Here is a 102,805-nt window from a genome sequence, read left to right as displayed (position 1 = left end):
CTTGCCCTCCATGACGGGCATTCCTGCTTCAGGGCCTATATCCCCGAGTCCGAGTACCGCGCTTCCGTCCGTAACGACAAGACACAGGTTGTGCCTGCGGGTGAGGTCGTAGCTCCTGCCGACATCCTTCTGAATCGCGAGGCACGGTTCAGCAACGCCGGGAGTGTACGCGAGCGACAGGTCGTCTTTCGTGGCGACGGGGACGGTGGCGATTACCTCAATCTTGCCCTTCCACTGCTCGTGAAGCCTGAGTGATTCCTTTGCGTAGTCCATAAATAGTTCTACCTCCTCAGAAAATTTTGGGTGGAAATATATTGTGAAAATTGGGATTGAGGTAATTATATCAGCTGAGAATTAATTTGCGGGGATGAACAAAAGTTGCACCCCCGCTGTGTTACATGCCGAAAAGTTCAGCGTGGCTTCCGATCATGTCAAGTATAACCAGATAATCGCCATCGTACGTGTACACAAGCAAAAGATCAGGCCTGATGTGGCACTCGCGGCTGCCCTCCAAGTCTCCATGCAGAGCGTGGTCTCTGTATTTGGGCACAAGAGATTCATCATTGGCAAGTTTTCTCACAACCTGCCAGAGTTCCCCGTCAGGTCTCACAAGAAGATTGCGGTATGTTCCCCTACTTAAGTGCTTCAAGGCCCGCTTGAAGTCGCTTCGTTCTCTAATCTCTCTCATGGCTCGTCTCCTCGTAGATCTGTGCCCATTCCGCAAAAAGTTCATCAAGCGTCATGGGTTCGCTGTACTGAACCAGCCCGTGCCGTTTTTCGTACATTAAGCGAATCAACGCTTCCATAGGATTCCCGAACCTGTCATAAGCAGGCTCAAGCTCCGTGCCGCCGTCGTCGTAATCCGGGTCGAGATACTTCGGGTCATAGTCGTAATTCTCTATGAGCTCCTCTATCTCCTCGTCCGTCAGCTTCCGGTCGAACACGTAGCTCTGCCTCTTCTTCGTCTGTACTGCTTCCATCATTCTCACCTCCTCTCACATCCCAAAAATCTCGGCATGGCTCCCGAGACGCTCCAGCCTCAAGCATACGTACAACCCTGTCGACCTCTCCGCCGCGAGACAGAAGCCCCCCGTATATTCCTCCCCGCACGCGCCTCAAATCACGCCGGAATTTGCTGCTTGGTTCTGCGTGCCTCATCTTCTGCTATCTCCGCATCTGCCTCCGCGCATACTTCCTCCAGCCAGTCGCTGAACTCGTCAGGCGTGAACGGCCCCTCGTACTCAAGAAGCCCGTGATCCCTCTCGTACGTCCAGCGAATCATCGACTCCGTAGGATTCCCAAACCTGTCCCACAGCACACCGTCGTCCTCAAAGTCCGGCGTGTACTCGTAGTTCTCTATCAGCTCGTGAACCTCCTCGTCGGTCAGCTTCCGGTCGAACACGTAGCTCCGCCTCTTCTTCGTCATCGTCGTCTCCATCATCTTCACCTCCTCTCGTCCTTCGTCCGCTCCTCGTACAGCCCCACAAGCCGCTCCACCATCTCCAGCTCCCCAATCCCCGCAGGCCACCCGTACGCCTCCCGAACCGCCTCGTCGTTCTCACGGTGCGCACGCCGGAGCTCTATCGGCATCAGCGTCTCGTCATACAGCTCCGCCAGCGACGAGTCCGGGTACAGTGCCCGCGCATCCAGTATCGCCTTCGCAGCCGCCTCAATCCGCGCCCTCTGCTCTGCGTTCACGTCAGCCCACACAAAGCAGTTGTACACCAGCGTGTTCGAGTAACTGTAATCACTCTTCAGCCGTCCCGTTACAACCCTCATCCACGCCATATGAGCCAGGCTCTCCAGAACCCCGAAATGATACAGCGTAGCATCAGGAATTACCCTCAGGCTGTCGGCAATCATCACAGAGTCATCAAGGAATCCCATCGGAATATACGTGCGCTTCTCTGAGGAGGTCTTAGGGATGACGATATAGCTCCCCTTCGGAAACGTCTCAACGTGAAACCTTGTCGGCGTGTCCGCGAGCTTCTGCGTGGGTTTGCTCTTGCTCGCGAGCCTGTACTGCCTCACTGCCTCAACCCTCTTGTAGCATTCCGGCATCATCTTTATCTGGTGAGGCGAACAGTTCCCGAGATACAGGCACATTCGCGGCTCGTTGTACAGGAACTCCTGCCCGCCGTACCACGCGTGAAAGAAAGGTTTTGCGCGCGGCTCTATCCTGATGAACTCCTCGTACTGCTCTTGCGTGAACAGGTAGAAGCCTCCGTCAATGGGCTTGTTGCCGATTCGCATAGGGGGCACGTCGCACAGAGGGAGATTGCGGCTGAAGATGTACCAGTCCGGCGCGTCGATAATGTACGCGTTGATGTGCCTCGCGGGAAACGCATAGCCCCCGTCGTAAATCACGCCGCCCCCCTGCTTGTCGGAGAACCCGATGACCATGCAGTGAACATGTGCCTTCTCCGCTGCGTCGCTGTTCCACACGAAGGTTCTGTGCGCAAAATCTATGTGCAGTCCGTCATCAGTCAGGGGCTTCCAGAACATGGCCACAGTGTCGCCCTGATTTATGCTGTTCGTCGAGACGAGAGCCGCCCGGATGTCCGTGCCCTTGATGAAGTCGAAAGCCTTTCTGTACCAGCAGCACACGTAATCCAGATCGCCGGGCCTGTACTGTCCGTGAAAGATTGAGGTGATGTCCTCTTTCTGAGTTCCGGCCATTATGCGCGCGCCTCTGTAGGGAGGGTTGCCCATGATGTAGGAGAGCTTCTTCTTGGGGATGAGGTCAGCCCAGTCTATGCGGAGTGCGTTTGCGTGTTTGATGCGGGCTTCGCTCTTGAGGGGCAGGAAGTCGCCGTAGTACTCAATGAAGGTCTGGCGTTCGTCCTCTTTCTGCGTTGCAATCCACATCTGGGCTTCGGCAATCCACAGGGCAGTACGTGCAACAGCCACCGCGAAATCGTTAATCTCTATACCGTAGAACTGGGAGATTGATACGCGTATCAGCTTCTCGTTCTTGGCGGGCTTGTAGGACAGGCTGGCAAGTGCGCGAATGATTCTGTTCTCGAGCTTGCGTAATGAAAGGTAAGTTTCTGTGAGGAAGTTGCCCGAACCGCAGGCGGGGTCTAAGAACGTTAAGGATGCCAGCTTCTTCTGGAAGGCTAAGAGTTTTGCACGCGCTGGCTTGGCCGCAATGAGGGAGTCTGCTTCTGCGGTTAGTGCATCGAGAAACAGCGGGTCAATGACCTTGTGGATGTTCTCAAGGGATGTGTAGTGCGAGCCTTCAACCCTGCGCGTCTCGTCGTTGAGGATGCTCTCAAAGATTGCGCCGAAAATCGGGGGGCTTATCTCTGACCAGTCGAAGCCCTCGCTCATGTCCTCGAGGATAATGCGCAGTGCCTCATCATCGAGCGGCGGAAGGGGAGCAGCTTTGTCGAACAATCCGCCGTTGACGTAAGGGAAGGCCGCAAGGTCAGTCTCAAGGTAGGGGTCTCTGTTCTGTTCCTTGATGTTGAGGACGCGGAAAAGTTCAGTTAGGGCGGTGCGTGCCATTTTTGCGCGGGGCTTGAGGTAATCATGGAACTGTGCCTTCTCGAAGAGCTTGGAGTCCTCAGCGTACAGCAGGAACACTAACCGGACGCAAAAGATGTTGAGGTTCTCGCGGGCGGCGGTGTCGTTCTTGTTGATGTACTTGTTGAGGAGGTAATCATAGAGTGTCTGCGCGAGTTCTCCTGCTTTGCGGGAAATTTTCTCTTCGTGCGTGAGTTCGCGTTCAGGGACGACGAGGAAGGCCAGCTTCTCGGGAGTAATCTCAGCGAGAGGGATAACCTCCGGCGGTTCTGTCGGCCTGTTCATGTCGTAAATGCGGAACTCCCTGAAGTCGCAGGTTATGATGTACTGCCCGCGCTCCTTGTAGGGTACGTTGTCGTAGTAATTCTTGGCCTGCTCGAACGCGTCATCAAGATTAACGCCCGGACTCTTCTGCTCGATGATTGTGCGGGTTGAAGGTATGTAGGCATCGATGAACTTGACGTGCTTGATTCTAACTTTCTTCTCAAAGTCGATATAGCGTGTAGGGTTCTCTATTCCAAGAACGTCATGAAGAAGTTCATCCCAGAAAGATTGCGTGTCGCTCTTCTCGTCGCCTCTGCCCTGCCAGCGTTCGATGAAATCTGCAGCAGCGTCCATGCTGAATCAGCCTCCGTAGTACTTGATGAGAACCTGCGTCCCGTTCTCGCCGAAGCCGTCATCCTCGAGGTAGTTGAAGTGGCTCATGACCAGCGTAAGAACGTCAAGGTTCAGGTACTCCTTCTTAGCCTCGTCGATTGCGAGGAGCATATCCTTCACGAAATGTTTCACCGAGAAGCCCGGCGTAAAATCCCTGTCGAGAATCTTCGGCCCTGCACTGTCGAGCTGGTGAGACCCTGCCCCTCCCGTCGAAACTGCCCGCAGAAACTTCGGCATGTCCAGCCCGATGCTCCGCGCGTAGGTCATTCCCTCGCAGACTCCCGCAAGTGCTCCGGCAATCATTATCTGGTTCGCCAGCTTCGTGTGCTGTCCCATTCCCGCTTCTCCCATGTAATTGATGTTCGTACCCATCGCGCGGAAAAGCGGAAGGCACATCCTGTAATCCTCTTCGTCTCCTCCGACCATGATTGACAGTGCGGCGGTCTTCGCGGCGGCTACTCCTCCAGTAACAGGAGCATCAAGGAAGTGAAGCCCCTTCTTCGTGCACTCCTCGTTAATCATCTTCGCGAGGGCAGGGCTGGTTGTGGTCATGTCGATAATGTACGTGCCTTCCTTTGCGCTGTCGAGAACTTTTCCCGTCGCAAAGTACACCTCCTCAACGTCTTTCGGGAAACCCAGCACCGTAATCACTACCTCGCAGTCCTTCACGCAGTCGTAGATTGTGCTGTGGTATTTCGCTCCGTTGCTGATAACGTCGTAGACCTTCATTATTGAGCGCGCGAACACGTGAACTTCAAACCCGAGCTTTATGAGATTCTTAAGCATAGGCTTGCCCATTCTGCCTGCACCGATAAAAGCTATCTTCTTCACAGTAAACTTTGTCTCCTTAAGTAATTAGTATCATGGGAATTGTTGACGGGTATTGTAGCAGATTGGCCGTGTTATAATTCGGGAATCCTAAATTGTCTGGAGATAGCAATCCGTGAAGAACCTTCCCGTCGTCAAAGCATTAACCCGAGCCCTGCGCAACAAAACCATCCTCGAGCGTTCCGGCCTGAGTGCCCGCGCATACATGGCACCTTCCGGCACGCAGACCCTCGCGATACTCCCCGACACGATGCAGGCAAGCACGTTCATTCAGGACTTCAGGACACTTCACCCCGACCGCCCGGCCTTCCTGCTCAACGAACTTCCGCTGACCTCAGAGACCGACGGACTTCCGGCACTGCTCCTCGAGCGCGGCGAAACCATCCTGCGCTGGCGTGAGTCGTGCGGTGTAATGGCGGCATCACCCGGCGCGCTGATGTCATCGTGCCTCATCGGCGGAAAGAAGCTGACGATCTCGAAGAACGAACCTTTCGACGCGGAGAAGGTTAAGGAGTGGCTTGAGCTTTACGGCTACAAACGCTCGAATCTCGTGTGGTCGCCCGGACAGTACGTACAGAGAGGCTACATCCTTGACGTGTTCGACCCCGCGCACGCAATGCCCCTGAGGTTCGAGTTCTTCGACGAGGAGCTGGAGAGGATAGGCAGCTTTGACCCCGCAACACAGACCAGCAGCAAGGCTCTGATGTCGCTCGAGGAGGTTGCTCTTCACGGGATAACTGAGGCGCGTCCCGCACAGCCTCACGACCTCCTGCCCGCCGAGACGGTGATAATGCTGTGCGACCCGGCCAAGACCGAGCAGCAGGCCGAAGCGTTCATGTGGCTGTGGCGCGAAGTGTTCTCTGAGGTCAAAGCTGGCTACTGGGTTGACGCGTGGACGAAGGTTTACGGCACTCTCGCGAATTATCCCATCGTGCGCGTAACGTCCGACCCCATGAAGTCCGACACTGTGCTGATGACCGACCCGCTCCCTGCCTTCAAGGGCGACGACAGCGTGATTCTGGGCCTGTGTGAACAGCTCACGAAGAACGGATTTGCCGTCGAGGTCTTCACGAACAACCCGGTGTTTCAGAAGCTGCCCTACACGATTCACGGTGGAGTGCTGTCATCCGGCTTCATCGACAGGAACAGGCAGACAGCCTTCATCTCCGACCGCGAGCTCTCCGGCGTGAATGCCGCTGTGATTTTGCCGCAGAGACGTACCCCCAACGACTGGCTTGAAGGCGGAAAACTCTCTGCAGGACAGCTCGTCGTTCACGAGGACTACGGCACAGGGATATTCAGGGGCATCGAGACCATAAAAGACGGCGGGCTGCCTCTTGATGTTCTTGCGATAGAGTTTGCGGACGACGAACGGCTGTTGATTCCTGTTCTGCAGTCTGACAAGGTAACTGCCCTCAACGAACACGAGAGCGAGGCCGTGAAGCTCGACACACTGCGGGGCAAGGCATGGCGCAGGAACGCGCAGAAAACTCAGGAGCGCGCGCAGGAAGAAGCCCGCGTTCTGATGGAGATTTACGCGAAGAGGGAGCTTGCACGCCGTGAACCTTTTGCCCCGAACGGCGAGATGTATGCTGACTTCGTGAAGGCGTTTCCGTTCAACGAGACGGCTGACCAGCTCAAGGCGATTGACGAGATAATGTCCGACATGTCGGGCAAATTCCCGATGGACAGGCTGCTTGTCGGTGATGTTGGTTTCGGCAAGACGGAAGTAGCTATGAGGGCTGCTTTCCGTGCTGTAACGTCAGGCTTTCAGGTGTGCGTGCTCGTTCCGACGACGATACTTGCCCAGCAGCACTACAGCACGTTCACTTCACGGCTCGCGGGTTTCCCGATAAAAGTGGGGTTGCTCTCTCGCTTCATCAATGCGAAAGAGACCAAGAAAACGATTGCTGACACAGCGGAAGGCAGGACAGACATTCTCATCGGTACGCACAAGCTCTTGCAGAAGGGAGCAGCCTTCAAGAATCTTGGCCTGCTGATAATTGATGAAGAACACCGTTTCGGCGTGATGCACAAGGAGAGCCTGAAGCGCACGTACAGCGGCGTTGACATCCTGAGCTTGTCGGCAACACCCATACCGCGAACGTTAGCGATGTCCCTTCGCGGCCTGCGTAGCATCTCTGTTCTGTCGACACCTCCTGAAGACAGGCTGCCGGTAACAACCTACACAGGCGCGTTCAGTCCCGGCACGATTCGCCGGGCGATAACCTACGAGCTCAACAGGGGAGGTCAGGTGTACTTCCTGAGCAACAAGATTTCACGTATGCCGGAATACGAGAAGATGCTTCGTGCGTTTTTCCCGGAGGCGAACATCAGCAAGGCTCACGGTCAGATGCCGGAGAAGGAGCTTGAAGCGGCAATGCTGGCGTTCTACGCTGGCAAGACGGACATTCTCCTTGCGACGACGATAATTGAGAGCGGGCTTGATGTCGGACGCGCGAACACAATCATTATCGACAACTCGGAGGAGCTGGGCTTGGCGCAGATGTACCAGCTGAGGGGCAGAGTAGGACGGCGCGGCGAGAAGGCGTTTGCGTACTTCTTCTACCCCGACAAGGAAGCCCTGAATCAGGACACGTTCGACCGCATCGAGGCAATCGCTACAATGACCGAGCTCGGGAGCGGCTACGAGATTGCGCGCAGAGACCTCGACATCAGGGGAGGCGGAGAGGCAGGAGGCACAAAGCAGCACGGCAATGCTCACGGGAACTTCAGCCTGTTCTACCGAATGCTTGAGCAGGAGCTCAACAAACTTCGCGGAGTGCAGAGCCGGAAACTCATCGAGGTTACGTCGGACAGAGGGAGCGGGTTTATCCCTGAGCACTACATTCCGCAGGACGACGTGAGAATCACAATGTATAGGAGGATGCTTAACACCGTCGGGCCGGACGAGCTCGAAGCGATGGTGAGCGAGATACGCGACAGGTTCGGGCCTCTGCCGCAGGACGTGAGTTACCTTATCGGGCTGATAGCTGTACGGAACTTCGGGGAACGTTTCGGCATCGAGAGCGTGAACGTGAAGAAGTCGTTAGTTACGGTGAGGCACGGAGGGAAGGAGATTCCGGCGTTCATGAAGATGCACATCAAATCACTCGGCCGGAACGTCAAATACATCACTGCATAGCCGCAATCACAGCCTCGAGTGCTTCGCCTCTGGTCATGTCCGCCCGCAAAACCGCGCTGGTCTTGGCCTGAAGCCTCGTGATGTCCTCCGGCGAAATCACTTCATCAACGCCGAATACTCCCCTGCGTCCGCCGTTCGGGTAGCTCACCGGCTCAAGCAGTCCGTACACGTCCGACAGCTGAACTGCGCCGTAATGCCTGTGCCCTCTCGGAACATCATAGTACCTCGCCAGCGAAATCGGTACCCCAGCATCAAGCAATACCCTCTGAACGTGAAGTGCTTTCACGTCGCGGGGCTGTAACCCTTCCTTCACCGAGAGTGCGGCCAAGACACCGGCGGCCTGCCCCGTCATCATCGTTATGGGCTGTAACCTCAATGCTCCGGCGGCAAGGCGTGAGACGGAGATGTTCTTCTCGGCGGCCAAGAAGCCGTCAACGCTAGCGGGTATCAGCACGTCCAGCGGCACCTGAAAATTCCCGACAGGCGTGCGCGAAATCATGTGCTCCTCGCGCTCCCCCATGTCCATATCTTCATCAGAGAACGAGTGATGCAAATCCAGCGTGTACCTTCCGACGGCTATTGCGTTGGAAAAATTGTTGCCCTTGTTTCCGCGCTGGTAGCTCAAGGAGTTGCGGTAGAGTTCAGCGGAAGTTATTGTGCGCTTGCCGATGATTCGGCGGCTCTCTCTCACGTAAGGTATCGGCGGCATGTGCCGGGCAATCTCCTGCCACTCGGGCGGAAGATTCTTCGCGGCTTCGGGAAGCTCGTTGTACTCGTCCGCGTCGACTGACCACGATTCATGAAGCTCATTCTGTACGTACCAGACGAAGTGCAGGGTCTTGATGAGTGCGTCGCGTTCGACTTTTGCGCGGAGGTCTCTGCTCTCTAGGTAGCTGACAGGAAGGCCGTACTTGTCTCCCCACATATATTGTCCCGGGTAATCGTTGCCCCAGTTCACGCTGGTTTTGGTGCACAAGTCCCAGCGTCCCGTCTCTGAAGAGAAGTTTCCGTCGTTGGAGGAGTCCGGCAGTCCGCGATAGGCGTTGTGCGTCGCGAAGTCTACGGGCTGTTCAACGGGGTACGTGCCCCTGAAGGTGTCTCCGCTCTCGGCGACGTACTCGGTGTAGTTCTTGCGTGCCTGCTCCCAGCCCGGAAGCGGGGAACTTGGCCGAAGGTGCAAAGGAACTCCGTCGGGGTACTTCCTCATTATCGCCGTCCACGTGATGTCCTGAATCATTGCGCGGGGGTTGATGTCCGGCGTTGAGCTGTTGCCCGCACGGTACGCTGCTCCCGCCAGAGGGATAACATCACCGTACTCCGTTGCGTCAATGAGTACCTTATACCCCGCCGTGATTGTGCCGTCTGGTGTGAGAATGGTTACTGCGTCAGGGCTTACCGCTACAACCTCCGAACGGTAGAGGATGTCCGCACTCTTGGCCATCTCCGCGAGAATCATTCGTCCGACGTGGGGCTCAAAGGCTTTGTTCTCCGCGTACCAGTAACACGTCCGCATACTCTTTCCGCGCGCTGAATAATATTCTTCTGCTCTCTCCATAAGCTCGCGGTAGAGGCCGCTCATCTGCCCGCTTAGGTCATCCATCGTTGAGACTCCTGCGGCTGTAGCCTGTCCTCCGAGCATCGTGGTTCTCTCGACGACGAGCACCCGTGCTCCCATTCGCGAAGCCTGAATCGCGGCGGCAGTCCCTCCTGTTCCTCCTCCGGCAATGACGATGTCCCAGCTCCCTCCGTACGCAGACGAAGCAGCCAGCAGCAGCATAACCGCGATAATCCTTCTCACTGAACATCCACCTCTCTTGCTATAATTGGTGAAAATTTTAGCATTCAGGGAGGATTATTCATGCCTATCAATCTCGTCAAGGGACAGAAAACCGACCTCACTAAGGGTAATGCCAGTCTCGCGAAGATTCTCGTCGGTCTCGGCTGGGACGTAAAGAAGTACGACGGAGGGTTTGACTTCGACCTCGATGCATCAGCCTTCCTTCTCGGCCCGAACGGCAAAGTCTCCAGTGATGCGGACTTCATCTTCTACCACAACCTCAAGCACTCATCAGGAGCAGTAGAGCACACCGGCGACAACCTCACTGGCGCAGGGGACGGCGACGACGAAGTTATACGCGTTGACCTGAAGAAACTTCCTCCGAGCGTGGACAAGGTAGCGTTCACCGTAACGATCTATGACGCTGACGACCGCAAGCAGAATTTCGGGCAGGTCGCCAACGCCTACATACGCATAGTCGATGAGGCAAGCGGCGAGGAGCTCATACGCTACGACTTGGGAGAAGATTTCTCTGTTGAGACAGCTATAGTTGTCGGAGAACTTTACCGCCACGCAGGCGAGTGGAAGTTCAACGCGATCGGCTCGGGCTTCAAGGGCGGACTTCGCGCGCTGTGCCTGAACTTCGGAGTGAACGTGTGATGCAGGCGGAGAAGGGATTCCGCACAAAGCTGAGCAGTTTTCTTGATGCCGGGCAGCCAGTGGACGTGAAGATGTCCGTTTCCGGGTCGGGAAAATACGAGTGCAAGTGCTGGTTCATCAGCGATTCCGGGAAGGCTGAAGAACACGGCATGACGTTCAGGCTCACGGATATTCCTCCCGCAGTGTCTCACGTGCTCTTCACCGTGAACGTACTCTCCTCCGGGACAATGCGTGATGTCTCGTCGCTGAACCTCTCGGTGAGCAACGCCCTGACGCTGCAGCTCACGGGGGCGGATTTTCACGATGAACGCGCAGTTGTTGCCGCAGAGCTCTACCAGAAGGGCGGGGAATGGCGTTTTGCCGCGACAGCTTCCGGCTTCAACGGCGGAATGAGCGACCTCATGAAGGAATACGGCGTATCGATGCCTTCTCCTGCTTCCCCTCCTCCGTCAACAAAGCCCGTCGAACTCCGCAAGGGTCAGAAGGTGAACCTCGAGAAGCCCTCCGGCGAAATCATCATCAACCTCAACTGGCACAAAGGCACGGCCAGCAAGGGGCTTTTGTCCTCGCTGTTCGGCGGGGGAAAAGGCGGCGCGATAGACCTCGATCTCGGCTGCCTGTTCGAGCTCAAGGACGGCACTAAAGGAGCAGTTCAGGCACTGGGCAACAGCTTCGGTAGTCTGGAGTACCCTCCTTTTGCGGCACTTGACGGCGACGACAGGACGGGCGATGTTGCGGGCGGAGAGAACTTGCGCGTCAATGGCAGGAAGATTCGCATGATACGCAGGATTCTCGTGTACACGTTCATCTACGAGGGAGTTGCGAACTGGCAGGAAGCTGACGGCGTGGTTACGGTGAAGTGTCCGGGCAACAGGGACATCATCGTGAGGATGGACGAATACGGCGCGAAGGGGAGGATGTGCGCGATCGCGATGCTGGAGAACGTCAACGACTCGGCCTTCAGCGTGGAGAAGCTGGTGCGGTTCTTCAGCGGCCATGAGCAGATGGACGAGGCATACAGCTGGGGCTTGCAGTGGGTTCCCGGCAAGAAGTGAGCGAAAAAAATACCCCCCGCACTCAACGCAGGGGGTAATTGTTAGCTGTTAGTCTCTGTGTTTCCCGAAAAGTTTCACCAGGTACAGGAAGAGGTTGATGAAGTCAAGGTACAGGTTCAGCGCACCGAGAACAGCAATCTTCCCGCTCATTGCTTCGTCCCGTCCCTCGTATGATGCTGCGAGAGCCTTAATCTTGGACGTGTCATACGCTGTCAGTCCCAAGAAGATAATTATCCCGAAGACGCTGATGTACATATCCGCTATTGATGACCCAAAGAACATATTAATCATTAGCGCGGTAATCAGCCCGAACAGTCCCATTGTGAGGAAGCTCCCGAAAACTGAGAGGTCTCTTTTCGTGTAGATTCCGTAGATGCTCATTGCACCGAACATTCCGGCGGCGGAGAAGAAGGCTTTGGCGACTGACTCCTGAGTGTAGACCAGAAGCACCGCCGAGATCATGAGGCCGTTGATGATGCTGTAGATGAAGAAGAGGGTACGTGCGCTTTCCGCCGAAAGTTTGTTGATGCCCGCGCTGATACCGAAAACCAATGCCAGCTCCACGAAAACAAGTATCAGCATCGGTGCTCTCGACGAGAACAGCAGGCGAATCATGAACTGGCTTGAGGCTGTGAGGTAGGCGGCAAGAGCAGTAAGGATGAGGCCGGCCGCCATGTACTGATAGACTTTCCTGAAGAGGGCATTGACTGCATCAACGGAGTCCAGCCCTGCGGAATACGGAGCATAATTCTCGAACTGTGCCATAAAACATTACGTCCTTTCATGTTAGGGTAAACTATATTCTATAATATCCACGCAAAAATTTTATGATGAAGGTGAAGTATTTTGCCAGCAAAGAAAACAGAGATGACCCGCAGCGGTTACGAGCGTCTAAGCGAAGAGCTCACTAACCTCCGCACAGTGAAGCGTCAGGAAATTGCGCGCCAGCTTGAAGAGGCACGCGCATTCGGAGACCTCAGCGAGAACGCGGAATACGCCGCCGCCAAAGACGAACAGAGCAAGCTCGAGAACAGGATAGCTGACCTCGAGAAGATTCTGGGGAACGTAACGGTAATAGACGACGACAAGCTCGACACAACCCGCGCAGGCGTGGGGCTGCGAATCACTCTTGAGGATCTCGACGCGGCGGGCAAGCAGTACACGTATGACCTTGTGGGCTCGGAGGAATTGTCGGGAGCAGCAATGTCCTCTGACGGCATTCAGCGAATCTCGCAGAGGAGTCCTGTGGGGCAGGCAATCTCTGGACACTCAATGGGGGATGAAGTTCTGGTGAAGACTCCCAGAGGCACGAGGAAGCTCCGCATACTCGCCATCAAGAAATGACACGTTACCCGGAAATTCTCTCAGGCCTCATTGATGCTCCTCACCGCTGGCTAGTTACCGGCGCGGCAGGGTTCATCGGCTCGCACCTGACGGAAGCTCTGCTGTCTCTTGGCCAGGAGGTTGCCGGTCTCGATGACTTCAGCAGGGGCAACATCGCCAACATCAACGCCGCCTTGAAGGCTTCGGGCGGGGAAGGTACGTTCATGTTCCTCGACGGGAGCATAACGGACATCGACACGTGCCGTGAAGCTGTGAGCGGGTGTGATTACGTCCTGCATCATGCTGCTCTTGCGTCAGTCCCCGAGTCTCTGGCTGAGCCCCTGCATTACCACGAAGTCAACGTGTCCGGCTTCGCGAACATCCTTCAGGCCTCCCGTGAAGCGAACGTCAAGCGCGTGGTTTATGCATCATCAAGCGCGGTCTACGGTGATGATGAGACCATGCCGAAAGTCGAAGCAGTAACGGGAAAATCACTCTCACCCTACGCGATGACGAAATACATCAACGAGATTTACGCGGAGTTCTTCGCGCGGGTGTACGGCCTTGAGTGCGTTGGCTTGCGGTACTTCAACGTTTTCGGCCCGAGACAAGACCCTAACGGTGCATACGCGGCGGTTATCCCGAGATGGATTGACGCTGTGAAGGCGGGCAATGTCCCGGTGATCTACGGCACTGGCGAACAGACACGGGACTTCTGCGCGGTTCAGAACGTCGTGAAAGCGAACATCCTTGCGGCACTGAGTTCTGGTGTGTCGGGACAAGTCTTCAACGTGGGCTGCGGAGTACGTACGAGCCTCAACGAGCTGTTAGGGAAAATCTACGCTGTATTTGCGCCCGGAACACCGGCCAAGTGCTCGCATGAACCGGCAAGGGACGGAGACATACTTCATTCTTCCGCGTCAATAGACCTCGCTGAAAGAATCCTGAAGTTCACGCCGTCAGTATATCTTGAGGAAGGACTGAGGATTATTCATGATTATACGGCCTAGAAGGCTGCGCTTAACACAGTCAATCCGCGACATGGTGAGTGAGACACGGTTAGCCGCGTCAATGTTCGTGTACCCTGTCTTTGTGCGCGAGGGACACAACATCATCGAGGACATTCCCGCGATGCCCGGCCAGAAACGTTACAGCCCCGACACCCTGCCGCGAGTGCTCGAACGTGCGGCGAGTTCACGCATCGGCGGCGTTCTGATGTTCGGGATACCCGAGCACAAGGACGAGTGCGGAAGTTCCGCGTGGGACGAGAACGGAGTGATCCAGCAGGCGATACGCACGGCCAAGCGCGAATTTCCTGAGCTTACGGTAATCGGCGATGTCTGCATGTGCGAATACACCTCGCACGGACACTGCGGGGTAATCCGGGACGGTTACGTGGACAACGACGAGACGCTGAAGCTGTTATCGCGCGTCGCAGTCTCGCAGGCGGCGGCAGGTGCGGACATCGTAGCTCCTTCCGACATGATGGACGGACACACCCGCGCAATCCGTGAAGCCCTCGACGCAAACAGTCTCCACAACACAATCATCTTCTCTTACGCGGTGAAGTATGCCTCTGCGTTCTACGGGCCGTTCCGTGAAGCGGCGGGTTCTGCTCCGGCTTTCGGGGACAGAAAGACCTACCAGATGGACTCGCGCAACGTAAGGGAAGCCGTCAAAGAAGCACAGCTTGACGTTGAGGAGGGGGCGGATATGGTCATGGTGAAGCCCGGCCTGCCGTACCTCGACGTTCTCAAGACCGTAAAGGCGGCGGTGAATGTTCCCGTCGGGAGTTACTGCGTGAGCGGGGAATACTCGATGATTAAGGCGGCGGCAGCTCAGGGATGGCTTGACGAGAGAAGGGCCGTGCTTGAAGCCGTAACGTGCATTGCGCGGGCGGGAGCGGACATCATCATCACGTACCATGCGCCCGAAATTGCTGCGTGGCTGAAGGACAGGGATTAGGGAGCAGCTTCACCCCCTAACCCCTTGCGTTGTTTTTACTGTGCTAGGACGTTCATTATTGACTGCGCGTTCTGGCTCGCCTGTGCAAGCATTGAGCTGCCCGTCTGGTTCAGTATCTGGAACTTTACGAACTCCATGTATTCCGTCGCCATGTCAGCATCAGTTATACGGCTCTCTGATTCCTGAAGGTGAAGCCCCGTCTGCTGGAGGCTGTTGGCGTTGTACTCGAGCTCGTTCTGGTACGAGCCGACGCGTGAACGCTGTATGCCTACCTTGTGGATTGCGGCATCAAGAAGAGTCAGGGAGCTTGCAGCACTTTCGCGGGTCAGAACGTCAACCCTGTCAAGCCCGAGTGAAGCTGACCTCATGTCTCCTATGCTGATATAGATGTCCTCGCCTTCTCCCTGCCCTATCTGGAATGACGTGCTCCTGTCAGAAACATGTATGGTCGTAACGTAAGCACTTTTCTCGCTGCTTAGGACGTAACTCTTGGTCTTCTCGTTCCACGATGCGCTGACGTTGGCCATCGGGTCAAACTCTATGCTTGCATTAGAACCGAGCGCGCCGACTAGGACGTTGCCTTCACATTCCATGTTGCTGGCTATAACACTGCCGGTGTGCGCGTTGAACACTGAGGCCGTAAACACGTTCTCTGCGGCTTCCTGAATCGTGTTGAGCCCGAGCGCGTTGATGAGGTCGTTGCTCTCGGCAGAGAACTTCAGCCTTCCCGCTTCTCCGGCGACAGCAGAACGGATCAGCAGAGTACCTCTCTCCGTGTAGCCCACAAGATCGCCTTCTCCGTCAAGCTCTATCGGTTTGCCGAACTTGTCGAGCTCGAGTTTGCCGTCAGCGTTCCTCTGGTACTTGGGCTGGTAGACTGCATCAGCTTCGCTCCTCACTGACTCTGAGGTGTTCTTTGTGCCGTCGGCAACTGTGCAGAAGTGCTCCCTGCTGTCTGTGTACTGCGCCTGTCCGAGACCGTCAGCAATCGCGTCATTAATCTTCTTGGCCGCCTCGCTGATTGTGTCAGAGCTGTACAGCGTGAAGGATGTCGTCCTGCTGTTGCCCTGAGTTATCGTGATGGTCTGAGGTTCGGTGAGCATGAAGCGTGATGAAGCGTCGTAGAACTGCGAAATCTCGGCAAGTGTCGTCTCGCGGATACGTACCTTCTTGATTAATGCTTCTGTGTCGTTGTCGTCAAAGAGGCCGTTGAGCCCGCGTCCTATAGGTTCAGTGTTTCCGTTCTCCGTGTCAATCCAGCCGTCAACGGTCAAGTTCGCTTTGGCTTTGTCGGTGATGAGAATCTTTCCGCTGTTGCTTCCCGTTCCTCCTCCGATTGCCGCGCCTCCGCCTGTACCCTGCGCGTTCACCGTTCCGCCGGAGATTACTATCTGGTCAACATTGCTGTATTCGGTCGTGCGTGAACCTGCTCCGCTCCCGATGCCCGCACCGCTTCCGTTGCTCTTGGCCGTAACGTCTCCGCCGTTGATGGTTACATTGACGTGTGAGCCGGGCCTGTTGAGGTAGCTGCTGGAGTATCCGCCTCCTCCTATACCTGCGCCCGGACCTTTGGCTGTAGCGTTGATTGTTCCGCCGGTTATCGTTATCCCGCCGACAGAACCGCACCATCCCGAAGGAGACATATCTCTTGAGGTGTAGCACGCTCCTCCTATGCCGGCCGCACATCCGCTCTCGCATGATGCATTCAGCGTTCCTTCTTCAGAGCCGTACCCCGAAGCACTGTTTATTGTCAGCGAGCCCTTGCTGCCTGTCGAAAGCACATCCTGAACCTGCAGGCCTGAAGCATCGTAACCGCTCTTGAGGGTGTTCGTTCCCGAAAGGTACATATCAACCGAAGCTCCGCGTATGTCGAAAGCTGATGTGTAGCTTGTCGCACTGACATCGATATTGACATCATTAAGGAACACAGTAGCTTTCACGCCCTCTTTGACTTCAACCCTGTTTGTGGTAACGGAATTTGTGCCTACAATGCTATATTTCCCGTCGCCCGTTATGCTCAAGACTCCGCCGCTGAAACTCCAGCCGTCCCCTGAAGTTGCGCCGGACGAGCTTACGCCGGTCTCTATGTTTATCTCTTCATTAGGTTTGGCTGGAACTTTCGGCTTGACTTCAGGAGTTGGAGAAGTTGAAGGTGTCAGAGGGACACGCACTGTCTCGGTCTCCATGTACTCTTCCGCAACTGTCAGGCTGAAGATGTTCGTCTTCTGGACTTCTGCCTGTCCGGCTTTGGCTTTGACCTCTATCCTGAAGTTGCCCTCAATCGGCTTCCTCTGGCCGAACGGGTCTATCTCCGTGAGCGCGCCCGTAACCTTCAGCTTAGTTGTCGCGTCGTTCGATGACCAGATAGCCGACGAACTCCCGTCAAGAAGTCTCTTGCTGTTGAATGTCGTGTTGCTCGCTACGTTGTCGATGTTCTTGCGCAGTTCCGCGATCTCGAGCTGAAGATAGCTTCTGTCCTGTGTGGTAAGGGTATCGTTGGCTGCCTGCATTGAGAGTTCACGCATTCTCTGAAGCATTGAGTTGATCTGATTGAGGCCGCCTTCTGCCGTCTGGAGAAGAGAAATCCCGTCCTGTGAATTGCGTATCGCCCTGTCCACGCCCGCCGCCTGCGCTGACTTGCTCGTGCCTATCGCAACACCAGAAGCATCATCAGCTGACACAGCCGCTTTCAGCCCCGTAGAGAGTGCCCGTGCTGTCCTCTCAAGGGCTTGGTTTGTGGAGGTCAGGGCGTTGTATGCCATAGTGATTGTGTGTCTGGTATCTATCATCATGATAGAAAAATCCGCCTCCTGCATTAACGAAATGGAATCCTTAATCACAGTTTCGGCGGATAACGGCAATATTTTTACGTTACGTTTTACAGCCCGAAGACTTTTTGTGCCCGGCTCATGTTCGCGCGGACTTTCACCTTGAACGGGCATCGCCTCTCGCACAATCCGCACCCTACGCACTCTCCGGCGTGGTGCTCAAGGACTGCGTAATGTTCCCTGACTGTCTCGGGCACAGACTGTCCTGCTTCTGCGAGGTTCAGGAATTTCGTTACGGCGGCAATGTCTATCTTCTTCGGGCACGGTGCGCAGTGTGAACAGTACATGCAATGACCTTCCCAGCTGATTTTCGGGAATGAAGCCAGCGCAAGTGCGTAATCCCTCTCACTTGCCGGTGCTTCCTCGTAGGCCGCAGACTCCTCGAGCTGTTCGACGCTGTGAGCTCCGGCCAAGACACACGCAACCGCCGGACGCGAGAGCGCGTAAGCTATGCACTGGTTGACGGTGAGTGCCGCGCCTGCGGGGGACAGTTCAGCGTTGAGGAGGTCTCCGCCGCCGAAACACTTCATGACGGTTATTCCCACGCCCAGAGAAGCGCAGGTCTCGTAGAGCTTCTGGCGTTCAGGGTTCATGTTCGTGAGGTGCTCTGCGTATTTCTCGTCAGCCCAGAGGTCTTCAACGTCCTCGCTTGCTGGCTGAAGGTCGTAGCACGGATTCACGCTGAACATCAGAACCTCGATGCTCCTGCTCTCAACAGCCTTCAATGCTACCTGCGGATTGTGGCTGCTCAGGCCGATGTGCTTTATCTTTCCGGCGGTTTTGAGTTCGCGCGCGTAATCAAGAATGCCGTTGCTGATGATGGTCTCCCAGTCATCGAGAGCGTCGCAGTAGTGAATCATTCCCACGTCAATGCACTCAACACCGAGAAGACGAAGCGAGTCCTCAAAAGCTGCCTTGACCTCTGGAAGGTTGCGCGAGCGTTTGTACTGCCCGTCCTGCCACACTGAGCACAAGTGAGACTGTATGATGAACTTCTCCCTTCGTCCCTTGAGTGCACGTCCAATGGCTGAACGCAATTCCGGCTTCGGCGAGTACAGGTCGAAATAGTTGATGCCCTTTGCCTCTGCAACGTCAAACAAACGTGCGCACATCGTGCAGTTGTCTTCGTTCATGCCCTCGCAGCCTAAAGCTATCTCGCTGACCTTCAGGCCTGTTGCTCCCAAGTCGCGGTAAATCATAGTTATTCCCCCTCACGGAAATTTTCCGGCCATTATAGCGGGTTGAAGGGCGGGTTAATCAATGTGCCCCTGAAGCTGAGCGCGTGCCTTCCTGAACTTTTCGGGAACGTCAGAGTCTTTGACTGCTGATTCATTGCCGGCCTCGCAGGCCTGTTCGTAGTACCAGCACTTGTATTCTATTATGCCCAAGACTTCCTGAAGCTCTGCCATCTCCTGCTGTAGGAGCTCCCTTCTTCGGCGGAATATCTCCAGCCTTTCGGTGAGGGCGGTTTCTCCCTGCCCTGACAGGTCAATGAAGTGCTTGATGTCCTTGATGGACAGTCCCGAGCGTTTGAGGCAGTCGATGAGCCTGAGCATACGGTAATCTTCCTCGCTGAAGATGCGTATATTGTTCTGGTCGCGCCTGAGGTTAGGCAAAAGCCCCTGCTTGTCGTAATATCTCAGCGTTGAGGCAGGAAGGCCGGTAAGTTCGGACATCTCCTTTATCGTGTAAGCCATTTGTTTACCTCCTGAATAATGCTTTGTCCCGATAATTTTACCGCCTCAGCAAAGCACAAGTTCTCCTCACACTCACACTGATATAATACACACCGAATTTATCCCATTACGACAAAGGAGAGTTAATTTCGTGATACTTACCAGCGAACAGGTAAACGAGATTGCCCTAGAGTCCCGCCTCCTTCTCACGGAACAGGAACTCGCAGGCGCAACCCGTTACATCAACAACTTCCTTAAGGTGCTGGACAGCTTCAGGGAGCTCGACCTCAAGGACGTAGAGCCTTTCAGTTTTGCCGAAGCCATCGAGTGCCCGTTACGCGACGACAAGGTGATACCGTTTGCGGACACAGAAGCAATCCTCCACGAGAGCGCGCATGTAGACGGCTCATACTTCAAAGTTCCCAGAATAATGGAGGGCGAATAGCATGGAACTGTACGAACTGAATTTACATGACGCAATACAGGGCTTGAAGGACAGGAAATTTTCTGCCGCAGAGTTATGGGCATCCTGCAAGGCAAGAATTGACACGTTAGAGCCGGAGATTCACGCCCTAATCACCCGCACCGACAGCAACCCTCCCGCAGAGAGTGCCGGACTCCTCGCCGGAATCCCCACAATCCTGAAGGACAACCTCTGCACTAAGGGTATCCGCACGACAGCCGCGAGCAAGATTCTCGGGGACTGGCGGCCTCCGTACGACGCAACTGCATGGAAGAATCTTCATGAGGCAGGAGCTGTCCTTATGGGCAAGGCGAACATGGACGAGTTCGCGATGGGCAACACGTGCGGAAATTCCGCCTTCGGCCCGACGCACAACCCTAACGACATTTCGCGCGTTCCCGGCGGCTCAAGTGGCGGAAGTGCAGCGGCAGTGAGTGCGGGCTACGTTCCGTTCTCGCTCGGGAGCGACACGGGGGGTTCAATTCGTCAGCCTGCGTCTTTCTGCGGAGTTTACGGCCTCAAGCCCACTTACGGAATGGTGAGCAGGTACGGGCTAATCTCCTACGGCTCGTCGCTCGACCAGATAGGGCCTTTCGCGCGCACGGTGAGAGACCTGCAGATAGTTATGTCGGTTATTTCCGGCCATGACCCGATGGACTCCAGCAGTTTCCGCGACAAGGATCATGATTTCACGTACCGCGAGGATGTCAGCATCAAGGGTAAACGTGTTGCACTGGTCAAGGAGTTCCAGAGCTTCACGCTTGATGCCCCGATAGCCGACGCACTCACGAAAACGAGGAAGGTTCTCGAGGAACAGGGAGCAGAAATCGTTGAAGTCTCACTGCCTGTGGTCTCGAAGTACGCGGTCGGGTGCTACTACGCTCTTGCGATGAGCGAGGCACACACGAACCTTGAACGTTACGACGGGGTGAGGCTGGGCTACACGGTGAAGGACGCGGCGGGCATCAAAGAGATGTTCGAGCGCGTGAGGTCTGAGGGTTTCGGTGCGGAAGTGAAGTCGAGAATCATAGCTGGTACGTGCCTCACTGAGCCTACACGCTGTGAAGAATACTACGTTGCGGCGACAAAGGTACGTACTCTGATTGCTCAGGAGTTCGCGCGCGCGTTCGGAGAGTGCGACTTCATCCTTCAGCCTGCAAGCCCCAACATGGCGTGGAAGATTGGCGAGACGGACGACGACGAGATGAAGGGTTACGAGGCTGACCTGTACACCCTGCCCGTGAACTTGGCCGGACTTCCCGGACTGTCATTCTTCACGGGTTACGCGGACAAACTTCCCGTAGGCCTCCAGCTCATAGGCCCGAGATGGAGCGACCCCGCACTTCTCGACGCAGGGATAATTCTTGAACGGCATTTAGGCTCGCCGAAGATTGCGAACGGAGGAAAGTAGACATGCCCGAACTGACATTTACGCCCGTAATAGGGATTGAGATACACATAAGGCTTAAGAGCGACTCAAAACTTTTCTGCTCATGCTCGACGGACACTGACGCAGCACCCAACACGAACATCTGCCCTGTGTGCATGGGACTGCCCGGAACTCTGCCGCACCTTAACCACAGAGTTGTAGAACAGGGAATGCTCGCCGGTTTCGCTCTGAACTGCGGGATACGCCCTAAGTCATTATTCTTCAGGAAGTCGTACTTCTACCCTGACCTGCCGAAAGGCCATCAGATAAGCCAGTGCGACCTTCCCATAACAACATCAGGGTACATTGAGGTTCACGATGCCGACGGAAACCTGAAGAAGATCCGCGTTCACCACCTTCACCTTGAAGAGGACGTAGGAAGCCTTCACCACAGCGCGTCAGACGGACGGCTTGAGGGAGCATCGACATCGTACGTGGACTACAACCGTTCTGGTACTCCTCTTGCGGAAATAGTCTCTGAGCCCGACGTGGCTTCTGCGGCTGAGGCTGTGGAGTACGTGATGACGTTGAGAAGAAGGGTAATCTACTCGGGAGCGTCTGACGTTGAGCTCGAAAAAGGAATGATGCGCTTTGATGCTAACGTCTCGATGAAGTGTTCTGACGGACGCTGGGGGCACAAAGTAGAAGTGAAGAACATGAACTCCTTTAAGGCTCTCGAGCGCGCGATAGAGTACGAGATTAAGCGTCAGAAGAAGATAATGCTTCAGGGCGGAGAGGTTAAGCAGGAGACCCGCCACTGGAACGACGCGAAGGGAATCACGACAGCCTCGCGCGTCAAGGAGTTCTACAGGAAGTTCATCGTTGAGCCGGATCTTCCTCCTCTGTTCATCGACCAAGAATGGATTGACCGTGTGGCCGCAAGAATGCCGGAGATGCCGGATGTCCGCGCCCGCAGGTACGTTGCTGAATGGGGAGTGCCGCAGGAAGTTGCGGATGTCCTCACCGACGACAAGAACTTAGCCGACTACTTTGAAGCCTGCGTTAATGCCAGTGCAAATCCTGTGAGGGCTGCGCACTGGGTGAGGACAGAAGTTCTGCGTGTGCTGAACGAACGCGGCGGCAAGATAGCGGATTTCACGGTGAGGCCGGAAGTTCTCGCGGAGGTAGTGAAACGCGTTGATGACGGGAAGCTCTCTACGACTCAGGGCAAGGAAGTTTTCGACCGCATGTGCGCGGACGGTTCAAGCCTTGACGACGCGATAAAGGCTCTGGGAATCACTGAAGGCGGAGTCGCCGGGAGTGCGCTCGCAGAGATAATCGCGAAAGTTATTGCGGAGAACCCCGACGTTCTGGAGGAGATTCGTTCAGGACGCGACAAGAAGGGTAAGAAGCTGAAGTTCCTGCAGGGTCTCGTGATGAAGGAGACTAAGGGACAGGCCAAGCCTCAGGAAGTTGCGGAAGCTGTTGCGGAAGCTGTGAAGTAAGAAGCGTTATCCCCCTGCTGTGATGACGGCGGGGGGAGTTATTCCTCAGAGAAATAAAATCTTGAGCAGAAACATGAACTTCTCGAACCCCATGTACACGTCAGAATAGCCGCTCCTGAAAAAAGCTGGTATCCTTGCGAGCCTGCGCGATCCGAACATCGCAATCCAGTTATCGATAACCTTCAGCCTGTCCGGCGGTATGTCATTAAGCAGCCTCTCACGGAGAAGAACATACTTTTCGCCCTGCAGACGGAACTTGCGGCTTGAGTGCTGCCACTTCTTGAACGGATGGCCGATTATGCTCCACACAACTTTGAGTTTCCTGAAACGTATTTCTTGCCCAGTGCCGACAACGTTATTGCTGTGCTGGCGGTACTTGACGAGAGCCTCAGGCACTTGGCGTATCACTCCGACGGATGCGGCACACAAACCTACCCACCAGTCATGGAAGTCTATCGCTTCGCTGTACCCGCCGAGTTTTCTGCACAGCTCACCGTTGAGCATCTCAGTGCACCCGCTTATACAGTTGACAATGAGGAGCTGCCTAAGGCTGTAACGCTCGCTCTGTATGTTGATGCCGCTGAGGCCGTCAATGCTCTGCAGGTTCTCGTCAACGATGTCTTTTCCGCAGAAGACCAGCACGGCTTTGTCCGGGTTCTCATGCTCTGTCTGCTTCATGCTCTCCAGCATAATCTCCAGCTTTCGCGGCAGCCACACATCATCCTGATCACAGAACATCACATAATCTGCCCGTGCGTGTTCCAGCAGCGCGAAGAAGTTACGGCAGAAGTTCCCGCCGCCTTTGTTGTCATGAACTACCTCGATCTTGCCCGGATACTTCCGAGCGTACTCCTCGATGATTGCAGGTGTGCTGTCAGTCGACCCGTCATCACGGATAAGCAGCCTGAAGTCCTGAAACGTCTGGTTGAGTATCGAGTCTATCTGCTCAGCGATATATTTCTCGCCGTTGTACGACGCAAGCAGTACGTCAATCTCCGGCATCCGTGCTCTCTCCTTCTTCACCGAAGTATTTTGCTGCCTTGTGCATAACACCATTCACGAAGCGCGGCGAGTCCTTGCTCCCGAAATCCCCCGCCAAGTTCACAGCCTCGCTTATCGCCGACCTCACGGGAAGGCTCTTCAGCATGAACCCTTCAAGCACCATGAGCCGCAGTATCGTCCTGTCAACGCTCATCATTCTTTCGGGCCGCCAGCCGGTAACTACACGCACAAGCACCCCGTCAATCTCGTCCTGCTTCTCACGGACTTTCGCGGCAAGCTCACGGCATCGCGCCTTGACCTCCGGCTTGTCGTCCTGCGCAACATCCTCGAGGCTCAAGAAACGTTCCAGAGCTTCAGCAAAATCCTGCTCCGGGTAAACATCCAGCGAGTACAGGAACTGAACCGCCAGCTCCCTCGACCTGTGCAGTGCCCCGAACTTCCTGCCTATGTACTTTCTAGCCATTACGCGCCCTCCTGAACAGCAACCCCAAACCGTAAACGCCGAACCACGCCGCAGCTCCCCAGAATGCCGCCCAGAAGAACCCCGCCGTTCCCGCCGTAACCAGCACAGCCGTGCACACAGCAGCACCAGCCCACACGTAAGGATTCCGCGCTATGACGGCAATGCTGCGCTCGGGTGCCGCCCACACAACGGATGCTTTTATGCCCATCGGCTTAAGGACAGCAGGAAAGTTCTTCTCCACGTTCTTCTTTGTCTCGGGGGTTACATCCTCTTCGGAAAGCACTATGCTCATCTCCGCGTCATCCTTCCGGCCGGACGGGTGAAGCGTTATGCCGTACAGCCTCAGCTTTGACCTGAGAACCTCGTCGGCAAACTCTCTCAGGCCGGAGCTGGATACCCTTATCCTTCCGTGAGATGTATTCTTCCAGAGAAAGTACATCGCTAGTCTTCCTCGTCGTCGGGTTCGCCGGTCTCAGTGTCTATATCGAGCCGGAAATTGTCCCCAGCCTCCGCAAAGATGCCCTGGACATTCACGTTCACAGCCCTAACGCCGTAGCCCGTGTAGCGTTCAAGGTTGTCCTTGATCTTCTCCTGAACGTCCCACGCGAGGTCAGGGATTCTCTGCCCGTACTTCACCAGAACGTACGCATCAATGTCCAGCACTCCCTGCGACTGCTCTACCGAGACGCGGATTCCTGCGTTTCTGCGGCCGAGCCCGAACTTCGAGCCGATACGCTCGACTGTCTTTATGCCGGATATTCCCTCGATGGTTTTGCGGGCAAGCTCTGCTATTACGTCTTCGGAGATGTGGATTGCTCCGCCGTTTGCCGGTTTGTCGTCAGGCAAGATCAGTTACCCTTTTTCGCGCGCTCAAGGTATGCGCCGGTTCTGGTGTCCACCACGATGTCTTCTCCCGGCTCAACGAACACGGGCACGGTTACGACGAGGCCGGTCTCGAGCGTTGCGGGTTTGCCTCCGCCGGTTACTGTGTCGCCCTTGAAGGCCGGAGGTGTGTCCACTACCTTCATCGTTACGCTCTTGGGAAGCTCGATGCCCATAACTTTGCCCTCAAAGTACTCGAGCTGAATCTCTATGTCGTCAACAAGATACTTGGCCGCATCTCCGAGCACCTGAGGGGAAAGCCTCATCTCCTCGTACGTCGCAAGGTCCATGAACACATAATCCTCGCCGTCCCTGTAGGAGTACTGCGCGGGCTTGTCCTCGTAGATTATGCGCTCGAACTTCTCGCCGGGCTTGAAGGAGTTCTCAACGATTGAGCCGGTCTCTACGTTGCGGAGCTTCGTGCGGACGACTGCGCCGCCTCTGCCCATCTTGTGGTGGTCATACTCTACTATCTCCCATATCCCGCCCTGCCAGCGGAACTTCAGGCCAACGTAGAAGCTGGTAGTATCTGCAACCTGTGCCATGAATAAATAAACCTCCTGAATCTTTCTTGGATGGCGATATTATACATGAAAAAAGGAGGCCTGCTGTTCCCTGCCTCCCCTGATGGCTATTTCATGTCGAGAATGTACGGCGTTACTAGCATCACTGCCTGCGTCTTGTCCCTGTTCTTCGAACGGTACGTGAAAAGCTCTCCCAAAAGCGGAATGTCCCCGAGAACAGGTATTTTGTTCTTGATGTTGTTGTTGATGTCCTGGAACAGCCCTCCAACGACGAACGGCATTCCGTCCCGCACGCGTATAGTCGTCTCTACGTTGCGGTCTGTCGTGATTATGTTGCCGTCGCTGTCGCTGCCGAGATAGTCGCCGGTGTTGATGGTTATCTTCAGGTTGATGTAGCCGTTGTCCTCGATCTTCGGGGTAAACTTCAGCTCAGGGCCGACCTCTGTTGTTGACCACGTGGGATTTCCGCTGTCGTCGCGTCCCGCAGAGTACATGATGTCCTGCTTCAGGGTTATCGTCGCTTCCTGCCCGTCGATGGCTATAACGCTGGGGTTGGCGATCGTCCTGCCCTTGTTGCGCGTCTCGAGGGCACTGAACGCCGCCGTGATGTACCTGTCCAGCGCGGAACGTCCCTGACTGTACGTATAGTCCTCGAACGTCAGAGTTCCCGTGCCTGTTGCCGGGTTGCTGAGCAGGCTCCACTTGTCGTAGACCATGTTCAGGCTCTTCTGCACGTCCTTTGTTGCCGCGTCGCTGAACTCGAAGATGCTCGCACGTATCATGACCTGCCGGGCGGGCGTGTCTATCCTGCCGATGAGGTCTTCCACTTCGTCCATCTTGGCCGGATTCGTGTTGACGTAGAGCGTACGCATCCTCTCGTCAATAACTATCTCGCTTGCCTGTATTCCCGTGAGTGTCTGAAGCATCGTGCTCACCGTCGCAGGTTCGGCGTAAGCTATCCTGAACGTCTTTATCTCCCGCGCGCCGGAGAGCTTGTACAGCCCCTCCCGTGTCCCGAATGCCGTGATGTTCGGGCCGTAGTTGTAGCACGCGAGGTCATAAGTCCGAAGCATGTAGTTCATGATCTCGTCGATCCTTACGTCAATGAGCGTCATAGTAACCAGCGTGTCTCTCGGGAACGAAGCATCAAGCACGATGTTCCTGCCGAGTGCCGCCATGAACAGACGGAACACATCCTGAAGCTCTGCCTCTCTGAACTCTATTGTCGTGCGGGTCTTTGCCGTGAAAGGAAGTGAGGTTGTCGGAGCGTTGGCCAGAAGTTTCGGCGGAGGGGAAAACACGTCGGGAAGTGCCTGCGATGAAGCATCGGCCTGAACCCGGAAGCTCCAGCCTCCTGCCGTGCGCGAAGCCTTGTGTATCTTCAGCGGATAGCTCGCGTCAAGCTGAATGGAAATCTGGTCGCCGGAAAGATTCTCGATCTCGAAATTGTAGAGCATCGGCACGCTCTCCAGACTGTCCGAAACCTGCGAGGCAATCTCTTCGGGGTTCGAAGCCCTCGCACCGTCGAAGAATATCACCAGACTGTTATTGTCGGTCTCCGCTTCGGGGCGGGGAAGTTTTTTGCCGTTGAGCCTGATGATAAACTCGTTCATCCCGAGCTGGTAGATGCTGCAATCAGTCAGCAGAGGCCCGGTGTACTTCTCCTCCTTCACGGCAGCAGACGAAAAGGCGCACAGACACAACACCAACAGAACAACGCAAGAACAGACTCGTTTACGCACGGCCACATTCACTTCACTTTTTAACGAATTTTTACTAGGTAGATTGTATTATATTATAATACTACTTGACCGTGTAAACTACTTCCTTTTTGCTGCCTGTCCGCCTGACTGTTATTCCTTCGCGGGTTATCCTCACCACACGGCCTGTTCCGCCCGGAAGCTGCTGCCCCTGACGGATGACGTAGCCTTCATTCTGCGCGTAGTCGATGACCGCGTACCTCGTGCGCCCGGAGAGCATCACTGCTTTGATGACGAGCTCCTCTATCTCCTCCTGCTGCTCCTGCTGCTGTTCCTGAGGAGTGCCTGGAGTTTCGCTGTAAGCGTTCGCGTTGTCATAGCCTCCTACGGGCGTGTTGAGGTCTTCGAGCCCCATTTCGTCATAGCCAGCGATGTTGAATGGATTGACGTTCATTCCGCTCATCGATGCGGCCAAGTTTTCGCCTCCGCGCCTCATCATGCCTACAGTCTCCGCGAGCTCAGAGAGCTTCTCCATAGTCTCGCCGTGCTGTGCGCCTGCTCCGGCCGAGAAGTAGTCGCTGAGTTCCTCGTCAAGGTTGGCGATACGTTCGGCCTGAAAGTAGTTGTAGCCTGCCCATAGCATCCCCAGAAACAGCACCGCAAAGCCCGAGAGCCGAATAAACCTCGATCGTTCATCGTCAAATACTCCCGTCAGAATTTCCCAGAAGTGCACAAAGCCTTCACGCAGTTCCTCCATGCTACTTGCCCTCCATCATGGCCTCAAGGACGACTTCTGCGTCAATGCGGTTTGTCGGCGACGTGGTATCGCGCTTTATCTTGAGGGAGTTGATTCGTGCCGCGAAGGGCATTGTCCGCCACTGGGCAAAGGCGCGTGCTACGGAATAATAGTTCCCCTGAAGGTGAAGTGAGAGGATGTTCTCGCTGTTGGCTTCGGAGTTCATGGACAACAGCTCGACGTTGTTGTTCTCGAGTGCCTCCCGCACGGCGGAATAGAACTCCACCGCGTCATGTGCAAGGCCTGCATTGTCGATGTTGAGGCCGGTAACCTGCGTCAGGTCTACGTTCTTGTGCTGCATGTTCTGCATCATGCGTTCCGAGCTCGCGCGTTCCTGCTCTAGGAGGTCATATTCTTCGCGGAAAGCTCTCAGCTCGTTGACCGACCACCACACAGCACCTACGACGGACAGGCATAACGCAAAGAACCCTGCGACAAAGACTAAGTATATATTTTTTCCCATGATGATAATTATTTGCGTGTGAGATTTTGTGAGGAGATTATAGACTAACTGTCATGCCCGGTCAAAATTAATCCCCCAAAGCCTAGAACTCTGGGGGTGATAAACTCTTGAACTGGAGCCGATTTTCGGATTTGAACCGAAGACCCCATCCTTACCATGGATGTGCTCTGCCGGCTGAGCTAAATCGGCAAATGGTGGTGGAACATGGATTTGAACCATGGTAGACTCCCGTCGACAGATTTACAGTCTGTTGCCATTGACCACTCGGCCATTCCACCATATTAGCTACTTACTGGAGCCGGCAAGGGGATTCGAACCTCCGACCTGCTGATTACAAGTCAGCTGCTCTACCGACTGAGCTACACCGGCTTCAACAATTCAGGAATTTTACAGGCCTTTACTGTTTCTGTCAAGCAGTTCTGAGATTCTGCGCTTTACTTCACTAAGATTTTTGCATGTCAGAATAGGAATGAGAGTCTTTATCTCCTCTATGGGTTTGTTCCACCACTGCAATTTCTCGAGCAGGTTTATCATCTCGTCATCGAAACGTTTGCGGATGACTCGTGCGGGGTTTCCTGCGGCGATTGTGTATGCGGGAACGTCGCGGGTTACCGTGCTGTTCAGGCCGATTATCGCTCCGTCGCCGATGTGCACGCCCGGCAGTACCGTAACGTTCTGTCCTATCCACACATCCGAGCCGACGACCGTATCTCCCTTCAAGGGCATGTTGTCCGGCGGGGGAGTCTCTGCATCCCAGCCCCCGAAGATGAAGAACGGGTAAGTTGTTGCGGCGTTCATCTGGTGGTTTGCTCCGTTCATGACAAATTCAACGCCCGCGCCTATCTGGCAGAACTTGCCGATTATGAGCTTGTCGCCGTTGAAGGGGTAATGATGCGTAACACGGGACTCGAAGTCCTGCCCAGCGTAGTACGAGAAATCTCCTGCGATGATGTTCGGGCGGGTAATTGTCGGCTTGATGAAGGTTACAGTGCTGACGTTCGGAATGGGGAAAACAGTATCAGGGTCAGGAAGATTCATGACGTGCCTCCTCAAAAACTAGATTACTCAGAAAATTTTAGTCTATTCCGTATATTCTCAAAACATGCCCTAATGAGATAATATGCAGTAAATTTCGGTTCATTATACAACGAAAGGAATGATTACACTGTTTAACGGTACTACTATAGTGTGTGTGCGCAAGGGTTCTCGCGTCGCAATGGCAGGAGACGGCCAGGTAACTCTCGGTTCTCAGGTCATCAAGAGCACAGCCCGCAAGGTACGCACACTACTTGACGGAAAGATACTCACCGGCTTTGCGGGAAGCACTGCCGACGCAATGACCCTGCTCGAGAAGTTCGAGACATGCCTCGAGCAGGAGAAGGGAGACCTTATGCGCGGGGCTGTCCGTCTCGTGAAAGAATGGCGGCTCGACAAAGCATTAAGACGGCTCGAAGCAATGATGCTCGCGGCAAACACGGAGATGACGTTGCTGCTCTCGGGTGCGGGAGACGTTCTCGAACCTGAAGGACAGGTCGCATCTATCGGCTCGGGCTCAGGCTACGCGCTTGCGGCAGGACGTGCGCTCTGCGAAGCCACAGACTGGCCGCCCGAACAGATAGCCAGACGTTCAATCGAGCTGGCATCAGAGATCTGCATCTACACCAACAATAATATAATAGTCGAGGTATTAGGCGAATAATGACGAACAAGAAACTAGACTCAGAACTTACCCCCTCAAAGATTATCGAGCACCTGAACCGCTACATAGTGGGTCAGGACAAAGCGAAACGCTCAGTAGCAATAGCCCTCCGCAACCGAATACGGCGGCGCGCGCTTCCTCCTGAGATAGCACATGAGATCATGCCGAAGAATATTCTCATGGTCGGTCCTACAGGTGTCGGCAAGACAGAGATTGCCCGCAGGCTCGCTACACTCTCTAATGCTCCGTTCGTGAAAGTCGAAGCCACGAAGTTCACGGAAGTCGGTTACGTCGGAAGGGACGTTGAGACCATAATACGCGACCTCACGGAGTTTGCGGCATCGATGGTGCGAAAACGAATGCTCGGGGCAGTCCAACAGCCCGCGCTTGAACGTGCAGAACAGAGGCTTCTTGATGCGATGCTCCCGCGCCCGGAAAAGAAATTCTCCATGCCGGACTTCATGAAGGCACTGACCGGCAAGGACGACGAAGAAGAAGAGCCCGAAGCTCCTGAGCCTTCGCCCGCAGAGGAGAACAGCAGGACACGCGCCCGTCTTCACGACATGCTGAAGGCCGGGAAGCTGGATAACCGTGATGTTGAGATTGAGGTCAACGACAGCGGAGCTTCCCTGCCGATTTTCGGAACGCCGGGAATGGACGTTATGGGCATCAACATTACTGAGGTGCTCGGAGGAATAATGCCCAAACGCACACGCAAACGGCACATGAAGGTGAAAGAAGCACTGAGAGTCCTTCAGCAGGAAGAAGCCGAGAAGATGATAGACGCTGAGGCAATGGGCAAAGAAGCCCTCGAACTTGCGCAGGAGGACGGAATAGTTTTCCTCGACGAGATAGATAAAGTCGTCGTGAAGAACGGAGGCTCTCACGGCCCGGATGTCAGCCGTGAAGGAGTACAGAGAGATCTTCTGCCCATCGTTGAAGGCTCGGTTGTGCAGACAAGGTACGGCCCGGTGAAGACGGATCACATTCTGTTCATCGCCGCCGGAGCATTCAGCGGGGTAAAACCTTCTGACCTGATACCTGAACTTCAGGGACGCTTCCCGATCCGCGTTGAGCTTGAGCCTCTGACGATTGAGAACCTCCAGCAGATTCTCACCGAGCCGGAGAACTCACTAATCCGCCAGTACGAGGCCTTAATCTCCACCGAAGGCACAACACTCACATTCACGCCCGAAGCCACGCAGGAGATTGCGCGTCTTGCCCACAAGATGAACTCCGAGATGGAGGACATAGGAGCACGGAGGCTTCATACGATGATGGAGCAGCTGCTGGAGGAAATCAGCTTCAACGTGTCGGACATGGACGAAGAGACCATAGAGATTACCGGCGACATGGTGCGCGAGAAGTTAAGCGGGCTCGTCGAGAACCGGGATATCCGACGATACCTGCTCTAGGAGGCGTGAAGAATGTGTGAATTTGCTGCGCATTCCGACGCTGACCGCCGAATGAACAGGCTGCTAGAGAAGACACGCAAAGTAGGCCGCGCGCTTCAGGCCAAGAAAGAGGGCGAGCCTCTGGACTACTTCAGCCTTGCACGTATGCTCTCCGAGTGTTCGACAGCCAACGTGTACATAGTCGACAGGTCAGGCCGTCTTCTGGGCTATAACTGGGTGCCGGAATACACCTCTAAAGCCTTGTCCGAAAGTTTCCGGGACGGGGTGATGCCTGATGAGTTCGTGAGGCGAATGAACAGGTACAGGGAGACGGAGATAGTTGATGAGGATGCTCCGCTGTTCGATGACGAGTACGAAGGCGAGAAGCCCGACAAGCACTTAATCTACGTGCCGATAATCGGTGCGAGCGCAGAGAGGCTGGGCACGATTATGCTCGTGAGGGAGTCCGTGCCGTTCAGCGTTGATGATGTGCTGTTAGCTGAGTATCTGGGAATGCTGGCTGGGATTGAGATTCTCAACGAGCGCGCGAAAGTCCTCGAGGAGACAGCCAGAAGCCGCCTGAGCGTACAGATGGCGATGCGGGCTCTCTCGTACTCCGAGCTTGAGAGCATGAGGCACATCATCGCGGAACTCAACGGGCCGGAAGGTGTTGCGGTTGCGTCGAAGGTTGCGGACAGAGTCGGGGTAACACGGAGCGTTATAGTGAACGCACTGCGGAAGCTGGAGAGTGCAGGGCTGATTGAGAGCCGCTCGCTCGGAATGAAGGGGACGTACATAAAGATTCTGAGTCCGTTGCTGCTGGAGTATCTGGACAAGAAGCCAGCGAGGAAGGTTATACACAGTTAGCGGTGAAAAGTGCCGGGTATGAGGCGACTCACGCCCGGCTTAATTTTGCGGTGAAGTATCTCAGCACAGCACGGAGTCTTTCATTCTCAATTCCCTTCATGTAATTGCTCATAAAGCTGTAATCCGGGAGGCCGGAGTCGTCGGCGGGGAGCAGAATCTTCTGGCGCATGAGCCGTGCCGTACCCATCTTGTAACCGTAGCTGTACTTTTTGCGCTGTGCTGTTATCTGTTCTGCAATGAACATAGCGGAGTATTTGTCCCTGACTCTTGGCCTGAGCTTTCGGCAGTCGTTGGAGTAGAGGGCTTCATACGGGTGATAGAACGCGTAGCCTACAGAGCCGTTACGGTTTACAGATATGCATTCTGATTCTTTGGTCTCGTTGAGGTTGCTGATGAAGTGAGTGATGCCGTTGTTGAGGGCTGAAGCTCCGATGTACGGGGTGAGGCCGGAGACTCTTTCGTCGTCGTATATGTCGTGTCCCGAGAGAATCTCTGTGACCTCACTGATTAAGAACAAAGACCACGTTACGAGCGATAGGCTACGTAATTCACGGGGGGGGGGGGGTAAGTAATTTACGAGTCAAGTGATTGACATACTCATTGATGAGTTTCTGTTCATGAGCGCGAATGAATCTCTCCATGAAATCATAATCCGGATGGCCGGTCTCGTCTATCGGGAGCTGTATCTTCTGCCCCTTCAGGCGTGTAGCACTTGCGGCGTATCCGTATGAGTATTTAGGCTTCTGTTGCCTGAAACACTGCGCAATGAATATCAGAGCGTTCCGTGATGTTTCAACACGCGGTGAAAGTATATTTATATTCGTGCCGGTGTAAAAAGGGTACGTGTGAACGAAGGGTGCTGCGGTTTCGTTGCCTATCGTAACAACAGGATAACCAGCATTCAAGTAGCTGGCATCATCAAAATCTATGAAGCCGTCTACTCCGTTGTTCCTCTCTGTGCGTGTAACGTAAGCTGTTCTGCCTGATACTTTATCCACTTTATCGCCGTCAATAACCTTTCCGCGTCCAAAGCTGAATAAATCGCTCAATAGGAATTCGCCCCACTTCACACCTTCAAGCGATACAGTGTCGCACTCCTCAGCATCAGGCCTGTACCTGGCAGACAGCACGCGCTCAATCTCCCGCATATACTCTCCCATGAATGCCCAGTCGGGATTGCCCGCATCATCAACCGGAAGCTGTATCATCTCCTGCTTGAGACGCGTATCACTCCGCTTATAGTTAAAGCTGTATTTGCCTCTCACCATATCCGCACACGTCGTAATAAACATTCCCGTGTACTTATTGAGGAACGGAGCATAACCAGCCGTGATGTCAGACGTTGCTATGAAGTCCTCTGCTTTGTACACAGCATAACCCATAGAGCCCTCGCCGTTCCTTATGAATGCTATGCAGTTGCCTTCCTGCACCAGCGAAGGCTCAGACCTCACGAAGCCAAGCACAGCATTATTGCGGTTCGTAGCTCCCAAATAGGAAATACCTTCAGGCTCAGGCGTGAGATGGTTAGCTCCCTTTGCTTTTCCTGCCTCCAGCCGAAACAAATCACCAACCGCAAACTTCCCCCACTTCCGGGCCTCTAAGGTCAGTCAAGTGTGTGCATCTCCCTCACCCGTTCCGAACAAATACCCCCGCCCGTGAAATATCATGTTCGCTTCAAACGTCAGATAGTCCGCTATGCTGTCCACAAACTCCTGCTCTGTCGGCAGCTCGTCATTATAGTAGTAGAACGAGTGAAGCCACTCATCCCCAGCCTCAACCGTCGCTTCTACCATGAACTTCGAAGGGTAATCCGTCCTCTCGCCGCGCCAGCAGTCCAGCAAATACTGCCGCCTGTCCTTCGAGCGCGACTCGTCCTCGACAAGCCCCCTATGCATCTTCACTTCCCAGCCGTCGTCCTCGAAGTTGATGAACTTCACCAGTTTTCCCGCTTCGTGAGGCACTCCCGCCGTGAACACAGCAATACACGGCACAGTTCCCACGCCGTAGAATGTCTGCTTGTTCAGGCTGATTACTCCCTCTAACGTGTGGTGCTTCAGGATGTCCGCCTTCAGCTGTTTGTCGTCCTTCGTCTTGCCTATCATCGCCGACACAGGCACGATAACCGCCACTCTCCCGCCCTCTAACACGCTCTCCAGCAGGTGATAAATGAAGTTCAGCTCCGAGAGGTTCTGCGTCGCCTTGTTCTTGGCCTGAGAGTACGGAGGATTCATGAAGCCTACCGTTATTCCGTGAAGCTGGAGCTCTCCGGCACTCTTCGCAAAGAAGTCCTCGCACGTCAAATTGCTCTGGCCGTCCCCGCGTAAAATCATGTTCGTCGTCGCAATCGCAAACATGTCGTTACGTATCTCCGTCCCGAAAATCTGTTTCTCCTTGATGTGCCTGCGCTGTGCGTCCGATCCCGCCGCCTGAAGCATCCTGTGCATCCCCGCAATCAGGAAGCCTCCCGTTCCGCAGCAAGGGTCAAAAATTACGTCGTCAGGCCGGAGGTTCACGAGGTCGCAGAACAATTCCGTTATGTGTCTCGGTGTCAGCACAACCCCCAGCGTCTGGCCGTCCCCGCCCGAATACCTCACAAACTCGCCGTAGAACCTCCCCAGATAGTCCTCTGATGACGCGTTGAGCTCTATTGCGCTGTATATTTCTCTGTTCAGGTAATCCGCAAAGAACTTCAGCGGTGTAGTTTGCAGGTCGGGGCGTACGGTGTTCAGTACCGGCCTGTCCTTGACGATCGTGAACTGGTTAAGGACTTTATCACGTTTGACTTCGGGACGGACTTTCGCGCGGGTCATTGCGTTTTCAAGATACCTGTAGAGTATCTCGCCGTCAGTGTTGCCCTCGACGCTGTCGCCCTTGAGGAGGCCGAGACTGAAACCGTATCTCTGCTCGCTCAGTGCAAGAAGGATTGCCGACACAACCAGAGGTTTTTCCGTGTCGCTCAAGTTCCCGTAGTTGCGCAGGTGTTCATGGAGCATCCTTGCCTTCGTGATAATCTCGTCAAGCTGCAGCTCTTCCGGCGACTCCTCCTCAAGCACTGAACGCCGGTAATATTTCTCTATCTCACCCGCTGAGAAGTTCCCGAACGTCTCTATTTCATCAAGCTCCTTAACCGTGTCTGCACTCACAAAGACGGGCTTCAACGTGTGATGCTTGTTGTCTCCAGCATTGCCGAACGCAAAAATCTTCGTGTACCCGCCGTGCTCTAGAATCTTGCGCGCGTACCACACTGCGCCGTTCACCGCGTAATCCCTCGTCGCCTCGATGGTCTGAGAGATGCTCCCGCCATTGTCCCTGAGACACAGTTTGTCCCTGTCGGCCTTGTCCTCAATCACAAGCACATAACCATTCACTACGGCGATAAAGTCAGGTTTTCCCGCCTCGCCGGTCTGGGACTTTGAGGCCGTGCTCAGTGCTTCCTGAAGGGGAATGATTGAGGTGTACTGATATCCAGCGTCAATTCCTGCATCTCTCAGCAGGTCATGTATGTAGATGTCAAAGTTGGATTCGTTCATGGCCATAAAAAAACTGGAGAGGCTGTTACACCTCCCCAGCACAAATTACATGAGTTCCCCCAGCAACAGGTTATTTCTTCTTCGGAGGAAGTGCCTTGCGCGCCGCACCCTTCTTCTGCGCTGGCGCATCGTCCTCGATGTGGAACTGCGAGAGTGCCTCTGTGATGCTCTCCACAAGCCCGGTCTGTTCTACTGCACCTGCCGCCGCACGTTCCGCTATCATTGCGGTTTCGTCCATGTCGTTCTTGACGCTCTCGAGGTTCTCCAGAATCTCGGTGGTCGACTTGGTTACGTTGTCGATACCGGCCGCAATCTCTCTGCTCGATGCCGCCTGCTCCTGTGCCACTGCCGCGATGTTCTGGATTCTGTCGTTCGCCTTGTCGATCTGCCCGATTGCCTCTGCAAGCGAATCCTGCGCTCCGTTGGCCTTCTCGGTCGTCTCGGTCAGAATCTCCGCTGTCTCGTCGCTGGAGGCCTTAGTCTCCCTTGCGCTGGTCTGCAATGACTCGATTAACCCTCTAACGTTCTCGGCGGCCCTGCTGGACTCTTCGGCGAGTTTACGTACGCTCTCCGCAACAACTGCGAATCCGCGTCCGGCTTCTCCTGCTCTTGCTGCCTCAATTGCCGCGTTGAGTGCCAGAAGGTTCGTCTGGTCGGCTATTGACGTGATGTCTCCGATGAACTCGGAAATCTTGTTGACGCTTTCAACAAGTTCCTGAAGTTTCTCTCCGCTCTCCTGCGTCTTCTTCTGCAGAATTACGATGTTGGCGATTGCTTCCTTCACCGTGTCTACTGCCTTGTTCGTTACTGATGTCATGTTCGAGATGAACTCCGCGCAGTCGGTTGCGGCCTGTGCGCTCGTCATTGATGCCGCGCTCATCTCTTCTGTTCCGGCGTTGGACTCCTGAAGTGATGATGCGCTGCCCTCCATCAGCTTCACAACGTTGGCGACATTGGCGCGTACGTTGTTGGCGTATTCGGTGTTCTTCGTTGCGTCTTCCTTCATGCGGGCCGAAGTCTCGTGGCTCATGATTGCAAGTCCGCGAATGTCCCCGATTGCCGTGCTCAGAGAAGCGAACATCTCAGAGAGTGCATCGCCCAAGTTGCCGAGTTCGTCCTTGCCCTCATAGTGGAAGTCTGCGCGGGTAATCGACATTTCGCCGTTGCTGGCTTCCTTGCAGAGCTCAACAACGCGGCCAAGAGGTGATGAGATTGACTTTGCGATGTAAAGCGCGATTCCGATGCCGAGAATTATTGCTACTGCCGCAAGCGAAAGGACGAGGGTCATCGTGCTTCCGAGCGCGTCATGTGCTCCCTGCGAAAGGTCTACGATTCTCTGTGTGCCTGCGTCCGTAATCTTGTTAGCGATGTTCACGAGGTTCAAACCGTCAGCAAGAAGTGCCGCAAATGCCGGCTCCGTCTGCGTGAAGGAGTTAAGCACGTCCGCAAATCCGGCCTTAAGCGTAGAGAAAGCTCCGCGTCCGGCGTTCATTACGTCCTTAACCTCTTTGTACGTCGTGTTCTCGTAAAACCTGTTGTAGGCGTTCTCTCCGTTGACTATCTGCTGGGTAACATCGTTCATCATCTTTGCGTCCCTGTACCACATTGCTATTGCGTAGTTCCTCGCGGTGATAGCAAACTGTGTGCGCAGGTCTTCAACTGACCTTATACGGTTGATGTCCGGCTCGTAATCATGGCCTTCAAGGTTGGTCTTGAGGTTCTGAATCGTTATCTTGTACTGCATATCGATAACGCTCTCAAGCAGTGCAATCATCTTGTCGATTTCAGTAACGAGGGTTGCAGACACCGTGCGCTTCGTCCTTATCATCTGGGTAGCTTTGGCGAAGGTAGACTCTGTGTTGCGTATGATGTTCTCCATCTCCGCTAGGTTAGAAAGACTGGTCAATGACGGATCCTGCGCATACATCTGCTTCCCTTTCTCCAGAATAGTGCGCAATCCGGACAGATAGTTAGTCATCTTGTCGATGTCCTCATCGCTCTCGGAGAACTTGAGGTCTCTGACACCTGCACGGATAAAGCTGATCTGGTTCGTCAGCTCAACCGCAATTTTGACCGTGTTATCGACGACCTTCTGGAGGTACTGAACATCACTCTGAACTGCTGAGATGCTCTGCCACGAGAAGAACACTGCAACTCCGAAAAGCGCGAGAACAATCCCGAAGCCTATCGTAAGTTTTCCCGTAATCTTAAAGTTGTTTAACATACTATTACGCTCCTGTGAATAAAAATTTGTGGGTGAAAAAGCTTAACGACTACAGCGACGATTGTACAGCCTTATCGTTCAGGGGCAATCCCCTCCTTAGCCATGAGCCACGAAAGAGCTGCAAACGTCTTCGAGTCCCGTATTTTGCCTTCACGAATCATTATCGGTATGTCAGAGAATTTGACCTCGACAACCGAAACATTCTCGTCTTCGTCTTGGGGCAGTGATGATTCTGTGAGGTTTTCCGCGAGGAACAGCGTGAACATCTCCGTGCAGAAACCCGGCGACGCGTAGAAGTCTCCGATTGCGTAGAGCTTCCCGGCCTTGACGTTCAGCTCTTCCTGCATTTCGCGTTCTGCGGCCTGTGCGGGGTCTTCGCCCTTCTCGATGAGTCCGGCGCACACCTCAAGCGTTGCCTCGTGGACTGCGTACCTGTACTGTCTCACCAGAAGCACGCTCCTGCGGCTCGTAACGACAAGCATACCCACAGCGGCTTTGTGTTCGACGACTTCACGGGCTGCAAGACGGCCTGAAGGGGTACGGACTTCATCGAGGCGGACACTGAGAATCTTACCGTCAAAGATTCTCTTCTCATTTACGCAGACTTCTTCAATGTCTGAGATATTCTGCGGCATAAGAACACCTGCCCTTTTCTGATTGTGTATGATTACATGAATTGCTTAATTATATCGCATAACCCTAAACTTTACACAGATTATCCCCCGCCCTTATACGCATGCCCCTTGCCCAGTCGATGCCGCTGATTCGTGCCTTGCCCTCGTTCTGGACTTCAGAGAGTTCAATGCAGAAATCACCGCACGCCACAGCAAGACAGCCCTTGACCTCGAGCACTTGGCCGGGGACTTCTCCCTTCAGGTCGTCGCGCACTGATGCCCTCCAGACCTTTACGCGCTTCCCGTTAATCATCACGTACGCTCCGCCGGACATGTCGAGTGCCCTGACCCTGTTCACGAACTCTCTCGCGGTCATGCCGAACGTCAGCGCAAAGTCTGCCTTCTCGAGCTTCGGGGCGAACGTTGCGCGCGAATCATCCTGTGGTGTGAAGGTCAGTGCGTCAATGTTACTCACTGCTTCGGCGGCGAGCTCACAGCCGATCTCCGACAGCCTGCGGTAGAGGTCAGATGCGTTGTCCGACGCATTAGCCTCAACGCGTCTCTGTGCGGCGATTCCTCCTGCGTCCATCGCCTGAACAAGACGGAACACAGTAACCCCCGTGTACTCCCTGCCGTCGAGAAGCGCGCGCTGTATCGGTGCTGCTCCCCTGTATTCCGGCAAAAGCGACGGGTGAATGTTCAGGCACATTCGCGACAAGAACGGCTCGCGTATAATCTGCCCGAAGTCGATGACGAAGATTACTGCGGGCTGTTCGGCCTCGAGCGCGTCAATGAGCTCCTGATTCTCTGAGAGTTTTCCTGTGCGCGAAACACCTATCCCCATCTCCGCCGCTTTGCGCTCAACGTCAGAAGGGTTCTCCTTGCCGTTACGTCCTGAACGCGTCGGAAGCCCGGTGATGATTCGCGATAGAGTTACGCCGTTCTTGGTGAGGCCTTCAAGGCACAGAGCCGCGAACTGCCCCGTACCCATGAACCAGATGCATTTACCGTCCACGCTAGAAGTGCCCTCCCGTCTTCTTGGCCGCCTTCTTTTTGATGGCGTTGCGCTTAAGGCTCGACAGGTAATCCACAAACAGCTTTCCCGTCAGGTGATCCATCTCGTGAAGGAACGCCCGCGCCGTGTAACCCTCAGCCTCGTACTCGTGGATTTCCCCCGTCTCGTCCTGCGCCGCTATCTTGACCCACTGCGGACGCGTAACATGTGCGTAGATTCCCGGAAAGCTCAGGCAGCCTTCCTCGCCGTCCTGAAGCCCTTTCTGGTCAACAACGCGCGGGTTGATGAGCACGTAGCTTTTTCCGTCGTACTCGACAACCGCAATCTTCTTGAGGACTCCGACCTGCGGGGCGGCAAGTCCTACGCCGTCATGTGCCCTCATCGCCGCAAACAAATCCTTCACGAACACGGCAAGCTCTTCGTCAAAGACCGTTACGTCTTCGGACTTTTTCTTGAGCACGGGATTCGGGTACTTCAGAATCTCCAGCCCTCCGTCAATGACTTCTTCTGACATGAAATCTCCACTCTCCTTTGATATTCTTGCGGATAAGATTTTAGGTGAAAGCGCGCAATAGTCAATTTCCATGATTGATTATCTCTGACTTATGAAGATATAATGCTTGCCCATAATTTCCCCAGAGAGGATGATTTATCATGCAGAATTTGAGCAGTGATATCGAGCAGTATATATTGAGCCGCCTTGAGGACGTGCAGGAGAATTATGTAAGGCTCAGGCGCAAGGAACTGGCGGAGATTTTCGGGTGCGTGCCGAGCCAGATAAATTACGTTCTGAGGAGCAGATTTTCTCCCGAGCACGGGTACATCATCGAGAGCAGGAGGGGAGAGCACGGCTACATCAAGATCGTGAAGATTTCGTGCATAACTCCAGAGGAACGGACGGAGCATCTTGACGATATAATAGGCAGCTCAATATCAATGAAGGAAGCTCACAGGCTGTTAGAGACCCTTGAGGCAAGAAGGTTCATTACGCAGAGGGAAAGGCTGCTGATTGAGATAGCACTACGGCACTCGAACTATATCTGTGAGGACATAAAGGACATAAGACTTTCGGATCGTGAAAAAATGTTCGCAGGTTTGCTGAAACGTATGCTCAAGGGATTAATGCTTATCGTAGAAGAAAGAGAAGGAGAATAATTCATGTGGCAGTTCTATACGGAGCGGGGGAAGAGAGTAATACAGCTGGCGAGGAATGAAGCCATCAACATGGGCAGCCAGATGGTTGAGCCTGAACACTTGCTGCTGGGAGTTCTTCAGGAAGGAGGAGGCACGGTGGCGCAGGCACTCTCTGAGCTTGGGGTTGATACGGAGAACTTCGCGGCACACGTGAGGGATCTTATCGGCAACTCTCAGGACATCATCGCCAAGCCTACAGATCTTCCGCTGAGCCAGAGGGTAACGCACGCGCTTGACGTAGCGATGTCGGAAGCCCGCAAGATGGGCGACAATTACGTGGACACGGAACACATACTGCTTGGGATTCTCGCTGATGACGGGGCACTCTCCGCCCGGCAGTTCAAGGCGATGGGCTTAACGCCTACGATGGTGCTGAAGCAGATAAACGACATCCGCACGAACGGCACGGGCACGATAAGGCGCGCTCCATCGTCGTCATCGTCGTACTCGCAGTCGTACTCGTCATCGTCGCCTGACGACAGGAGCTCGAAGCGCAAGAGCAAGGTCAGGACACCGACGCTCGACCATCTCGGCACTGATCTCACGGAACGAGCCCGCAACGGAGAGCTTGATCCTGTTATCGGCCGCGAAAAGGAGATTCGCCGCGTAATGCAGGTGTTGTGCCGCCGTACAAAGTGCAACCCCGTGCTTATCGGCGACCCGGGAGTCGGGAAGACTGCGGTCGTTGAGGGTCTGGCCTCGCAGATCGCCTACGGGATAGCTCCTGACCCTCTGCGGGACAAGCGAATCGTTCAACTGAACATGGGGACGCTGGTTGCCGGGACAAAGTACAGGGGAGAGTTCGAGGACAGGCTCCGGCGCATCGTGAAGGAACTTGTTGACAGCAAGGGAGAAGTTATCCTGTTCGTCGATGAAGTTCATACGATTGTAGGGGCGGGCAACGCGGAAGGCTCGACTGATGCCGCGAACATCCTCAAGCCCGAACTGTCGCGGGGAGCATTCCAGCTTATCGGCGCGACGACTCAGGACGAATACCGCAAGTACGTCGAGAAGGATGCTGCGCTGGAGAGACGCTTCCAGCCCGTGCAGGTCGATGAACCTAGCGTAGATGATGCTGTGCTGATTCTGCGGGGCTTGAAGGACAAGTACGAGAGCCACCATAACGTAGTCTTCACCGACGGCGCGATAGATGCCGCCGCGAAGCTGTCATCACGTTACGTTCAGGACAGGTATCTGCCGGACAAGGGAATAGACCTCATCGACGAGGCCGGAGCACGGACGCGTCTTCTTGCGCTCGATCCGCCCGAGAACGTCAGAAACCTCAAGAAGCAGCTTGAGGATATTCAGCGCAGAAAAGAAGAGGCTGTGATGTCCGAGCATTATGACCTGGCGGCAGAACTCAGGATGACTGAGAGCAAACTCTCCGACGAGCTTGACCGTGCAGTTCAGGAGTGGAAGTCCGAACGCTCGAACGCACACTACGAGATTACGGCCGAAGACATTGCGGCGGTTATTGCGGAACAGACGGGAATCCCCGTGAAGCAGCTCACTGAAGCCGAGACGACACGCCTGCTGAAGATGGAGGACGAGATCTCGAAGCGGTTAATCGGCCAAGACGAGGCGGTAAGTGCCATCGCCAAAGCAATACGCCGTGCACGTACAGGCCTGCGCGACCCGAGACGGCCTATCGGTAGCTTCCTGTTCATGGGGCCGACGGGTGTCGGGAAGACTGAGCTTGCACGATGCCTGGCGCGGTTCATGTTCGGGAAGGACGACTCGATGATTCGCATAGACATGAGCGAGTACATGGAGCGGCACGAAGTCTCCAAGCTCATCGGAGCACCTCCCGGCTATGTCGGCCACGAATCCGGCGGAAAGCTCACCGAGATGGTGCGGAGGAAGCCCTACAGCGTCGTTCTGTTCGACGAGATAGAGAAGGCACACCCCGACGTGTTCAACATCCTGCTTCAGATTCTCGATGACGGAAGCCTGACTGACGGGCACGGCAGGAGAATCGACTTCCGCAACACAGTCGTGATAATGACCAGCAACGTCGGCGCGAAAGAAGCACAGCAGGGCAACTCGCTGGGTTTCGGGATGAGTGCCGAGAGCCAGTCTGACCGCGACTGGAACAGGACGAAGAACATAATCCTCGAGGAAGCCAACAAGATGTTCCGGCCGGAGTTCCTCAACAGGATAGACGAGATGGCTGTCTTCAAGCCTTTGTCGCGCGACAGCCTGCTGAAGATAATAGACACGATGCTTGATGACCTCTCCGAACGCCTGGACACTAAGGGTGTGAAGATAAACGTATCCGACGAGGTGAAGGCCAAGATTCTCGAGAAGGGTTACCAGCCCAAATACGGCGCGCGTCCGTTACGCAGGGCGATACAGTCGATGCTCGAGGACAAGCTGTCTGACTTCATGCTGTCCGGCGGGCTCAGGGAAGGCGAGACCTGCATCAACGTCAGCATAGAGGACGGAGAGCTGAAGTGCGAAGCAGTGAGGAACGCAGAGCCTGTGCCAGCGTTGGCACTGAGTACGGAGGGCGTAGGTGCGTAGGTGCGTAGGGGCACAGTAACCCGCGCACTTCACGACACAATTCCCGTGATGACGGGCTACGTAGTGCTGGGGATGGGTTTCGGAATCCTCCTCAGCACTAAGGGCTATGGCGCGTTGTGGGCGTTGATGACGGGGCTGATGATTTATTCGGGAACGATGCAGTTCGTCTGCGCCGACATGTTCACGGGAGGAGTTACGCTGGGGGCTGCCGCCGGAACTGCACTGATGGTGAGCGCGCGGCATATCTTCTACGGGCTCTCGATGTCCGAACGTTACAGGAACATTCACGGCCTGAAGAAAGCATACATGATTTACGCTCTCACGGACGAAACGTACTCTCTTGTGTGCGAGTCCGACGACGAAGATTACTGTTTCTGGGTGTCCCTGCTCGACCAGACTTATTGGGTTGCGGGCGGAGTGATGGGCTCGATGCTCGGAGAAATTCTGCCGTTCGACTCGCGGGGAATAGACTTTGCACTTACCGCGCTATTCGTGAGTATATGCGTCGAGCAGTGGCTTAAGGCTGAGGAACACACTCCCGCACTCGTCGGGTTCATCGCAAGTGTGTCGTGTCTCGTGCTTTTCGGCGCGGAAAATTTCCTGATACCGTCAATGATTGCGATTACGGTTATGCTGTTCGTACTGAGGAGGAGGATAGAGAGTGTTTGACGTTCACGCTGGGTATATCGTGCTGGTGGCCGGAGCTGTAACCGTGTTCCTGAGATTCCTGCCGTTCATTGCGTTCGGGAAGAAACAGCCGGATTTCGTGATGTATCTTGGCCGGGTTCTGCCTCCCGCTGTTATGGCGATGCTCACCGTGTACTGCCTGAAGACCGTGAACTTCCTAACCGGCTCTCACGGAATCCCCGAAGCCTTAGCGTGTGTTGTTGTTGTTGTTGTTCTGCACGTCTGGAAGAGAAATACACTCCTGAGCATAATTGCCGGAACAGGAGTGTATATGTTTCTGGTGCAGGTTATTTTTGCGGCGTAAAAAGACTCTTCATCGAGGCCTTGAGGATGTTCTCGACAACTTTCATCACAGGGCCTCCCTGATATTCGCGGTAAATCTTGTAGCTCACAGCTCCGACATAATCACCCGCATAATCTTCCGTAAAATACAGTCTCGGTTCGCAGTTGGTTGACAGGTACGTTACATCATGAGCAGGAATAACCTCCGTCTTCTCCTCTGGGATTCGGATTGTCTCTATCACGTGGCCTTTGCTGTCCCGCTTCTCGATCTCCTTGTATTCGGTGTAAGTTCTCGTTGTCTCCGGCACGTGCTCGGTCTTGAACTCCTGCGACACGTTCACCGCAACAAAAGCCCTGTAGCCCATCTCGGCGGCTCTCTTGAAGAACAGATCCCCCGACGAAACATTATCGCTGTAGATGAACCTCATGTCCTCAAGCAGAGCATCAAGACCCTTCACCGTGATTCTTCCCTTCTTGAAGGCCGACGAGATACCTTCAAGCGTCCAAGCCTCCAGCTGAGCATTGAGCTTCTTTGCGGGCATGAGGTTATCACCTGCATTAAGGGATGACGTTACCGGCAGGACAAACACCTTCTTGAGTTCGGGGAGTTTCAGCGAGCTGTCGTGCCACACCTTAACGTCAGAGGCAAAACACGAACCTACAAGAAGCATCACCATCATTACAGCAAACAAAATTTTTCTGAGCATAATAGCACCTCCTGAATGAATGGCATTATACATTTTGTGATAGAGTATCTGCAAAATTCATTCATCGAGGTAATCACACATGAGAAAGTTATTATGCACTGTGCTTCTTCTGGGGGTTATGTCCTCCGCCGGTGAAGCAATGACCCTGCGCGAGAAAGTCGGCCAGCTCTTCATGATAAGGCCTGACCAGCTCAACACAACCGTATCACTGGACGAGATTCACAACGACAAAGCCAGTGCTGTCGGCGTAAGGTCAGTGAGCAAGCTGATGCTACAGACCTTGAAGGAATATCCTGCGGGAGGGTTCATAGTTTTCCGCAAGAACATCGAGTCTCCATCACAGCTTAAGGTTTTGACGAAAGCTCTCAAGGATTCGTGTAAAGTTACGCCGCTGATGGCAGTTGACGAGGAGGGCGGAAGAATCGCGCGCATCGCCAACCACAAAGCCTTCAAGCTCAGGAAGTACGAGAGCACAGCCTCAATCACAAACCCGCGCGAAGCAGCATCGTATATTGCGTCGTACATCAAGGATTACGGCTTCAACATAAACTTTGCGCCGGTCGCCGACGTGAACACCAACCCCGAGAACATCGTCATAGGAGACCGGGCCTTCGGCTCAGACCCCGAGCACGTTTCGCGGATGGTCAGCGGGTACTTAGACGGCCTGCACTCACAGGGAATAGCCGGGAGCATCAAGCATTTTCCCGGACATGGCGACACGAAGAACGACACCCACGAAGGAAGCGTATACGTCCTCAAGACATGGGAAGAGCTTATGAAGTGCGAGCTTGTACCCTTCATCGACAACCTCAAGAAGACGGACAGCGTGATGATTGCGCACATAGTGATGAAGAACGTTACGCACGACGGACTGCCCGCTACTCTCTCACGTGAGCTGGTTACAGGGAAACTGCGCGGGGAGCTGGGGTATGATGGGGTTGTTATCGTTGATGCACTCATGATGAAGGCAATCTCGAATAACTACACTTCTGCGGAGGCGGCTGTACTTGCGCTCGAGGCGGGGTGTGATATTCTGCTTATGCCTTACGATTACCGCGAGGCTTTTGACGGAGTGATGGAGGCTGTGAAGTCAGGAAGGATAACTGAAGCGCGGATTGATGAGAGCGTGAACAGAATAACGAAGCTGAAGGAGAAATACGCAATGAACGCACAAAAGTGGTGGCAGAAGACGGCGGTTTATCAGATTTACCCGAAAAGTTTTCAGGACACAGACGGAACAGGAACGGGCGACATCAGGGGAATAATCCAGAGGCTGGATTACCTGCAGAGCTTGGGTGTGGGTGCTGTGTGGATGACTCCTGTGTACCCGTCGCCGATGGTCGATAACGGCTACGACATTGCGGATTACACGGGAATAGATCAGCGTTTCGGGACAATGTCGGACTTCGAGGAACTTATACGCGAGGCGGACAAACGCGGCATCAAGATAGTTATGGATCTGGTGTTCAACCACAGCTCGAACCAGCACAAATGGTTTCTGGAGAGCAAATCATCACGCGACAACCCTAAAGCTGACTGGTACATTTGGAGGGACAAGCCCACTAACTGGCGGAGCATCTTCGGAGGGAGTGCGTGGACATTCTCACCCGAAAGAGGACAGTACTACCTTCACACCTTCGCGGAACAGCAACCCGACCTGAACTGGGAGAACCCCGACGTACGCAGGGCACTCTACGGCGCGGCTAATTTCTGGCTCGATAAGGGAGTCGGAGGCTTCAGGATTGACGCGATAACCTACATCAAGAAGCCCGCAGAATTTCTTGACGGCACACCTGATGCTAAGGATGGCACGGTGAACGTTCACACGATGACCGCAAACACGCCGGGCATTCTGGATTTCCTGCGGGAGTTCAAGCGCGAAGTTCGGGACGGGCACGACATCTTCACCGTCGGAGAGGCTAACGGCGTAAGTGCTGAGGAGCTGCCGCAGTGGGTAGGACGTGAAGGAGTGTTCGACATGCTGTTTGAGTTCAGCCACGTAACGCTTCCTTTCGGCGACGCGGAAATCTGGTGTTACCCTGTGGAATGGAAGCTGACCGACCTCAAGAAGGCACTTACAGCCAGCCAGAAGGCCACCGCGAATAACGGCTGGTATCCTGTATTCTTCGAGAACCACGACCAGCCCAGAAGCGTGAATCACTTTTTCCCCGAAGGTGCAGACCCAGTGAAGGCGGCCAAGTGCTTAGCGGCTGTTCTGCTGACGATGAGGGGGACACCGTTCATCTATCAGGGTCAGGAACTCGGAATGACGAATCTCAACTGGAAGAACATTGATGAGGTTGACGACATACAGACGCGCGGACAATATGACCTTGCGCTGAAGGAAGGATTTTCCCCCGATGAGGCTATGAAGTTCGTGCGGTATTTTACCCGCGACAACGCACGCACTCCCATGCAGTGGACAGCAGGAAAGAACGCGGGCTTCACTTCCGGCAAGGCGTGGCTTACCGTCAACCCGAACTATGTTGATGTGAATGCGGCAAGTGAGGAGGGAGACCCGGCATCGGTGCTCTCGTGGTACAAGAAACTGTTAGCGTTGAGGAAGGACAGCCCTGCGCTTCTCAGCGGAACGTACAGGGAGATTCTGGGTGATAGCGAAGAACTGTTTGCGTTCGTGAGGGAACTTGACGGCGAAGAGATTATCACCGCCGCGAATTTCTCTCTGGAGAGCGTGAAAGTCCCTGATGAACTGTCGGGAAAGAAACTCATTCTCAGCAGTGAGAGCGGGATTAACCCGCAGGAACTTGCATCGCTCGAAGCAAGACTGTACAAATAGGGGGAGCATCGTCCCCCTTCTGTCTACTCTACTGTTACGCTCTTAGCGAGGTTTCGCGGCTTGTCCACATCCAGCTTCCTCGCAACCGCAACATAATACCCCAGCAGCTGCAACGGAATCACCGCAAGGCTCGCGCTCAAATGTTCGTCCGTCTCAGGCACTGTGAAAATCATATCCGCTTCCTCCTTCAGGGCTTCGCATCCACGCATGGCTATCATCAGGATAAATCCTCCCCTGCTCTTCGCCTCCAGCATGTTGCTCGCTATCTTCAGAGAAAGATTCTTCTGCGTCATTATTCCCGCTACAAGCATCCCGCGTTCGATAAGGCTTATCGGCCCGTGCTTCATCTCTCCCGCAGCTATTGCCTCGCTGTGAAGGTAACTGATTTCCTTCATCTTCAGGCTGCCTTCCATCGCAACCGCGTAATCTATATTCCGTCCGAGATAGAACGCGTTGCGGGCATTCACGAAACGGCCTGCAAGCTCCTCAAGGCTTCCCTTCTCGTCAAGAATCTCGTCAATCTTCTCCGGCAGACGCTGAATCTCTCCGATTAAGTGCTCGTAATAAGTGTTCGCGATTGTTCCCCGCGCGCGGGCAAGCTCCATCGCAAGAACGTAACACGCAATCAGCTGTGCACTGTAAGCCTTTGTTGTTGCGACGGCGATTTCAGGCCCGGCCATCGTGTAGAAGACGTTATCCGCCTCGCGGGCTATCGTGCTCCCCACAACGTTGACGATCGCGAGGGTCTTTATGCCGCTGTCGTGCGCAAGACGCATTGCCGCCAAAGTGTCGGCTGTCTCTCCTGACTGCGAGATTATTACCGCAAGAGCATTCTTGTCGAGGGGCATCGAACGGTAACGGAACTCCGACGCAAGCTCTATCCTCACGGGGATTTTCGCGAGATCCTCAATGACGTACTGTGCCGCCGCTCCGACGTGGTACGCCGAACCGCACGCAATCACGTACACCTGCGAGATGTTCTTCATCGCCTCGTCATTCAGCCCAACGTCCGAGAGGTCTATCTTTCCGCTGTGGAACACTGACCCGAACGTGTCCCTGACTGCCCGTGCCTGCTCGTGAATCTCCTTCATCATGAAGTGCTCAAAGCCGCCCTTCTCCGCCGCCTGAGCATCCCAAGTTACTTCGCTTATCTCCTTGTGCTTCGCGTAGCCCTCCGTGTCGAAGAAGCGCACAACTCCCTTCTTGAGCTGTACGATGTCCATGTTGTCGAGGTAGTACACAGAGCGCGTGTCCTGAAGAATTGCCGAAACGTCGGACGCAAGGAAGGACTCGCCTTTGCCCTGACCCGCGATTAACGGAAGGTCTTTGCGCGCGCCCCAGACTTCGCCGGGAAAATCCTTGAACAGCATCACAAAACAGTACGAACCCTCTATAACCTTTATTGCTTCGGTGATGGCTTTCAGCGGGCTGTGGGACTGCTTGTAGTAGTAATCGATGAGTTTTACGGCGGCTTCCGTGTCCGTCTGTGAATAGAACTCGTAGCCGTGATTTGCGAGCATGTTCTTGATTTCGCGGTAATTCTCTACAATGCCGTTATGCACTGCGACTACGGACATGTCATCGCTCCAGAGGGGATGGGCATTTACGTCGGAAGGTTCTCCGTGTGTTGCCCAGCGGGTGTGGCCGATGCCGCACGTTCCTGTGATGTCTTTTCCGCCGTGTATCTTGTCCTCGAGGACTTTGAGGCGGCCCTTGTTCTTCTCGACCTTGACCGTCCCGCCGTCGAGCACTGCAATTCCTGCTGAGTCGTAGCCCCTGTATTCGAGTCTGGCGAGCCCTGCGAGGAGGATGCCGCTGGCCTGGCGGTCGCCTGTGTAGCCCAATATTCCGCACATGATTGTGATGTCTCCCTTCGTTGTTGTGGTTACTATTCTATACCATCGGGGCCGTAATGTTTGACGACGTAGAAGCTGCCGTTCTCGTCGTACTGTTTCTTGCGGATGAACAGCCGCTTGTAGATGTCCCTGCCGTTGATGCGTGCGTTCCACGTCGTGCCGGGAACGTGGCAGCCCGGGTCTCCGTAGGCGTACGTGCACCCCACAATCTCGAACTGGCTGGGGCAGTACTTGTCGAGGAAGGTTATCGGCACGCCCATCACTCCGTCGTAGTCCATCGGAATGCGGTCCGTGCGGCTCACCTCTATAGCATCGTAGTTGTCGTAGCGGGGGTACTCTTCGGGCGTGTAGGGGTAGAGCAGCGTCAGGAACTCATGCCGCTTCGTGATCGGAAGGTTCGTGTACCAGCAAGCCATGATGTGCTTCAGCCTCCGCCCCTGTTCGTCGGTTTTCTCGTAGTTCTCGTAGCTCGGAACTTCCAGCCAGAAGTCGCTGTTCATGTTCCGATGCCCAAGCCACATCTTGCCCTGCTGACTCAGAGGGAAAATCTCCTTGTACGTTACTGCGTTCTTGTTCCCGAGAATGAGAAACTTCTTGTTGTGCTCCATCATCAGCGCGACGAACTCACGGAAGAGCGAGAAGGGCGGGTTCGTGATGACTATGTCCGCGTCCTTGAGGAGCTCCACGCACTCGGGACTCCGAAAATCCCCGTCCCCCTGCAGGACTCTGACCGTGCACCCGATCTGGTGCTCGAGCATGTAGCGCACGTCCAGCAGGTCAGTGCGGCCGTCGCCGTTCCAGTCGCGGTAGTCGGTGATCGTTGCGCAGTAAGGTTTGCGCTTCGGGGCGGGAGTGTCCTCCTCGAACAGCGATAACTGTTGCTGGGCGATGGGACTTCCCGCGTAGCATGTCGCCGTGAGCTTCTTGATGCCCAGATACGCGAACTGAAGCGCGAGGTAGCGGAAGAAGCTGCTCTCGAAAGGGTCATCGCAGTTGCACAGAATCTTTGCGCCCCGAAAGTGTTCCCAGTAGTGGCCGAGTTCCTCCTGAACGTCAGTGAACTGCGTGTAGAACTCATCCTGCTGAGCGATTGATGCCGCGTGAAGGGCTCTATTGCTCGTCATCCAGCGTACCCTCTGTGTCCCTGACTTCTTCCCAGATGTACCCCTCCTCCGACTGAACGTTCCTGAACTCCAGCGTCTCACCGCTGAACGTTACAGTTACGCGCGCGATAGAAGGAAGATCCCCCGCCTCCGCAATCGGCATGTTCACACCCACAAGCACAGGCACAGCCACCCCGCCGACAATATTGCGCCCGAACACGTGCTCGCTGCCTATCTTCGGGATTGAGCGGTACATGTAGCGTCTGCCCGTTCCGTCGAACAGTTCCGACTGGCCGACAGCAAGGTACATGTCCTTCTGCGGACGCGCTATGAACGCCAGGTACACCCAGTCGTTAGGCTCGCCCTCCTTATCGATGCCCCTGAATGCCCCCTTGAAGCTGATGTGAAGTTTGCTCTTCCTGAGGTCAGCCTCTACCGGGTTCTTGAACGGCGGCAGGAGCATCGACGACGGAATCTCTCGCGGAGTGTAGGTTACGGCGGGAACTTTCTTCTTCGCGGCCTCAGAGCTCCCGCAAGTCAGCATCACAGCGATAACGGCAAGCACAGCAATTTTTCTGGTCATGGAATATCATTCTCCCGATGTTAAGATACTCGATATTTTACATTACGAGAGGTTACCCATGAAAAACTTTGTGCTATATTCCAACTGGCCGCCATCAGGAGACCAGCCCGAAGCCATCGACTCGCTAGTTCAGTCCCTTAAAGCCGGAAACAGATTCCAGACGCTGATGGGCGTTACAGGGAGCGGAAAGACCTTCACCGTCGCAAACGTCATTGCCGCCCTAAACCGCCCGACTCTCGTCCTGGCACACAACAAGACCTTAGCCGCACAGCTCTACAGCGAGTTCAAGGCCTTCTTCCCCGAGAACGCAGTCAGGTACTTCGTGAGTTACTATGACTACTACCAGCCGGAAGCGTACATTCCGCAGAGCGACACATACATAGAGAAAGATGCTTCGGTCAACGAGAGGATAGAGAGGCTCAGGCTCTCGGCAACGAAGGCACTAATCGAGCGCAGGGATGTTATCGTAGTGGCGAGCGTGTCATGTATCTATGGCTTGGGTGAGAAAGTGAACTACGAGGAGGCAATAATACGCTTCTCTGTCGGCGACAAGGCAGACCAGCGGGATTTTCTGTCCCGTCTGGTGAGCAACTACTACGAACGTTCCGACTACACGCCCGAGCCCGGGAAGTTCAGGGTACGCGGCGACACTGTAGAGATTTTCCCGGCATACGAGGAGGACATGGGCATAAGGGTAACGTTCTTTGACGACGAGATAGAGAGAATCGACATCACCGAGCCTCTTACCGGCCACGTCATTGAGCGTGCGGAGGAGGCCTCAATCTTCCCGGCACAGCATTATGTTACGCAGGACGACGCGATAAAGCTGGCAGTACCTCAGATTCTCGAGGAGCTTGGCCGGACGGAGAGGGACTTCACACTACAGGGCAGGCTTGTTGAGGCACAGAGGATAAAGATGCGTACGCTCTATGACCTCGAGATGATGCAGGAGGCGGGTTACTGTTCGGGCATCGAGAACTATTCCGTGTACCTTGACGGCCGGAAGCACGGAGACCCGCCCGGAACTCTGATAGACTTTTTCCCGGAAGACTTCCTGCTTGTCGTCGATGAATCACACATCACCCTTCCGCAGGTTCGCGGGATGTTCAACGGCGACCGTGCGCGCAAGAAGGTTCTTGTGGAGAACGGGTTTCGTCTCGCGTCGTGCATGGACAACCGCCCGCTTCAGTGGCAGGAGTTCGAGGGGCACATACATCAGGCGGTGTTTGTGTCGGCGACACCCGGAGACTATGAGCTGGGGACTTCGAGTGTTATTGCCGAGCAGGTCATACGTCCGACGGGAATCCCTGACCCGGAGGTCGAAGTAGCTCCGGCCAAGACGCAGGTTGATGACCTCATTGACCGCCTGCGGGAGCTCAAGGACAGGAACGAACGCGCATTAGTCCTTACGCTGACGAAGAGGGAGTCTGAGGACTTGGCCGACTACCTTACGGAGCTGAAGTTCAGGGTGAAGTACATACACTCTGAGCTGAACACGTTTGAGCGCGCGGAGCTGATTCGGGACTTGCGGGCAGGGAAAATTGATGTGCTGGTAGGGATAAATCTTCTGCGTGAGGGAATGGATCTGCCGGAAGTTACGCTGGTCGCGATTCTTGACGCTGATAGAGAGGGTTTCCTGAGGTCGTACCGCTCACTGATTCAGATTATGGGCAGGGCGGCACGGAACATCAATAGCAAGATTATTCTGTACGCGGACAACATGACCGACAGCATACGTCTTGCAGTGAGCGAGACGAAGCGTCGGCGCGAGAAGCAGATTGCGTTCAACGAGGAGCACGGCATCACGCCGAAGAGCATCACGAAGGATGTTGCGGACTTGCTGCCTCCCGAACTTGCGGCGGCGTTCACGGAGGAGAGAACTGCAGGCGGCGTAACACGGAGGACGAAGCGTGCCGGTAAGCTGACTGTCCCTGAGCTCGAGGAGGCGATGTGGAAGGCTGTCGAGGAGCTTGACTTTGAGAGGGCGGCGGCGATTCGTGATACCATAGCGGAAATCAGAGCCTCAAAGGGGGAATAAATACATGCTTGCGAAACTCTACCTGCAGTTCCTGAAGTTCGGGAGCTTCACCTTCGGCGGTGGCTGGAGCATAGTTGCGCAGATGAGAGAACTCTACGTGGAGAAGGAGCACTCTCTGACCGACGAAGAGTTACTAGACATAACCAGCATAGGCCGCTCACTGCCCGGAACGATGATCGGCAACATCGCGATGTTCTACGGCCACAGGATAGCGGGCTTCTGGGGCGGGGTTGCGTGCATGTTCGGCATGATAACTGTGCCCATGATAATTTTGCTGCTGATAACCGGTTTCTACACAGCCTTCCAGAGCAACATATGGGTAGCTAGTGCGATGAAGGGAGTTCGTGCCGCTGTTGCGCCTGTGATTCTCAGTGCGTTGATGGCGATGGTGAAGAGTGCCTTCAAGTTCCCGCCGTGCTACGTTGTTGCGCTGGGAATGTTCGTGCTGTACTTCTTCCTGAAGGTCAGCCCGATAATGCTCGTTCTCATCGGAGCTGTGTGCGGGCTGGCAATCTGCGAGTGGTACGAGAGGAGGAAGAGTGATGATGCTTCTGCTTGAGCTGTTCTGGAGCTTCGTGAAGATAGGCTTTACGAGCTTCGGCGGGCTGTCGATGATTCCGCTTATCTCGCACGAGATGACTTCTCACGGCTGGATGAACGCTCACGAAGTCTCTGACATTGTGGCGATTGCGGAGATGACTCCCGGCCCTCTTGGCCTGAACTGTGCGACTTTCGCGGGAATGCGGGCGGCTGGTGTTCTTGGTGCGTTTGTGGCGAACATGGGGGCACTTGCGCCGACGTTCACGCTGTGTGCGGTTGCGGCGGTGTTCTTCGACCGTTTCAGGGACAGCAAGCGTCTCGGGCAGGTCATGACGGGCGTGCGTCCTGCGTGTGTGGGGATGGTCGCTGGTGTAGTGCTTGACTTGGCGGCGGCGAACTACCTCGAGGCTGGGGCTGTGAACCTGCCGTCTGCTGTGCTGGGGGCTGTGGACTTGGTTCTGCTGATGAAGTTCAAGCTCTCAATCCCGAAGGTGCTATTATTCAGCGCGGTTGCAGGAATAATTATGTATGGAGTGATAGGCCTGTAGGTTTTTGGGGGGGAAAATGACACGGGCATGTGTCGTTTTCGCGTAGCGGGTGGGTGGGCGGGTTGTTAAATGTGAAGGCCTGCCGAACATTTAACACTGCTACCCAGCATTGATGTTAGATAATAGCACTAAATGAGGTGAATGATACTTTGAACAATGAGAATTTGCAGAAGATTATTGCTCTGCGCCATGAATTGCACATGTACCCGGAACTTTCCGGCCAAGAATCAGCCACAAAGCGCAGGCTGATGGACTTCATAGAACACAACACACGCCTTGCCGTCGTCGACTGCGGAAAATGGTTCTACGCCTCACGTTACGTCGAAAGTACGAGCGCGATCGCCTTTCGTGCTGACATGGACGCTCTCCCCATTGACGAGGGGATTTCCCTGCCCTACGCCTCACGAACTCCCGGTGTCTCCCACAAGTGCGGGCACGACGGACACTGCGCCGCTCTCTGCGGGCTTGCCCTCGAACTCGACGCTATGAACCCTACGCGCTCGGTGTACCTGATCTTCCAGCACGCAGAAGAGACCGGGCAGGGCGGCCAAGAATGCGCCTCCTTCCTCCGCGAACGCAACATCAGCGAGATCTACGCCTTCCACAACTGGAGCGGCTTCCCAGAAGGCAGCATAGTTGTTCGCAGCGGTTTGTGCCAGTGCGCATCGCAGGGCTTGACCGTTCACTTTACGGGCAAAGCCTCACACGCCAGCGAACCCGAGAGGGGACGCAACCCCTCTTTTGTTGTCGGAAGGTTCATCATGGGCATCCGCGAGCTCTACGAACGCTACGACGGCCGGAAAGTTCTCTGCACCATCGTCAACGTCAAGGTCGGCGAAAAGAACTTCGGCATCTCTCCCGGCGACGGCGAACTATCACTGACCCTCAGGGCTGAACGTGAAGCTGACATGAAGGCCTTTGACGCGGACACCAGACGCTTGGCCGCAAGCGTAGCATTAAATCACGGCGTAGAAGTCTCCTTCTCGTCTCAGGACTACTTCCCCGAGACAGTGAGCGATTCTGAATGCGTGGTGAAAGTCAGGCTGGCGGCTGAATCTCTCGGCCTCAAGGTCATAGAGATGCCCGAAGCTATCCGTGCCTCTGAAGACTTCGGCTGGTACATGAAGCAGATTCCCGGCGCAATCTTCTACGTCGGCAACGGAGAGAATTACCCTCCTATCCACACAGAAAGCTACGACTTCAACGACAAGATTCTTCGCGAAGCTGTAGATGTGTTCGTAAAAATCTGCCGGCTGTCGCTGTGAAACCTGTATAATATTCGGACAATTTTCATATCGAGGAGGGACGACGCAATGAAGAAATACTTGTTGCTTTTACTGTTGATAGCGGCAGGAGTGTACTTCACCCGCAATATGGACAGCGGCAAGGTTCTGCGTATAGGCGTTGAGTGCGACTATGCCCCTAACAACTGGGAGGAGAACGCTCAGACCAAGACCAACTTCCCCATAGTGAACGAGCCGGGACATTACGCGGAAGGCTATGACCTGCAGATCGCGAAGCTGGTTGCCGATGAGCTTCACATGAAGCTGGAGGTGAGGAAAATTGCGTGGAATGACCTGCAGGACGCACTGAACAGGGGCGAAATCGACGCGATTTTCTCCGGGATGCTGGACTCTCCCGAACGCAGGAAGAAGTCTGCTTTCTCTGACGTTTACGACATCACGAAGACGGAATACACGATCGTCGTGAACAACAAGAGCAGTTACTGGAACGCCGAGAAGCTGGCGGATTTCGCGGGTGCAAGACTTGTGGCGCAGAGGGGTACTCACCTTGACGACGTTATAGACCAGATAGAGGGAGTAATACACATGCCGCCGGTCGAGACGGTTACGCAGATGCTGAACATGGTCATCAACAACCAAGTTGACGGGACGGTGATAAACCTCGACACGGGACAGTCATACCAGCGCAAGCACAGAAACCTGAAGGTTATAGCGTTTCCTGAGGGAGAGGGCTTCAAGCTGGAGTTCAGCGGAATATGCGCGGCAGTACGCAAGGATGATAACAAGCTGCTTGAGGGCATCAATGCCGCTCTGGCGAAAATCTCCAAGCGCGACCGCCAGAAAGTTATGGACAGGGCAATTGCGCGGACGTTCCAGGTTATGCCCTAGCATGATACGTTCATCCCTGCGGTTATGTCTTTGACGTGTTCGAGCTCCCAATCACCGGGAGCTTTTATTGTTATTCCGACAACGTCAATCCTCCAGAACCCCGTCCAGTTAATCTCCTCAACGTACAGCCTCGATGCCTTGAGCAGCGTCCTGAGCTTGCGTGAACCTACGGACTCCAGCGGGCTCTGCGTCAGCCCTAGCGTACGTGCCCTGACCTCGACAATCACGAGCTCCCGGGCTTTCGGGTCAAGGGCAATGATGTCGAGCTCTCCGCAGCTGTTCCTGACGTTGCGGGCAACAACCCGCCAGCCTATGGACGCGAGGTACTCCGCCGCCCTGTCCTCCGCGTAACGTCCGAGCTCCTGAGCGTGCGTCATTGCTGTGCTTCCTTGTCGAGCCTGTACACCCACGCAAGCACCCTCGCCACGACCTCGTAGAGTTCTGCGGGAATCTCCTCGCCGAGCTCGAGCGAAATCAGCGCGGACACCAGCGCGGCATCCTCCACGATGGGAACATCAGCTTCTATTGCGCGCTCGACGATCTTGCGTGCAAGGAAGCCCTCGCCCTTCGCAACGACTGTCGGTGCGGCCATCTTCTTGCTGTCGTACTTTACGGCTACGGCCTTGTCTGGTCTGTTGTCTGCCATCGTTCACACCGTAATGTCGAGCCCTCTGCCCGCAAGAAGCACGTCGCGTTCAGTCTCTGGTGCTCTCTGAGAGATTCCGATGAAGCTCACAGGCAGTGCCCCGCCCTCAAGCTCTCTGCGCAGTTCACGACGTTTGCGCTCGAGGATTCTGCACGTCTCCGGCTTCTCGGCGTTAAGCGTGAGGTTGCAGCTTTTGCCGTCGCTCTCGACGAGCCCGCCCACTTCACCGAGCACTGAGCCCGTAATCCCGAAACCTACCTGCCAATACTTCTGCCCTTCCTCTTCCGCTGAACGTCCGACGTAGATTTTCGCGGTCAGGTTCTGCGAGGCATTGTCGGCGAGAGGCCAGAAAGGTGCGGCCAAGAGAGCGGGATTGACTTCGTTGCGCGGGGACTTCATGAGGATAGATTGTGCCTGCAGGAATTTCGCGATGTCGTCGCTGCCTTCCTTCATCTTACGGAGGACTTTCACGGGGTCATTGCCCTTGCTCTTCTCGCGGAGCTCACGGCGGATTCTGTTCCACATCTCCGTAGCCTCAGTGCCGTTCATCGCCGCGTACTGCGAGAGAAGGGAGGCGTTCTCCTGCGTCATCGGGACATCGCGTGCCCACAGCTCAATGAACGACGACAGCTCCGACGGGTCAGAGCCGGACTTCCGCCACGCGTCCTTAATGGCGTTGAGGACTTCGCTCGACAGCGGAAGCCCCCTCGACAGCAGCGCAGTCGCGAGCTCCCTGTCCCGCGCGGGAATCTGCGACAAGAACGACAGCTCACCCTGCGACAGCCTCAGCACCGGCACTCCGTCATGACCCGACGCGTCCCACACTGCCCGGAAGTGTTCGCCCGGAATCAGCGACAGCGTAGCACGTGCCCTGAGCTCCTGAGCAACACCGTTCACGTCGACACGCACGAGGTATGTTCCGTCGGAGTTCTGCGACAGCACGCTTCCTTCAACGACCATGCCCGTGCGGATTCCGGCCAAGCGGGCGGCAATAGAGGAGGGCGGCTGAATCTGCGGCCCTGTCGAGATCTGGCCCTGACGTGCGTTCGCCGAGATGTTCTGCTGTGCCTGGTTGTACCCGCTCTCTACGTTTACGTTAATCGGCGGCAAGTGTTGTCCCTCCGTTTTTGAATATGAACCTGCAGAACGAAGGCCTGTGCACCTCTGACATTCCTGACTTCAAGACTGCGTCCATGTGCTGAGGAGTAGGGTAGCCCTTGTTGCGCGCAAAGTCGTACGCTGGATATTTCGGCGACATCTCAATCATCAGCCTGTCTCTCAGAACTTTTGCGATTACCGACGCGGCAGAGACCACAGGCACAAGATTGTCCGCCATTATCAGCGTCCACTGCGGATAGGCGAGCTTGGGGATTCTCTCCGTGCCGTCAACAACTACGCACACGGGAGCTTGGCCGGTCTTCGCGGCGAGTTCTTCTGCGCTCTTGCCCATTGCCCACAGCGAGGCCACAAGGATATTGCCGCGCTCAATCCTCCTGACCGTCGCCGAGTGTGCGCACCACTGAACGCCCATCTCGTTCATCTCCTCAAAGAGACGTTCTCTGGCCTTCGGAGTCATCTTCTTCGAGTCGCGGAGCTTGTGCGCTATTAATGCCTTCTCCTGCTCGGGTGTGAGGTACACTGACGCGGCAATCAGCGGCCCGGCGAGTGCTCCTCTTCCCGCTTCGTCCGTCCCGAAAACCGGCCCTCGTTTGCGGAGCTTCTTCATCAGCGCGGCTGCTTCCTTCTGGTCTGCGCGCGGTACTAGAATAACGTCGTCAAACAATTGCATCTGCCTCATCTCTGAAATCTATTGCCCTCTCTTCATCAGGAAGCTCAAGGCACACCGCACCTAGCCTCCCAGAGCCGAAAGCCTCGATAAACTTCTGCCCCGCGAGTTCAGCGTTGACCCTTCCGCCGGAAATCAGGCACCCGTACTTCTTGCCTATGCGCTCGAGCGTAAGTGCCGCAGGTTCGTCGTCTATGTGTTCGATAGGCACAAGGTGATGCATTCCCCTAGCCTCGAGGAAACGTATCAGCGACAGTGCCGCGTTCTCCCAGCCTCCGACAACTTCAGCCTTCGCACAGCCCAGCCACGACAGAATCAGGTGAGCTCCGCTTTCTGCGTGAGGGTCAAGGATGCCCGGCGAGTCAACGATAAGCATTCCGTCATTCCTGTACCAGCTCACGGACTTTGTGATGCCGGGAATGTTTCCGACTCCTGCATTTGATTTCCCGATGAGCGAATTTAACAGCAATGACTTGCCGACGTTGGGGATGCCGACGACTGCGAGCCTCACTTCACGGTGAGAGGGCTTGAAGCGGAGGAGTGCACGCTTGACCGCAGAGAGGCCTTCGCGCGTTCGGAGATCTGCGGCGTAAGTGTGCCTCAGCTTCTCGAGCCACAGGGACAGTTTTTCTTGGTCTGCGAGGTCTTTTCGGGAGAGTACGTGAATGACGGGCCTTATCTTTGCGAGTGCTTTGATTAACGGTGAAGAAGTTGAGGCCGGAGCGCGTGAGTCCCTGACCTCAACAATAACATCAAGTTTGCTGGCTAATTCATTAAGTTTTCGCGTACCCCTCGCCATGTGGCCGGGATACCAGACTGTTCTCATTTGGGGATGCCTATCCTATCAAGCGGCCAGTACCTGCAGAACACAGGGCCTCTCATGTCGTCGATTGACGCGAAGCCCCAGAACCTGCTGTCCTGAGAGTTGCCTCTGTTGTCGCCAAGCATGAAGTATTTTCCTTCCGGCACAGTGAACGGCACCTGCGGAAAGATACTGCTCTCCCTCAGAGTGTACCTGTCGTGGTTCTTGACGTAGGGTTCGTCGGTCGGCTGTCCGTTGATGAAGACCACTCCGTCCCGGATGTCCACAACATCACCCGGCACTGCAATCACCCTCTTCACGAAGTCCCTGTCCCTGTCCATCGGATACCTGAACACGTACAGAGACCCCCTCGACGGCTCAAAAAACCAGTTCCAGAACTTGGCCACAAGAACCCTGTCGCCGATTTCGAGCGTCGGAATCATCGAGCCGCTAGGAATCCAGAAGGCCTGCACGATGAACGTCCTGATAATCATTGCAAGCACGAATGCCCAGATTATCGTCTCTATTGTCTCGCGCCACCAGGGTTTTGCTGCTGCTGCTTCTGCCATCTTCTGCCTCCTAATTCCTTCCGGCTCTGCGGTTCGTTCCGTCAAGGTTGTAGATGTAAGTCTCTGACTTCTTGGCCGAAGGGTTCACTATCCCCAAATCCGTGCCGTTGTGGATGACCTGTGCAGCACTCGGACGGCCGAACACTACTCTTGCGGGCTGTGTCAGATCCCAGCGCATTGACTCGCCGCGCCTCAGCGTCCTCCTGAACACCGGCTGTGCGTTCCCGAAAGCCACGCTGAGCCACACGTCATTGACCGCACGAATCTCGAGGGACGGCGGAACTTCCTCCTCAGGCTCTTCGTCCTCCGAAACATCGTCAGAGACCGCGACGCTCACTGCCTCGTCCATGATCTCAGCTGACGCGCTGTCTGATGAGGTGTTCGACGCAAGAGGACCGCCAGCTCCCGTGAAGCTGAACGGCTTCAGGTTCTTGAGGTCAAGGCCGCCGTAGGTTACCGCGTACCACACATAAGACCCCGTGCCGATTAATGCCGCTACCAGCGCGAGAAACAGCCAGAAGTGCGATGCCGGCTTGAAGCCTTTGGGCATTGATGATCCGTTGCCGAGAATGTTCTTCATGCCCTTGCGTGAGCCTGAAGACTGCTTGCGTGGAGGTGATGCTTCTGTGCTGTCAAGGCAGGCGGCAAACTCCTCGTAAAACTCTTTGTCCCAGCCTACAAGATTAAGGTATGTCCTCAAGAAGCCCTTGATGTACACTGTCTCAGGGAAACCCTCGTAGTTCCCCTCCTCGAGCCCGCGAAGGTACTCGGGACGTATCTTTGTGCGGTCAAAGACTGACTCCAGCGTAAGGCCTGCGGCTTCCCGCTTCTCCGTCAGCTTCTGGCCAAGTTCCTTGAGGATGTCATCACGTTCTGTCAAAATTCCGTACTGCCTCCTTTATGTCAGAGAGCCATTTTCCCGGCTCTTTCTGTGCAAATACTGCGCTTCCCATCACTATCACATCACACCCGGCATTCACTGCCTTGTGTATGGTCTCTCCGTTTATCCCTCCGTCAATCTCTATCAGGTAATTATAGCCGTGAACTTCTCTGAGGCTCACCAGTTCTCTCACCTTATCGAGCATCCCGTCAATGAACGTCTGCCCACCGAAGCCCGGCGTTACCGACATCACGAGCACGAGGTCAGCGAGTTCAAGTACGGCCTTGATGCTGCTCGTCTGCGTGGGAGGACAGAGGGCAACCCCTGCCTTGAGGCCTGCACTCTTTATCATGCTCAGCGAGGCGTGTAGGAGGTGCGGTTCTGTCTCTGCGTGTATCGTGATTGATGAGCTGCCGGAAGTCATGAAGAGGGGAAGAATCGTCTCGAGCCTGTCAATCATCAGGTGAGTGTCAATGAACGCATCAGGATAACGTTTTCTCAGCGAGCGTGCGAACTCCGGGCCGAAGGACAAATTCCTGACGAAGTGCCCGTCCATTATGTCGAGGTGAAGCCAGTCGTAATTTCCCTGAAGCGAATCTACTGCTCCGGCAATATCGAGCGGGTCAGCCCCCAAAAGTGAAGGTGCTATGAGCATGGTTAGTTCTGCCTTTCCTGCCAGACAAATTCTCCGCCGAGATAGTACGTGATGAGACATTCGCTGGTGTATCTTGCTGTCGTGTTGATGGCTTCTCCGCTCCGTACCTGGCGGTTGAGGACATCGCGCTTGCCGTTCGGGTCAGTAATCTCAACTCGGAGGTTCATCGGCCGCGAGATTGGCGGAACAATGTAGCGTATCCGTGCGGTCTTGCTGCCTCCCGACGGTGCGGGAGTCGTCGTCTGAGCCGGTGCGGGTGTCTGCGCTGGCTTGGCCGGTGCGGGGGTCGTTGTCTGCGTGGTCTGTGCTGCCTGCGTCGACTGGCGGATAGCTTCCGCCGGTGTCTGAGCCTTCGCGGGCGTAGTGGTCTGCGCTGGCTTGGCCGGAGCCTGCTCTGTCTGCTGTGCCTCCTGATTGCTGGTTACGCGCCTTCCTGACTCGCCGTCCATGTAACCGGCAGGCCGTCTCTGCGTAGCGAGCTTGAGGATGACTCCCTGCCCGGACTTTATTGCTGTCCCTGCGGCGGGCTGTGTCTCAATCGCGAGCCCTTCCGGCAGAAGAGGACTGTACACCCTGTTCACCGAACTAACGCTGAGTCCGCTGGCCGTCAGAACGTTGCGCGCCTCAGACTCGGTCATTCTGTTCACGTCGGGAATCGTAACGTTGCCGCTAGCGTCTCCCGCGTCCTGAACGAGGAGGTCTATCTTTCTCCCCGCCGCAATGTTCGCCGGTGCAGCGGGACTCTGTGCTATGACCGTCCCGGCCTGAACACCAGCCTCGCGGATTCTCACGACATCACCCAGCCCGAAGCCCTGCGAGCGAATCTCCGACTGCGCATCAGCAAGCGTCTTTCCCGACACGTCCGGCACGGGGTGAAGTTCTCCGCCGCCAGCAACCTGAAGCACGATGACTTTGCCCTTGCGGAGCTCCGTTCCTGCTGAGGGGGACTGCGCGAGTACGCGGCCTTCAGGCATTGTTGAGGCAACGCGCTCGACCTGCACGACGAGTTCCAGCCTCTCAGCCTCAGAGACAGCTTCGACGACTGATTTTCCCGTGAGTGCAGGCACAGTAGAAATCTTCTCCGGCTTCATGAACACAACGTAGACGACGATTGCTCCAGATGCAAAGATTATCAGCGCAATCATCAGAAAAATTATCCCGAATCCTCCTGGTCTCCTGCGCAACTCTATGCCCCCCTCGCTCTCCTGATAAGCTGCCTGACGACCTCTTTATCCTGAAGCCTGCTGTTGGCCTTCATGTACGTCAAAGCTGTCTTGCCCTCGTGGTCGCCAGCGTTGAAGTCAGCTCCTGCCTCGAGCAGCGCGCCGACAACCTCCGGCGTGTTCCACTGCGCGGCGAACATCAAGGCTGTACGTCCCTTCTTGTCCCGCGCGTCCTCTGCTCCTCCCTCGATGAGCACATCAAGCACATCGGGGTCAGGGTTGTTCATCGCGGCATACATCAGGGCGGTCATTCCGTTTGTGTCCTGTAAGTTGGGGTTAGCTCCGCCCGCAAGAAGTGCCCTGATGACTGCGGGAGTGTTCTTCTTCGCGGCGGTCATAAGGGGAGTGATTCCGTCGTCCCGCGCAATGTTGGGGCTCGCTCCGGCATCTATCAGCACCTTCACGGCTTCGGGAGTGTTCGAGACTGCCGCCCAGCCCAGCGCAGTATTGCCGTCCTGTTCGCGCGCGCTGAGGTCTGCTCCGGCATCAACGAGCAGCTTTATCACGTCGGGCGTGTTGCTGTGTGCTGCTCCCATCAGTGCGGTGCTGCTGTACTCGTACACGTAATTCACATTTATCCCCGCGTCTATCGCCTCGCGGACTTCCTGAACAGTCCCGGACTCGCAGATGTCCCAGAATGCGTCCTGCTGTTCTTTCTCTATCACACTGCGGAATTTCGCCATTCATTCCCTCCTCAGAATAAGTGCGCAGTAAAAACCGTCAAGCCACGAATTGCGCGGCCATATGTACGCACCATAAGGCTTGCCCTTCCTGAACATGCTTCCCTTCCAGCCGATTAACCCGGAAACGTCCGCACATTCCTGATGGTTCGCGAGAACTCCTGCAACAACGTTTTCGTTCTCCTGTTTCAGCAGTGAACATGTTATGTAGAGTATGTAGCCTCCCGTCTTGCAGAGAGTTACAGCGTGTTCAAGCAGCTTCACCTGAATACCAGCAAGGCCGTCGAGCTTTGCCCAGTCGAGCCGCCATTTTGACTCCGGCTTCCGCGTCCATGTTCCCGAACACGAGCACGGAGCGTCAAGCACAACGAATGACGGTGTGTCTTCCGGCTCGAGGGTTACGGCATCGCCCGCCCGGAACTTTGCGCGTTCAGTCAGGCCAAGACGAGCGAACTCACCCTCCGCGCTCTTCAGGCGTGCTTCCGAGATGTCCCAGCACTCTATCTCCGAGCCCGGGCATTCCTGCAGAATCTGGCAGGCCTTCACGCCGCGCCCTGAGCACATGTCGAGCACTTTGCCGCCCTCGTAGAACCTTCCGGCGAGCGAAGCAGTGAGTATCGAGCTCTCTGACTGCACAGTGCACAGCCCCTCCGCGAAACCCGGAACGTTCGACGGCAGGATACTTCCGCCGAGACGGATCGCCGCAGAGATGTCCGACTGCGTCCAGCGAATGTCCTTAGCGTCGAGCATCTTGGTTAGCTCGTCGAGCTTGCCGGGCGTTACCCTCAAGGACGCGTACGACGGCTGAAGCATCAGGGCGAAGATGTCTCCGAGTTCCGGTCTGCTCCACGTCTTCAGCCACGCGGGCAGAGACCATACAGGAATCCCGGAGTATATAGCTTTGTCCTCGAGGGACGGGGACTTAGCGACTTCCTCGAGCAATGAGCTTCCGGCCTCATTGACCTTGCGCAAGACAGCATTCACGAGGGATGCATACCTGCTGAGCTCTTCCCTGTGCTTCAGCTGCTCTATTATTCCGTTGATCAGCACTCCCTCAGAGAAGCGGCGGAGTTCCAGCAGTCCGCCTGTTCCCATTATGATGCTCATGTAGACTTGAGGGGGCAGGTTCTCTTCTGCTCTGAGGAACTTTCCGGCTATCTTCTCCCAGAGTTCTTTTCGCCTCATCACAATGTAGATCAGCGACGAAGCAAGCGAAATGTCAGGAGCTTTCATGTTCTCGCGCCCCGCAAGTTTCCGCAGAGCCTCTGAGGCAAAAGCTCCCGTGCTTATGTCCGATGTCAGGACTTTCAGGGCTGCTTCTATTCCCCGCAACTGCCTAACGCCTCCTGCTCCGACTGATAAGTATCAGCCTCACGAGCTGAAGCACCGACATCAACGCCGCCGCAATGTACGTCCACGCCGCCGCAGTCAGCACCTTCTTTGCGCCTGAAAGTTCGTCGGAAGAGAGCGTGTGCGTCTGCTCGAGGAGCTTTAGTGCTCTGGAGCTGGCGTTAATCTCGACAGGCAGTGTTACGAGGTGGAACACGATTGCTCCCGCGAAAAGCATTATCCCCAAGTTTCTGAGCAGTGAATTAGCCATCAGCAGTCCGATAACGAAGAGAGGCATTGACGCGCTGGAGCAGATGTTCACGACGGGTACGATTGAGTTCCTGAAGATTAACGGTGAGTAAGACTCGTGATGCTGTATCGCGTGCCCGACCTCGTGCGCAGCCACGCCGATAGACGCAATGCTGTTCGAGCCGTAGACGCTCTCTGAGAGGTTCAGGGTCTTGTTGCGGGGGTCATAGTGGTCGGTGAGCGAGCCTGCTACCCTGTTGATGGGCATCGAGGCCATCCCGTAGAGCGTCAGGAGCATCCGTGCGACGCTGTCCGCCGTAACGTTTCCGCGCGCGGGAATCCTGCTGTACTGGTTGAATGTTGATGATACCTTTGATTGTGCCCAGCCTGACAATAACAAAGCTGGTATAAGTACAAGGATAGTAGGGTCTAGACCATAACCCAGCATGATAATTTTTCCTCCTGTGTAATCAATAAGTCTGAGAGTTTCTGCAAAATCAGAGTATAACACAGCAACTTTAAGGCCGTGAAAAAATTTTATGCGCACATATATTTTTTTCAGCTATAATCATCCGCAATCCAATTCACAATATCACCACACTATGAAGGGCGGCTGTTTTCATGAGAAGATACACTCCCCGTATGCACTTCTGCCTTTTGGCACTGGCAATCGTTTTGCTCTGTTCGTCATGTGCCGGGGCGGCCTCCAAGATACGTATTGCAGTCCTGAACACCACAGATGACCAGAATCTGGCACAGGAAGCAGAAATTATTGTCGGCAATCTCATCGGCACGCTTGCAAAGTCATCGGCTTTGTCGGTCGTTGAGCGTGAAGAGCTGGAGCTGGTAATCAGCGAACAGAAGATTAATGCTTCACAGCTTGGGGACAGGGCGGCGAAAATAGGCAACATTACGGGATGTCAGTATGTTCTGCTGAGTTCGCTTGCCTTCGAGAGTGAGCCGGTCATTACGGCGCGGCTTGTTGAAGTGGAGACTTCGGAGATAGTCTACTCTGACACGGAGATTCCTGACATCGGGAGCAGCTCTTCAATGACTGCGGCGAGCTCCAGAATGGCGGACAGAGTTCTTGAGGTTCTTGCCGGAGAGCGTGCAGTCGTAACAGAGATACTCGCCAGCGAAGTGATAATCAATCGCGGGAGCAGTTCTGGCGTGAGAGCCGGAGACCTGTACCGCGTATATCTCGGGACGAAGCGCAGCTCTGTGAACCTAGCAGTGATCCGTGTGAAGGATGTACGTTCAGGGTTCAGCACTGCGGAACTGGTCAAGAACGGAGGGGCTATTGCGTTGCTCAGGAGGACTGACAAGGTTGAGGCTGTCTCGAAGAAGGAAGCGGAGGACTTGGTCAGGCGCAGGAAGTTTGCGAAGAAACGTCCCGGCGAAAAGACCGTGAAAGACCCTTCAGCGGCGGCAGTAAAAAGGCTGGATACCCCTCTTGATGATGAACAGGCTTTCTGGCGGGCAGTTAAAGTCTCTCAGGACATCACAGGTAAAAGGATGAAGGAAGCTCTTGAGAGTAAGGACGCAAAGATGCGCAATGAAGTCGGCACGGCTTTTGAGGAACTTGGCTGGGCGGTCATGAAGCGCAAGCGGGAAAATTCCCTAGATAGTGCGTACAGAAAACTTGATGCGGTGAAAATAGGCATCAAACACGATACCCAAGCGCGAATCCAGAGCAATGAACAGCGTTATGACAAGACGGCCTCCAGCTTTTTCAGTCTTGCAATGGGAATGTTCCAGATGTCCGCATATCAGAGCAACATCAACGCCTTGAACAATTTGTGTGATTTGCTGGTTAGCTTGTATGAGCAGGGTATAGAGGTGTCGCAGAAGAACGCTGATGATTCCGTGAAGCTCCTCAAGATTGCGGCAGAACAGGGAGTGGGCGATGCTCTGTGCACGTTAGGCTACATGTATTTAGCCGGATGGGGAGTTGAGCAGAATTACGATGAGGCCTTGAAGTTTTTCGGGCAGGGTGCGGCGAAAGGCCACGCAGAGTCGCAGGGCTGTCTGGGTCAGATGTACTATGAGGGCTGGGGAGCGGATAAAGACTACGCGAAGGCTCTGGAGCTGTTCTCGCAAGCGGCAGGACAGGGCGACATTGATTCTTATGTGAGCATGGGGATAATGTACCTCGAGGGCAAAGGAGTAACACAGAATTACGCTAAGGCTCTGGATCTCTTCCGTTACGCGGCAGACAGAGGCGATGCTCAGGGGCAGACCATGCTTGGCAGAATGTATGCTGAAGGGCTGGGTGTCCCGCAGAATTTCAGGATGGCTATAGAGCTTTTCCGCAAGGCGGCAGAAACTCCGGGCATCAGGGGAGACGGGGCAAGAAATAACCTTAAGGCTCTGGGCATCAACTGAGAAAGGAGAATATACATGTTCAGGAAGTTGTTAGTGTGTTGTGCGGCAATCCTTGTTCTGTCGTCAGGAGCTGAAGCCGCTGAGAAAATCAAGCTGGGAATCCTTCAGTTTTCAAGCCCGTCCGAATTTCTGAAGGAAGCTGACATCATAACAGACTCCTTCACAAAAACTCTGTCAGGCTCAGGCACGATAACCCTTCTTAACCGCATAAGAAGCAATAACGCTGTCAGCAGTGAATCAGAGGCTGAAGCGGTATCGGATTTCGGCAGGCGCGAGGGGTGCAGGTATATTCTGCTCGGCTCGGTCAAACGCGACAAGGATATTATTATCAGCGTCAGGGCTGTTGACGTTGAGACCGCGAAAATTCCCTTCACCGTGTCGGGAACTTGCAGTTCGCCCAACGCGCAGTCATTGCGTGCCGAAAGCATAAAGCTCGGCGACAAAGTCCGCGAAAAGCTGACCGGCGAATACCCCGCAGTGTCAGTTGTGAAGGGCAAGGATATCCGCATAAATCGCGGCAGTACTTCAGGAGTACGCAAGGGAGATTTGTACATCGTTTACAGGGAATACGGCGAAAATATCGACGCAGATGGCAGCACCTCAGGAAGAAGGCGCGTCGACCTGGCTGTTGTTGAGGTTAATGGTGTGCAGAAGGACTACAGCACAGCGAATTTCCTTAAAGACGGAGGAGATGCAAAGATACTTCCTGAGCTCGACAGCAAGAAAGCAGAAGCAATTTCCCGGTCTGAAGCCAAGAGGCTGATAAGCCGTAAAACTTTCTCGATGGAAACGATCATGCAGAAGCATTCTGACGCAGGAGCACACAGTGATTTGGGCAAATCTCTTAATGCTGGCGTGCAGATGTCAGACCTTGAGGAAGTGAAGAGCCTCGCAGAAAACGGCCACCCGGCGGCACAAAACAATCTGGGAGTGTACTACATGAACCGAAGGGATTTCCGGCAGGCGTTAAAGTGGCTGAATGAGGCGGCAGAGCAGGGCAACATCAGCGCGTACAACAATCTGGGCTACATGTACGACAACGGTCTTGGTGTCCCGCTGAACGCGTCAAAAGCATTCGGGTGGTATCTTAAGGCGGCAGAGCAGGGAACGGCCAGCGCACAGGTCAACATCGGGCAGATGTACCAGCACGGCAGAGGAGTCGGACAGGATTACGCGCGTGCGTTCTTGTGGTATGCCAAAGCATGGCAGCAGGAAGAAGACAGGGACGCGAAGGCCTCAGCCGCCAACAATATGGCCTACATGTACGACAAGGGCTTGGGAGTAAAGCACGACATCAGGAAGGCGGCATCACTGTACCGTGAAGCAGCAAGGAGCGGACTGCTGGACGCGAAGGCAAATCTTGGTATCATGATATGCAACGCGCTTCAGAACAGCGGAGTTGCTAGCGTAAAGAAAGGTTCTCGGGATTATGCGCTTCACCAAGAAGCACAAAAATGGCTTCAGGACGCTCTTGAACAGGCCAAGCGCGAGCATAACAGCGAATTTGTACGGACGGCTCAGGAAGGGCTGGACAGACTTTCCGGCATCACCATCAATTAAGCGCAAAGGGGAGAGGCTTTCTCCCCTCCGCCTTATTCCCCCCACAAGCCGCGTCGGGCGTTTCTTGCCTCTGCCTCGAACTCCCCGAACTGTTTTGCGTAACGGTTATTCGGCTTGATGATGAGAACTTTTCCGTAACCCCCGAGCAGTAACCTCGCGTTGAACATGTCGCGCCTCATGGTCTCGTCGTTGATGGCCTTTGGCTTTGCCGTCCAGATGTAGGCGAGGTGTCTGCTGTACCTGTCCTGAGGGGATTTGTCGTACTCTAGCCACACGCGCTTTCCCGTCAGCGTACTCTTGGTGAAGTCGCTTGCTTCTTTCCCGTAGAACTGTACGGGCTTGTTGGGGTGAACTGTCTCGGGAGTGTCCACGCCCAAGAACCTCACGCGCCTTTCCGCACCGTCAACCATAATCACCGCTGTGTCCCCGTCAACAACGCGTGCAACTGTCCCCACGATGAAGCCGGAGTCGTCCTGCTGTTCGGGCATTCCGAAGAAGTAGATCGCTATTGCCGCGAGTACCAGCGCGATAATCTTCTTCGGGCCGAGCTTGATGATGTCGTCAACCGTTATGCTCTGTGCTTTCTTCTTCGCCATCGTTTACCTCCTAACCTGAACTCTCACGCAACCGGCTAGCTTCTTGCCGTCCCTGCACGGAAGCATCATGTACAAGTCCGTGAAGCACTGGACAGCGTCCTTCATCCATTCACCGGCGGAAAACTCTAACGTTCCGTCAGCATGATTGATGCCAGCGCACTTTGACCACGCAGAATATTTCTCGTACGACGGCCCGCAGATACACCCCGACTCCTCGAGCTCCGTCGTGTTCACACCGTCAAGGCGCACAGCGAACGCTTTTCCGCAGGTTACCGCGCCTGAAGCTGTGGCGGTGAGTATCCCGAGCTCGTCCCTGAGGGAGTTCATGAGGCCTTCAACACCCTGCGCCCACTTCATGACCGTGCCCTCCATGATTGCGCGCGCAATGTCCGGCTTGCTCCGAAGGCTGAGCTCTATCTGCCCGTCAATGTCCGCGAGTTCGCGCTCTTCCTCTTCCTCGAAGGCCGCAATCTTCCCGCGCACTGCATCTTCCTTCGTAGCACTGAGAATCTCGGCGGCTGTGCTGACCTCGAGTGCCCTGAACCACGCATTGTCTTTCCAGTCCAGAGCTTCCGGCTTCAGGTGAAAGTGCTGCGCTAACGACTCTTCGGGCTCTGTGTCCTCGTAGCCAGCAGGAATCGACGGAATGCCCATGTACCACGCGAGATAGGGCGAGTATGACGGCCGGGCAAGTGCTTTGCGCAGAATGATTCTGTCGGGGTTGTCGCGGAGCTGTATGATTGTGCTCTCGAGGGTCTCGGTGTTGCAGATAGTGAGCGGCTCGCTGAAGTGAGGATTCCCGTCGTGCGAACGGAGAATCTCCTTCATCATGGCAACGTCAACCTTCCGCGAAGGCTTCACCGAGAAGGGAAGTCCCTGCCACTTCTGCCACTTGAGCTCCGACAAGTCCATATCCAGAAGAATCTCGAACGCCCGGATGTGCCTGTACGTGTTCTTGTCGAGCCCTGAAGTCTCCGGCGACTGGCAGACGTGCGCGAAGTCAAACGTCCCGTCAACAGGCTTGTACCATCCGCGTGAGTGCGCGTAGCTCACGAGCTCGTCGTAACCCGGCGCGCCTTTGTCCGGCTCGTGTATCGTGTAGTGGTTGGGGATGACGGCGACTTCATCGTCTGGCACTCTCTGGACAGCGTAGTGTTTTCCGTGAACGATCTGCATCACGAAGATGTCGTCCTTGTCCGCGAACGAGTAGCTTCTTCCGCTCGATGCATAGCCGTATTTCTCCACGAGCCCGCAGGCAGTCTCCAGAGCTTCGCGCGCACTGTGCGCCTTCTCCGCGACGAGCCTGCGCAGTCCGTAGCCTATTCCGCCGTCAAGGAGTTCGGGGGTGTCTTCGCGGCTGTCCGCGCAGTTGTTGGTGCAGATGACCACGCCATGACCGTTGGCGTAGAGGTCGCAGAAAGCACAGGCTTCCGGGTCAAGGCAGGAGGCTTCTGACCAGAAGAGATTTGTTCGTGTCTCGTTGAGTTCGAGTTCCGAGAGGCCGGGCTCGAAGGATATTTTTGTGCCGGGATGCCTGCGCCTCTTCTTCACTAGGTGGGTCTGCATCATGAACCGGCCGGGTGCGTCTTCGTTGTGCCCGACCAAGACCTCGCCGGAAACTGTCGCGTAACGACCCGCTAGAATTGTCATGCACATGCTGAAAATTTGTCTCCCATTGAAATTTTTTGCGCCTATTTTAGCTTATAATTACCTCCAAATTCTATTAATGTAATTTTCATTAACAGAGGGGCGTGAATTTATTGGCAAAGACTGTTGACGACATTCTGATTCCGATGCCTAAGCACAGAAGACCGCCGGTCAAACGAAGCGGAAAAGGGTTTCTGCGTTTCCTGTTGGGGCTTGGGCTGCTGTTTCTTGTGCTGGCGGGGATATTCTCTATCGCTGACATCGGCGGCAACATAATACTCGGCTTCGCCAAGAGCTATCTTTCCGAGAACATGGGGCTTGAGCTCACTGCCGACAGCATCACCGGCAACCCTGTGAAGGGCTACAGGCTCAACAACTTTGAGCTTGCTGACAAGGACGGCAGAAAGATTCTCGCGGCGGGGTACTTGGCCGGGCGCGTGAATTTCGGTGCACTGCTGACGGGGAAGGTTCGGCTCGCAGAAATCTCGCTCGGCGGCATGAGCATGGACATTGATACGCTGATTGCGACTGTGCAGAACCTCAAGCTCCCAGAGACAGAACCTCAGGCATCACTGAGCCTCTACGCGACTCCGGCCTTCGCAGACACGGATAACCCTATGCCCGACATTCCGTTAGACCGTTTCAGCCTCAGGGAAAGCCGCTTCACCTCAGAATACGGCGTGATAACCGTGAACGAGATCGGCGCGGACCTGCGGAAGTTCGACGTGGATATTGACGCTGGGATTAACGGTATTCCGCTGAGGGGGACTGTCGACATGGGAGAAGCGGCAGGCCTCACGGGGATAAACCGTTCTGACTTGAGCTTCGGGAGCGCAAAGATTCTTGCGACAGGAGGATTAGTCGGAGAGAACTTAGACCTTCACGCGTCAATAGAGAATGTTGACCTGCAGGAGATGACCGGCCTTTATCCTGAGCTGCTGAAGTCGGGGGACTTTGCGGGGACTGCGAGCATCAATGCGGACATTACCGGGAGGACGGATTCGCCGAGAGCCTTCGGGACGATAGACTACAAGGGCACGAAGATTTACGGCTTCCCGGTCGAACGTGCGAGCGCGAACTTCAACTATGCAGATTACCGCGCAGGGCTGAGCAACATTCAGGCGAGCGTGTTCAACGTTCCGATTCAGGGTGAAATAGCGGCGGCAGTGCGTCCGAACGAGAAGCTGTCGGTTATGGTGAAGCTGGACGGGAGCGAAGCCAGCCTTGACGGCCTCGACAAAGTACTTGGCCTCGAGGAGCTTAAAGGGTTGTCGGGAAAGGTTGAGGCGTTCAATGCGAACATCAGCGGGTACGTCGACAAGCTGAACGGACTCGTGAACTTCACAGCACCACGCGTAGCCTACGCAGGACGTGCCTTCACGAACATACGCGCACAGATGAAGCTCTCCCAGAGCGACACGGCGAACGTTGACGGAAAATTCACCTTCGAGGGAGCGCAAGGGTACATTCAGGGGCAGGTAGCCTCACTGCTGGTGAACCCGAACATGAACATCACGGCAAAGATTGTCGACTTGGACATTAAGCGCGTCGAGAACATGATACCCGATGCGTCGGACTACAAGCTGGCGGGAAAAATCACTGCGAGCGTGAACGTCAAGGGCACTGCTTCTTCTCCGAAAATTTCCGGCTCGCTGAACAGCCCGGAGTTCTCAGGGTTCGATCAGACGATAACGAAGCCGGTGATAAATTTTGCGTTTGCGGACAAGACTTTGACCCTCAGCAAGACGGAAGGAACGTTAAACGGAATGCCCATCAACGTGAACGGGACAATCTCTCCTCTTCCGTCAGACAACCCCAATCTTGACATAAGCGCAACAATCTCGATGACACCTGCGGCACTGAAGGCCTACGTTCCCGACATCGACAGCTACAAGCTGAAGGGCAACGTTCATGCCGGAGTGCGGGTCAGAGGGAGCGTGAACAGTCCGAGCGTGAACCTCGTAGCATCATCGCCGAACCTGCAGGCAATGGACATTGTGAGTGCGAAGGACATCGAGCTTACGACGGCACTTGCCGGAGACTTGGCGAAACTCGACAAACTGAGCATCAACGCGGCGGCCAAGAGCATAACTGCGAGCGGAGTAACATTTTCTGGCGTGAGTGCGAAAATCGACAAGAACGGCGACAAAATCACTCTCGGAGGCCTCAACGCAAAGAGCGGGAAAGGAACGATTACAGGAAGCGGGACTGCGGACATAGCGGGCAAATCACCTCTGGACTTCAACTTCAGGTTCACGAACCTCGAACTTGCTCCGTTAGCGGCGGCTTCGGGAGCTGAGCTCAAAGGAAGTCTGACAGGTACGCTGAAGGTCTCAGGCACTAACACCAGCCCGAACATCGCACTGAATGCCAACGTTCCTTCACTGAACGCACAGGGCTTCACGCTCACGGGAGTTGCGGCGGATGTTGCGGGAACAATGGAGAGCGTGAAGATTAACAGATTGCGTGCGGACGTTGAGGGGGCGGAGGTCAGCGCGTCGGGAACGGTGCAGGTGTCGCCGTCAATCAGACCCAACATCACAATCAAGGCTGACGGCGTGAACTTAGCGAGGCTGTTACCAGATTACGACGTTTCCGGGACTGCGAGCCTGAACTTCGTCATGACCGGCGAGGGCACGAACGTAACCGGCAAAGGCTCTCTGGGCTCACCAGCCCTCAAAGCGTACGGAATCTCACTCTCGAACGTAAGCCTTCCTCTCGCGTATTCGGGAAACTCCTTCACGTCGAACGGAGGCACGGCGAAATTCTACGGCGGAAACCTCAAGAACTCTTTGACGTTCAACGTCGACAGCATGAAGTTCACGGACAGCTTCGAGGCTTCGGGAGTGAATCTCGGCGGGCTCGTCGCGGATGTCTCTAAGGACATGAAGGACACCATCACCGGCACAGCCGCTCTCACGCTGAACCTTTCGGGCACAGGTGCAAACGTTTCGGGCAAGGGCACTCTGACACTTCCAGCGTTCAAGGCATACGGCTTCAGCCTGTCCAGCGTGAACCTGCCGCTGTCGTACTCGGGAAACAAGTTTGCATCATCAGGCGGAACAGCGAAACTCTACGGCGGGACGCTCAAGAACACTCTGACGTTCGACGTGAACACGATGAAGTTCACCGACAACATCGACGCATCAGGAGTTGACGTGAACGCGCTGATTCAGGATGCTTCGGGCGGCCTCGAGGGAAAGATTACGGGCACGGGCAAGCTCACAATGAAGGTAAACGGCTCGGCGAAGGACAAGGTAACGTACTCAGGCACTGGGAATTTCTCGATGGGCGCGGGAGCAATCACTGGCTTCAAGTGGCTGGACATAGTGGCGAAGGTTCACGGCATCAACGGAATACGTTACGCGACCGTCAACGCGCCTCTGAGCCTTCAGACGGGGAAACTCATCCTCAAGGCCGGAAGCATCGCGAACGCTCCGAAGAACGACCCGATGTACCGTTACGCGAAACTGACACAGAACGGAACGATAGATTTCGGCGGGCAGGAAGCAACCCTGAACTTCCTCACCGAGAGCGTCATCAACTACCAGCTGATCAACGCACTGCAGGGCGGCGGCAAGGGAGGTCTTGAGGCACTCTTCAAGGGAGGAGTGTCGAACCTTCAGGACGGACTGAAAGCGTTTCTTCAGGGAGGCCTAGCGGGAGCAGAGAAGACGGCGGCAACGGGAGACTTCCGCACCGTGAACCTGAAGATTTCGGGCAAAGCAGCGTCGCCGTCGTTCTCGGGGCTGAAGATAGGGCCGTCGACGGTTAAGACGCAGACACCTGCGCAGACCCAGAGCACGGACAAGAAGCAGGAAACTACTTTGCAGGAGAGGATAATAGACCGCACGGTGGATATTCTTTTGCCCGGAGCGAAGAAGCCTCAGCAGAGCACGCCGATAACTCCGAAGATTACTACACCTGCGGACATCAAGCCCAAGACGCAGACCAAGCCTCAGACGCAGCAGAAGAAGAGCACGAGGCAGCAGGTCGAGGACAGAGTGAAGGACGAACTGCGCAAGGGACTGCAGAAGGGATTAGGAGGACTGTTGAAGAGATGAGATTACTGCATGATCCGGTGAGGCTTCTCCTCACGATTCCGGCATTGCTGTGGGCGTTGTCGTTCCACGAGTTCTGTCATGGTTTCGCGGCCAAGTGCGTCGGCGACCCAACGGCTGAACGCAGCGGGAGACTATCGCTTAACCCGTTCGACCATTTCGACCTTGTGGGAACGTTGATGCTTCTGCTTGTGGGGTTCGGGTGGGCTAAGCCTGTGCCGATAAACACGAGGTACTTCCGCCATCCGAGACGTGATCTGGTGATTGTGTCTCTGGCCGGCGTTGCGGGAAACCTCTTGACGGCGGTAGTTACCGTGCTGTTCTTCAGGTTTTTCGGGGCGAGGTGGTATCAGTGGACGGGGCAGAGCGGGTTAATCTTCCTGTTCCAGATGGTGAACATCAACATGGGGCTTGCGGCGTTCAACCTGATACCGATTCCGCCGCTGGACGGTTCGAGGGTGCTGGAGGCGTTTCTGCCGTATAAGTACATGCATTATTACTGGTGGCTGGAGAGGTACGGGATGATAATAATTCTCGTGCTTCTGCTGACCGGGATAATCAACGTGTTCTTTGACCCGATAATCAATCTTTTGTGGAACATTCTGCCGTATTAGGCGTGCACCCCTTGAGGCTGCCTCAGGGGGTGTAATTTTTCGTAATGCCTGGCTTTCAGAACCTCAGGCAAATTATAAGCAGGAGGAAATTCCAGCGCAATTTCATCACGAAGCTTCCGCAATGTATTATGTTCTTCTCTGCATCACGGCAGACGATAATGATTCTGTCGCCGGATATGCTGCCTGTTATATCTTCCGCAAGCTCTTCGTCTAAGCTAAGGATTGATGCGCATCACACGTTCCGCAAAATCCCCGAACTCCTCCAGAACTTCAGCCCTTGAGCCCCGCCTCATACCTGAAAGAATCTATGAATTTCTTCACGTCAAAATCTCCGGGTGATGCAGTCCTTACGTAATAAAGGGCATTTCTGAACTGTGAATGACTGTTCTGTGTTCATGCCTGTACCTGCCTTAATGACCTTAACATTTCCTGAGCTACTGCTTTGATTACCGGGACGGCTACGGAATTTCCGCACTGCTGTCTCAGCTTCCCGTATGGAACTACTATTCTGAAACTGTCGGGGAAACCTTGAAGCCGCAGCATCTCGCGTTCTGTAGGCCTGCGTTCGTCATTAACAAGCATGTAATTTGCCGAAGCTCCTGCTCTGAGTGTTGCTGACCATAAATGAGGCGTTACGCTTCCTGCTACATTTTCATGCGAAATATACGGCTTGGGAAAGTCTTTATACTTCAGTCTTGCCAGCCGTGATGCCCGTATCTTGTCGCTGACATAATACCGTGCCGGGGGAGACGGCTCAAGAATATCTGCGAGTGTCAGACATTCTGAGTCAGGTACAGGCTCAGGAAAAGCGAACAGCACATTTTCACGGAAGCCGACAATAATGATTCTTTCGCGTTTCTGGGGAAGCCCGAAGTCCATTGCGTTAAGAACCCGCGAATAGACGCAGTACCCCAGGTGTTCGAGGAAGTTCATGATTATTCTGTATGTCCTGCCGCTGTCGTGAGCTGTAAGGTTCTTTACGTTCTCTAGCATGAATGCGACAGGTTTTCTTTCGCGGAGTATTCTCAGAATCTCGAAGAACAGTTTTCCGTGAACAGCATCATCAAAACCTTCGCGCCTGCCTATTATCGAAAATGCCTGGCATGGAAAACCGGCGAGCAGTAACTCAAAGTCCGGCAGTTCCTCAGAAGATATTTTTCTGATGTCTCCATAAAATCAGCTTGTGTTATTATCATAACATCATCAAAAATTTTCATGGGAGAAGGAATCCTATTCATGGCAGAGAAGAAAGGCAAAGCGGTTCTCGCTTACAGCGGAGGGCTTGATACATCCGTTGCGGTAATGTGGCTCACCGAGCAGGGCTACGACGTAATTACGATGACGGCCGACGTAGGACAGAAGGACGTTGACCTTCAGGCGGCGAAGGCAAAGGCACTGAACAGCGGAGCGGTGAAAGCGTACATCTTCGACCTCAAGAAGACGTTCACCGAGAACTACGTTTACCCTGCATTGAAGGCTAACGCAATGTATCAGGGAACGTATCCCCTCGTTTCTGCGCTGTCCCGTCCGTTAATCGCAAAGACGCTCGTCGACATCGCCAACAAAGAAGGCGCAGTCGCAGTAGCACACGGATGCACGGGCAAGGGTCAGGATCAGGTGCGCATTGAGGTCTGCGCAACGGCACTCAACCCGAAAATCAAGGTTCTCGCGCCTGTGAGGGACTGGCATTTCACGCGCGAGGCAGAGATAGAGTACGCGGACAAGCACGGAATACCCGTGAGAGCAACAGCGTCATCACCTTACAGTACTGACGACAACCTTTGGGGACGTTCAATAGAGTGCGGACTCCTCGAAGACCCTTGGAACGAACCGCCGGAAGATGCCTACGAGATGACAGCTAACCCCCTCGAGGGCCCGGATGCTCCCGAATACATAGAGATTACGTTTGAGGGCGGAATACCTGCGGCACTGAACGGAGAGAGGATGCACGGCGTTGAACTCATCCAGAAGCTCAACAGGATTGCGGGGCGGCACGGCATCGGACGCGTTGACATGGTAGAAGACAGGCTTGTGGGCTTCAAGTCCCGCGAGGTCTACGAGTGCCCGGGCTCTGTAACGCTTCTTACTGCTCATCGTGCAATGGAGACACTTACGCTGGACAAGCAGGTTCTCAGGAGCAAGAGGGAGCTCGAGACACGTTTTGCGGAGCTGACGTACGAGGGCTACTGGTTCTCGCCTCTGCGCGACGCAATCAACGCGTTCATCAACGACACGCAGCGTTACGTGAACGGCACGGTGAAGATGCGTCTCTTCAAGGGCAGCGCGGTAGTGAGGGGCTTGAAGGCGGCCAAGAGCATTTACCGTCATGACCTCGCGACGTACTCGGAGGGCGACACGTTCGACCATTCTGCGGCTGTGGGGTTCATCAACATCTGGGGAATGCCGGTGCGCACATGGACTTCAACCTGGCCGAGACAGGACGAGGCGGAGATCCCGATAGAGGCATAAGGATTGAGCGCGGCTCTGAGATAATCGGAGCCGTATTTTTGTGATAGAATAATGCAATCTTAAGCAATAAGGAGGTTGACGCGAATGAATTTGTGTGCGTATAATGTTCGCAGTTCGCAGTTCGCAGTTCGCAGTTCGCAGTTCGCAGTAGCCTAGTCTATCCTTTTCCCCTCGCCAGAAATATAGCAGATAGTGTTCATGTCGTGCTGTACTGTCCTGCTGGAGAGGCAGGTGCGGCATCTTGAAGAAGCTCCTGAAGTTGAAGGGACTTCTGAAGAAGTTCCTGAGCATTATTCTTCCCGCTCCTCTTTTCCGCTCTATAAGGCTGATAAAGCCCGAAATTATCCGTAGGATACGCCTAAGATCCGTCAAATCCAAGATAGCGAAGTCCCTGCCTCTGACTGAGAAGCGCAGCAAGCTGAGGTTTGAGGTACACTTAGTCGAACACTGCAATCTCAACTGTAAGGGTTGTAGTGATTTTGCTCCGCTGGCTGAGCCGGAATTTCTTGACGTTGAGGAATTTCGCCGCGACGTTACAAGGCTTGCGGAACTTTTCGGCCACGAGTGTGATCGTGTCTATCTCATGGGAGGCGAGCCTCTGCTTCATCCCGACCTCTTAGAGTTTATGAGGATAACCAGACAAGTATTGCCTGAGGGAGATATTTACGTCTTCTCCAACGGTATACTTCTGCCCAAGATGCCGGATGATTTCTGGAAAGCCTGCCATGACAATAACATCAGAATCTGGGTCTCGGCATACCCCATAAAGATTGATGCTGACACCATCAAAGCAAAGGCCGCCAAGTTCGGTGTCAATTTTGAGTGGGCGTGGAATGATGCCAGCAGCACTAAAGACATATTCGACATTGTGCCCATAAATCTAGGCGGAGACAGCGACATAAAATTACAGTTCGGCATGTGTGGACGCGCCAACAACTGTATCGTCTTGAGTCACGGCCGCCTGTTCACGTGCTCGTTTGCTCCTCACGTCCACCATTTCAACAAATACTTCGGCCAGAATGTAGTTATCACGGAGGATGATTACATCGACATCTATCAAGATCTGACAGCAGACGAGATATGCCAGAAGCTGAGCGAGCCTATACCCGCCTGCCGTTACTGCAGAAAAGTAGAACCTGTAAGGACATTCACTTGGGGTACGTCAAAGCGCAACATCAACGAGTGGCTGTAGGTGAAAACGCAGAGGACAGGGGATAATCTCTCTCCTGCCCTCCCTGACTTACTGCCTCTGCTTGGCCTCCGTCTCCAGCTCCTCGAGCTTCGGTGCGGCCTCGTCAGCAATCAGCTTCCCGTCCCTGAACCGTAACACCCTCTCGCTCCACGTCGCTATCTCCGGCTCGTGCGTAACCAGAATCACCGTTATTCCCTGCTTATGCAGCTCCGTAAAGATGTTCATGATCTCCACCGTCGTTTTCGTGTCGAGGTTGCCCGTCGGTTCGTCGGCCAAGATTATCGGTGCTTCGCCTACGATTGCGCGCGCAATGGCGACTCTCTGCTGTTGCCCGCCCGACATCTGCGCAGGCCGATGGTGCAGCCTCTCTCCAAGCCCGACGCGTTCAAGCGCGTTTATCGCCGCCTTCCTCCGCGCTGAACCTCCAACGCCGCGATACAGCAGAGGAAGTTCTACGTTCTCGACAGCGTCAACTTTCGGCAGAAGGTTGAAGCCCTGAAACACAAAACCAAGCTTCTTGTTGCGGATGTCAGCCAGCTCCGCCCTGCTCTGATCCTTCACGTCCACACCGTCAAGCTCGTAGTGTCCCGACGTGGGCACGTCAAGGCAGCCGAGAATGTTCATCATCGTCGACTTCCCCGAACCCGACGGCCCCATCACGCACACGAACTCACCGCGCTCGATGGCGAAGCTCACCCCGTCAAGAGCATGAAGCTCAACGTCGCCGGTCTTGTAGATCTTCGTGAGGTCTCTGACTTCGATTATGCTCATGCTATCTCGGCCCGCCTCTTCCGCCGCCTCTGGGTGCTCCGAACAACCCGCCCCGACTCGTCGTCCCAGTCGTCGCTCCAGCCTGAGCGTTCACCACAAGTTCCGTACCTTCACGCAGTACCTGACGCGGAGAACCTTCCGGCCTGCCCTGACCTGTTCCCTGACCTGTCCTGTCCGGGCGCGCAGGAGCCTGCGTCTTCTCCCTCACAAGCTCAACGTAGCGGCTGTCCGTGATGCCTGTCTCTACCTGAACCGGCCTCATCATTATTCCGTCGTGTTCCGGCCATAACGTCCCGCTGTTGAGCGTCTTCTTCTGCGTCAGAATGTCCCGGTCGAACGAGATCGTCTCCAGCAGTCCCTCAGGCGGCGTGAACCTCAATGCAGCTACCGGGATACGCAGGACGTTATTTGCGCGGGCGGTCTCGATTGAGACGTTGGCGGTCATTCCTGGTTTCAGCTTAAGGTCAGGGTTGCTCACGTGGATAATCACCGTGTACGTTACGACGTTGTTGCTCGTCGACGGAGCTATCCTCACCTGCACGACCTTTCCGTCGAACACCTCGTCAGGGAACGCGTCTACCCTGAAAGTTACGCTCTGGCCTTCAGCAACCGTCCCGATGTCCGCCTCGTCAACCTGCGTCTCGATCTGCATCCTCGTGAGGTCTTCGGCAACCTTGAACAGCGTCGGTGTCTGGTAGCCTGATGCTACGGTCTGCCCAGCGTCTACCTGGCGGTCAATCACTACGCCGTTCACCGGTGAAGTTATGCGTGTGTAGCCGAGATTCGTCCTTGCGCGTTCGACTGCCGCACGTCCCTGAACAACACGGGATTTCGCCTCCTGAAGGGCTGCCCTCTTCATAGATACGTCGGTCTCGCTGGTGTCCACAGTACTGCGGGCTATGAGCTTGCGCGCCAAAAGCTCCTTGTTGCGGGCTAGCTGCCTCTGCGCGTCCTCAAGCGATGCCTGTGCGCTGGCTACGCTCGCCTGATACACCGCGAGGCTGGCTTCCGACTCTCTAAGCGTGAGCTGAAGAACTGACGGGTCAATCAGCGCGATTAACTGCCCTGCTCTCACGACAGAGTTGAAGTCGACGTAGATTTCCTGCACTATCCCTGAGACCTGAGTTCCCACCTCGATGACGTTTATTGCGTTGAGCTCGCCTGTCGCCGTAACTGTCGAGACAATGTCCCCCCGTGTTATCTGCGAAGTCGTCAGGCCGTAAGTCACCGGCTCTTCATGGAAGAAGAACATGTACCCCCAATACCCCAGCCCCGCCATCACAGCGAGAATAAGAAGCCTCTTTATTCCTGCTATCATGATTTCACACCTTTCTTAGTATCGTAAGTTTCTCTGCATCTATGTTTATGTTGTCAGCATTGAGACGGCCGAGCGGAATTGATTTGTTCGTTCCGTGATAGTCGCTACCGCCCGAAACGCACAGCCCCATTCTCTCCGCCCACCGCGAAAGCCACTCGCACTTCATGGGCTTGTACTTCGAGTACCAGCACTCCAGCCCCTTCAAGCCGTAACCCGCGAGCTCCTGAAGCATAACCCTGAACTTATGCTCGGGAAGCTCCGGCTCACCTTCACCGCCTAGAGGATGTGCCCACACAGGGATTCCTCCTGCCGACAGAATTGCTCTCACCGCGAAAGAAGCATCTATCTTGCTCTTTACGCCCGTCCTGCACTTGTCGATGTAGCGTGTGATTGCGTCCTGCCTGTCCGTTGCGAAGCCCTTAGCGACAATCATATTAGCCAGATGCGGCTTGCCCACGCTGGGGGTCTTGAGGAGGGTATCCATCTCGTCATCAGTGAAGGTTATCCCGAATTCCGAGCGCAATACCTCAACGCGCTTCCAGAACTTTGCGTGCCGGAGCTCGTCGCCAGTACGAAGTGCCTCCTGAAAGTCGAGGTTGTTCTCGTCGTAATTCAGGCCCAGAATGTGGCACTTTCCGCCTTCTGCAATGCATGAGAACTCTATTCCCTGAATGAACTTCATTCCCGGCGGAACAATCTTCTTCACAGCCATTGCCCCGCGTATCGTGTCATGGTCAGTAACAGCGAACGTGTCTATTCCGGCCTTCTGGATGTTCCAGAGCAAGGCCTGCGGGCTGTCTGTTCCGTCCGATGCGTCAGTGTGTATGTGAAGGTCTACTCTGCTTCCCATTCTCCTATCCTCCCGTCAATCTCCGGCGGAAAATGACCCAGTGCCGCGTCAAGTTCTGCCCTTGCTGTCTGTGCGTCATACAGTGCCTGATAGTACGTGTACCGCGAACTTGCCAGCGTAGAGACCGCATCGCTGAGCTCGAGTGGTTCGCCTACTCCGACTTCGTAGCGTCCTTTCGCCAGCTCGAGGTTCTCCTCCGCGTACTTCACGCTTGCTTCGCTGGATCTTACCCTGTCCGTCGCGTTCGTTAGCGAGAGTGCCGCGCTCCTCACTGAGTAAGTTATCTGCTGCCTTAAGGCCTCTGCGTCTGCATTCACGGAGTCAAGCTGTGCACGTGCGGACGCAACGTTAGCCTTGACCTCCCCGCCGTCAACTATCGGGACGGTTACGGTTATTCCGGCGGCGTAGTTCTCCGTCGAGTTGTTGCCCTCACGCTTCGAGAACGTAGAACTCAGCGTGCCGTTCACTGTCGGTGAGTTCGCGCGGGCGGCGTTGGTGATTGCGAGCTCGCTTCCCCTGATGTCGTGAAGAAGTTTGCGGTAGTCCGGCCTGTCGTTGAGGGCTGAGGCTATGAGTGCGGACGTGTCCTCTGCGGGCTGAGGAAGCAGCAGCTCCGTCGACAGCAGAATGTCGAACGGCCCGGCAATATCCGTGCCCATCGCTACCCTCAGTGCTTCCTGCGACACAAGAATATCGTTCTCTGCCTTCAGGAGGGAGACGCGCGCGCTGGCTACATCTGCCTGAGCCTTCGTTACCTCGATGAATGCGACGTTGCCGACCTCGTAGAGACCTTGAGCCCGCTTAAGGTGTTCCTCAAGGTTCATTACTTTCTCGCGTTCTACGTCCCTGTTGAGCATCTTCAGCACGAGGTCATAGTAGGCTTTCTTGGCGTTGGCGGCTACGGTTATCTGCGTGTTCCTGAATGTTTCGCGCGAACCCTTCAGGCTCTCCGTGCGTATCTCGCGCTGAAGTTTGCTGCGTCCGTTGTCATAGATGAGTTTCGTCGCCGTTACACGGAGGGACTCGCTGTGGTATCTGCTGTCCCAGTCCTCGTAGTCGCCGTCGTAGCTGAATGACCCGGAGAGGCTGAGCTTCCACCGTGTGCTTGCGCGCAGGGCTTCGAGCTGTGCGGCAATGTCCCGCGTTGAGGCTTTGGCTTTGGTCAGCGAAGGGTGGTTGAGGAGAGCGAGCGTCAGGCACTCTTCGAGGGAAAGGCCGGAAATGTCTTCAGCATAAAGGACTGACGGAAGCATCATCAGCAGAAAGAGTGAAATTGTAAGAAAGATTTTGCGCATCACATAATGAACTCCTGAGAATAAGATTAGACCCCGTGAATATAGATTGTACACTAACTCACAGGGTCTATTATATGCAGTTGGTATGAAATTTTCGTGAACTAGCCGCGCGTAATCTCCGTGTTAGCAAGTTTCTCGTACACGAGGGCAAGCGCGCTGTGGTCGCACTGTCCCTTGCCGTCGCCGTGAAGAATCTTCATCATCTCGAACACCTGCACCGTCAGAGGAATGGGGCTGTCAACGCTCTTGGCCGCGTCCATAACATTGGTGAGATCCTTGATGTGAAGGTCAATCTTGAAGCCGGGCTTGAAGTTGCGGTTCATGATCATGGGAGCTTTCGCGTCCATTACCGTTGAGCCTGCGAGCCCTCCGCGTATCGCCTGATAGATTGCTTCGGGGTCAACGCCGGCCTTCTTGCCGAGCATGAGTGCTTCACTGACTGCCGCGATGTTCACCGCAACGACGATCTGGTTGCACAGCTTCGTAACGTTCCCTGCGCCGATGTCTCCGCAGAGCACAACGCTTGAGCCCATAGCCTTAAGCACAGGCTCGAACTTCGCGAAGACTTCCTTCTTGCCGCCGACCATGAAGCTCAGCGTTCCGTCAATAGCTTTAGGTTCACCGCCGGAGACGGGAGCGTCGAGCATAGGGATTCCCTTCTTTGCGAGAGCGTCGGCGATTTCGCGGCTGGCGATGGGGTTGATTGAGGACATGTCGATGAATGCCGCGCCCTGCTCCATGTGGTCAGCGACTTTGTCGTCCTCGAGCATTACGCTTTTGACGTGCGGGGAGTTGGGGAGCATCGTAAGGACGAGCTCTGCACCCTTCGCGGCATCGACTGCGTTTGCGGCGGCTGTGGCTTTGCCCTGACCGAAGGCTACGACGTCGTCAACAGCGGCTTTGTTCATGTCGAATACTCTGAGTTCGTGCCCGGCCTTGAGGAGGTTCTTGGCCATCGGGCGACCCATTATGCCGAGACCGATAAATCCTATCTTCATGAGTGAGTACCTCTTTTCGTTGGGGATTGTGTAATTATATCACCGGCGCAACGCTTCCCGGCCCGTCCTCCCACAAGCTCACAGAATCTTTTGTCCTCAGTGCCTCCGCAAGCTCGACGAACCTCCTTGCCGCGACATCAGGACTCCACACCTCCGCAATAGTCTTGTAGGCGTTCCGGCCAAGTTCAGCGCATCTCTCGGGAGCATCGAGCAGTGCAGAGACTTTCTGCGTGAGGTCATCGAGCCCCTTGAAGGTCAGTCCGTTGTGCCCGTCCCTGACTAGGTATGGGGTAGAGCCTGCTCGGTTGTCCGCGAGAACTGCACAGCCGGAGTTCATTGCTTCGTTGAGAACAACTCCCCAGCCTTCGCCTCTGTCCGACGTGAACAGCGAGATCTCCGCCCTCTCCATCTCCGTGCGAACCTTCCCGACGGGAAGAGCTCCCGGAAGTTCTACGCAGTCGTGAAGGTTCAGTGCGTCGACCATGCGCGAGAGTTCTGCCTGCATTTCGCCAGAACCGATAATCTTCAGCCGGAAGGTTTTGCCCTGAGCCTTGAGCCTCTCCGCGAGCTTCACCGCCAAATCAGGGTGCTTCCACGAGATTAGCCTTCCCGTCCAGATGATGCTTCCGCTGTCCTTTGCGGGAAGAGTGTCCCAGTGCTTCAGCTCGGGGAAGTAGCCCCACCTGTACGACTTGCCCCTGAACAGTCCGCAGGTGCTGTAGTCCCGTGCCGCGTAAGCAGACACGCACAGGAGGTAGAACTTCGCGCGCCTATCCCGTGCCTGAGACCTCCCGCCGCTGTAGAGACAGTACTTCGCGAACCTCACTGCATCCTTCCACAGCGGCCCCTTGAAGAAACGTTCGCTCTGCATGAAAGTCAATTTCCCCGCACGCAGTCTCTCGGCGACATCGCTTACCGGCAGGCCGCCAATTATCACGCAGTCCGCATCAATCACCATCCTGCGGGCTTCCTCTCCGGCCTCCGGGCTGTCGTAGGCTCGCAGGACAAACGGAAGTTCCGCCGTGTCCCCGAAGTATGACGGCAGACCCTCGCCTTCTTTGAGCCGGACGGTCGTGATGAACTTGAAGCTGTCGCCGTAGATTTTGGTGAAGGCCTCAGAGAGCGACAGTGAATAATGACTGGGACAGTTCGATAAGTACACTAGCTTTTTGCTCATAGCTGATGCACTCCGCCTAAATCAGCAACACAGCCAATAAGCCCATAATTACGACAGCAAGCCCGGCCGCAAACATCCCGGCAGATTTCCCCTTGCTGTTCATCATCGCCAGAAAATCACTAGGCATCATCCTTGCGCACGCCGTCAGCACAACGCACAGTGCCGCCACAACCTGAATGACTAGCCCGAGAAACCGCGCGTACCTCCACCACGAGAATCTTTCCGGCGAGAACCCCACCAAGCAGGCATTAGCCATGTTGAACAGCACGTAAGAGAATTTCCCGGCAAATGCTGCTGCTATCATCATCAGGAACATCATCAGCGGTGCAAACTGCAGAGCCGCAAGAACAGGGATGACTTTCCCGTCCTCGCGATGGGGCAGCATTACGGCTACAGCACCGAACGACAGTATGGCCGGTATTCCGTAAGATGCCGCAATGAGTGCCTTGAAGTTCTCTGAGGTCGAAGCTCCCGAAGCCCTGTAAGACAGCACTGACGTAACAACTGCGCACATCGCAAGAGCAACACTAAGGACGCGCTTGTACTTCGGGTTGGGCGAACGCAGAGCCTCAGCACACAATATCCCCACCGTCATTGCCAGCAGAGGATAATCGAACGCCGAGAAGTTCATCAGAGCCGTAAAGGCCAGCCATACGATGAGCCAGACAATCGCTACAAGGTTCAACGCCGAGAGCTTGAAGGTCAGGACGCAGAGGGCAGCAAGCATAGCGTAGAGCGGCATGGAGAACACAATGTCGCCGGTTCGTCCGCTGAAGATACACAGAAGGGTAAGCAGCCCCGAACACACAGCACCGGGTATTGAGATGAAGTTCATGATTCGTGCGGGAACTTCGGGCTTCTCGTTCTTGGGGGCAATGATGGTCTCCTCGTAACGTGGAACGAACTGCCCGACAGTATGCTCCTCTTCTTCGTCAGCCCTGCGTGCGCGCGGAGAAGTGTCCGCACCTCCCTGCGCTCTCGGAATCTCGTACACGGAAGCCTTAGACTTCACGCCCGCTATCCTCTCGAGCTCCTTCCTGAACTCCTCAGCACTCCTGAACCTGTCGTCAGGCCGGAACGCACACGCCTTGAGCACAAAATCATTGAGCTCTGCGGGAATGCCGGGTATGTCGGGAATCTGCTCCCCCCTCATCCTGCGCATCAGTGCATTCTCGCGGTCATCAGGGGTCGGCTGTTCGGGATAAGGCGGCATGAACGGAGCACGGTTGTTGTTCAGGTAACGGTACATGACTATGCCCAGAGAGTACAGATCCACAGAAGGCCCGTAAGGCTGGTGGTTGAAGATTTCAGGTGCCATGTACGTGGGCGTTCCCTTCTCTGACATCTCGGCGTTCATGCGCTCAATGTGCCGGGCTACACCGAAATCGCCCAGCTTGTAGTCTCCGTACTCCGACACAAAGATATTGTCCGGCTTGATATCCCTGTGGATAACGTTCTTGACGGCGCAGAGCTCCAGAGCGTGCGAGATGTCTATACCCAGCCTCATAACCTCTTCAAGGGTTAGCGGCTTGGACGCTGTGTGAGCCGACAACGTCTCCAGAAGTTCCATGCGTATGAGAATGTCCCAGCCTATGGACTCCCAGCCTTCTCCGCCTTCTTTTGGCAGCACCTTGTGATCCTCGATAGAGACGACGTTAGAGTTCCCCCTGAACATGCTCATGAGGTCTATTTCCTGGATTATGTCGTCAACCATACCCTTGAAGTAGCTCCGTACGCTTGGCTCGTCGTCATTGAGCTCGCTGCGTATGCGGTTGAGGTCTTCCCGGCTCTGAGGCAGGGAGATTATTTTCACGGCGGCGTAGTACTTGCGGTCGAACTCCTCGCGCCGTACCTTCCACACTTGGCCGAACGATCCCTCACCCAGCGGATTGCCCTCGACGTACCATGAACCCCACAGAGGCTCGTACTGCTTTATGTCCGTCATGCCTGCTCAACCTCCTCTACTCTGAACACAAGGCACGTAACGTTGTCCCGGCCTCCGCGCCCGAGTGCCGCATCAACGAGGGCATTCACTGCGTCCGAAGGCTCGGGGTTAGCCTTCATGATTGCGGCGATGTCCTTGAAGTCCAGCATGTCAGTCAGTCCGTCAGAGCACATCAGCCCTCCCTGTGCATCACTGAACGCAAAGGCTTGGCTGACATCCGGTGCTGCTCCGAACTCGTCGGGATCTCCAAGCCAGCGCGTGAGAATGTGGTTCTCCCTGCTCTTGGCCGCCTGAGCAGGAGTCATAAGACCCATCCTGACTTTGCTTGCGGCTATGGTGTGGTCGTCCGTTACGCGCACGAGACGGTCTCCGAGCATCTTGAAGCCCTGAGAATCACCCAGACTGTACATCGTGAAGGATGCCTCGCCGACAACTGCCATAACCAGCGTAGTACCCATCCTCAGACCCTGAGAACGCATAATCTCCAGAAGCTCAGCGTTGGCTTCCTTGACGAAGTTGACTACTTCCCATTCAGCGTCAAGAATGTTGCCGAGTACCTTGCCTGCGTGCTTCTGAAGCGACTCTGCGGCAGTGAGGGAGGCAAGTTCCCCGCAGTCCTCGCCGCCCATTCCGTCAAAGACAGCGAAGATTGCGGGTGTGTCCGTTATTCCTGCAAGAAAAAACGGCCTCTCTCTGTCGGAGACCGTCATGACTATTCCGTTGCAGTATAAATTATCCTCGTTGTTGGTTCTTACGCGCCCCACGTCGGAACGTACTGCAAATTTCACCTTCGGCATTGATTATCACCTAGTCCATCACGTAACTTCCCAGAAATTCCGCTACCGGGTTAGAGGCAGACGACGATGACGACGTTCCTGTGCCTTCTCCCGCAAGGGCTTTCTTGAGTGCATCGAGTATCATATCAAAGAATGTATTGTTTTCGCCTCTAGAACTTCCGGCAAATGCAGCACCAGAAACACCGCCAGCCCCCGTCAGTACTCCCAGAATGCCCTGAAGCTCCGAAGCCTCAGAGTTGCCCTGAAGCATACCCATGAGGCTGCCTGCGTTGGCGGCGAAGCTCCCGCTCCCTGATGACGAAGCACTGAAGCCCTGCGAATGCGCCGAAGCCTGAGCTCCCGGATTCCCCGCGAGCGACACCAGACCGGCGGCCATAGCGAGACGCTCAGCAGTGTGGGGCTGGGACGGACTGGCCATTATTGCGCCGGAACTCTCGAAGACATCACGTGCTGTGTTGTAGGCCTCGACGAGTGCCGGTACTGACGCTGCCTGAGCTCCTTCCGACAGAGCTCCCGTGATTGTCCCTGCGGCTGTGCTGACCGCGAATACTGCTACGGCTTTGGTGTCCTTAACGCCCCGTGCCGCCGCTCCCGGGTTGTCGGGAATATACGTTACCGGAAGATTTACGTTCATTGCTCCTCCTGCTCCTCCTGTTCCTGAAGGTGTCTCAGAATTATTGTGATTGTCGCCCGGCCTGTTTCCGCCTATTATGTTGCGGCCAAGTCCTGCGACTGCTCCTGCGACATGTCCGCCGCCTCCGTGCCCGCCGTGCCCGCCGTGCCCGCCTTGCCCGCCTGCCCCGCCGGTGCCTTCGCTTCCGCCAGAGCCTGTTCCGCCGGACGCAGAACTTCCCGGTGTCTGCCCGGAAGGTTCTGTGCTGTTTCCGCCTCCGCGCACGGATGCCCTGAACCCGAAGCCGCCGGTTATTTCCTCAGAGAGCCCTTCAGCTTGCGATTCGTACTGCTGTTCGAGGGAGGCAAAACGGCTCACGCTCCCGCTGAGTATCCTCGTGGTCTCGTTCACCCCTCCGTCAAGGCGGCCAAGTTTGTCGTTAAGCTGGTCGAAGAAGCCCAGTATCTCGGTGCGTTCCTTGCACTTCCAGCCCTCGTGGTTGCTCGCGCTCTTCAGGCTGGATACTGCACTCGCCATGAGCTCGCAGGCACTGTTCATCCTTGCCGTGAGCTCGGAGACGTAATCAGCATCAAAGATTAACACGTTTGACGGCATGATCAGTTACCCCCTCCCAAGTTAAGAGACCTTGCCCATCTCGCGCCTTCTCTGTCGCTCCAGTCGTAGTTCTTGGCCGCGTCGGACAGGAAAGCCGCGTATCCGTTGAGCGTGCCGTTTATACCCTGATATATGTCCTCCATTGCTATCATCTTCTCGGTCATCAGCGACGGAATGCGCCCGCTGAAGTCCCGTCCCAAACTCTGGAATATATTTGTTACTGCGTTCTGTATGTCAAGAATCGAGTCTGCTTTTGTTCCTATGTCAGAGGCGCGCGCCTCCATTTCTGTTGTTACTGCTAAAATTTTTGCCATTGTCTGCCGCTCTCCTTTCCGCTTACCAGATTACGCTTAATATCTCGCGTGCCGTAAGTTCGTCCGCACTCACGCAGTCCCCCACAAACCCGCGCATATTGTTCAGGGAGCTGATTACTGACTCGTTGAAACGCTCTATACGATCTCTTGACCGCCGGAAACTCTCTGCGTAGGCTCTTTGTGCATCGCTGTCCCAAGCATCTTCCATCGTGTTGACCACGCGGTCTATTGCACCCAGCATATCCTGCTGTTCTGACACGTAATCCAGTGCCCGCTTCGTGCTCTCTTCTACTGCGCTGACGTTTATCACTGTCGTCGGCATAATCACTTCATCTCCCTTGCTTTTGCGGCATACTCGCGGTCTATGCGCTGGTATTCGGCGACGACGCGTCTTATGTAGCTGACTGTCTCGTCGCACGCTTCCTGCCAGCTGTTGAGATCTTTGGTCATCTTCTCGAACTGCTGTTCCAGGGCATCGCGTGTGAGGCCGCGCATTCTTTCGCTGTCGATGGAAGCAGGGTCAAGGTACTGCCGGGCTTCCTCAAGGCTGGCCTTTGCCTGCTGTACACGGCGGATGTCTTCTTCTGCTTCCGCCTCGTTGATTACTATTGTGCCGCTTGCGTCTCTAAGTCCGCTCATCTGAGCACTGCTCCTCTCCTTTTCTGTATCTGGCTTTCTACGTAACCGTCAAGGCTGGCTTTGTCCTTGAACCACGCCGCCGCAAGAAGTTCACCGTCCCCGCGGTTCTCCATGAGCATATACATTTTTGAGGCTTGATAGACTGTCGCGCTGTATCCGTAAGAGTCTATAACCTCGCAGCTGTCCGGGTTTGCGCAGAAGGATACGCATACGCTCAGGGAAAAACTGATGTTCACTCCGTCCCGTGCTGAATCTTCAAGAAGGTTTTTTCGCCGCAGTGTCTTGCGCGCGTCCCGGAGCTCGGCTTCGAACTTGAGGCTGTCCGCAGGGAAATCGTAGACTACGTTGACCAGCTTGCGGATTCTCAGCATCACGGCTGAATAGAACAGCTCCTTCTTGGTAATAAGCAGAAATTTCTTGTCCGGCATACAATCTTCTCCCCTGAAATTGACGAAAAGCAGGGAACAATTCCTGCCCCCTGCCGCTTTATTCTTCCTTTAATCAGAGACTGACTAAGCACCAAGTTCACGAGCCTGTGCGGTCTTCTGCTGCTCCTCGTCCCTCATGTGAGACGCGAAGGTCTTAATCCTGTTTGCGAAATTCCTCATGTCCTCGCTCAAACGCTTGAAGACATCCTTCTTCTTCGTGAAGCTCTCAACGAATGCAGCCTGTGCATCGCCTTCCCAGCCGGATAACAGACCGTTCACCACACCATCGAGCGTAGTTACTACCTCGTCGTTCTTATCTGCCATCTGATTAAGCTGCGCGGCGTTGTCCTCGAGTTCTTCGGGGGTCAAGAGTATTGTATCTGCCATATTTTTCACCTCCTCCTATCTGCTTGCCATGATTCTGACTGACGGCCCGCTCAAGAGCTAATACTTTACTGCTGGATAGCGTCCTTGAACCTTTCACGGCCTGCTACGTCGACATCCTCCATCTTGCCTGAGTACATGTTGAGGAAGTCTGCGAACTTCTGAAGGTCGGGAGCAAACTGCTGGTACATAGGCTTCGCTGCTTCGAAAGCTGCCTCAAAACCTACGCGGGCTTCGCCTTCCCATCCAGTCCTCAGCGTCTCCACCATCTGAGAGATCTTCGAGATGATATCCTGCTGGTCTGTCTGGCACTGGGCGATGCTCTTGGCTGTGCTCCTGAGCGTCTCGTGTGATATTCTGATCTTCGGCATCTAGTTTCACCTCCTTCTTCGTCTTTATTCCGCTGTGTTCCGCTTCATTTACGATGGCATTATTATATCCGCCGCAACCCTTTCGGGCTACATATCCTCACGATAGAATTACGTAGTGTTTCATCGCAATAACTGCGGATAAACGCGCCATCACTGACGGACAACTATTATGCTTCCGTCGAACGCACCGACGTTCAGCAAGGTATCATCTGCGTTCAGTATGCGTCCCCTGTACTCGAGGCGGCAGGCTGTCCAGCCGGAGAATATATCCTCGTGAATGTCCTTGAGAATCAGCATAATCTGTCGGCTGAGCTCGGAGACAGGCATACCTGATGGCAGCTCCATGTCATCATGGAAAGTGCGCTCGTCGTTCGTTACTGTAGCTGTTACTGTATCAGGACCGTTCATCGCCAGCCTCCTTTATGGCATCCCGAACATAAGATTCACAACGCGCCCGCCGTGAATCAGTGCTCCTTCATGAGAACCGAAGGATATGTCATCCTCTCTGTGGAAGGCGTTGAACTCCCTGTACTCCTTGAGAGTTCCGCCGGTTACGACAGCGTTGCCGTACTTCATGAGCTCCGAGTACAGAGGCACATCGCTCATCCCCAGCGTAGAGAGTGCCTTTGACGTGCACACCGCGTAGATGAACATCTTCCTTTCCGGCCCGCCGCGTGCAATGGCCTCCAGAATATCCGCGCTCTCCTGCGTTATGTCCTGATAGAGGTTGTAGAAGTTGTCGAGGCAGATAACTATCCTGTCTTCGCTGTCCTCGCTTCTCTCGGAGTATTCCGCGTCAAGCCCGGCGATAATCTCGTCCATCTCTTCAGGTTTGTGGATAACCTTAGCGTTGGGGCAGAACTTCTCGATGAACGTATCTTCCTCGTAGACGTACAGTCTCGTCTTCGGGTCATCGTTGAGGGCTTTGGCTATCATCGCGAGGATGCTGCTCTTGCCGCCGCCGAACGTCCCGGAGATTATGCAGCCGTGCATTGCTTCGTAGACGAACTCTACGGGCTCGCGGGTGTCCTTCGTCATGCCTATCTGAACGCCGTCCGTGCTGAACGAGAGTTCTTCAGCCCCGACAGGTGCAGTCCTTGCCGCCTCTGCCTCAGCGAGTGAAGCACGTTTGCCCGTCCAGGCTGCTGACATGTCCGCGCACAGTGCCTTGAGCTTGCGGCTTCTCTCGGTTTCTGTCTCGCCCTCAACGCAAAGCGCAGTCTGGTACTCGAGCGCGCCTTTGGTGAAACCTCGCCCGGGATACTTTCCGGGTTCGCTTCTGCCTTCACCGCCGATAAGAGGCCTGTACTCCGTCCTTTCGGTGAGCTGTAGGGTGTGGTTGCTCTTCACGTACTGCGTTATCTTGTACATGAAGCCGCCGCCGCTTCCGGTCGTGATCATCAGGTACACGCCGAGACCTCCGCCGTCTCTCGCCGTAAGGTTGAGAACGTCCATGAGCTCACTGCTCTGTCCACTGACGGAAGCTATGTTGTCGACGATGACGATTATTGCGGGCACGGGCTTCCCTATGGCTTCGCGGTAACTCTCGAGGCTGGCGACACCCTCAGCAGAAAACAGCTTCCTTCTCGTCGCAAGCTCCCTCCTCATGAACTCGGCGGTCTTCTTGACCTTGTCCTCGTCTGTGGGGTCTGCGGCTATTATCGTGTGAGGCAGGGGCTCAAAGGCTTTCAGGATGAAGCTGCCGTAGTCGATGATGACGAAGTTCACCTGATCAGGAGTGTAGCACATCGCCGCGCTCGTCAGCACCGTCTGCAGGAAGCTGGTCTTTCCCGTCGACGGCGCACCGTAAAGCACCTGATGTCCGTTCTTCATGAAGTCCAGAACAAACGGGTACTGTCTCTGCTCTTCAGGAGCATCAACCAGACCTACGGTTACAGCAAGTCCTTTGTTCGCATCATGCCAGGTCTTGGCCTCGCGGTCAAACGCTTCGTGCCCCTTTATGAGGCCGTCGAGTGGAAGCATCAGCGGCAGAGGATCGGTCCAGACGGGGCGTGCGCGCCCCATGTGCTGGGCTTCTGCCGTGCTGATGATCTCCCGTACGATAACGTTGCCTTCGCTCTGCTCGTCTTTGCCTTTCTTGACGGTCTTGCTGTAGATTTCCGGCTTCGTCTTCGTGCCGTCCAGAGCAACAAGCCGTATCTCGCCGATACCCGTCTTCTGACCTCCGCCGGGTCTGTAAGGAGCTTTGGCGTAGAACGTCTGAACCTGCTCGTACACCTCTCCGTTGCCCACCTTGATGTAGGCGCGCCCGGGAGCGGAGATGTTGAACGCGTCTGCTGTGCCCAGAATCTCCTTGCTCTCGCCTGCGTTGGCGGTTCTCAGGCACACGCGGAACTTCGTGTTCGACGACACCTGCCCTTTCACGACTCCCTGCGGGCTCTGCATGGTCAGCGTCATGTACATTCCGACGCTTCGGCCGACGCGCGCGATAGAGACTATCTCGTCGTTGAACTCTGGGTACTGCGTAACAAGCTCAGCGAACTCATCGATGACTATTATCAGGTACGGCAGAGGTTCAAGGCCTGCTTCAGGGTGGCTTTTCTGGTACTTCTGATACGCAAAGATAGATTTCGACGAGAGGAAGTCCGACTGCTCGAAGAGGCGCATCCTCCTGTCCTTCTCGCCCTTGAGGGACTTCAGGCCTCGTATGATGGTCGACGGGTCATTAAGGTTGCTGACTATTCCGGCAATGTGAGGCAGGTCGTGAAGTATGTTCGAGAGGTCGTTACCCTTGAACTCTATTAGCGCGATGTTGACATCTTTGGGCGAAAAGTTCAGCGCGAGAGAGAGCAGCCACGTCGTGAGCATCTCGGACTTTCCGCTTCCAGAAGTACCGGCGGCTATCCCGTGAGGCCCCATAGCTTTCTCGAAAACGTCGAACTTGAACACGTCGCCGTTCTCCTGTATCCCTATCTCTGCCGCGAGGCTTGATTCTGAATGGTTCTTCCCCCAGCGTCCTATGATGTCGAGATCAGCAACAGTGTTCGCCTTGAAGCCCTGCATGAACGTTATGCTTGTCGGCATTCTGCTTCCTCCGCCTGACTGCATCAGCTTGACGGGGGCAAGTGCGCGCGCGAATGCATCCATTATGCTCAGGCTCACGTTGTCGGCAGTGAAGGATGTTGTTGTCGTGCCTTTGCCCGGCTCTGTGGTCTGAATCCTGCCTTCCGGCCCGCAGGTGATCACGCTCTGGCATTCTCCGGGAAGAGAGCCTATATCGCCGTAAACGTAGAGAGCCGCGAACCCTACAGCCGAGCTTGCGGGGAAGAACTGTTCGCCGCTAGCTTCAGTAAGCATTCTGTCAGCGAGTATCAGCACGTAGAACGGAGTAGGCGGGGGAGCGTCCTTGTCCATCCTTTCTCCGGCTTCCTTGCTTCTTGTCCTGAGCATACCTGCGGCCTCGCGGAGCATAATCCTTGCTTCGTCTTTGTCGCAGGCAAGGTAACGCTTCTTCTGCTTGGAGTCCCAGATATGAGGAAGCCAGCGCATCCACTCCCATTTTTCGCGTTCTTCTTTAGGGTAAACGCAGATGAACTTAACGTCGGTGTACGCATGGTGAGTGGCAATGTCCATGATTATCCGCCATGCCGCGCGTATCACGTCGTCCCTTCTGCCGGCGAGTCCTGTTATAGGGTAATCCTTCAGCGAGTGGCACACAGGAACACCGGCAAGCGTCGTGTGTCTGTCCCTTATGGCTTCGGCCTGCGCGATGAACGGGTTATCCTCTACGGACATCTGAGACATCGGAACCTTGATGTGAACGTTAGACGGCACCGAACCTATGCCCAGCCTCACAGAGAGGAAGTCGCTGTCCCTCACGGTACGTTCCCAGAGGCGGCGGCTCACGCTCTCGGCAATGCTCAGGCATTCCAGAGAGCCGGGACTTGCGCCGGACAGTGCAGAGATATACGCTCCCTCAGAAGAGATGATTTCGCTCTCAGTCTGCTCGAGGTACTCGGAATACTTCTCCACAGCAGTGCCGTTGTTCTTCTGCCACTTCTTCATGTTGTTCTTGTTGTTCAGGATCGTCATGATAATCGACATGAAGGACATGGGCACGGAGTACATCAGCATACTGTAATTCTTCATCATGACGGCTATGAAGCCCATGATTGCTACCATCATCACGGGCTGCAGAAGCAGCATGAACCACGAGACGGTGGGTTTCTGGCTGACGGCTGGAGGACTTGCCAGCTCGAACTCTGCCTTGTCCGCACTGCCCCGTATTCGCGGCGACCGCTGGAAGAACGGGTAAGGCTTCTGCTTCTCGGAAGTGTATACGAGAGCGTTTATCTGCGCCGGTGCAAAGTCGATCCCGCCGGGAATGTTCTGGAAGTGTATCATGTCGCCCTGAATGTAGAACGTGTAGCCGCTGATGAAGATTGTTGCTTCCTCCGCCGGAACTTCCTCGTGCGGCATGGCTATATTCCCGCCGACAAAAGTACCGTTGTGGCTCTTAAGGTCCGTGATGAACCAGCGGCCTTCATGCTTCTTCAGTACGGCGTGGCGCGATGATACTCCGCTGTCCTGAAGAGCTATGTCGTTGCTGTTGTACGACCGCCCCAGATGCAGCTCGCTGAACCTGTCGAGGGACAATGAGAAGCTGACAGGGCATCTGGCAGGGTAGACAGCAAGAGTTATCTTTTCAGTAACGGAGATAGTCTCTCCTGCGGACAGCACGCGGTTTGTGGTCTCCTCGTTCCCGAACTTCATGGGCTGCTTCGAGAGTATGTGCACCCCTCCCGGATCGCAGGCCATCACGAGATATTCCGGGCCGAGCGCGTACTTGTCGATGATGATGGTGTCGCTACGTGAGTTGCCGACCGTTACTGTACTGCCCTGCTCAATCTTGCGGGTATGAATCTTGCTGCCGGTATATATAGCTACCAGGTAATCCATAGCCTAACTACTACTCCTCCCAGTAAACGGCTTTTATCGCGTCAACATGCTTCATGACGGCATTGCGGGTTGCGCTTGCGAGAATGCCTCCTGTCGTCCTGTTGTAGCCGCCGATGAAGAAGCCCTTGTACGCCGCCGCCGCACCTTTCGCGACCTGCTTTGACTCGCCGAGCTGGGATGCGGCGTAGACGATGTCGCCGGTTGAGTTGTCGATTACGCGGAGGTCAAGCATAACGTAGGCGGTTTTGGCCTGCGTTGCGAAGCCCAGTATCGGCACTACAAAGCCGCTCCCCTTCTTGCTGTAGTAGTACACCGTGATTGCGCCGGTCATTGAGTACTGTGCACCCTTAATCTTGCCGACCTTCGGGGCTGTTGACGGATCCATAAGGCCGGACTGTCCGAGCTTTATCTCTTCCGCAACATAGTCGAGCCTCTCGCGTTCCATGAGAGAGAAAATCCCCGTCTTGTTCAGCTCCGATACCATCATGTCCATCACTGCACCTGCCGGAGCGTTGCCGTCCTCTGTCTTGTCCTCGAAGGCGCGAATCGCCAGTCTCGGCTTTGCGGCCGCACTCCCTGCCAGTCCGAGCACCAGCAGTACCACCAAAAGTTTACGCATGATTATTCCTCCTCCTTAATACATCTGCTGCATTCCGTCTTCAACGGCGGCTTCTATGCAGTTCATCAATGTTTCGTACTCAGTGTAGCCTACCTGCTTTGCTGATGATGTCCGGCCTCCGAGCTTAGTGCCCCGCGAGGTTACGGCAATCAGCGACACCGACGCAGTACCAGTGTACAGCCCGAACTGGTTCTGCACTGCCTGCCCGGCCTGGACGCGCGCAAGTACCGTTGCCGCCACGCTGTAGCTTGCGTTGAGCTTGAAGATTGCGTTGTAGTTGCCCTGCATCGCGAGCCTGTAGGCCTGAGCTTTCACCGCAGCAGCCCTAGCCGCACGCATCTTCTTCTCGTCGACTACCCTGTAGCCGTGATTGATGAGGGAGTCGATGATCTTCGTCTCCGTTATCCTGACGTGCTGGTCATCATCGCCCTCTACAACTACCGCAATGTCTCCGCGCTTGGGCAGAACTGAGTCAGGAACCTGCGAGACTGCCGGAGCGGGTGATGAAGCCTTGCGTTTCTTCTTTGCCGCTTCAGCTCCGCACGTGAAGATGAGGGTGAAGAGCAGTACCAGAGCAACAACTTTTCTGTTCATGAACGATACCTCCTTAGAGTTTTACCACCATACACGGTTGAGGATGCCTTCAGGCTCTTTCCAGCCCCGTATAGAGTTGTCCGATGTGCTGTCTATCCTGATGTTCATTTCCTTGAGAGATTTCTCCACAGCTCTGACATCCTGCGTATCAGACGGATTGCCGTTGTAGGTTATCGTGATTGTCAGAGCAGGATTGTTGTAGGATAGGGTGATTGTTCCGAGAGTGCCTGCAAGTTTTGCCAGCTCGTTGCGGACACGTTCGACTTCCTTGTCGCTCTTGATGTTGTCGACAAAGACATTGATCACGACAGAAGGAACGTCAGGCTGTACGGCTACCGGCCCTAGAGGCTTGACCCTTGCGCTCACGGTCTGTGCAGTGAGACCGTCAACCTCAACTGTTCCGCCGGGAAGCTGGTAGTCGGAGATGAGTGATGCGACGTTGCGGGCATTCTTCGGGGAAACAAGGTCAAGTTCTGCCAGTTCCTTGCTGTACGACCTCTCGAAGACCTGTCCTGTCTCCTTCAGGTAGGCGGTGAACTGCTCGATGTCCTTGAAGGACGCGTTGGCGAGGTTGATGTTCACGGTAATTCCGCCAAGCGCAGAACCAGCAGAAGCCATCCTGTAGGCTATTTTGTAGATTATCTCCTCTGCCGCCTGACGGATACCCGACCTCAGGATCCCTGCCGCAGAAGAACTCCCCTGCCAGTCCTTAGTTCCGCGAGATATTGTCGTGGAGCTTATCTGGTAGGCTGTCTTGGTGAGGACGGCTTTGACCTGCACGCTTCCGCTGGGCTTGTACATGTGTATGCCGAACCTCTGGGCGTGCGCCGCGCTCGACGAAGCCCGTGCCACTATGATTATGTCTGCCTTGATGGTCTTGGCCGCAGCCGCAACCATTTCGGGGTCGCTGAAAGCCTGCTTCGGGTCAAGGGCAATGAGTGCCTGCGCCTGATCCTTGTCGACGATAAGGTAGCCCGCCTTCTCGAACAGCCGCAGCAACTCCTCCTCGAGCAGAGATGCATTGCTCCCGTCAACTATAACCATGACGCGCGGGTTTCCGAGCATGGAGATGACTTCAGGGCCGAGCACTCCGTCAAAGGCCTTTTCCCCCACAGAACATGATGCCGTGATGTAGAGCGTGTCGCCTTCAACGTTCTCGCTGGTTATCTTGAAGTTCTTGACGAGACTCTGTGCTCTGGCAAAGACCTTGTTCTTCATCTCAGAGCTAGTTTCTCCGGCGAACATATCCATCGCTTTGTCGATGGCATCACGCATCGCCATTTTTCTGGCTTCATCGCGGGCAGCCTGTTTCTTGCCGTCCTTGATGACTGCCTGGCCCTGCGCGTCGTCAATGAAGTATGTGCTCCTCTCCGAGCGTACAGCAGCATACACAGGAGAGCAGGCAAATACAGCTATCAGTACAGCCGCAAAAAGTTTCCTCATGAATACAGCTCCTTTACGAAATTGAGATTGATAAAGATTTTAGCAATAAGCAGGATAAAGAAATTATAATGCACTGCGGGAAATTTACCCAATATACGATAGGAGAATTTACCCGTGCACAAACTTGATAGAGATTTTTACCGCATGGATGCCCTGACGCTCGCACCTGCCCTTCTGGGAAAAGTACTCGTTCATGATGCGGAAGGGGTCATAACTTCCGGCGTAATCACCGAGACAGAAGCATACGTAGGCCCAAAGGACAAGGCTGCCCACACCTACAACGGCAGACGTACCACGCGCACGGAAATAGTCTTCGGGGACGGAGGCTATGCGTATGTCTACCTCGTCTACGGAATGCATTGCTGCTTCAACGTTACCGCAAACATCGCGGGTAAGCCTGAGTGCGTTCTGGTCAGGGCACTTGAGCCGCTGGAGGGAATAGATGTCATGACGGAACGCCGCAGGAACGGGAAGCTGGAGAATCTGTGTTCCGGGCCGGGAAGATTATGCGAAGCTATGGGGATTACGCGCGAACTTTACGGGGAAGACTTGTGCGGAGAAAGGCTGTATATTCTTGAGGGTGAAGCTGTGAGGTACGAGGCCTCGCCGAGAATAGGGATTGATTACGCGGAAGAGTACAGAGATGTGTGCTGGAGGTTCTGTGCTGTAAAAAGTTAGGGAACAGGGACTAACCCCTATCCCCTAGCTCCTGTCTCTTACTCCGGGTCTTTGCCCCAGAGCCCTTTCTTGCCCTCTCTGGCCTCGCGCTGAAAGTGCACGAACAGATTCGCGTACCGTGAGTTAGGCTGAACCGTCATCAGCTGGGCATAACCCTCAAGCAGAAGGCGTGCGTTGAACATCTTTGCACGTATCGCGTCCTCGTCCTCGAGGTCTTTTTTGCTCGGCTCGCTCAGCCACACGTACGCTAACATCCTGTCGTAGCGGTCTTTTGCGCTCACGTCCGTCTGAAGCCACACTATCGCGTTCGTCAGCTGGCTCTTCGTGAAGTCGCTGGCTTCCTTGCCGTAATACTGTACCGGCTTGTTCGGGTGAACGGTCTCAGGCGTGTCGACACCCAAGAAACGTACGCGCTCCTTGAGGAACTGGCTTCCGTCGTCGAAGATGAACGACACAATAGCCGTATCTCCGTCAACAACACGCTCAATCTTTGCCTTGTAGAGAGTGTTGCGGCGAATCTCGAGGGACTCGAGGGCGTTGGGGCCTTTGTGGTAGTGGTATTCTCCCGTTTCCTTGTCGTAATGTCCTCCGTTCTTGTCGAGCTTGCCGGGATGTGCGAACGCAAGAGACGCAAACACCAGCACCAGCATAACAGCTAAAAACTTGCGCATAGAATCAAATCCTTTCGGGTTAAGATAGCAGGTCATAGATCACCCGCACAAAGAACAATAATAGCACCACAAGTATAACAGGCCTCACGATTTTAGCCCCGCCCTCCTCGAAGAATCTCGCGCCGATGTAGTTGCCCGCGATGCTGAAGCACCCGACAATTATCCCAAGAGGCAGAATGACTTTCCCGCCCGTGAAGTAGACGGCAATAGCTGCAATGTTCGTCGCGAAGTTTATTGCTTTGGTTACACCGTTGGCCTTCTGAACGCTCAGCCGTGCCGCACCGGCCATCAGAAGAAGCATGAACGTTCCCGCTCCCGGCCCGTAGAAGCCGTCGTAGAACCCCAGCCCCAGCCCGACCAGCGCGCAGACAATGTACGTCCGGCGCGTTATGCTGTCGCTGTGAGAGCCTTCCTCCTTCAGCAAGTCCTGACTCCTGAAGACGTACCACGCTGTTACCGGGAGGATAACGACCATCATCATGCGCAGAATTGACTCGTCGATGAGCAGGGCAGTCCGTGCACCGAGCGACGAGCCGATTAACGCACATATTATCCCGAGAACAGAGAGCTTGAAGGGCATGTAGCCGTCCCGCATGAACTTCGTGAAGGCTATTGATGTTCCCATTGCGGAGCTGACCTTGTTAGTACCTATCGCGATGTGTACGGGGAAGCCCGCAATCAGAAACGCAGGAAGAGTGATTAACCCTCCTCCTCCGCCGATAGCGTCAATGACTCCGCCGATGAAGATGAGAGGGCAGATAATGAGCAGCTGTGAGAGTTGCCAATCCAATTAAGAATCACCTCATATGCTAGAATTTTGTGTATCTGCGAGAAAATTACAACATTCATCATAATTTGTACAGGTGGTTGACAGATGCACAGAATCCTTCACACGTCAGACTGGCACATAGGACGAAGACTCAAGGATCATGACCGTACCCGCGAGTTCAGGGAGTTCTTCGAATGGCTGGAGAAGACGATAGAACGCGAGAAACCTGATACCCTTCTTGTTGCAGGAGACATCTTCGACAACACGACTCCAAGCATACAGTCTCAGGACATGTACTACTCCTTCCTGAG

The 102,805-nt window shown here is 55.0% G+C and carries 99 protein-coding genes and 3 tRNA genes (1 of these 102 running past the window's edge); 30 read left to right on the top strand and 72 right to left on the bottom strand.

Features of this window, described 5'->3' with window-relative positions; genetic code table 11:
- The 6 genes from IJT02_05650 to IJT02_05625 form a co-directional block, all read right to left on the bottom strand.
- On the bottom strand, positions 1-273 hold a 273-nt coding region (locus tag IJT02_05650; GenBank protein MBQ7544411.1), incomplete at its 3' end, for an NADP-dependent malic enzyme.
- Between the two features lie 121 nt (positions 274-394).
- Complete coding sequence (locus IJT02_05645; protein ID MBQ7544410.1) at positions 395-688, bottom strand: type II toxin-antitoxin system YafQ family toxin; 294 nt, start codon at positions 686-688, stop codon at positions 395-397.
- Positions 675-983, bottom strand: a complete 309-nt coding sequence (locus IJT02_05640) for a hypothetical protein (protein MBQ7544409.1) — start codon at positions 981-983, stop codon at positions 675-677. Before IJT02_05640 ends, IJT02_05645 begins: the two co-directional genes overlap by 14 nt.
- 137 nt (positions 984-1,120) lie before the next feature.
- Positions 1,121-1,441: a hypothetical protein gene (locus tag IJT02_05635; GenBank protein MBQ7544408.1), complete on the bottom strand. Its 321-nt coding sequence runs from the start codon at positions 1,439-1,441 to the stop codon at positions 1,121-1,123.
- 2 nt (positions 1,442-1,443) lie between these two features.
- Complete coding sequence (locus tag IJT02_05630; GenBank protein MBQ7544407.1) at positions 1,444-4,146, bottom strand: class I SAM-dependent DNA methyltransferase; 2,703 nt, start codon at positions 4,144-4,146, stop codon at positions 1,444-1,446.
- 6 nt (positions 4,147-4,152) lie between these two features.
- The gene (locus IJT02_05625) at positions 4,153-5,016 is read right to left on the bottom strand and encodes an NAD(P)-dependent oxidoreductase (GenBank protein ID MBQ7544406.1); all 864 of its coding nucleotides are present in this window, start codon (positions 5,014-5,016) and stop codon (positions 4,153-4,155) included.
- A 112-nt stretch (positions 5,017-5,128) separates the two neighbouring features.
- On the opposite strand from IJT02_05625, the gene IJT02_05620 reads away from it, so the two are divergent.
- Positions 5,129-8,158, top strand: a complete 3,030-nt coding sequence (locus tag IJT02_05620; protein ID MBQ7544405.1) for a DEAD/DEAH box helicase — start codon at positions 5,129-5,131, stop codon at positions 8,156-8,158.
- Here IJT02_05620 and IJT02_05615 read toward each other — a convergent pair.
- Entirely contained in the window at positions 8,148-9,956 is a 1,809-nt protein-coding gene (locus IJT02_05615; GenBank protein MBQ7544404.1) for an FAD-dependent oxidoreductase, read from the bottom strand. The two genes, IJT02_05620 and IJT02_05615, sit on opposite strands and share 11 nt — an antisense overlap.
- A gap of 60 nt (positions 9,957-10,016) precedes the next feature.
- Here IJT02_05615 and IJT02_05610 point away from each other — a divergent pair, with 60 nt between their 5' ends.
- Positions 10,017-10,595: a TerD family protein gene (locus tag IJT02_05610; protein MBQ7544403.1), complete on the top strand. Its 579-nt coding sequence runs from the start codon at positions 10,017-10,019 to the stop codon at positions 10,593-10,595.
- Positions 10,568-11,650 carry a TerD family protein gene (locus IJT02_05605; GenBank protein MBQ7544402.1) on the top strand — a complete coding sequence of 361 codons (1,083 nt, stop codon included), beginning with the start codon at positions 10,568-10,570 and terminating at the stop codon, positions 11,648-11,650. The genes IJT02_05610 and IJT02_05605 overlap by 28 nt, the downstream gene beginning before the upstream one ends.
- A gap of 48 nt (positions 11,651-11,698) precedes the next feature.
- Here the strand turns inward: IJT02_05605 and IJT02_05600 are convergent, their stop codons facing one another.
- A complete protein-coding gene (locus IJT02_05600; protein MBQ7544401.1) occupies positions 11,699-12,415 on the bottom strand; it encodes a Bax inhibitor-1/YccA family protein in 717 nt (238 codons plus the stop codon).
- A 102-nt stretch (positions 12,416-12,517) separates the two neighbouring features.
- Here IJT02_05600 and greA point away from each other — a divergent pair, with 102 nt between their 5' ends.
- The 3 genes from greA to hemB are packed head-to-tail and all read left to right on the top strand — an operon-like array spanning position 12,518 to position 14,938.
- Positions 12,518-12,994 (top strand): transcription elongation factor GreA, encoded by a 477-nt coding sequence (greA, locus tag IJT02_05595; GenBank protein ID MBQ7544400.1) that lies wholly within the window; start codon positions 12,518-12,520, stop codon positions 12,992-12,994.
- Entirely contained in the window at positions 12,991-13,983 is a 993-nt protein-coding gene (locus tag IJT02_05590) for an SDR family oxidoreductase (protein ID MBQ7544399.1), read from the top strand. Before greA ends, IJT02_05590 begins: the two co-directional genes overlap by 4 nt.
- Positions 13,967-14,938: a porphobilinogen synthase gene (gene hemB / locus IJT02_05585; protein ID MBQ7544398.1), complete on the top strand. Its 972-nt coding sequence runs from the start codon at positions 13,967-13,969 to the stop codon at positions 14,936-14,938. Before IJT02_05590 ends, hemB begins: the two co-directional genes overlap by 17 nt.
- 35 nt (positions 14,939-14,973) lie before the next feature.
- Here the strand turns inward: hemB and IJT02_05580 are convergent, their stop codons facing one another.
- The 3 genes from IJT02_05580 to IJT02_05570 form a co-directional block, all read right to left on the bottom strand.
- A complete protein-coding gene (locus tag IJT02_05580) occupies positions 14,974-17,730 on the bottom strand; it encodes a hypothetical protein (protein ID MBQ7544397.1) in 2,757 nt (918 codons plus the stop codon).
- A gap of 86 nt (positions 17,731-17,816) precedes the next feature.
- Positions 17,817-18,965, bottom strand: a complete 1,149-nt coding sequence (locus IJT02_05575; GenBank protein ID MBQ7544396.1) for an aldo/keto reductase — start codon at positions 18,963-18,965, stop codon at positions 17,817-17,819.
- Positions 18,966-19,019: 54 nt separating this feature from the next.
- Complete coding sequence (locus IJT02_05570; GenBank protein ID MBQ7544395.1) at positions 19,020-19,463, bottom strand: MerR family transcriptional regulator; 444 nt, start codon at positions 19,461-19,463, stop codon at positions 19,020-19,022.
- Positions 19,464-19,593: 130 nt separating this feature from the next.
- Between IJT02_05570 and gatC the strand changes: the two genes are divergently transcribed.
- The 3 genes from gatC to gatB are packed head-to-tail and all read left to right on the top strand — an operon-like array spanning position 19,594 to position 22,779.
- Positions 19,594-19,887 carry an Asp-tRNA(Asn)/Glu-tRNA(Gln) amidotransferase subunit GatC gene (gene gatC, locus IJT02_05565; GenBank protein MBQ7544394.1) on the top strand — a complete coding sequence of 98 codons (294 nt, stop codon included), beginning with the start codon at positions 19,594-19,596 and terminating at the stop codon, positions 19,885-19,887.
- A gap of 1 nt (position 19,888) precedes the next feature.
- Positions 19,889-21,316 carry an Asp-tRNA(Asn)/Glu-tRNA(Gln) amidotransferase subunit GatA gene (gatA, locus tag IJT02_05560; protein ID MBQ7544393.1) on the top strand — a complete coding sequence of 476 codons (1,428 nt, stop codon included), beginning with the start codon at positions 19,889-19,891 and terminating at the stop codon, positions 21,314-21,316.
- 2 nt (positions 21,317-21,318) lie between these two features.
- Positions 21,319-22,779: an Asp-tRNA(Asn)/Glu-tRNA(Gln) amidotransferase subunit GatB gene (gatB, locus tag IJT02_05555; GenBank protein MBQ7544392.1), complete on the top strand. Its 1,461-nt coding sequence runs from the start codon at positions 21,319-21,321 to the stop codon at positions 22,777-22,779.
- Positions 22,780-22,824: 45 nt separating this feature from the next.
- On the opposite strand, the gene IJT02_05550 is transcribed toward gatB, so the two are convergent.
- The 12 genes from IJT02_05550 to IJT02_05495 form a co-directional block, all read right to left on the bottom strand.
- Positions 22,825-23,802, bottom strand: coding sequence for a glycosyltransferase family 2 protein (locus IJT02_05550; GenBank protein MBQ7544391.1), 978 nt, complete (start codon positions 23,800-23,802; stop codon positions 22,825-22,827).
- Positions 23,768-24,244 carry a transcription antitermination factor NusB gene (nusB, locus tag IJT02_05545; GenBank protein MBQ7544390.1) on the bottom strand — a complete coding sequence of 159 codons (477 nt, stop codon included), beginning with the start codon at positions 24,242-24,244 and terminating at the stop codon, positions 23,768-23,770. The genes IJT02_05550 and nusB overlap by 35 nt, the downstream gene beginning before the upstream one ends.
- On the bottom strand, positions 24,237-24,683 hold the full coding sequence (locus tag IJT02_05540) for a hypothetical protein (GenBank protein MBQ7544389.1): 447 nt from the start codon (positions 24,681-24,683) through the stop codon (positions 24,237-24,239). Before IJT02_05540 ends, nusB begins: the two co-directional genes overlap by 8 nt.
- Before the next feature lie 2 nt (positions 24,684-24,685).
- Complete coding sequence (locus IJT02_05535; GenBank protein MBQ7544388.1) at positions 24,686-25,090, bottom strand: Asp23/Gls24 family envelope stress response protein; 405 nt, start codon at positions 25,088-25,090, stop codon at positions 24,686-24,688.
- 2 nt (positions 25,091-25,092) lie between these two features.
- Positions 25,093-25,671, bottom strand: a complete 579-nt coding sequence (efp, locus tag IJT02_05530; protein MBQ7544387.1) for an elongation factor P — start codon at positions 25,669-25,671, stop codon at positions 25,093-25,095.
- 86 nt (positions 25,672-25,757) lie between these two features.
- Complete coding sequence (locus IJT02_05525; protein MBQ7544386.1) at positions 25,758-27,323, bottom strand: hypothetical protein; 1,566 nt, start codon at positions 27,321-27,323, stop codon at positions 25,758-25,760.
- A gap of 130 nt (positions 27,324-27,453) precedes the next feature.
- Complete coding sequence (locus tag IJT02_05520) at positions 27,454-28,107, bottom strand: hypothetical protein (protein ID MBQ7544385.1); 654 nt, start codon at positions 28,105-28,107, stop codon at positions 27,454-27,456.
- Between the two features lies 1 nt (position 28,108).
- The gene (locus IJT02_05515) at positions 28,109-28,609 is read right to left on the bottom strand and encodes a hypothetical protein (protein MBQ7544384.1); all 501 of its coding nucleotides are present in this window, start codon (positions 28,607-28,609) and stop codon (positions 28,109-28,111) included.
- Positions 28,610-28,722: 113 nt separating this feature from the next.
- Positions 28,723-28,798, bottom strand: a tRNA-Thr gene (locus IJT02_05510).
- A 3-nt stretch (positions 28,799-28,801) separates the two neighbouring features.
- Positions 28,802-28,887 (bottom strand) — tRNA-Tyr (locus IJT02_05505).
- A 15-nt stretch (positions 28,888-28,902) separates the two neighbouring features.
- A tRNA-Thr gene (locus IJT02_05500) sits at positions 28,903-28,978 on the bottom strand.
- An 18-nt stretch (positions 28,979-28,996) separates the two neighbouring features.
- On the bottom strand, positions 28,997-29,647 hold the full coding sequence (locus IJT02_05495; GenBank protein ID MBQ7544383.1) for a CatB-related O-acetyltransferase: 651 nt from the start codon (positions 29,645-29,647) through the stop codon (positions 28,997-28,999).
- Positions 29,648-29,765: 118 nt separating this feature from the next.
- On the opposite strand from IJT02_05495, the gene hslV reads away from it, so the two are divergent.
- From hslV to codY, 3 genes are read left to right on the top strand one after another with little or no spacing between them, the layout of a single operon-like run.
- Complete coding sequence (hslV, locus tag IJT02_05490; protein ID MBQ7544382.1) at positions 29,766-30,308, top strand: ATP-dependent protease subunit HslV; 543 nt, start codon at positions 29,766-29,768, stop codon at positions 30,306-30,308.
- Positions 30,308-31,723, top strand: a complete 1,416-nt coding sequence (gene hslU, locus IJT02_05485; GenBank protein MBQ7544381.1) for an ATP-dependent protease ATPase subunit HslU — start codon at positions 30,308-30,310, stop codon at positions 31,721-31,723. Before hslV ends, hslU begins: the two co-directional genes overlap by 1 nt.
- 51 nt (positions 31,724-31,774) lie before the next feature.
- A complete protein-coding gene (gene codY / locus IJT02_05480) occupies positions 31,775-32,569 on the top strand; it encodes a GTP-sensing pleiotropic transcriptional regulator CodY (protein MBQ7544380.1) in 795 nt (264 codons plus the stop codon).
- A 28-nt stretch (positions 32,570-32,597) separates the two neighbouring features.
- On the opposite strand, the gene IJT02_05475 is transcribed toward codY, so the two are convergent.
- The 7 genes from IJT02_05475 to def all read right to left on the bottom strand — a co-directional run bounded on the left by IJT02_05475 (position 32,598) and on the right by def (position 40,466).
- On the bottom strand, positions 32,598-33,086 hold the full coding sequence (locus IJT02_05475) for a restriction endonuclease subunit S (protein MBQ7544379.1): 489 nt from the start codon (positions 33,084-33,086) through the stop codon (positions 32,598-32,600).
- Between the two features lie 31 nt (positions 33,087-33,117).
- Entirely contained in the window at positions 33,118-34,131 is a 1,014-nt protein-coding gene (locus tag IJT02_05470; GenBank protein MBQ7544378.1) for a restriction endonuclease subunit S, read from the bottom strand.
- A gap of 45 nt (positions 34,132-34,176) precedes the next feature.
- Complete coding sequence (locus IJT02_05465; protein ID MBQ7544377.1) at positions 34,177-36,105, bottom strand: SAM-dependent DNA methyltransferase; 1,929 nt, start codon at positions 36,103-36,105, stop codon at positions 34,177-34,179.
- Positions 36,106-36,169: 64 nt separating this feature from the next.
- Complete coding sequence (locus IJT02_05460; protein ID MBQ7544376.1) at positions 36,170-38,323, bottom strand: methyl-accepting chemotaxis protein; 2,154 nt, start codon at positions 38,321-38,323, stop codon at positions 36,170-36,172.
- Positions 38,324-38,394: 71 nt separating this feature from the next.
- Positions 38,395-38,958 carry an NUDIX hydrolase gene (locus tag IJT02_05455; protein MBQ7544375.1) on the bottom strand — a complete coding sequence of 188 codons (564 nt, stop codon included), beginning with the start codon at positions 38,956-38,958 and terminating at the stop codon, positions 38,395-38,397.
- A 64-nt stretch (positions 38,959-39,022) separates the two neighbouring features.
- Positions 39,023-39,952: a methionyl-tRNA formyltransferase gene (gene fmt, locus IJT02_05450; protein MBQ7544374.1), complete on the bottom strand. Its 930-nt coding sequence runs from the start codon at positions 39,950-39,952 to the stop codon at positions 39,023-39,025.
- 1 nt (position 39,953) lies between these two features.
- A complete protein-coding gene (def, locus tag IJT02_05445; GenBank protein MBQ7544373.1) occupies positions 39,954-40,466 on the bottom strand; it encodes a peptide deformylase in 513 nt (170 codons plus the stop codon).
- Positions 40,467-40,606: 140 nt separating this feature from the next.
- Between def and IJT02_05440 the strand changes: the two genes are divergently transcribed.
- The 4 genes from IJT02_05440 to IJT02_05425 are packed head-to-tail and all read left to right on the top strand — an operon-like array spanning position 40,607 to position 44,660.
- Positions 40,607-41,107 carry a CtsR family transcriptional regulator gene (locus tag IJT02_05440; protein MBQ7544372.1) on the top strand — a complete coding sequence of 167 codons (501 nt, stop codon included), beginning with the start codon at positions 40,607-40,609 and terminating at the stop codon, positions 41,105-41,107.
- Between the two features lie 3 nt (positions 41,108-41,110).
- Positions 41,111-43,669, top strand: coding sequence for an ATP-dependent Clp protease ATP-binding subunit (locus IJT02_05435; GenBank protein MBQ7544371.1), 2,559 nt, complete (start codon positions 41,111-41,113; stop codon positions 43,667-43,669).
- Between the two features lie 48 nt (positions 43,670-43,717).
- On the top strand, positions 43,718-44,338 hold the full coding sequence (locus IJT02_05430) for an AzlC family ABC transporter permease (GenBank protein ID MBQ7544370.1): 621 nt from the start codon (positions 43,718-43,720) through the stop codon (positions 44,336-44,338).
- Positions 44,331-44,660, top strand: a complete 330-nt coding sequence (locus IJT02_05425; GenBank protein MBQ7544369.1) for an AzlD domain-containing protein — start codon at positions 44,331-44,333, stop codon at positions 44,658-44,660. The genes IJT02_05430 and IJT02_05425 overlap by 8 nt, the downstream gene beginning before the upstream one ends.
- Here the strand turns inward: IJT02_05425 and IJT02_05420 are convergent.
- Positions 44,644-45,345, bottom strand: coding sequence for a hypothetical protein (locus tag IJT02_05420; protein MBQ7544368.1), 702 nt, complete (start codon positions 45,343-45,345; stop codon positions 44,644-44,646). The two genes, IJT02_05425 and IJT02_05420, sit on opposite strands and share 17 nt — an antisense overlap.
- Before the next feature lie 79 nt (positions 45,346-45,424).
- On the opposite strand from IJT02_05420, the gene IJT02_05415 reads away from it, so the two are divergent.
- Positions 45,425-48,142, top strand: a complete 2,718-nt coding sequence (locus IJT02_05415) for an alpha,alpha-phosphotrehalase (GenBank protein ID MBQ7544367.1) — start codon at positions 45,425-45,427, stop codon at positions 48,140-48,142.
- A 23-nt stretch (positions 48,143-48,165) separates the two neighbouring features.
- Here IJT02_05415 and glmS read toward each other — a convergent pair whose 3' ends face one another.
- From glmS to IJT02_05400, 3 genes are read right to left on the bottom strand one after another with little or no spacing between them, the layout of a single operon-like run.
- Complete coding sequence (gene glmS, locus IJT02_05410; GenBank protein ID MBQ7544366.1) at positions 48,166-49,998, bottom strand: glutamine--fructose-6-phosphate transaminase (isomerizing); 1,833 nt, start codon at positions 49,996-49,998, stop codon at positions 48,166-48,168.
- Positions 49,999-50,030: 32 nt separating this feature from the next.
- Complete coding sequence (locus tag IJT02_05405; GenBank protein ID MBQ7544365.1) at positions 50,031-51,122, bottom strand: adenine-specific methyltransferase EcoRI family protein; 1,092 nt, start codon at positions 51,120-51,122, stop codon at positions 50,031-50,033.
- The gene (locus IJT02_05400; GenBank protein MBQ7544364.1) at positions 51,109-51,684 is read right to left on the bottom strand and encodes a hypothetical protein; all 576 of its coding nucleotides are present in this window, start codon (positions 51,682-51,684) and stop codon (positions 51,109-51,111) included. Before IJT02_05400 ends, IJT02_05405 begins: the two co-directional genes overlap by 14 nt.
- 58 nt (positions 51,685-51,742) lie before the next feature.
- Here IJT02_05400 and uvrB point away from each other — a divergent pair, with 58 nt between their 5' ends.
- The 5 genes from uvrB (at position 51,743) to IJT02_05375 (ending at position 56,942) form a co-directional block, all read left to right on the top strand.
- Positions 51,743-53,722: an excinuclease ABC subunit UvrB gene (gene uvrB / locus IJT02_05395; protein MBQ7544363.1), complete on the top strand. Its 1,980-nt coding sequence runs from the start codon at positions 51,743-51,745 to the stop codon at positions 53,720-53,722.
- A gap of 4 nt (positions 53,723-53,726) precedes the next feature.
- On the top strand, positions 53,727-54,281 hold the full coding sequence (locus tag IJT02_05390) for a chromate transporter (protein MBQ7544362.1): 555 nt from the start codon (positions 53,727-53,729) through the stop codon (positions 54,279-54,281).
- Positions 54,265-54,810: a chromate transporter gene (locus tag IJT02_05385; protein ID MBQ7544361.1), complete on the top strand. Its 546-nt coding sequence runs from the start codon at positions 54,265-54,267 to the stop codon at positions 54,808-54,810. The genes IJT02_05390 and IJT02_05385 overlap by 17 nt, the downstream gene beginning before the upstream one ends.
- Positions 54,811-54,959: 149 nt before the next feature.
- Positions 54,960-56,075 (top strand): amidohydrolase, encoded by a 1,116-nt coding sequence (locus IJT02_05380; protein ID MBQ7544360.1) that lies wholly within the window; start codon positions 54,960-54,962, stop codon positions 56,073-56,075.
- Between the two features lie 48 nt (positions 56,076-56,123).
- Positions 56,124-56,942: a transporter substrate-binding domain-containing protein gene (locus IJT02_05375; protein ID MBQ7544359.1), complete on the top strand. Its 819-nt coding sequence runs from the start codon at positions 56,124-56,126 to the stop codon at positions 56,940-56,942.
- Here IJT02_05375 and IJT02_05370 read toward each other — a convergent pair.
- The 12 genes from IJT02_05370 to IJT02_05315 are packed head-to-tail and all read right to left on the bottom strand — an operon-like array spanning position 56,939 to position 66,209.
- Positions 56,939-57,319 (bottom strand): YraN family protein, encoded by a 381-nt coding sequence (locus tag IJT02_05370; protein MBQ7544358.1) that lies wholly within the window; start codon positions 57,317-57,319, stop codon positions 56,939-56,941. The two genes, IJT02_05375 and IJT02_05370, sit on opposite strands and share 4 nt — an antisense overlap.
- Positions 57,316-57,588 carry an EscU/YscU/HrcU family type III secretion system export apparatus switch protein gene (locus IJT02_05365; GenBank protein ID MBQ7544357.1) on the bottom strand — a complete coding sequence of 91 codons (273 nt, stop codon included), beginning with the start codon at positions 57,586-57,588 and terminating at the stop codon, positions 57,316-57,318. The genes IJT02_05370 and IJT02_05365 overlap by 4 nt, the downstream gene beginning before the upstream one ends.
- A 3-nt stretch (positions 57,589-57,591) precedes the next feature.
- On the bottom strand, positions 57,592-58,698 hold the full coding sequence (locus tag IJT02_05360) for a hypothetical protein (protein MBQ7544356.1): 1,107 nt from the start codon (positions 58,696-58,698) through the stop codon (positions 57,592-57,594).
- On the bottom strand, positions 58,685-59,314 hold the full coding sequence (locus IJT02_05355; protein MBQ7544355.1) for a ribonuclease HII: 630 nt from the start codon (positions 59,312-59,314) through the stop codon (positions 58,685-58,687). The genes IJT02_05360 and IJT02_05355 overlap by 14 nt, the downstream gene beginning before the upstream one ends.
- A gap of 49 nt (positions 59,315-59,363) precedes the next feature.
- Positions 59,364-60,173, bottom strand: a complete 810-nt coding sequence (locus IJT02_05350) for a 50S ribosome-binding GTPase (GenBank protein MBQ7544354.1) — start codon at positions 60,171-60,173, stop codon at positions 59,364-59,366.
- Positions 60,174-60,196: 23 nt separating this feature from the next.
- Positions 60,197-60,745 (bottom strand): signal peptidase I, encoded by a 549-nt coding sequence (gene lepB, locus IJT02_05345; GenBank protein MBQ7544353.1) that lies wholly within the window; start codon positions 60,743-60,745, stop codon positions 60,197-60,199.
- A 10-nt stretch (positions 60,746-60,755) separates the two neighbouring features.
- A complete protein-coding gene (locus IJT02_05340) occupies positions 60,756-61,625 on the bottom strand; it encodes a DUF4115 domain-containing protein (protein MBQ7544352.1) in 870 nt (289 codons plus the stop codon).
- Positions 61,612-62,304, bottom strand: a complete 693-nt coding sequence (gene rpe, locus IJT02_05335; protein ID MBQ7544351.1) for a ribulose-phosphate 3-epimerase — start codon at positions 62,302-62,304, stop codon at positions 61,612-61,614. The genes IJT02_05340 and rpe overlap by 14 nt, the downstream gene beginning before the upstream one ends.
- Positions 62,283-63,464 carry a PASTA domain-containing protein gene (locus tag IJT02_05330; GenBank protein MBQ7544350.1) on the bottom strand — a complete coding sequence of 394 codons (1,182 nt, stop codon included), beginning with the start codon at positions 63,462-63,464 and terminating at the stop codon, positions 62,283-62,285. The genes rpe and IJT02_05330 overlap by 22 nt, the downstream gene beginning before the upstream one ends.
- Positions 63,465-63,466: 2 nt before the next feature.
- On the bottom strand, positions 63,467-64,186 hold the full coding sequence (locus tag IJT02_05325; GenBank protein ID MBQ7544349.1) for an ankyrin repeat domain-containing protein: 720 nt from the start codon (positions 64,184-64,186) through the stop codon (positions 63,467-63,469).
- Positions 64,187-65,515 carry an RsmB/NOP family class I SAM-dependent RNA methyltransferase gene (locus tag IJT02_05320; protein MBQ7544348.1) on the bottom strand — a complete coding sequence of 443 codons (1,329 nt, stop codon included), beginning with the start codon at positions 65,513-65,515 and terminating at the stop codon, positions 64,187-64,189. It abuts the gene before it with no gap.
- A gap of 4 nt (positions 65,516-65,519) precedes the next feature.
- Positions 65,520-66,209: a zinc metallopeptidase gene (locus IJT02_05315; GenBank protein MBQ7544347.1), complete on the bottom strand. Its 690-nt coding sequence runs from the start codon at positions 66,207-66,209 to the stop codon at positions 65,520-65,522.
- A gap of 209 nt (positions 66,210-66,418) precedes the next feature.
- Here IJT02_05315 and IJT02_05310 point away from each other — a divergent pair, with 209 nt between their 5' ends.
- Together IJT02_05310 and IJT02_05305 are read left to right on the top strand one after the other, a co-directional pair.
- The gene (locus tag IJT02_05310; GenBank protein MBQ7544346.1) at positions 66,419-68,146 is read left to right on the top strand and encodes an SEL1-like repeat protein; all 1,728 of its coding nucleotides are present in this window, start codon (positions 66,419-66,421) and stop codon (positions 68,144-68,146) included.
- A gap of 15 nt (positions 68,147-68,161) precedes the next feature.
- Positions 68,162-69,706: an SEL1-like repeat protein gene (locus IJT02_05305; GenBank protein MBQ7544345.1), complete on the top strand. Its 1,545-nt coding sequence runs from the start codon at positions 68,162-68,164 to the stop codon at positions 69,704-69,706.
- Positions 69,707-69,738: 32 nt separating this feature from the next.
- On the opposite strand, the gene IJT02_05300 is transcribed toward IJT02_05305, so the two are convergent.
- Together IJT02_05300 and IJT02_05295 are read right to left on the bottom strand one after the other, a co-directional pair.
- On the bottom strand, positions 69,739-70,302 hold the full coding sequence (locus IJT02_05300) for a thermonuclease family protein (GenBank protein MBQ7544344.1): 564 nt from the start codon (positions 70,300-70,302) through the stop codon (positions 69,739-69,741).
- A gap of 3 nt (positions 70,303-70,305) precedes the next feature.
- Positions 70,306-71,952 (bottom strand): C69 family dipeptidase, encoded by a 1,647-nt coding sequence (locus tag IJT02_05295; protein MBQ7544343.1) that lies wholly within the window; start codon positions 71,950-71,952, stop codon positions 70,306-70,308.
- Between the two features lie 110 nt (positions 71,953-72,062).
- Between IJT02_05295 and IJT02_05290 the strand changes: the two genes are divergently transcribed.
- Positions 72,063-76,013 carry a hypothetical protein gene (locus IJT02_05290; GenBank protein MBQ7544342.1) on the top strand — a complete coding sequence of 1,317 codons (3,951 nt, stop codon included), beginning with the start codon at positions 72,063-72,065 and terminating at the stop codon, positions 76,011-76,013.
- Entirely contained in the window at positions 76,010-76,624 is a 615-nt protein-coding gene (locus tag IJT02_05285; protein ID MBQ7544341.1) for a site-2 protease family protein, read from the top strand. The genes IJT02_05290 and IJT02_05285 overlap by 4 nt, the downstream gene beginning before the upstream one ends.
- Before the next feature lie 55 nt (positions 76,625-76,679).
- On the opposite strand, the gene IJT02_05280 is transcribed toward IJT02_05285, so the two are convergent.
- On the bottom strand, positions 76,680-76,847 hold the full coding sequence (locus tag IJT02_05280) for a HaeII family restriction endonuclease (protein ID MBQ7544340.1): 168 nt from the start codon (positions 76,845-76,847) through the stop codon (positions 76,680-76,682).
- 170 nt (positions 76,848-77,017) lie between these two features.
- Positions 77,018-77,788: a DNA (cytosine-5-)-methyltransferase gene (gene dcm, locus IJT02_05275; protein MBQ7544339.1), complete on the bottom strand. Its 771-nt coding sequence runs from the start codon at positions 77,786-77,788 to the stop codon at positions 77,018-77,020.
- Positions 77,789-77,860: 72 nt separating this feature from the next.
- On the opposite strand from dcm, the gene IJT02_05270 reads away from it, so the two are divergent.
- Positions 77,861-79,093 carry an argininosuccinate synthase gene (locus IJT02_05270; protein MBQ7544338.1) on the top strand — a complete coding sequence of 411 codons (1,233 nt, stop codon included), beginning with the start codon at positions 77,861-77,863 and terminating at the stop codon, positions 79,091-79,093.
- A 241-nt stretch (positions 79,094-79,334) separates the two neighbouring features.
- Complete coding sequence (locus IJT02_05265) at positions 79,335-80,285, top strand: radical SAM protein (GenBank protein MBQ7544337.1); 951 nt, start codon at positions 79,335-79,337, stop codon at positions 80,283-80,285.
- 48 nt (positions 80,286-80,333) lie between these two features.
- Here the strand turns inward: IJT02_05265 and IJT02_05260 are convergent, their stop codons facing one another.
- The 20 genes from IJT02_05260 to IJT02_05165 form a co-directional block, all read right to left on the bottom strand.
- A complete protein-coding gene (locus tag IJT02_05260; GenBank protein ID MBQ7544336.1) occupies positions 80,334-81,056 on the bottom strand; it encodes an ABC transporter ATP-binding protein in 723 nt (240 codons plus the stop codon).
- A 1-nt stretch (position 81,057) separates the two neighbouring features.
- Positions 81,058-82,374: an efflux RND transporter periplasmic adaptor subunit gene (locus tag IJT02_05255; GenBank protein ID MBQ7544335.1), complete on the bottom strand. Its 1,317-nt coding sequence runs from the start codon at positions 82,372-82,374 to the stop codon at positions 81,058-81,060.
- Between the two features lie 4 nt (positions 82,375-82,378).
- Positions 82,379-83,224 (bottom strand): PHP domain-containing protein, encoded by an 846-nt coding sequence (locus IJT02_05250; GenBank protein ID MBQ7544334.1) that lies wholly within the window; start codon positions 83,222-83,224, stop codon positions 82,379-82,381.
- On the bottom strand, positions 83,209-84,519 hold the full coding sequence (locus tag IJT02_05245; protein ID MBQ7544333.1) for a TolC family protein: 1,311 nt from the start codon (positions 84,517-84,519) through the stop codon (positions 83,209-83,211). The genes IJT02_05250 and IJT02_05245 overlap by 16 nt, the downstream gene beginning before the upstream one ends.
- 101 nt (positions 84,520-84,620) lie before the next feature.
- Entirely contained in the window at positions 84,621-85,517 is an 897-nt protein-coding gene (garR, locus tag IJT02_05240; GenBank protein ID MBQ7544332.1) for a 2-hydroxy-3-oxopropionate reductase, read from the bottom strand.
- Between the two features lie 34 nt (positions 85,518-85,551).
- A complete protein-coding gene (locus IJT02_05235) occupies positions 85,552-86,694 on the bottom strand; it encodes a glycosyltransferase (protein ID MBQ7544331.1) in 1,143 nt (380 codons plus the stop codon).
- Between the two features lie 16 nt (positions 86,695-86,710).
- Complete coding sequence (locus tag IJT02_05230) at positions 86,711-88,639, bottom strand: protein kinase (GenBank protein ID MBQ7544330.1); 1,929 nt, start codon at positions 88,637-88,639, stop codon at positions 86,711-86,713.
- On the bottom strand, positions 88,636-89,436 hold the full coding sequence (locus tag IJT02_05225) for a serine/threonine-protein phosphatase (GenBank protein MBQ7544329.1): 801 nt from the start codon (positions 89,434-89,436) through the stop codon (positions 88,636-88,638). The genes IJT02_05230 and IJT02_05225 overlap by 4 nt, the downstream gene beginning before the upstream one ends.
- A gap of 10 nt (positions 89,437-89,446) precedes the next feature.
- The gene (locus IJT02_05220) at positions 89,447-90,664 is read right to left on the bottom strand and encodes a hypothetical protein (protein MBQ7544328.1); all 1,218 of its coding nucleotides are present in this window, start codon (positions 90,662-90,664) and stop codon (positions 89,447-89,449) included.
- Between the two features lie 2 nt (positions 90,665-90,666).
- A complete protein-coding gene (locus IJT02_05215) occupies positions 90,667-90,978 on the bottom strand; it encodes a hypothetical protein (protein MBQ7544327.1) in 312 nt (103 codons plus the stop codon).
- Between the two features lie 22 nt (positions 90,979-91,000).
- Positions 91,001-91,300 (bottom strand): hypothetical protein, encoded by a 300-nt coding sequence (locus IJT02_05210; protein ID MBQ7544326.1) that lies wholly within the window; start codon positions 91,298-91,300, stop codon positions 91,001-91,003.
- 2 nt (positions 91,301-91,302) lie between these two features.
- Positions 91,303-91,617: a hypothetical protein gene (locus IJT02_05205; GenBank protein ID MBQ7544325.1), complete on the bottom strand. Its 315-nt coding sequence runs from the start codon at positions 91,615-91,617 to the stop codon at positions 91,303-91,305.
- Entirely contained in the window at positions 91,614-92,045 is a 432-nt protein-coding gene (locus tag IJT02_05200) for a hypothetical protein (protein ID MBQ7544324.1), read from the bottom strand. The genes IJT02_05205 and IJT02_05200 overlap by 4 nt, the downstream gene beginning before the upstream one ends.
- An 84-nt stretch (positions 92,046-92,129) precedes the next feature.
- On the bottom strand, positions 92,130-92,432 hold the full coding sequence (locus IJT02_05195) for a WXG100 family type VII secretion target (GenBank protein ID MBQ7544323.1): 303 nt from the start codon (positions 92,430-92,432) through the stop codon (positions 92,130-92,132).
- Positions 92,433-92,497: 65 nt separating this feature from the next.
- Positions 92,498-92,800, bottom strand: coding sequence for a WXG100 family type VII secretion target (locus IJT02_05190; protein MBQ7544322.1), 303 nt, complete (start codon positions 92,798-92,800; stop codon positions 92,498-92,500).
- A gap of 150 nt (positions 92,801-92,950) precedes the next feature.
- A complete protein-coding gene (locus IJT02_05185) occupies positions 92,951-93,208 on the bottom strand; it encodes a hypothetical protein (GenBank protein ID MBQ7544321.1) in 258 nt (85 codons plus the stop codon).
- A gap of 12 nt (positions 93,209-93,220) precedes the next feature.
- Complete coding sequence (gene essC / locus IJT02_05180; protein ID MBQ7544320.1) at positions 93,221-97,720, bottom strand: type VII secretion protein EssC; 4,500 nt, start codon at positions 97,718-97,720, stop codon at positions 93,221-93,223.
- Positions 97,721-97,730: 10 nt separating this feature from the next.
- Positions 97,731-98,339 carry a hypothetical protein gene (locus IJT02_05175; GenBank protein MBQ7544319.1) on the bottom strand — a complete coding sequence of 203 codons (609 nt, stop codon included), beginning with the start codon at positions 98,337-98,339 and terminating at the stop codon, positions 97,731-97,733.
- Between the two features lie 15 nt (positions 98,340-98,354).
- Positions 98,355-98,933 (bottom strand): hypothetical protein, encoded by a 579-nt coding sequence (locus tag IJT02_05170; GenBank protein ID MBQ7544318.1) that lies wholly within the window; start codon positions 98,931-98,933, stop codon positions 98,355-98,357.
- Between the two features lie 21 nt (positions 98,934-98,954).
- On the bottom strand, positions 98,955-100,376 hold the full coding sequence (locus IJT02_05165; protein ID MBQ7544317.1) for a hypothetical protein: 1,422 nt from the start codon (positions 100,374-100,376) through the stop codon (positions 98,955-98,957).
- Positions 100,377-100,490: 114 nt separating this feature from the next.
- Here IJT02_05165 and IJT02_05160 point away from each other — a divergent pair, with 114 nt between their 5' ends.
- Positions 100,491-101,054, top strand: coding sequence for a DNA-3-methyladenine glycosylase (locus tag IJT02_05160; GenBank protein ID MBQ7544316.1), 564 nt, complete (start codon positions 100,491-100,493; stop codon positions 101,052-101,054).
- A gap of 38 nt (positions 101,055-101,092) precedes the next feature.
- Here the strand turns inward: IJT02_05160 and IJT02_05155 are convergent, their stop codons facing one another.
- Both IJT02_05155 and IJT02_05150 read right to left on the bottom strand, forming a co-directional pair.
- The gene (locus IJT02_05155) at positions 101,093-101,725 is read right to left on the bottom strand and encodes a thermonuclease family protein (GenBank protein ID MBQ7544315.1); all 633 of its coding nucleotides are present in this window, start codon (positions 101,723-101,725) and stop codon (positions 101,093-101,095) included.
- 19 nt (positions 101,726-101,744) lie between these two features.
- The gene (locus IJT02_05150; GenBank protein MBQ7544314.1) at positions 101,745-102,515 is read right to left on the bottom strand and encodes a sulfite exporter TauE/SafE family protein; all 771 of its coding nucleotides are present in this window, start codon (positions 102,513-102,515) and stop codon (positions 101,745-101,747) included.
- Positions 102,516-102,599: 84 nt separating this feature from the next.
- Between IJT02_05150 and IJT02_05145 the strand changes: the two genes are divergently transcribed.
- A protein-coding gene (locus tag IJT02_05145) for an exonuclease SbcCD subunit D C-terminal domain-containing protein (protein MBQ7544313.1) crosses the window boundary here: on the top strand, positions 102,600-102,805 show its start. The gene runs 1,015 nt beyond the window's last position; 206 of the gene's 1,221 nt are visible here — the first part of the coding sequence; the start codon lies at positions 102,600-102,602; the stop codon falls past the right edge of the window.

This window comes from Synergistaceae bacterium, from assembly GCA_017450125.1.
GTDB lineage: Bacteria > Synergistota > Synergistia > Synergistales > Aminobacteriaceae > JAFUXM01.
The sequence above is the reverse complement of the archived record's forward strand: the minus strand, read 5'-3'. Positions and strand labels throughout refer to the sequence as shown.

Bases quoted from the DNA above. Each gene is read 5' to 3' on its own strand.
- IJT02_05645 (MBQ7544410.1), bottom strand. From the start codon at position 688: ATGAGAGAGATTAGAGAACGAAGCGACTTCAAGCGGGCCTTGAAGCAC.
- IJT02_05640 (MBQ7544409.1), bottom strand. From the start codon at position 983: ATGATGGAAGCAGTACAGACGAAGAAGAGGCAGAGCTACGTGTTCGAC.
- IJT02_05635 (MBQ7544408.1), bottom strand. From the start codon at position 1,441: ATGATGGAGACGACGATGACGAAGAAGAGGCGGAGCTACGTGTTCGAC.
- IJT02_05630 (MBQ7544407.1), bottom strand. From the start codon at position 4,146: ATGGACGCTGCTGCAGATTTCATCGAACGCTGGCAGGGCAGAGGCGAC.
- IJT02_05610 (MBQ7544403.1), top strand. From the start codon at position 10,017: ATGCCTATCAATCTCGTCAAGGGACAGAAAACCGACCTCACTAAGGGT.
- IJT02_05600 (MBQ7544401.1), bottom strand. From the start codon at position 12,415: ATGGCACAGTTCGAGAATTATGCTCCGTATTCCGCAGGGCTGGACTCC.
- greA (MBQ7544400.1), top strand. From the start codon at position 12,518: ATGACCCGCAGCGGTTACGAGCGTCTAAGCGAAGAGCTCACTAACCTC.
- IJT02_05590 (MBQ7544399.1), top strand. From the start codon at position 12,991: ATGACACGTTACCCGGAAATTCTCTCAGGCCTCATTGATGCTCCTCAC.
- hemB (MBQ7544398.1), top strand. From the start codon at position 13,967: ATGATTATACGGCCTAGAAGGCTGCGCTTAACACAGTCAATCCGCGAC.
- IJT02_05580 (MBQ7544397.1), bottom strand. From the start codon at position 17,730: ATGATGATAGATACCAGACACACAATCACTATGGCATACAACGCCCTG.
- IJT02_05575 (MBQ7544396.1), bottom strand. From the start codon at position 18,965: ATGATTTACCGCGACTTGGGAGCAACAGGCCTGAAGGTCAGCGAGATA.
- IJT02_05570 (MBQ7544395.1), bottom strand. From the start codon at position 19,463: ATGGCTTACACGATAAAGGAGATGTCCGAACTTACCGGCCTTCCTGCC.
- gatA (MBQ7544393.1), top strand. From the start codon at position 19,889: ATGGAACTGTACGAACTGAATTTACATGACGCAATACAGGGCTTGAAG.
- gatB (MBQ7544392.1), top strand. From the start codon at position 21,319: ATGCCCGAACTGACATTTACGCCCGTAATAGGGATTGAGATACACATA.
- nusB (MBQ7544390.1), bottom strand. From the start codon at position 24,244: ATGGCTAGAAAGTACATAGGCAGGAAGTTCGGGGCACTGCACAGGTCG.
- IJT02_05540 (MBQ7544389.1), bottom strand. From the start codon at position 24,683: ATGTACTTTCTCTGGAAGAATACATCTCACGGAAGGATAAGGGTATCC.
- efp (MBQ7544387.1), bottom strand. From the start codon at position 25,671: ATGGCACAGGTTGCAGATACTACCAGCTTCTACGTTGGCCTGAAGTTC.
- IJT02_05520 (MBQ7544385.1), bottom strand. From the start codon at position 28,107: ATGGAGGAACTGCGTGAAGGCTTTGTGCACTTCTGGGAAATTCTGACG.
- IJT02_05515 (MBQ7544384.1), bottom strand. From the start codon at position 28,609: ATGGGAAAAAATATATACTTAGTCTTTGTCGCAGGGTTCTTTGCGTTA.
- IJT02_05495 (MBQ7544383.1), bottom strand. From the start codon at position 29,647: ATGAATCTTCCTGACCCTGATACTGTTTTCCCCATTCCGAACGTCAGC.
- hslV (MBQ7544382.1), top strand. From the start codon at position 29,766: ATGATTACACTGTTTAACGGTACTACTATAGTGTGTGTGCGCAAGGGT.
- hslU (MBQ7544381.1), top strand. From the start codon at position 30,308: ATGACGAACAAGAAACTAGACTCAGAACTTACCCCCTCAAAGATTATC.
- codY (MBQ7544380.1), top strand. From the start codon at position 31,775: ATGAACAGGCTGCTAGAGAAGACACGCAAAGTAGGCCGCGCGCTTCAG.
- IJT02_05465 (MBQ7544377.1), bottom strand. From the start codon at position 36,105: ATGGCCATGAACGAATCCAACTTTGACATCTACATACATGACCTGCTG.
- IJT02_05460 (MBQ7544376.1), bottom strand. From the start codon at position 38,323: ATGTTAAACAACTTTAAGATTACGGGAAAACTTACGATAGGCTTCGGG.
- IJT02_05455 (MBQ7544375.1), bottom strand. From the start codon at position 38,958: ATGCCGCAGAATATCTCAGACATTGAAGAAGTCTGCGTAAATGAGAAG.
- def (MBQ7544373.1), bottom strand. From the start codon at position 40,466: ATGTCAGAAGAAGTCATTGACGGAGGGCTGGAGATTCTGAAGTACCCG.
- IJT02_05440 (MBQ7544372.1), top strand. From the start codon at position 40,607: ATGCAGAATTTGAGCAGTGATATCGAGCAGTATATATTGAGCCGCCTT.
- IJT02_05435 (MBQ7544371.1), top strand. From the start codon at position 41,111: ATGTGGCAGTTCTATACGGAGCGGGGGAAGAGAGTAATACAGCTGGCG.
- IJT02_05430 (MBQ7544370.1), top strand. From the start codon at position 43,718: ATGACGGGCTACGTAGTGCTGGGGATGGGTTTCGGAATCCTCCTCAGC.
- IJT02_05420 (MBQ7544368.1), bottom strand. From the start codon at position 45,345: ATGCTCAGAAAAATTTTGTTTGCTGTAATGATGGTGATGCTTCTTGTA.
- IJT02_05415 (MBQ7544367.1), top strand. From the start codon at position 45,425: ATGAGAAAGTTATTATGCACTGTGCTTCTTCTGGGGGTTATGTCCTCC.
- glmS (MBQ7544366.1), bottom strand. From the start codon at position 49,998: ATGTGCGGAATATTGGGCTACACAGGCGACCGCCAGGCCAGCGGCATC.
- IJT02_05405 (MBQ7544365.1), bottom strand. From the start codon at position 51,122: ATGACGAGCAATAGAGCCCTTCACGCGGCATCAATCGCTCAGCAGGAT.
- IJT02_05400 (MBQ7544364.1), bottom strand. From the start codon at position 51,684: ATGACCAGAAAAATTGCTGTGCTTGCCGTTATCGCTGTGATGCTGACT.
- uvrB (MBQ7544363.1), top strand. From the start codon at position 51,743: ATGAAAAACTTTGTGCTATATTCCAACTGGCCGCCATCAGGAGACCAG.
- IJT02_05390 (MBQ7544362.1), top strand. From the start codon at position 53,727: ATGCTTGCGAAACTCTACCTGCAGTTCCTGAAGTTCGGGAGCTTCACC.
- IJT02_05385 (MBQ7544361.1), top strand. From the start codon at position 54,265: ATGATGCTTCTGCTTGAGCTGTTCTGGAGCTTCGTGAAGATAGGCTTT.
- IJT02_05375 (MBQ7544359.1), top strand. From the start codon at position 56,124: ATGAAGAAATACTTGTTGCTTTTACTGTTGATAGCGGCAGGAGTGTAC.
- IJT02_05370 (MBQ7544358.1), bottom strand. From the start codon at position 57,319: ATGACGCACGCTCAGGAGCTCGGACGTTACGCGGAGGACAGGGCGGCG.
- IJT02_05365 (MBQ7544357.1), bottom strand. From the start codon at position 57,588: ATGGCAGACAACAGACCAGACAAGGCCGTAGCCGTAAAGTACGACAGC.
- IJT02_05355 (MBQ7544355.1), bottom strand. From the start codon at position 59,314: ATGAAGAAGCTCCGCAAACGAGGGCCGGTTTTCGGGACGGACGAAGCG.
- IJT02_05350 (MBQ7544354.1), bottom strand. From the start codon at position 60,173: ATGGCGAGGGGTACGCGAAAACTTAATGAATTAGCCAGCAAACTTGAT.
- lepB (MBQ7544353.1), bottom strand. From the start codon at position 60,745: ATGGCAGAAGCAGCAGCAGCAAAACCCTGGTGGCGCGAGACAATAGAG.
- IJT02_05325 (MBQ7544349.1), bottom strand. From the start codon at position 64,186: ATGGCGAAATTCCGCAGTGTGATAGAGAAAGAACAGCAGGACGCATTC.
- IJT02_05315 (MBQ7544347.1), bottom strand. From the start codon at position 66,209: ATGCTGGGTTATGGTCTAGACCCTACTATCCTTGTACTTATACCAGCT.
- IJT02_05305 (MBQ7544345.1), top strand. From the start codon at position 68,162: ATGTTCAGGAAGTTGTTAGTGTGTTGTGCGGCAATCCTTGTTCTGTCG.
- IJT02_05300 (MBQ7544344.1), bottom strand. From the start codon at position 70,302: ATGGCGAAGAAGAAAGCACAGAGCATAACGGTTGACGACATCATCAAG.
- IJT02_05295 (MBQ7544343.1), bottom strand. From the start codon at position 71,952: ATGACAATTCTAGCGGGTCGTTACGCGACAGTTTCCGGCGAGGTCTTG.
- IJT02_05285 (MBQ7544341.1), top strand. From the start codon at position 76,010: ATGAGATTACTGCATGATCCGGTGAGGCTTCTCCTCACGATTCCGGCA.
- IJT02_05270 (MBQ7544338.1), top strand. From the start codon at position 77,861: ATGGCAGAGAAGAAAGGCAAAGCGGTTCTCGCTTACAGCGGAGGGCTT.
- IJT02_05260 (MBQ7544336.1), bottom strand. From the start codon at position 81,056: ATGAGCATAATCGAAGTCAGAGACCTCACGAAGATCTACAAGACCGGC.
- IJT02_05255 (MBQ7544335.1), bottom strand. From the start codon at position 82,374: ATGATAGCAGGAATAAAGAGGCTTCTTATTCTCGCTGTGATGGCGGGG.
- IJT02_05250 (MBQ7544334.1), bottom strand. From the start codon at position 83,224: ATGGGAAGCAGAGTAGACCTTCACATACACACTGACGCATCGGACGGA.
- IJT02_05245 (MBQ7544333.1), bottom strand. From the start codon at position 84,519: ATGCGCAAAATCTTTCTTACAATTTCACTCTTTCTGCTGATGATGCTT.
- garR (MBQ7544332.1), bottom strand. From the start codon at position 85,517: ATGAAGATAGGATTTATCGGTCTCGGCATAATGGGTCGCCCGATGGCC.
- IJT02_05235 (MBQ7544331.1), bottom strand. From the start codon at position 86,694: ATGAGCAAAAAGCTAGTGTACTTATCGAACTGTCCCAGTCATTATTCA.
- IJT02_05230 (MBQ7544330.1), bottom strand. From the start codon at position 88,639: ATGACGGACATAAAGCAGTACGAGCCTCTGTGGGGTTCATGGTACGTC.
- IJT02_05225 (MBQ7544329.1), bottom strand. From the start codon at position 89,436: ATGCCGAAGGTGAAATTTGCAGTACGTTCCGACGTGGGGCGCGTAAGA.
- IJT02_05220 (MBQ7544328.1), bottom strand. From the start codon at position 90,664: ATGCCGTCAAACGTGTTAATCTTTGATGCTGATTACGTCTCCGAGCTC.
- IJT02_05215 (MBQ7544327.1), bottom strand. From the start codon at position 90,978: ATGGCAAAAATTTTAGCAGTAACAACAGAAATGGAGGCGCGCGCCTCT.
- IJT02_05210 (MBQ7544326.1), bottom strand. From the start codon at position 91,300: ATGCCGACGACAGTGATAAACGTCAGCGCAGTAGAAGAGAGCACGAAG.
- IJT02_05205 (MBQ7544325.1), bottom strand. From the start codon at position 91,617: ATGAGCGGACTTAGAGACGCAAGCGGCACAATAGTAATCAACGAGGCG.
- IJT02_05200 (MBQ7544324.1), bottom strand. From the start codon at position 92,045: ATGCCGGACAAGAAATTTCTGCTTATTACCAAGAAGGAGCTGTTCTAT.
- IJT02_05195 (MBQ7544323.1), bottom strand. From the start codon at position 92,432: ATGGCAGATACAATACTCTTGACCCCCGAAGAACTCGAGGACAACGCC.
- IJT02_05190 (MBQ7544322.1), bottom strand. From the start codon at position 92,800: ATGCCGAAGATCAGAATATCACACGAGACGCTCAGGAGCACAGCCAAG.
- IJT02_05185 (MBQ7544321.1), bottom strand. From the start codon at position 93,208: ATGAACGGTCCTGATACAGTAACAGCTACAGTAACGAACGACGAGCGC.
- essC (MBQ7544320.1), bottom strand. From the start codon at position 97,720: ATGGATTACCTGGTAGCTATATATACCGGCAGCAAGATTCATACCCGC.
- IJT02_05175 (MBQ7544319.1), bottom strand. From the start codon at position 98,339: ATGCGTAAACTTTTGGTGGTACTGCTGGTGCTCGGACTGGCAGGGAGT.
- IJT02_05170 (MBQ7544318.1), bottom strand. From the start codon at position 98,933: ATGAACAGAAAAGTTGTTGCTCTGGTACTGCTCTTCACCCTCATCTTC.
- IJT02_05165 (MBQ7544317.1), bottom strand. From the start codon at position 100,376: ATGAGGAAACTTTTTGCGGCTGTACTGATAGCTGTATTTGCCTGCTCT.
- IJT02_05155 (MBQ7544315.1), bottom strand. From the start codon at position 101,725: ATGCGCAAGTTTTTAGCTGTTATGCTGGTGCTGGTGTTTGCGTCTCTT.